At 58.9% G+C, this 96,751-nt stretch carries 88 protein-coding genes and 4 pseudogenes; 40 read left to right on the plus strand and 52 right to left on the minus strand.

Going from position 1 to position 96,751, the window contains the following annotated elements:
* On the minus strand, nucleotides 1-793 hold a 793-nt coding region (locus PMI09_RS26150; RefSeq protein WP_007801459.1), incomplete at its 3' end, for a GAF domain-containing protein.
* Between the two features lie 288 nt (nucleotides 794-1,081).
* Here PMI09_RS26150 and PMI09_RS26155 point away from each other — a divergent pair.
* Nucleotides 1,082-2,155 (plus strand): ROK family transcriptional regulator, encoded by a 1,074-nt coding sequence (locus PMI09_RS26155; protein WP_007801461.1) that lies wholly within the window; start codon nucleotides 1,082-1,084, stop codon nucleotides 2,153-2,155.
* 23 nt (nucleotides 2,156-2,178) lie between these two features.
* Here the strand turns inward: PMI09_RS26155 and PMI09_RS26160 are convergent, their stop codons facing one another.
* From PMI09_RS26160 to PMI09_RS26180, 5 genes are all read right to left on the minus strand, one after another.
* A complete protein-coding gene (locus PMI09_RS26160) occupies nucleotides 2,179-3,351 on the minus strand; it encodes an ROK family transcriptional regulator (protein WP_244423831.1) in 1,173 nt (390 codons plus the stop codon).
* Nucleotides 3,352-3,507: 156 nt separating this feature from the next.
* The gene (locus PMI09_RS26165; protein WP_007801465.1) at nucleotides 3,508-6,531 is read right to left on the minus strand and encodes an alpha-mannosidase; all 3,024 of its coding nucleotides are present in this window, start codon (nucleotides 6,529-6,531) and stop codon (nucleotides 3,508-3,510) included.
* Between the two features lie 28 nt (nucleotides 6,532-6,559).
* A complete protein-coding gene (locus PMI09_RS26170; protein ID WP_007801467.1) occupies nucleotides 6,560-7,393 on the minus strand; it encodes a carbohydrate ABC transporter permease in 834 nt (277 codons plus the stop codon).
* On the minus strand, nucleotides 7,390-8,322 hold the full coding sequence (locus PMI09_RS26175) for a carbohydrate ABC transporter permease (protein ID WP_007801469.1): 933 nt from the start codon (nucleotides 8,320-8,322) through the stop codon (nucleotides 7,390-7,392). Before PMI09_RS26175 ends, PMI09_RS26170 begins: the two co-directional genes overlap by 4 nt.
* Before the next feature lie 87 nt (nucleotides 8,323-8,409).
* Nucleotides 8,410-9,762 (minus strand): extracellular solute-binding protein, encoded by a 1,353-nt coding sequence (locus PMI09_RS26180; protein ID WP_007801471.1) that lies wholly within the window; start codon nucleotides 9,760-9,762, stop codon nucleotides 8,410-8,412.
* A 286-nt stretch (nucleotides 9,763-10,048) separates the two neighbouring features.
* Between PMI09_RS26180 and PMI09_RS26185 the strand changes: the two genes are divergently transcribed.
* Nucleotides 10,049-10,495 (plus strand): GNAT family N-acetyltransferase, encoded by a 447-nt coding sequence (locus tag PMI09_RS26185; protein WP_007801474.1) that lies wholly within the window; start codon nucleotides 10,049-10,051, stop codon nucleotides 10,493-10,495.
* A gap of 44 nt (nucleotides 10,496-10,539) precedes the next feature.
* Here the strand turns inward: PMI09_RS26185 and PMI09_RS26190 are convergent, their stop codons facing one another.
* From PMI09_RS26190 to PMI09_RS26215, 6 genes are all read right to left on the minus strand, one after another.
* Complete coding sequence (locus PMI09_RS26190; RefSeq protein WP_007801476.1) at nucleotides 10,540-10,791, minus strand: hypothetical protein; 252 nt, start codon at nucleotides 10,789-10,791, stop codon at nucleotides 10,540-10,542.
* Nucleotides 10,792-10,898: 107 nt separating this feature from the next.
* Nucleotides 10,899-11,600 (minus strand): TfuA-like protein, encoded by a 702-nt coding sequence (locus PMI09_RS26195; protein WP_007801479.1) that lies wholly within the window; start codon nucleotides 11,598-11,600, stop codon nucleotides 10,899-10,901.
* Entirely contained in the window at nucleotides 11,597-12,748 is a 1,152-nt protein-coding gene (locus tag PMI09_RS26200) for a YcaO-like family protein (protein ID WP_037084220.1), read from the minus strand. Before PMI09_RS26200 ends, PMI09_RS26195 begins: the two co-directional genes overlap by 4 nt.
* Nucleotides 12,749-12,783: 35 nt before the next feature.
* Nucleotides 12,784-13,002: a hypothetical protein gene (locus PMI09_RS26205; RefSeq protein ID WP_007801483.1), complete on the minus strand. Its 219-nt coding sequence runs from the start codon at nucleotides 13,000-13,002 to the stop codon at nucleotides 12,784-12,786.
* A 20-nt stretch (nucleotides 13,003-13,022) separates the two neighbouring features.
* Nucleotides 13,023-14,858, minus strand: coding sequence for a hypothetical protein (locus tag PMI09_RS26210; RefSeq protein WP_007801484.1), 1,836 nt, complete (start codon nucleotides 14,856-14,858; stop codon nucleotides 13,023-13,025).
* 3 nt (nucleotides 14,859-14,861) lie between these two features.
* Entirely contained in the window at nucleotides 14,862-15,302 is a 441-nt protein-coding gene (locus tag PMI09_RS26215) for a helix-turn-helix domain-containing protein (RefSeq protein WP_007801486.1), read from the minus strand.
* Nucleotides 15,303-15,784: 482 nt separating this feature from the next.
* Here PMI09_RS26215 and PMI09_RS26220 point away from each other — a divergent pair, with 482 nt between their 5' ends.
* The gene (locus tag PMI09_RS26220; protein WP_007801488.1) at nucleotides 15,785-15,982 is read left to right on the plus strand and encodes a hypothetical protein; all 198 of its coding nucleotides are present in this window, start codon (nucleotides 15,785-15,787) and stop codon (nucleotides 15,980-15,982) included.
* Between the two features lie 36 nt (nucleotides 15,983-16,018).
* Here the strand turns inward: PMI09_RS26220 and PMI09_RS26225 are convergent, their stop codons facing one another.
* Both PMI09_RS26225 and PMI09_RS26230 read right to left on the minus strand, forming a co-directional pair.
* Complete coding sequence (locus PMI09_RS26225) at nucleotides 16,019-16,780, minus strand: bestrophin-like domain (RefSeq protein ID WP_007801490.1); 762 nt, start codon at nucleotides 16,778-16,780, stop codon at nucleotides 16,019-16,021.
* 262 nt (nucleotides 16,781-17,042) lie between these two features.
* Nucleotides 17,043-17,342, minus strand: a complete 300-nt coding sequence (locus PMI09_RS26230) for a hypothetical protein (RefSeq protein WP_007801494.1) — start codon at nucleotides 17,340-17,342, stop codon at nucleotides 17,043-17,045.
* Nucleotides 17,343-17,886: 544 nt separating this feature from the next.
* On the opposite strand from PMI09_RS26230, the gene gltS reads away from it, so the two are divergent.
* Nucleotides 17,887-19,092: a sodium/glutamate symporter gene (gene gltS / locus PMI09_RS26235; protein WP_007801496.1), complete on the plus strand. Its 1,206-nt coding sequence runs from the start codon at nucleotides 17,887-17,889 to the stop codon at nucleotides 19,090-19,092.
* A gap of 58 nt (nucleotides 19,093-19,150) precedes the next feature.
* On the opposite strand, the gene PMI09_RS26240 is transcribed toward gltS, so the two are convergent.
* The 3 genes from PMI09_RS26240 to PMI09_RS26250 all read right to left on the minus strand — a co-directional run bounded on the left by PMI09_RS26240 (nucleotide 19,151) and on the right by PMI09_RS26250 (nucleotide 22,558).
* The gene (locus PMI09_RS26240; RefSeq protein ID WP_244423829.1) at nucleotides 19,151-20,167 is read right to left on the minus strand and encodes a helix-turn-helix domain-containing protein; all 1,017 of its coding nucleotides are present in this window, start codon (nucleotides 20,165-20,167) and stop codon (nucleotides 19,151-19,153) included.
* A gap of 684 nt (nucleotides 20,168-20,851) precedes the next feature.
* Entirely contained in the window at nucleotides 20,852-21,871 is a 1,020-nt protein-coding gene (locus tag PMI09_RS26245) for an AI-2E family transporter (RefSeq protein WP_193385426.1), read from the minus strand.
* A 189-nt stretch (nucleotides 21,872-22,060) separates the two neighbouring features.
* Nucleotides 22,061-22,558, minus strand: a complete 498-nt coding sequence (locus PMI09_RS26250; RefSeq protein WP_007801503.1) for a DUF1269 domain-containing protein — start codon at nucleotides 22,556-22,558, stop codon at nucleotides 22,061-22,063.
* A gap of 709 nt (nucleotides 22,559-23,267) precedes the next feature.
* Between PMI09_RS26250 and PMI09_RS26255 the strand changes: the two genes are divergently transcribed.
* On the plus strand, nucleotides 23,268-24,446 hold the full coding sequence (locus PMI09_RS26255; RefSeq protein WP_007801505.1) for an alpha/beta hydrolase: 1,179 nt from the start codon (nucleotides 23,268-23,270) through the stop codon (nucleotides 24,444-24,446).
* A gap of 191 nt (nucleotides 24,447-24,637) precedes the next feature.
* Here the strand turns inward: PMI09_RS26255 and PMI09_RS26260 are convergent, their stop codons facing one another.
* The 4 genes from PMI09_RS26260 to PMI09_RS26275 form a co-directional block, all read right to left on the minus strand.
* The gene (locus tag PMI09_RS26260; RefSeq protein WP_007801507.1) at nucleotides 24,638-24,895 is read right to left on the minus strand and encodes a glycine zipper domain-containing protein; all 258 of its coding nucleotides are present in this window, start codon (nucleotides 24,893-24,895) and stop codon (nucleotides 24,638-24,640) included.
* A gap of 311 nt (nucleotides 24,896-25,206) precedes the next feature.
* Complete coding sequence (speB, locus tag PMI09_RS26265) at nucleotides 25,207-26,256, minus strand: agmatinase (RefSeq protein ID WP_007801509.1); 1,050 nt, start codon at nucleotides 26,254-26,256, stop codon at nucleotides 25,207-25,209.
* Nucleotides 26,257-26,342: 86 nt separating this feature from the next.
* Nucleotides 26,343-26,735: a YybH family protein gene (locus PMI09_RS26270; protein WP_007801511.1), complete on the minus strand. Its 393-nt coding sequence runs from the start codon at nucleotides 26,733-26,735 to the stop codon at nucleotides 26,343-26,345.
* Between the two features lie 15 nt (nucleotides 26,736-26,750).
* Nucleotides 26,751-27,377, minus strand: coding sequence for a TetR/AcrR family transcriptional regulator (locus PMI09_RS26275; RefSeq protein ID WP_007801513.1), 627 nt, complete (start codon nucleotides 27,375-27,377; stop codon nucleotides 26,751-26,753).
* 118 nt (nucleotides 27,378-27,495) lie between these two features.
* On the opposite strand from PMI09_RS26275, the gene PMI09_RS26280 reads away from it, so the two are divergent.
* From PMI09_RS26280 to PMI09_RS26330, 11 genes and pseudogenes are all read left to right on the plus strand, one after another.
* Nucleotides 27,496-28,590: a polyamine ABC transporter substrate-binding protein gene (locus PMI09_RS26280; protein ID WP_007801515.1), complete on the plus strand. Its 1,095-nt coding sequence runs from the start codon at nucleotides 27,496-27,498 to the stop codon at nucleotides 28,588-28,590.
* 77 nt (nucleotides 28,591-28,667) lie between these two features.
* The gene (locus tag PMI09_RS26285; RefSeq protein WP_007801518.1) at nucleotides 28,668-29,531 is read left to right on the plus strand and encodes an ABC transporter permease; all 864 of its coding nucleotides are present in this window, start codon (nucleotides 28,668-28,670) and stop codon (nucleotides 29,529-29,531) included.
* Nucleotides 29,531-30,322: an ABC transporter permease gene (locus PMI09_RS26290; protein WP_007801520.1), complete on the plus strand. Its 792-nt coding sequence runs from the start codon at nucleotides 29,531-29,533 to the stop codon at nucleotides 30,320-30,322. The genes PMI09_RS26285 and PMI09_RS26290 overlap by 1 nt, the downstream gene beginning before the upstream one ends.
* Nucleotides 30,319-31,413, plus strand: coding sequence for an ABC transporter ATP-binding protein (locus PMI09_RS32895; RefSeq protein WP_007801522.1), 1,095 nt, complete (start codon nucleotides 30,319-30,321; stop codon nucleotides 31,411-31,413). Before PMI09_RS26290 ends, PMI09_RS32895 begins: the two co-directional genes overlap by 4 nt.
* A gap of 9 nt (nucleotides 31,414-31,422) precedes the next feature.
* Nucleotides 31,423-32,005: pseudogene (locus tag PMI09_RS26300) on the plus strand (MBL fold metallo-hydrolase).
* Nucleotides 32,006-32,024: 19 nt separating this feature from the next.
* Nucleotides 32,025-33,458 carry an aldehyde dehydrogenase family protein gene (locus PMI09_RS26305; protein WP_007801527.1) on the plus strand — a complete coding sequence of 478 codons (1,434 nt, stop codon included), beginning with the start codon at nucleotides 32,025-32,027 and terminating at the stop codon, nucleotides 33,456-33,458.
* 558 nt (nucleotides 33,459-34,016) lie between these two features.
* Entirely contained in the window at nucleotides 34,017-35,042 is a 1,026-nt protein-coding gene (locus PMI09_RS26310) for a helix-turn-helix domain-containing protein (RefSeq protein WP_007801529.1), read from the plus strand.
* 93 nt (nucleotides 35,043-35,135) lie between these two features.
* Nucleotides 35,136-36,248: an efflux RND transporter periplasmic adaptor subunit gene (locus PMI09_RS26315; protein ID WP_007801531.1), complete on the plus strand. Its 1,113-nt coding sequence runs from the start codon at nucleotides 35,136-35,138 to the stop codon at nucleotides 36,246-36,248.
* Nucleotides 36,245-36,952 carry an ABC transporter ATP-binding protein gene (locus PMI09_RS26320; RefSeq protein WP_007801533.1) on the plus strand — a complete coding sequence of 236 codons (708 nt, stop codon included), beginning with the start codon at nucleotides 36,245-36,247 and terminating at the stop codon, nucleotides 36,950-36,952. The genes PMI09_RS26315 and PMI09_RS26320 overlap by 4 nt, the downstream gene beginning before the upstream one ends.
* Complete coding sequence (locus tag PMI09_RS26325; protein ID WP_007801535.1) at nucleotides 36,952-38,094, plus strand: ABC transporter permease; 1,143 nt, start codon at nucleotides 36,952-36,954, stop codon at nucleotides 38,092-38,094. The genes PMI09_RS26320 and PMI09_RS26325 overlap by 1 nt, the downstream gene beginning before the upstream one ends.
* A gap of 4 nt (nucleotides 38,095-38,098) precedes the next feature.
* A complete protein-coding gene (locus PMI09_RS26330) occupies nucleotides 38,099-39,301 on the plus strand; it encodes an ABC transporter permease (RefSeq protein WP_007801537.1) in 1,203 nt (400 codons plus the stop codon).
* A gap of 329 nt (nucleotides 39,302-39,630) precedes the next feature.
* Here PMI09_RS26330 and PMI09_RS26340 read toward each other — a convergent pair whose 3' ends face one another.
* From PMI09_RS26340 to PMI09_RS32575, 3 genes are all read right to left on the minus strand, one after another.
* Nucleotides 39,631-40,053 (minus strand): type II toxin-antitoxin system VapC family toxin, encoded by a 423-nt coding sequence (locus PMI09_RS26340; protein ID WP_007801540.1) that lies wholly within the window; start codon nucleotides 40,051-40,053, stop codon nucleotides 39,631-39,633.
* On the minus strand, nucleotides 40,050-40,316 hold the full coding sequence (locus PMI09_RS26345) for a type II toxin-antitoxin system Phd/YefM family antitoxin (protein WP_007801542.1): 267 nt from the start codon (nucleotides 40,314-40,316) through the stop codon (nucleotides 40,050-40,052). Before PMI09_RS26345 ends, PMI09_RS26340 begins: the two co-directional genes overlap by 4 nt.
* Before the next feature lie 548 nt (nucleotides 40,317-40,864).
* Complete coding sequence (locus tag PMI09_RS32575) at nucleotides 40,865-41,230, minus strand: DUF982 domain-containing protein (RefSeq protein ID WP_157213408.1); 366 nt, start codon at nucleotides 41,228-41,230, stop codon at nucleotides 40,865-40,867.
* Between the two features lie 244 nt (nucleotides 41,231-41,474).
* On the opposite strand from PMI09_RS32575, the gene speB (PMI09_RS26355) reads away from it, so the two are divergent.
* On the plus strand, nucleotides 41,475-42,446 hold the full coding sequence (gene speB, locus PMI09_RS26355; protein WP_007801547.1) for an agmatinase: 972 nt from the start codon (nucleotides 41,475-41,477) through the stop codon (nucleotides 42,444-42,446).
* 18 nt (nucleotides 42,447-42,464) lie between these two features.
* On the opposite strand, the gene PMI09_RS26360 is transcribed toward speB (PMI09_RS26355), so the two are convergent.
* The 4 genes from PMI09_RS26360 to PMI09_RS26375 all read right to left on the minus strand — a co-directional run bounded on the left by PMI09_RS26360 (nucleotide 42,465) and on the right by PMI09_RS26375 (nucleotide 46,138).
* Nucleotides 42,465-42,992 (minus strand): flavin reductase family protein, encoded by a 528-nt coding sequence (locus tag PMI09_RS26360; protein ID WP_007801550.1) that lies wholly within the window; start codon nucleotides 42,990-42,992, stop codon nucleotides 42,465-42,467.
* A gap of 15 nt (nucleotides 42,993-43,007) precedes the next feature.
* Nucleotides 43,008-44,360: an LLM class flavin-dependent oxidoreductase gene (locus PMI09_RS26365; protein WP_007801553.1), complete on the minus strand. Its 1,353-nt coding sequence runs from the start codon at nucleotides 44,358-44,360 to the stop codon at nucleotides 43,008-43,010.
* A gap of 99 nt (nucleotides 44,361-44,459) precedes the next feature.
* Nucleotides 44,460-45,398: a LysR family transcriptional regulator gene (locus tag PMI09_RS26370; protein ID WP_007801555.1), complete on the minus strand. Its 939-nt coding sequence runs from the start codon at nucleotides 45,396-45,398 to the stop codon at nucleotides 44,460-44,462.
* A gap of 11 nt (nucleotides 45,399-45,409) precedes the next feature.
* Nucleotides 45,410-46,138 (minus strand): UTRA domain-containing protein, encoded by a 729-nt coding sequence (locus PMI09_RS26375; RefSeq protein ID WP_007801557.1) that lies wholly within the window; start codon nucleotides 46,136-46,138, stop codon nucleotides 45,410-45,412.
* A gap of 227 nt (nucleotides 46,139-46,365) precedes the next feature.
* On the opposite strand from PMI09_RS26375, the gene PMI09_RS26380 reads away from it, so the two are divergent.
* From PMI09_RS26380 to PMI09_RS26400, 5 genes are all read left to right on the plus strand, one after another.
* Nucleotides 46,366-47,193, plus strand: coding sequence for a transporter substrate-binding domain-containing protein (locus PMI09_RS26380; RefSeq protein ID WP_037084241.1), 828 nt, complete (start codon nucleotides 46,366-46,368; stop codon nucleotides 47,191-47,193).
* 92 nt (nucleotides 47,194-47,285) lie between these two features.
* Nucleotides 47,286-47,927, plus strand: coding sequence for an amino acid ABC transporter permease (locus tag PMI09_RS26385; protein WP_007801560.1), 642 nt, complete (start codon nucleotides 47,286-47,288; stop codon nucleotides 47,925-47,927).
* Nucleotides 47,924-48,592, plus strand: a complete 669-nt coding sequence (locus PMI09_RS26390; protein ID WP_007801562.1) for an amino acid ABC transporter permease — start codon at nucleotides 47,924-47,926, stop codon at nucleotides 48,590-48,592. Before PMI09_RS26385 ends, PMI09_RS26390 begins: the two co-directional genes overlap by 4 nt.
* On the plus strand, nucleotides 48,589-49,380 hold the full coding sequence (locus PMI09_RS26395) for an amino acid ABC transporter ATP-binding protein (protein WP_007801564.1): 792 nt from the start codon (nucleotides 48,589-48,591) through the stop codon (nucleotides 49,378-49,380). The genes PMI09_RS26390 and PMI09_RS26395 overlap by 4 nt, the downstream gene beginning before the upstream one ends.
* 313 nt (nucleotides 49,381-49,693) lie before the next feature.
* A complete protein-coding gene (locus tag PMI09_RS26400; RefSeq protein WP_007801566.1) occupies nucleotides 49,694-49,840 on the plus strand; it encodes a DUF1127 domain-containing protein in 147 nt (48 codons plus the stop codon).
* A gap of 446 nt (nucleotides 49,841-50,286) precedes the next feature.
* Here the strand turns inward: PMI09_RS26400 and PMI09_RS26405 are convergent, their stop codons facing one another.
* Complete coding sequence (locus PMI09_RS26405; protein WP_007801568.1) at nucleotides 50,287-51,441, minus strand: MFS transporter; 1,155 nt, start codon at nucleotides 51,439-51,441, stop codon at nucleotides 50,287-50,289.
* A 246-nt stretch (nucleotides 51,442-51,687) separates the two neighbouring features.
* Here PMI09_RS26405 and PMI09_RS30735 point away from each other — a divergent pair.
* Nucleotides 51,688-52,008, plus strand: a pseudogene (locus PMI09_RS30735) (RES domain-containing protein); the annotation flags it as partial.
* A gap of 51 nt (nucleotides 52,009-52,059) precedes the next feature.
* Here PMI09_RS30735 and PMI09_RS26415 read toward each other — a convergent pair.
* Together PMI09_RS26415 and PMI09_RS26420 are read right to left on the minus strand one after the other, a co-directional pair.
* Nucleotides 52,060-54,054 (minus strand): glycosyltransferase, encoded by a 1,995-nt coding sequence (locus tag PMI09_RS26415; RefSeq protein WP_007801574.1) that lies wholly within the window; start codon nucleotides 54,052-54,054, stop codon nucleotides 52,060-52,062.
* Nucleotides 54,036-55,265 carry an HlyD family secretion protein gene (locus PMI09_RS26420; RefSeq protein WP_007801576.1) on the minus strand — a complete coding sequence of 410 codons (1,230 nt, stop codon included), beginning with the start codon at nucleotides 55,263-55,265 and terminating at the stop codon, nucleotides 54,036-54,038. The genes PMI09_RS26415 and PMI09_RS26420 overlap by 19 nt, the downstream gene beginning before the upstream one ends.
* A gap of 600 nt (nucleotides 55,266-55,865) precedes the next feature.
* Between PMI09_RS26420 and PMI09_RS26425 the strand changes: the two genes are divergently transcribed.
* The 3 genes from PMI09_RS26425 (at nucleotide 55,866) to PMI09_RS26435 (ending at nucleotide 59,988) form a co-directional block, all read left to right on the plus strand.
* A complete protein-coding gene (locus PMI09_RS26425) occupies nucleotides 55,866-57,032 on the plus strand; it encodes an acyltransferase family protein (RefSeq protein ID WP_007801578.1) in 1,167 nt (388 codons plus the stop codon).
* A 3-nt stretch (nucleotides 57,033-57,035) separates the two neighbouring features.
* The gene (locus PMI09_RS26430) at nucleotides 57,036-58,139 is read left to right on the plus strand and encodes a glycosyltransferase family 2 protein (protein ID WP_007801580.1); all 1,104 of its coding nucleotides are present in this window, start codon (nucleotides 57,036-57,038) and stop codon (nucleotides 58,137-58,139) included.
* 64 nt (nucleotides 58,140-58,203) lie between these two features.
* Nucleotides 58,204-59,988 carry an ABC transporter ATP-binding protein gene (locus tag PMI09_RS26435; protein ID WP_007801582.1) on the plus strand — a complete coding sequence of 595 codons (1,785 nt, stop codon included), beginning with the start codon at nucleotides 58,204-58,206 and terminating at the stop codon, nucleotides 59,986-59,988.
* A 189-nt stretch (nucleotides 59,989-60,177) separates the two neighbouring features.
* Here PMI09_RS26435 and PMI09_RS26440 read toward each other — a convergent pair whose 3' ends face one another.
* Both PMI09_RS26440 and PMI09_RS26445 read right to left on the minus strand, forming a co-directional pair.
* Nucleotides 60,178-60,390 carry a hypothetical protein gene (locus PMI09_RS26440; RefSeq protein WP_037084232.1) on the minus strand — a complete coding sequence of 71 codons (213 nt, stop codon included), beginning with the start codon at nucleotides 60,388-60,390 and terminating at the stop codon, nucleotides 60,178-60,180.
* A 109-nt stretch (nucleotides 60,391-60,499) separates the two neighbouring features.
* Nucleotides 60,500-61,582, minus strand: coding sequence for a glycosyltransferase (locus PMI09_RS26445; RefSeq protein ID WP_007801586.1), 1,083 nt, complete (start codon nucleotides 61,580-61,582; stop codon nucleotides 60,500-60,502).
* A gap of 266 nt (nucleotides 61,583-61,848) precedes the next feature.
* Here PMI09_RS26445 and PMI09_RS26450 point away from each other — a divergent pair, with 266 nt between their 5' ends.
* Together PMI09_RS26450 and PMI09_RS26455 are read left to right on the plus strand one after the other, a co-directional pair.
* Nucleotides 61,849-62,628: a WecB/TagA/CpsF family glycosyltransferase gene (locus tag PMI09_RS26450; RefSeq protein ID WP_007801588.1), complete on the plus strand. Its 780-nt coding sequence runs from the start codon at nucleotides 61,849-61,851 to the stop codon at nucleotides 62,626-62,628.
* A 17-nt stretch (nucleotides 62,629-62,645) separates the two neighbouring features.
* Complete coding sequence (locus PMI09_RS26455; RefSeq protein ID WP_007801590.1) at nucleotides 62,646-63,506, plus strand: DUF6492 family protein; 861 nt, start codon at nucleotides 62,646-62,648, stop codon at nucleotides 63,504-63,506.
* Nucleotides 63,507-63,512: 6 nt separating this feature from the next.
* Here PMI09_RS26455 and PMI09_RS26460 read toward each other — a convergent pair whose 3' ends face one another.
* The 5 genes and pseudogenes from PMI09_RS26460 to PMI09_RS26480 all read right to left on the minus strand — a co-directional run bounded on the left by PMI09_RS26460 (nucleotide 63,513) and on the right by PMI09_RS26480 (nucleotide 68,353).
* Entirely contained in the window at nucleotides 63,513-64,445 is a 933-nt protein-coding gene (locus tag PMI09_RS26460; protein ID WP_007801593.1) for a glycosyltransferase family 2 protein, read from the minus strand.
* A gap of 432 nt (nucleotides 64,446-64,877) precedes the next feature.
* Nucleotides 64,878-65,276 (minus strand): annotated as a pseudogene (locus PMI09_RS26465) (type II toxin-antitoxin system VapC family toxin).
* Nucleotides 65,276-65,519 (minus strand): annotated as a pseudogene (locus tag PMI09_RS26470) (type II toxin-antitoxin system prevent-host-death family antitoxin). Before PMI09_RS26470 ends, PMI09_RS26465 begins: the two co-directional pseudogenes overlap by 1 nt.
* A 31-nt stretch (nucleotides 65,520-65,550) precedes the next feature.
* Nucleotides 65,551-66,876, minus strand: a complete 1,326-nt coding sequence (locus PMI09_RS26475; protein WP_007801595.1) for an O-antigen ligase family protein — start codon at nucleotides 66,874-66,876, stop codon at nucleotides 65,551-65,553.
* The gene (locus tag PMI09_RS26480) at nucleotides 66,869-68,353 is read right to left on the minus strand and encodes a GumC family protein (protein WP_007801597.1); all 1,485 of its coding nucleotides are present in this window, start codon (nucleotides 68,351-68,353) and stop codon (nucleotides 66,869-66,871) included. The genes PMI09_RS26475 and PMI09_RS26480 overlap by 8 nt, the downstream gene beginning before the upstream one ends.
* Before the next feature lie 201 nt (nucleotides 68,354-68,554).
* Between PMI09_RS26480 and PMI09_RS26485 the strand changes: the two genes are divergently transcribed.
* The 4 genes from PMI09_RS26485 to PMI09_RS26500 all read left to right on the plus strand — a co-directional run bounded on the left by PMI09_RS26485 (nucleotide 68,555) and on the right by PMI09_RS26500 (nucleotide 73,652).
* A complete protein-coding gene (locus PMI09_RS26485) occupies nucleotides 68,555-69,637 on the plus strand; it encodes an endo-1,4-beta-xylanase (protein ID WP_007801598.1) in 1,083 nt (360 codons plus the stop codon).
* Nucleotides 69,634-71,052 carry a lipopolysaccharide biosynthesis protein gene (locus PMI09_RS26490; protein ID WP_007801601.1) on the plus strand — a complete coding sequence of 473 codons (1,419 nt, stop codon included), beginning with the start codon at nucleotides 69,634-69,636 and terminating at the stop codon, nucleotides 71,050-71,052. Before PMI09_RS26485 ends, PMI09_RS26490 begins: the two co-directional genes overlap by 4 nt.
* Before the next feature lie 147 nt (nucleotides 71,053-71,199).
* Nucleotides 71,200-72,993: an alpha/beta fold hydrolase gene (locus PMI09_RS26495; RefSeq protein ID WP_007801603.1), complete on the plus strand. Its 1,794-nt coding sequence runs from the start codon at nucleotides 71,200-71,202 to the stop codon at nucleotides 72,991-72,993.
* A gap of 299 nt (nucleotides 72,994-73,292) precedes the next feature.
* Nucleotides 73,293-73,652, plus strand: a complete 360-nt coding sequence (locus tag PMI09_RS26500) for an SPW repeat protein (protein ID WP_007801605.1) — start codon at nucleotides 73,293-73,295, stop codon at nucleotides 73,650-73,652.
* Nucleotides 73,653-73,814: 162 nt separating this feature from the next.
* Here the strand turns inward: PMI09_RS26500 and PMI09_RS26505 are convergent, their stop codons facing one another.
* Nucleotides 73,815-74,945: a calcium:proton antiporter gene (locus PMI09_RS26505; protein ID WP_007801607.1), complete on the minus strand. Its 1,131-nt coding sequence runs from the start codon at nucleotides 74,943-74,945 to the stop codon at nucleotides 73,815-73,817.
* Between the two features lie 251 nt (nucleotides 74,946-75,196).
* Here PMI09_RS26505 and PMI09_RS26510 point away from each other — a divergent pair, with 251 nt between their 5' ends.
* Nucleotides 75,197-76,174 carry a substrate-binding domain-containing protein gene (locus PMI09_RS26510; RefSeq protein WP_007801609.1) on the plus strand — a complete coding sequence of 326 codons (978 nt, stop codon included), beginning with the start codon at nucleotides 75,197-75,199 and terminating at the stop codon, nucleotides 76,172-76,174.
* Between the two features lie 55 nt (nucleotides 76,175-76,229).
* Here the strand turns inward: PMI09_RS26510 and PMI09_RS26515 are convergent, their stop codons facing one another.
* The 5 genes from PMI09_RS26515 to PMI09_RS26535 are packed head-to-tail and all read right to left on the minus strand — an operon-like array spanning nucleotide 76,230 to nucleotide 81,269.
* A complete protein-coding gene (locus tag PMI09_RS26515) occupies nucleotides 76,230-77,495 on the minus strand; it encodes an ABC transporter substrate-binding protein (protein WP_007801611.1) in 1,266 nt (421 codons plus the stop codon).
* Nucleotides 77,496-77,520: 25 nt separating this feature from the next.
* Nucleotides 77,521-78,357 carry a carbohydrate ABC transporter permease gene (locus PMI09_RS26520; RefSeq protein WP_007801613.1) on the minus strand — a complete coding sequence of 279 codons (837 nt, stop codon included), beginning with the start codon at nucleotides 78,355-78,357 and terminating at the stop codon, nucleotides 77,521-77,523.
* Nucleotides 78,354-79,283: a carbohydrate ABC transporter permease gene (locus PMI09_RS26525; RefSeq protein WP_007801616.1), complete on the minus strand. Its 930-nt coding sequence runs from the start codon at nucleotides 79,281-79,283 to the stop codon at nucleotides 78,354-78,356. Before PMI09_RS26525 ends, PMI09_RS26520 begins: the two co-directional genes overlap by 4 nt.
* On the minus strand, nucleotides 79,276-80,445 hold the full coding sequence (locus tag PMI09_RS26530; protein ID WP_007801618.1) for an ABC transporter ATP-binding protein: 1,170 nt from the start codon (nucleotides 80,443-80,445) through the stop codon (nucleotides 79,276-79,278). Before PMI09_RS26530 ends, PMI09_RS26525 begins: the two co-directional genes overlap by 8 nt.
* Nucleotides 80,442-81,269 (minus strand): metallophosphoesterase family protein, encoded by an 828-nt coding sequence (locus PMI09_RS26535; protein WP_007801621.1) that lies wholly within the window; start codon nucleotides 81,267-81,269, stop codon nucleotides 80,442-80,444. The genes PMI09_RS26530 and PMI09_RS26535 overlap by 4 nt, the downstream gene beginning before the upstream one ends.
* A 297-nt stretch (nucleotides 81,270-81,566) precedes the next feature.
* Here PMI09_RS26535 and PMI09_RS26540 point away from each other — a divergent pair, with 297 nt between their 5' ends.
* Nucleotides 81,567-82,013: an SRPBCC family protein gene (locus PMI09_RS26540; RefSeq protein ID WP_007801623.1), complete on the plus strand. Its 447-nt coding sequence runs from the start codon at nucleotides 81,567-81,569 to the stop codon at nucleotides 82,011-82,013.
* A gap of 74 nt (nucleotides 82,014-82,087) precedes the next feature.
* Entirely contained in the window at nucleotides 82,088-83,146 is a 1,059-nt protein-coding gene (locus PMI09_RS26545; RefSeq protein ID WP_007801625.1) for an adenylate/guanylate cyclase domain-containing protein, read from the plus strand.
* Nucleotides 83,147-83,158: 12 nt separating this feature from the next.
* On the opposite strand, the gene PMI09_RS26550 is transcribed toward PMI09_RS26545, so the two are convergent.
* From PMI09_RS26550 to PMI09_RS26575, 6 genes are all read right to left on the minus strand, one after another.
* On the minus strand, nucleotides 83,159-83,596 hold the full coding sequence (locus PMI09_RS26550) for a GFA family protein (RefSeq protein ID WP_007801626.1): 438 nt from the start codon (nucleotides 83,594-83,596) through the stop codon (nucleotides 83,159-83,161).
* 127 nt (nucleotides 83,597-83,723) lie between these two features.
* The gene (locus PMI09_RS26555) at nucleotides 83,724-84,302 is read right to left on the minus strand and encodes a sugar transferase (RefSeq protein WP_007801628.1); all 579 of its coding nucleotides are present in this window, start codon (nucleotides 84,300-84,302) and stop codon (nucleotides 83,724-83,726) included.
* A 42-nt stretch (nucleotides 84,303-84,344) separates the two neighbouring features.
* Nucleotides 84,345-85,256: an NAD-dependent epimerase/dehydratase family protein gene (locus tag PMI09_RS26560; RefSeq protein ID WP_007801631.1), complete on the minus strand. Its 912-nt coding sequence runs from the start codon at nucleotides 85,254-85,256 to the stop codon at nucleotides 84,345-84,347.
* A gap of 52 nt (nucleotides 85,257-85,308) precedes the next feature.
* Entirely contained in the window at nucleotides 85,309-87,234 is a 1,926-nt protein-coding gene (locus PMI09_RS26565) for a polysaccharide biosynthesis protein (protein WP_007801633.1), read from the minus strand.
* Between the two features lie 6 nt (nucleotides 87,235-87,240).
* Nucleotides 87,241-88,611 (minus strand): O-antigen ligase family protein, encoded by a 1,371-nt coding sequence (locus tag PMI09_RS26570; protein ID WP_007801635.1) that lies wholly within the window; start codon nucleotides 88,609-88,611, stop codon nucleotides 87,241-87,243.
* Complete coding sequence (locus PMI09_RS26575; protein WP_165933026.1) at nucleotides 88,608-89,387, minus strand: glycosyltransferase family 25 protein; 780 nt, start codon at nucleotides 89,385-89,387, stop codon at nucleotides 88,608-88,610. The genes PMI09_RS26570 and PMI09_RS26575 overlap by 4 nt, the downstream gene beginning before the upstream one ends.
* 490 nt (nucleotides 89,388-89,877) lie before the next feature.
* Here PMI09_RS26575 and PMI09_RS26580 point away from each other — a divergent pair, with 490 nt between their 5' ends.
* From PMI09_RS26580 to PMI09_RS26590, 3 genes are all read left to right on the plus strand, one after another.
* On the plus strand, nucleotides 89,878-90,651 hold the full coding sequence (locus PMI09_RS26580) for a DeoR/GlpR family DNA-binding transcription regulator (protein ID WP_007801638.1): 774 nt from the start codon (nucleotides 89,878-89,880) through the stop codon (nucleotides 90,649-90,651).
* A gap of 52 nt (nucleotides 90,652-90,703) precedes the next feature.
* Nucleotides 90,704-91,162 (plus strand): YbaK/EbsC family protein, encoded by a 459-nt coding sequence (locus tag PMI09_RS26585; RefSeq protein ID WP_007801640.1) that lies wholly within the window; start codon nucleotides 90,704-90,706, stop codon nucleotides 91,160-91,162.
* 90 nt (nucleotides 91,163-91,252) lie between these two features.
* Entirely contained in the window at nucleotides 91,253-92,248 is a 996-nt protein-coding gene (locus PMI09_RS26590) for a Tim44 domain-containing protein (protein WP_007801642.1), read from the plus strand.
* Between the two features lie 19 nt (nucleotides 92,249-92,267).
* Here PMI09_RS26590 and PMI09_RS26595 read toward each other — a convergent pair whose 3' ends face one another.
* The gene (locus tag PMI09_RS26595) at nucleotides 92,268-92,933 is read right to left on the minus strand and encodes a J domain-containing protein (protein WP_007801644.1); all 666 of its coding nucleotides are present in this window, start codon (nucleotides 92,931-92,933) and stop codon (nucleotides 92,268-92,270) included.
* A gap of 447 nt (nucleotides 92,934-93,380) precedes the next feature.
* Here PMI09_RS26595 and panC point away from each other — a divergent pair, with 447 nt between their 5' ends.
* Both panC and panB read left to right on the plus strand, forming a co-directional pair.
* On the plus strand, nucleotides 93,381-94,256 hold the full coding sequence (gene panC, locus PMI09_RS26600; RefSeq protein WP_007801645.1) for a pantoate--beta-alanine ligase: 876 nt from the start codon (nucleotides 93,381-93,383) through the stop codon (nucleotides 94,254-94,256).
* Nucleotides 94,256-95,077, plus strand: coding sequence for a 3-methyl-2-oxobutanoate hydroxymethyltransferase (panB, locus tag PMI09_RS26605; protein WP_007801647.1), 822 nt, complete (start codon nucleotides 94,256-94,258; stop codon nucleotides 95,075-95,077). Before panC ends, panB begins: the two co-directional genes overlap by 1 nt.
* A 34-nt stretch (nucleotides 95,078-95,111) precedes the next feature.
* Here the strand turns inward: panB and PMI09_RS26610 are convergent, their stop codons facing one another.
* Nucleotides 95,112-96,323, minus strand: a complete 1,212-nt coding sequence (locus PMI09_RS26610) for a TIGR03862 family flavoprotein (RefSeq protein ID WP_007801648.1) — start codon at nucleotides 96,321-96,323, stop codon at nucleotides 95,112-95,114.
* Between the last annotated feature and the right edge of the window lie 428 nt (nucleotides 96,324-96,751).

The raw sequence follows: 96,751 nt of genomic DNA on the forward strand, positions 1-96,751 counted from the left end.
GGGCATCGGCGGCGGGCAGCCCCGCCGAAATACGCCGGTCATCAAGCTGCAGGGCCAGCCGTGCGGCGCGGGTAGCGCCGAGGACGAGGTCATGTCGGTCGACAGCGAGCAGTGCTGCCGTTGGGTTGCTGGCGGCAGGCACCATGACGAAGCGGGCTCCGGCAAAGGCGCTTCTGAAGAGATTGATTTCAATGCGCAGGGCCGCGTCACGAACCATCTGACCGAGGATTCCCAACGTGACCTCGTTCACCTCGTCGCGACACGTCGATATGTCGAGCGCGGCGGCCAGTTGGCCACAATGATCCCTGATCGGCGCCGTTGTACAACTCAGATTGATATTCGAACTAAAGAAGTGCTGATCTCGCAAGATCGTCACTGAACGCTCGTCGGCAATCGCGGTCCCGATGCCATTGGTGCCAATGCTCGCTTCGGTCCAAACGGACCCGGTCCACAGGCCCAATTCATGAAAATGCTTATCATCGCCAGCCACACCGCGGCGTTCGAGCGCCACGCCGTTGTGATCGGTCAATATGAGGCAACAACCGCTCTTGCCCACCGTCGCAAACAAACGATCGAGTTCGGCAGACGCGTCGGCAATGAGTTTCCCGGAGGCTTCCCGAGCCTTTTTCAGCTCCTGTTCGGAAAGTCGAAGCGGCGCGCGCATTTGCTCCGGGGCGAGCCTGTGCATGGCAATGCAGCGCCGCCAGGACGCGACGATGGATGAGTTGGCTGCCGCCGAATCCCTCTGGGTACACGTGTAGACGTGCTCCGCATGCGCAGCGAGTTCACCCATTGGCTCCTCCAACCAATTGTGAGACCAATTTGGCGCAAAGGCGTCGCTTTGGCAATTCCAGGCTCGGGGACGCAGGAGGTGATAGCCAAGATTGCAGGGCGCCAACTGTCGCAGTATTGCGACAGACAGCCCATCGCGCCCCTGGTGCGACCGCCTGAGTGCCGTTGGCGCCAAATTCCGGTCTACCAGGCGCCAGGTTCTTGATGCAGTTGGAAAATTGCGCGATAGGTTTATCGGTTGCGCGTGATCTATCGCCAGCGTAGCTGCAGCTTATGGGATATCGCTTGCTTGAAAACACTTCGACGCCATTCGATCTCCGGCGTAGCCAGGCAGCGGTCCCGACATGATGATCGTCCCGGCATCAGTCCAGTCGATATTGCCGAGCACAATTCACGAACGACCCTGAGGTTGCTACGGCGCCATGGTGCGCTGACACGTCAGGAGCTTTCCAGGGAGCTTGGCCTAACAGAACCGGCCATCACCGGAATTGTCCGCCGCCTTGGGCTGGCGGGACTCGTCACCGAACGCAAGCGCTCCACGACCGCACACTACACTGCCGCCGAATTCGGATTGCGTGCCGAAGCTCGCTACTCACTCGGCGTCCGTATCGGCAAGCTCAATGGTGATGTCGCCTTGGTGGATTTCGCGGGCGAGGTCGTTGGCCAGGAAGCTTTCGCGACGCGCGACGATCTTATCGCCGCGCTCGCCGATCTTCGCCGAACCGCTGGTCCTTCCAAGCTTGTCGGCTGCGGTATCGCAACTTCGCCCGACACTTTCTTGGCTCGCCAAGAGTTAGAAACCGTTCTGGCCGGAGAGAGCGAGGCGCTTTTCTTCCTCGATGACACCGAGGCAGCAATCGAAGCCGAACGCGCGCTGGGTATCGGAGACCCCGAGGGCGGGATGGTCATGATCCTTACCGATTACACGGTTCGTGCAGGTCTCCTGATAGGGGGCAGGGTGTTCCGGGGCATCCATGGACGCGCCGGACAAATTGGCGAAATGCGCTCCGGGATCGACGGAGCCAGTCTGAACGATGTTGCAACGTTGCCGTCGCTGGAAGCTGGCTCAGCCGACGAGGACAGCTGGCTCGCGACCGCCGCCCGCCATCTGCACGAGGCAGTGCTCGCCGTTTCAGGCTTTATAGCGCCGGGCGCCATCCTCCTTGGCGGCGCCTTGCCCAATAACGTCTTGGATGCGGTGGTCGAGCGCATGTCGCAGGAACGCGACGACAAGATCCGCGACCTGGTCATTGCGCCATGGATCCAACAGATCAGACGCGCGACGTTTCCCTGGGCGGGTGTTGCGCTCGGTGCGGCCTTGCGCCCCCTGGACGCAATGGCGCTACCGGACACACGAGCATAAGCCTCGACGACAGTCATGCCGTCCTACGCCGGTGCCAAGTTCGACGTCTGGGCCGGATGTCCGCCGAGCGGGTTGCGAACCCGTTGTGCCGGTTCAGCGGAGGGAAGCCCGAGCCGGTGCGCGAGCGGAATTGCGGCGGCGCCAAGTGCGGCCGCATCTTCTGATCCTGCCGCCCGGTGTAGCGACGGCGCCTGCGCACCGATGCGGGCAATTTCTTCGTGCACATAAAGGAGGAGTTCGTCGATCAGGCGAACCGGAAAACGGCCTCCTATAAGGACCCCCTCAGGGTCGACGATCATTCCTATGTTGACCACCGCTTGCGCAATCTTAACGCTCACCTTGCGCAACCATGCGCTTATGAGATTGCGGCCGGCCTCATCAAGCTCCAGGAGATCGGAGGGCGTCCTCGCCTTGATCCCATTTCGCTGTAGATGGTCAAGCAGGATGAAGAGCGAAAACATCTCGCCGAGCGGTTGGGTGCTGCCGGCATAGGGTCCCTCATCAAAGACAACAGGCAGCCAGCCGATTTCTCCCCCGATACCACTGGCCCCCTTGTGGCGAACACCGTCGATCACCAGGCTGCCGCCAAGGCAGGCATTCGCCAAAATGTAGAAGAAACTGTCGATTTCAGTGCCAAGGCCATATTCGATCTCGCCGAGCGCAGCAGCATTGGCATCATTGTCGATGAAGACGGGATGGTCGGAGAGTGCCTCCAAAGCGCCGCGTACGTCATAGCCATTCCAACGCCGATATTCCGCGGGAAATCCGATCACCGGCACCTCGCCAAGCCAGTCGGGGATGGCAAGACCAATGCCTGCGAGCCGGCTTTCCTGAATGATCTTGCGACGACGAAAGGACGAGAGCGCGTCGCCCACGAGCGCGACGAAGTCGTCTGGCAACAGAAAGCGACGCTCGTGGTGGATGCGCCCACGTACAGTGCCGACGGCGTCCACAGCAACGATCGTCAGATGGTCGCGATCGATGTTCGCGCCGATCGAGAAGACGCCGTCCGGATCGATCTCCAACTCAATGGCCGGTTGCCCCCTTAAACCGTGTCGCCGCCGCGCCTCCAGAATCAGGCCTTCATCAAGCAGCCGCTCGACAATTCGCGTCACGGCCTGTTTGGTCAACCTGGACTGCTCGGCCAGTTCCGTGCGTGAGATCGGACCACCACGATGGATCGCGGAAAGGATCATGGCCCGGTTCGCGGCTGCAGCCTGCTCCGTGTTCGAGCCCGACACCAACACCTTCAATCTCCCTTCTGCATCGCCCAAGCCAGTCTCAAGCGACACTATGTGATCGGCTCCAACAGGAAAAGGGGCCATTGCCGGCCTTTCTCATCATCCCTTGATTCAAGCCTTTGAAATTCGCCAGCTTTTGACCTCAAAGGGTTTCAACCCCGTGGCGGGCGTTTCAGACATCGGCTCTTCCAGGATGGTGACCGCTCCCTGGTTGCGCCAGTTGGACGGGAGCTTCAGCTCAAATGCGCCGCGGCGACCCGCCGGTTCGTAGACGCGCACAATCAGCCCGTCGCCTTCTTCCGCGGCCTTCACGGCCGAGAGTGCCGCATCGATCCCGGTTGCCCCGAGCGGCTGCCAGTTGCCGATCGCACGTCCTGACACAGGCGCCGCCAAGAGCGGTTGGTTCAGGTCTTCGGCTTCCTCCCGGATCCCGCCGTCATACCACGTCCCTTCGTGCGGCATCAGCGCATAGGTGAAGCTCTGCACTCCTTCGTCGGCAAGCGGATCAGGATAGATCGGTGAGCGAAGAAGCGACAGACCAAGGACATTTCCCCGAACGCTGTGCCCATATTTCGCGTCGTTCAGAATGGCGACGCCAAATCCCGGTTCCGACAGGTCGGCAAATCGGTGGGCGGGCGCCTCGAACATGGCGGCATCCCAAGACGTGTTGGAGTGTGTCGGCCGTTCGACCACGCCATAGGCGCATTCGCAGGTTGCCCGACCATTGCGAACGGCCACGCTCGTTTCGGTGCGCAAAAAGGCGCGGCGATCATGCCAATCGAGTTCGGTCTCGATATCGAGACGCCGCGCATTGGCGCCAAGCGACAACACTTGCGTGATGCGTGAATGCCGCCACGTTCTGACGATCCTGATCGCCACCCGGTGTGGCCCGTTGTCGATCACCTCGAGGCTATCGAGTGCGGTGATCTCTTCTGCGCGCTGGGCGTAGTCTTCCTCGACGTCCCAGGCATCCCAGTTGCGCGGTTTGTCTACCGGGTAGACGAAGAGGCGATTGCCACCACCCTCCAGCGCTTCGCGACCAGTCACCTTGTGAACAAGGCTGGCGATCGAACCATTTTTGGCCAAGGTGACCTTCAGAACGGCATTTTCCAAATGCTCACTGCTGACGGAAAGGCCGGGCGCGGGCTGCAGCGCCTGGGGGTCGACGACAGCAATGCCGAGCGGCGCGATCATCGCCTCGCAGGAGACCGTTTTTCCATCGGGAAGCGTCAGCCGCAGCGGGCGTGCGGACAGGGACGGATTGATAACGAGTACGTTGTCGCCGGTGCCGGCCGGCAATTGCCCGGCGATTGCTTCCATCGCCTTGGCCTGTGCCGTGTTCCCCGCGGCGATGACGGCCTCGAGTTCGTTGGCGGCATCGACGTAGACTTCCGCGATGGACGAGCCAGGCAGGATATCATGGAATTCATTCTTCAAGACGACCCGCCACTCCGGCTCCATCGATCTGGGTCGGTCGGCTCCCATCAGATGCGCAAGTCCAAACAGCGTCTCGGCCGTAATGAGGCTGCGTTCAGCTTTGCGATGCAGTCGCTTTACGACGCTCTGGCTGGTCAGGGTCGCGCGGTGCAGTTCGAGGTAGATTTCGCCGCGCCAGGTTGCCAGATCCTTCTCCGTTGCGCGCTCATGCGCGCCTTTGAAGAAGTCGTGCACCTTCGTCCAGCGCGCCTTCGGTAAGGTCGGAAATGCCCGCAGTTGTTCTTCGCGGACGATCATCTCAGGCGTGACGCCGCCGCCGCCATCCCCATACCCCACCGCGAGCAGGGTCGTGTCGTGCTTGTCCTTGTCCTTGAAGTTCCGCCAGGTTGGCACAAAGCAATCCGGTCGCACGAAGCCATTATAACCATGCATTGGGTTATCGAACGTATGGGTAAGAACCCGGCTGCCATCCAGGCCCTCCCACCAGAAGAGATCGGATGGGAATTTATTGGTCTCCGACCAATTGACCTTGATGGTGAAAAAGCTGTTCATTCCGCCCTGGCGTAACAGCTGGGGCAGGGCGCCGGAGAAGCCGAAGCAATCCGGTAGCCAGCAAACACTGTGGCGAACGCCGAATGTCTTTTCGAAATAGCGCTGTCCATAAAGAATCTGCCGGCTAAGGCTTTCACCGGTCGGCATGTTCGTATCTGGCTCGACCCACATGCCCCCCACTGTCTCCCACTGTCCCTCTCGGGCACGCTCGATAATGCGGCGCAAAAGTGTTGGATCGTCCTGCGCGATTTGCGCGTAGTAGTGAGCAGTCGACTGATTGAAGCGAAAATCGGACGACTGTTCCATCAGAGAAAGCGCGGTATGGAAGGTGCGGCGTATCTTCCGCCTCGTTTCGCCATAGGGCCAGAGCCAGGCCAGATCGATATGCGCGTGTCCCGTCAGCGCGATCTCGCCCTGTGGCGGGAACCGTTCACGCAGTCTCTTCAGCCGCGCAAGCAGCGTCTCGTAGGCAAAAACCACGCTGGCGCGCTCGGCCTGATTGAGCCCCTCCGGTGACACTTCTAGCGGCGGCAATTGCCAGATCTTTTGCTGCATCGGGGAAGGGGCGGTGCGCGCCACGTAGGCTGCGGTTGCCGACGGCCATTCCAATCCACGCATCGTATCCTCGGCGATATCGAGCAAGTGCGGAACCACCTCATGCTGTTCGAGAATATCCACTGCCTCGCAGATCTGGCGCAGAAGCAGCCAAAGCTTGTCGACTGCCGTATCCAGCCAGATCAGCGCTGCGCGCTCCAGCTTCGGACCGCGCACTGGCTCCCCGAACGGCAAGCGTGCCACCGTCTCCGATGCGATCTGGACATTCCGCGAAGGGAGGAGGAATTCCCGGTGATATGGATCGAGGCCAAGCCTCTTTTCGTTCCCTGCCTCATCGGTGATCGTGATCAGGCTTTCCCCGCCGAGATCGAGCGAAAGACGAGCATCTTCCAGCGGCCAATGGCCGGGCAGTTTAGCAGTCGCCGCAAAATGAACGGTACCGTCGCTGCGCGGCCATGGTGCGCCGATGGCAATCGGCTCTCCGCCGAATGTCCAGCCGTCGATCTGGACGGTTTCACGCGAGCGCCAGTATTCGAGTTCCGCGGAACGGGCACGGATGCGTTCAAGGCGTTGGAGCAGCGTAAGCGTCATAATGATATCCTGCGATTTGAAACAAAGATCAGCCCTTGACGGCACCTGCCGTCATCGCGCCGAGGATGAGCCGTTGAAGGGAAAGGAAGGCGACGATCGCCGGTACGACCGATACCAGGCAGGCCGCGGCCAGGAGTTGAATGGAAGAATCATTCTGCGTTCCGGCATATTGGAAAATCCCAACGCCGATCGGCATCAGAGATTCCTTGCTGATAAGCAAAAAGGGTACGAGGAACTGCGACCAGCCGGCAATCACGGTAATGATGAAGGCAGATGCAATACCGGGAGTCGATAGCGGCAATATGATCCGCCAGAAAACCGCGAAATGGCTGCACCCATCGATGAACGCCGCCTCGTCGAGGCTGCGAGGAATGCCGTCGACGAAGCCCTTCAGGATCCAGGTTACCATCGGCACCGCAAGCGCGATATAGACCATTGCCGCGCCGAAATGGCTGTCTGTCAGACCGATGGCCGCCATGTAGCGATAAAGCGGCACCATGATGACGAGCGGCGAGATCATCTGGAAGGCGAGCAGGACCATCATCCATGGGCCCTTCCCGCGGAACGGAAAGCGCGAGAAGGCGTAAGCCGCCGGCAGTGCCACCACCAGGCAGCCGATGGCGCTTGATGTCGACAGGATCAAGGCATTCCAGAGGTATCCGGCAAACTTGTCCGAGGACAGAATAGTCGCGAAGTTATCGAGGGTAGGGGCTTTCGGAATGAACCGACTGACGCCGAGAAACACTTCCTTGCGCGTCCTGAGCGCCAATGAAAGAAGCCACAGCAATGGCCAGGCAAAGAACAGGAACGTAGCAGCCAGAAAAATGTAGCTGAATAGATCGCCGAGCCTATCTTCTCTCATACCGGCTCTCCTCGTGGAAGGAAGCGCGCGTAAACAAGCGCCAGGCTGAGACTGATGACGAGCATCAGGATCGATAACACAGCGCCGGCCGCAAGGTCGTAGTTTCGAAACACGACATTGAACGTGTAGAGCGAAAGCACTTCGGTTGCTCGTCCCGGCCCGCCGCCCGTCAGCGAGATGATGGCGTCGAAGGTGTTCAGCGTCTGGATCGTGATGAGGATCATGTTGACCAGGATCGCGGTGCGCAGTTGCGGCAGGGTGATATAGAACATGCGTTGCCGTGCATTGGCGCCGTCCATCTCGGCAGCCTCGTAGAGCTCGGGATCGATCGCTTTGATGGCCGCATACATGACAACCATCGAGAAGGCCGTCCCGCGCCAGACATTGGAGATCACGACGGACCACATGACCATGGCGGGATCGGAGAGCCACTGTACCGGCGCAGCCCCCACCATCCGTAGCAGGCTGTTCAGGCCGCCGAAGGGCGCCTCGTTGAACAGCATCTTCCAGATAATGCCACCGGCAATGCCGGGCACGACCCATGCGACGAGCGCCGTGGTTCGCACGATGGTCGATCCAAACAGGCCCCGCTTCTCGCTGCGCACGACGACCTGAGCGATGAAGAACCCGAGCACCTGTTGCGCGACGACACTGGACGCCGTGAACACGAAGGTGACCCATAGTATCTGGACAAGTTCGGGTTTCGATAGCGTATGGATGATCGTCTGCAGCGTATATTGCTCATCGGTACCGACGAGCGAAATGTTCGTGAACGCAAAGCGGAACACGTCGAGCAGCGGATAGAGGTAGAAGACGCCCAGCACGAAAATGAGCGGAACAAGCCAGGGTAGGGGCGAAGGATTGCGCCGGCGCAAGGTACCTACGCCAAGCCTTTGGGGACGTTCGGCCGCAATGCTAGCATTCATCATCGATCAATCCGGTCCATTGTCCTTAAAGGATGCCGCCAGTCGGAGCCGGCGGCGCAAAGGAGGGACTCTGCGCCGCCGATCGATCCCTCAGCTCCGCTTGAAGGCGCTGAGAGAAGCACTGAAGGCCTCGTCCACGGCAGCCTCGGTCGCCTGAGTGCCGGTCAGGACTTTGCCCATCATGATCTGGATCTGGTTCGAGATCTCCGGATAGACAGGCGCTCCAGGCCTTGCTTGGCCGACCTTCAAGGCTGCCGCGAATGTCTTGTTCGCGTCGCTCGAAAACACCTCGTACTTGTCGTAGAGGTCGGCACGTGTGGGAAGCTGCTCCTGCAGTGCGTTGGCCGGCCCCATGTAGACCTCGCGCGCGAGATCGGCGCAGACCTTGACCTTGGCGGGATCCTTGCTAAACGCGGCGACGGTCCAGCCACCAGTACCGGTCGAGCGCTGATCTGCCGTTGGTCCTGGAAGCGGCGAGAAGCTCCACTTCGCAAATTCGTCCGGATCAAGTGCCGTCTTCAATTGGGCATACTGCCAGTTGCCGCCGACGAAAAGCGCGGTCGTGCCGGCTGCCGCGGCCGCATTGAAGTCGTCGTAATTGCCGATGGTTGCGACGCGCTTCGGCGCTGCCCCGGACTCGACGAGGTCGCGGTAATAATTGACGGCCTTGATGAATTTCTCGCGATTTTCGCCCTCACCGAATATCGGCTTGCCTTCGTCGTCAACCAGTTTGCCGCCCTGCGCCCAAAAATTCGCAAGCCAGTCGAAGGTCGTTCCTTCATAACGGCTGCCATTGAACAGAACACCTTCCATGCCTTGTTCGACAGACGACAATGCTGCCTTCTTCAGGTCATCCCAAGTCTGGGGAGCATCTGGAACGATTTCCTTGTTGCGATAAAGGACGCGCAGATCCGTCGACCACCACCATGCATAGATGTTGCCATCGGTGCCGGTTATGCCATCGCGGATAAATGGAAAGAGTTGCGCGATCTCATCCTTGCTGAAGTAGGGCGAGAAGGACTGCAGTACACCGGCCTTCTTGAAGAGTGGCAACACGAAGGAATCGACCGCTGCGCAATCGGGAGCCGAACCGGACTTCGCCTGCTCGAGCATGCGCGCCTGCTCCTGCCCGATGTCACCCGACATCATCTGCAGTTCGATTTGCCAATCGGGACGCTTGGCAATGAAGTCGTTGAACAGTTTGCTATAGCCCTGAGCATAAGCCGGCTCGTTGTTGCGCGGGCCGTCCGTTGTCATGCGGAAAACCATCTTGTTTGGCGCATCGGGCTTGCCGACGATATCACCGGTGATGGTGTCTTGAGCGATGCTGAGCTGCGGCAGTGTGAAAATCGTGCTGGCAGCAAGCGCAAGCGTAATTGCCTTCTTCCTCACCCTATTTCCTCCCTGAACAGGATCCAGGCCGAGCTCGTTGCCTCCACACATCGAGCATCTCGGATCCGAAGATTAGATTAAGTCACTTTCTTTTGGTGTCAAGGTGGTGGGCGTCGTCCAGCCTGCAATAGCGCAAGGGTTTAAACGCTGACGTGCATATGTCGCTATGCCAATCGAAAAGTGCTCGTAATTTCAATCTCTGCCTGCGCGCAATGCGCGTGTCACGATGAAGTCACAACACTGCCCGCCGCGCCTGTGCTTTAACGTCACGGGGTGGAAATGAACAGGAAGGCACCATGACGCGTGTTCACGCGCAGCTATGGTGACAGTGATGTGAATGCCGATCATTTATAGACGCATGACCCGGGATGAGGCGCTGCAAAGCGCTGACATCATCGTTCAAGCCTACGCCAAGCCGCCTTGGCACGAAGAATGGTCCATTCAGAACGCCATTTCCCGCATCGACGAACTGACAACGACGCCCATGTGCCTAGCCGTGGCAGCGTTTGACGCACAAAGGCCCGTCGGCTTTGCCTTTGGCTTGCCGCACACGTCTGTGATGGGTCGCGGGATTCACGTCGCGGAAATTGCAATACGGCCACAGCACCAGCGCTCAGGAATCGGTTCGTGCCTATTGAAACGATTGGAGGAGGAGGCGCGCATCATGGGCTACGTGCACGTGTGGCTCGTCTCTCGCAGTACCGGCGGCGTTGCGGACTACTATAAGAGCAATGATTATCAGCATTCTGAAAAGCTCTGTGTCTACTCCAAGAAACTGACATAGGCCGGCGCATCACGCCGGCCTATCCCGCAGTCCCCTCAATAATGTCAGTTCAGGCAGATCGCCCCTTTAGACGCCAGCACGTCCGCCAAACCCTCATGCGGACCGTCGCCAATTTCACGCAGAACTTCATTCAGCGCCATCCCAAGACAGTGCATCGCCCCCACCAGGTCGACGTCTTCGGCCGCGTATTTTGCGTAAGCGATCATGCGCGCCAGTGCGACGAGTTCTTCCAAATCGTCGGAAGATCGCTCACTGCTACCCAGGTCGATCGGTCTGTTCGCCGATGCTGCACTCATTTTTGTTCTCCCTCGAACGGGGGAGAGAATATTCAGGATACGCGCAAAAGGCCCGTGAAAAACACGTGACACACGTTATTGTTGCATTTCATGTGCTGGCCGACAAATTACAGCTTTTCCGAAAAAATAAAGGTCTCGTTGAACTGCCATGTAACTTCAGCAGGCAGAGGGTGATCATCCGCAGCCCGAACGGCCTCGATCAGGGCGAGAGCGTCTGCCCGCTTCTGATCGACCTCGCTCGATCGAAGCAGCGACAGCAATTGCTGCCTGTCTGCCGCGGGAAGATCGACATTTGCCACGATTGCACGCCATGTCCGCATCTTGAAGAACAAATTGGCCGCAGCGGCCTCAAGCGCCATGCGAAGCCCTCGCGTCAAGACCTGATGACGCTCAAGCTCATCGAGAGTCGCCCTGACGTTGACCAGCGGTACTGTCAGCGCCTTGTATCCAAGTTCTTCCGGTCCATGCAGCAACGCAACATCCGAGTCGTCTACCGTCGCAGCTGTCGCATACTCGCTGTAGATGCGACCAATGCCGACCATACCGAAAACCCCGCATTCAACCGCCCGCAAGGCGCCCATGCTTGCGGCGCCGAACACTCGAACCTGCCGCGAAAGCGCATAAAGGATTTCCTTGTGCCATACCGGCGCGATGTATTCGAAACCGCCATCGACGACGCCAATTACGCGGGCGCCCCTGCCTACAGCGGCCAAGACGTCGCCTTGAACGGCAGGCGGGCATATGGTGACCTCGTTCCCGACAAAGAGGGCGGCATCCGGCAGGCTTGGCCCGACAAAGACGACCTTCATGAGAACACCGCCTTGGCAATCGCGCGAGCGCCAAAACGACGCGCCCGCGCGCCTTCGGGATTTTCAAGATTCGGAACGAATATTTTGACAACGTGAAAGGGAAGGCGCGGATCGCTGAGTGGCAGCGCGATGACGGATGTGATCTGTCGGTCACGTAACGCATCGAGGACATCCGCGAGGTGCGATCTGACGCCGTGCCGCTGCGAGGGTACGTTCCTGGTACGAGCGACCGGCATGGCATCGAGGGCGCGCAAGGTCTCTGCGGGCACAGGCCACTCAAACGCCTCCGGCGATAAGTCGTCGCGTGCGCCGCTGATATAGGTGACCCTGGATTGAACGGCCTCGGTCATTGCCCGTATGGCCGCCCGCAAAGGTGAAAGATGCGCGCCGCTGCCACCAGTCACTTCGACAAAGCGGATGTTTTCCTTGCCTCGCTTCGCAGGCCCGAGGATGGCGGTAAAGCAGGGGACAGCGATATCATTTGTCATGTCGAACAGGCGCACAGCGAGCCCTGCCGCCTCGATCTTTCGAACAAGTTCGTCCACCACCGGATCGCTGAAGCCCAGCGGATCGATACAGCGGTCAAGCCGATCCTCTTCGCTGCCGATCTCCCAAAGACAATAGGCATCGCGTTCAATACGCTCAAGCACCCCATGCAGGATTGCCTCCTCTTGCGTGTTGCCGGAGGCAAGACCGTCAGAAGACATCCAGAAGCGGTTGCGTCGCGTCCTGTCCAAAAGCGCCGCCTCGAATGGGACATAAATCTCCCGATCCGTCAGCAGCTCCCTGCCGCGCGCCCAGTCGATCTGCTCGTCCGGCCGGATGTCCTCCTCCTGGTAGCCGATCAGGCAGGAGAGCGTATCAAAAGACAAGCCCGCCGCATGAAGATCCTGAGCCGACGTACGCAACGTTGGAACGGCCGGCCTGTTGGCAACGACGCGCTCCAACGCTTCCATGACGGCCGAAGCCTTGGCATCGTCATCGGTCAAACCCTTGCCCTGAGCGATCGCGATCGACCGCCCATTTGGCACGTAAGCACACCACACCGGTATGCCGATGTTGTCCAGGCCCGTATGCCGGGCCACCCGCGTTATACCGAAATCCGCCAGCAAGGGCCCGGTGCGGGCAAGGGTTTCAGAGGGTGGGATCGTTCGATCGCAATAGGCAGCCAGCTCAATGGCGGTCAGGGTGCGGGCTCGAAGTGACCGGAGAACACCGCCTTGGCTGTAGAGACCGCAACCGCGAAGTCCACCTTTTTGACGACGGCGGCACCCGCCTTGCGCAGGTCCACGATCTTCGCCAATTCACCGGTTGGCGCGAGTTCCTTGACGGTCCCCGCATCGAGGTCGGCAATCCAAAGTTTCGCATCCCCTGCAATGCCAAATACAACTGCCCTTGACATGATGTTTCCTTTCGTTGGTGTCAAAATCCAGCTTTCAAAAGCCCCTCTCTGTAGAGATCCTTGTGCCACTGCTCCTTCATGGGAATGAGGGAGAGCCATTTTTCCACATCGAAGACCGGGTTCAGCGTTTCCGCACGTTGCCGATAGAACTGTGCCCGCCTGCGGTCACCGATCATTGCGCAACTCGCAGCGGCAATGCGGTAAGCCGGCGCCTTGTCCTTCATGGCTTCAACATAGGCAATGGCGTCGTTGTACTGCTCGAGGAAGTAGCTTGCGCCTGCGGCACACCAAAAATAGCTGTCCGGCGAGATAGGATTGAGTGACATCGCCTTCTGGATCTTTGCCAGCGCTTCCTTGGGACGTGAGGCATGCACCAGTGTGTCGGCGTGGCTGTAGATCACGTCGGCGAAATGCGGGCTCAATTCCTCCGCGTGACTGAGCGCCGCCACGCTCTGATCGACGTCGCCGAGATAGAGTTTTGTCACGCCGAGTTCGCGGTGGCCGCCGGCGAAAACCTCGTCCCGCTCTATTGCCTTCAATGCGTTCTGCTCAGCAAGACCCAACAATTCCGCGTTGCCTTGAGCGGTCACCAGCCACTCGCTGGTATAGGTCCGTGCCAGGCCGGTAAACGCGGGCGAAAAATCGTGATTGTATTTCAACGCCTCCTTGAAGGCCGCTCTCGCCCTGCGAATGTGCGGCAGGGTCAGCTTGCCCATCAGGCTCGCACCCACAAGATAGGAATGATAAGCTTGCGGGTTGGCTTCCAGGCTGAGCCGGGCTTTCTCCCTCCTGGCAAGCTCATCCACGACAGATGATGAGAGGTTTAAAGCAATGAGTCGCCGCTGGGTCGGCAGTGTTGCCGCGGTCATGGGAAAGCGCGTCGCCCAGATGATCTCGTCGGTCGGGAAGTAGACGAGCTGCGCGTATAGGCCTTCGCCTGAAAGTCTCGTGTCGAGGAGATAGGAGATCGAGTGGCGGGCAATAGCGGCCGCTTTGTCAGAGTCCCGCCGGATTTGCTCTGCGGTGTGCGGCGCAACGATGGAAACGTTCCTGAGAGCACATAGCTCGATCGTGACATCCTCTATCAGCGCGGCGGCAAGCGACAGCCCCACAACACCGCTCTGTGAGGTCGGAGGAAGCAAGACCAGTCGCGGCAGGGTCGAATCAGGCCGCTGCTCCGGCTCGCGGCGGTTTGCGCTCCGTGCCTGCGCCGGGACCACATGGTTCGCTGTCTCGCCTTCGCTCGCAAGCAGTACGCCCGGGCCGGCAACGCCCGGCAGCCCGCGAAGCATCGCCCGAACCGGCTCATCAGTCGGATCCTGCTCGAGAAGCAGCAGGGCTGCGCCCGACACGGTTCGGTAGTCATCTGCACACTGTGCAGATTTCGCAGCCTCGATGAGTATCTGGCGCAACTTGACCCTATGGCTTCGCTGCTCGCGTGCGATCCAGTTGTCGATCGCCTTGCTTGCTGATCGGACATTGCCTGCGAAATCGCGCTGAAGCAGATCGCTGCACGCTTTCAGCCCCTTCATCGCCGGCCCCGGCTTATCCAATATCTGCATGTCGACGGTGAGGCTGTGCGCGCGCAGCGCCACCGACGTCGCGGTGATTTGCAGCGGCGCGGTGTCGCTGTCATCGATCTGGCGAATGCGGGAAATCAGCTTTCGTAGATTGAGGCCGGCCTGATCAGGCTCGGCCTCCGACCAGAGAAACGCCGCGACCTCCTGGCGAGTGAGCGCGTGGCCCTTGCATGTGGAGAGATACGCCATCGTCAACAGCGCCTTGGCGGGATATCCCACGGCATTGCCTGCCTCGTCCGTCAGACGCAGTTCGCCAAATGTTTGGAGATGCAGCACCCGTTATCCTCGTGTTTCGTCCGCATGATCCCAGCCATACTCATCCGCGACCGACTGCGTGGAGCCGAGGCTCCGTGCAAGTGCAAGCAGCCTTCGACGAATATTCGGATTTTCGATCGCAATGAAGGCCCGTGTCAGCGCCAATCCCTCTTTTGAAGCGATGAAATGCGCGACTTCATCGGTATCCGCGCTCAAACGCAGGCCGGCGGCCTGCGACTTCTCCTCGTCGAAAAAGAACCCAATGGGTACGCCAAGGACCTCGGCAATCCGCTGCAGGCGGCTGGCTCCTACGCGGTTGACACCTTTTTCGTACTTTTGGAGTTGTTGAAACGTAATGCCCAGCGATTCCGACAGGCTAACCTGGCTCATGCCAAGTAGCTTTCGCCTCAACCTGACACGCTCACCCACATAGGCATCAATAGCGTTTGGAGTCTTGGCCTTCATGGCACCCCCCGTTTCCTCGTGTCAGACTAGCAATATGATGACTTTCGTACAAAATACAACCGAGAGTAATTTTTTTCAAGAAACTAATCACAGACGCGACTACATTTTGCTATCTTGTTGCGAATTTACCCGTGTTGTCGAAATGCAGCCAAAACTGATGCGTTGAGACGGCAATATCGCCCGATCAGATTACCGACCTTGGGCGGTATATATTTTGACTGTTCCATTCATGGTGGTGTCACGTCGATTTCACAAGCCTTTCCCAATTTCTGTGACTATGTTCGAGGCACGGTTAAGTTGAAGCCTTAGCGACCCTAGCTCCCGCGGAGACCAGGGGCCGCAATGCCTTTTCGCTGAACTGATCGATGGGTGGGGTGTCATTCGACAGCGTCTCGGTTGTCACGAATTGGTGCGCTGCTTAACCAACATCAGCATTCAACGCACATCAAGAACGTGTGCCGTATCGACCGGAGACAAGGGCCATGGAATTACGTCCTATCATCATCAGCCACGCCGACAGTCTTTCCGCCTGCCGGGAAAAAATTGAGGAAGCCGTATACCTGATCATCCAAGGCGAAAAACTCGTCGGCTTTTCGTCGACCGAAATCGCTATGGCAATCGCGGATATTGCGGACGACTACATTCTTGCTGCCTCCAGGAAGCGCACGGCAACGCACTGATCCACGCCCGCGCTGCGTCCGGATCCTCAGGGACGATCAACCGCGCCCCATACGGGATAAAGCGATACGCAGAGGTTCATCCGACACGAAAATCAGGCCGCCGTAAGGGTGGGCCATATCGTTGACGATGAAGACCGCACCTCCGACGGACACCGCGCAGACAACAATGATCGATATAACGGTGCCGTTATAAGGCGACAAAAGGCCGAACGTGAGAAAGATCACAATCAGCCAGAATGTCAGTACGACCAGGAAGGCCGTCGGCAGCCCCTCGTTGCCCGTCTCGAGAACCAGCCAATGCGCCTCTGCGATAGCACCGCTGATTTCCAGCGCACGTGTCTTGAGCAGACGGTGTACATCGTCCTCGGGCGTCAGCGCCCGCAATATCGTCTGGACAGGTTCGACGCCGAGATCATCCCCCGCTCTCGTCCCGAAGGCCTCGCCAGCAGCGCCTCCCCAGCTCTGGTTGATGCGCGCCTCGACGAGTTCGGCAAGCCTCTTGCGTGCTTGAGCCGTCTCAGGGCCGTACTGCGCCAGTACTCGGTCAAGAAGGACGAGGCGAGCGGCCGATGTCTTCAGCTCAGTTTCCGCATCATCGAAGGCCGTCTTGGCGGACGCGACCAGAAAGCCGAGCGCAAGTGCTGAAAGAGTGCCGACGACCGCAGTGGCGAGCTTGATGGCTTCCTTGGAGTCTGCGGACAGGTGATGACCAGGCAGGCGTCGGCTGATCCGCGTGCCAAGCAACGCCGCCCATGCCAGCAGCAGTGCGATAATGCATCCAGTTTCAAGAGCTGTCATGATGGAGTTCGCCTGTTTCGGCGCCATCGAACTGAAATGATTGGATTTCGTCAAGCTCGCTCGTCGCCATTGGGCCTTGGCTGCAGGCAATGCTGCACAAACTCGCTTTATATTCGCGTCCCGCCGCCCACCGCTGACTGAGACCGTCAGCGGCATATCCTTCAGAATCCGCTGCAAGTCCGAAGGTTTCGCAGGGAGCGAGCCAAAGCGCGACAAACATACGGGAGCGTCCCCCGAGGGAGGCTCCCGCTTTAAAATATGCTTACTGCTGTGTCGTGCCGCCCGTCGAAGGGGTGGCCGGGGCTGGCGTTGCCGGCTCGCTTGACGGTGCGGCCGGCGCCACCGGCGGCTTCATCGGCTGAGATTCAGTCGTCGAAGCGGTCGGATTCGGGTCTGTGTCAGACCGGCCGAACCATTCCGTGATCGCAAACGCCGCAACGAGTATCACTGCGATCGCAGCAACCCATCCGATCCAGGTGCTCGAGCGGCCGCGTGGGGGCGCTGTGCGCAGGTCGGGATCTGTACTGGGGTTGCGGACGGGATCATTGGGGTCGTACGTCATGTCGTTTCTCCTCTCTCTGCAGCAAGCAAAATGAACTGCGTCCAAATTTGTTCCCGACGTGTGGGCAGGTGCCCCTGAGAGGTCGACCGCTCAGCACCGCCCACCACACAAAATCACTGGGCTCTTGATCGGGATAGTCTCGGTGCTCATGTCACTTTCTTTCAGACATTCTTCAGGATCTGCTGGCAGAGTGCACCAGCGCGTTGAGTTGTGCGTACGCGCTACCTCATCCGACTGGAGCGATCGAAAGCCCGCCAGCAACCCGTCATCCGCGGAAAACCCTTCTGGACCAGGGCCGACGTTGGCTGCGTCATCGGCACCTGCCAATTGCATACTCCCTGTGATCGATGCGTCAAAAGACCGGCCGGGCGGCCGCCGGCCAAAATCCGCCTAGGGATTTAAACCACAGCCGCATGACGGGCTGGTGGAAGGTCACGTGTGACAAGCGCAAGCCGTTTGCGCTGGCTCAACCGCATGTCGCGTGTCAAAGTGGCGACTACAACCGCAAACGTGGCAAGGGTTGCGGCGTCAGTAGGGGTGACACATGTCGGTGATACAGGTCCCGGGACTACTATCCTTTACCATCGCAATTCTCGTATTTTTCGCTGGCGCCAACCTCAACCGTTTAATCCCAATCCTTATCCACTGGAGCATTCCCGAAGCAGTCACTGGGGGCCTTCTGGCGGCGCTTGCGACGCTCATCGCCTATGAGTTCTTTGGCGTCGAGATCAGTTTCACCCTGGCCGCGCGGGACATGCTGCTTCTCTACTTCTTCACCGGTGTCGGGCTGAATGCCAGACTGTCCGATCTGGCGGCAGGCGGAAAGCCCTTCCTCATCCTTCTCGGCATAACGCTGGTCTTCCTCGTCATCCAGAATCTTGTGGCCATCGGCACCAGCAACATCCTTGGTCTTGCGCCAGGCACTGCAACATTGCTCGGATCGACGTCGCTGATCGGCGGACATGGTACGACCATTGCCTGGGCTCCGATCATAACCAACCGTTTCGGTCTTACGAACGCGCTGGAGGTTGGCATTGCCAGCGCAACACTTGGCCTCGTCATCGCCAGCCTGATCGGGGGGCCGATCGCACAGTATCTGATTAAACGCCATCGCTTGAGCGCTCGCGCTAACGAGGAGCTGACGATAGGTGTGTCACGCGCAGCAACAAGCAGCCATCACGATGACGTCAGTTACGTCAGTCTGTTGCGAACCCTGCTTGTAACCAATCTTGCTATCCTCATCGGCTATGCCTTGCATGAGATCATCGTCGACGCCGGCATCAATCTTCCGCTGTTCGTCGTCTGCCTGCTCGTCGCAATCGTGATGACGAATACGGTCCCGTTCGTGGCGCCGAACCTGCCTTGGCCGACGCGCACACGCGCGCTCTCGCTCATATCCGATCTCTCGTTGAACGTGTTTCTAGCCATGTCGTTGATGAGCATGCAGTTGTGGGGCCTTAGTGGGCTTGGTCTCGCGCTCGTCATAGTGCTCGCGATCCAGACGATCGTCGCCGTAGCCTACATCCTGTTCGTCGTGTTCCCGGCAATGGGGCGCAACTATGAAGCCGCCGTGATTTCTGCGGGTTTTTGCGGCGTCTCGCTCGGCGCTACGCCCACAGCGATCGCCAATATGACCGCCGTAACCAAAATCCATGGTGCGGCAACGATCGCATTCATCATCCTGCCGCTCGTTTCGGCATTCTTTATCGATCTGGCGAACGCAGCGGTTCTTGGCTTTCTTGTTCGGTGAGATTGCGCTCTTGTTGGTCGCAAATTGGCCCGATGGATCGCTTCCTGGGCCTTTTAGCTTACCCTTGCAGTCTTCTGAGAAGCACGCCGAGTCGCTCTTCCGACGGGCAATCCTCAAGGTCCGAGCGAGCTGGGATGCCACCGCCTCCTCGGTTCCTCACCTCGCTCGGGCTGTAGCCGAATGCTCGCTTGAACGCACGGCCAAACTCTGCGCCGTCGCTGAACCCCCGCTCTTCGGCGATCTGGAATATGAGGCGCCGATCATTGGGGTCTGTCAACGCGGCGTAGGCACTGAGCAGTCGACGGTGCTGAATGTAGTGCATTACCCCACCGAAGGGCTCGAACAGGTTGTAGAGCCGCGTGCGCGAGATGCCGAGTTCCCGCCGCACCAACTCACTCCCGAGTTTGGGGTCGAGCAGCCGGCTGTGCACCAGTTGGCGTGCTCTTTCGAGGAGCACGTTGGCAATCGGTCCTTCGGCCGCCTCGATATGGTCCGCAGATGGCTGCACGCAGGCAAGGATCATAGCGCGTGTGGCTGCCGCTAGCCCGGGCAGATCGGCTTGAACGAGCATCGGCAGGCGATTGGCGACGTCAACCAGATAATCCGAAAACAGCCGCCCCATGCCTGTCCCGAGCGTCGAAAACTCCGCCGAGCCGAGTGTGGCCGAAGTCTCGAGGGAAAGATCACGCGGCACAAACAGCATGAGCATCTCGCTCCTATCAACGACGCCGTCGAAGGCGCGGCCGAGTGAGTGGATCTGAACCTCACCCGGGCCCGCGGTAAACGCGGTTTTTACCGCATCAGTGCGGGTCTGTCCGGACAACAGGACGGTCATCGTCCAGTGATCGACGGGATCACGCCGAACATGTCCCGGCAGGCTCGAAAATGCGAGGCGGTCCGTACTGATTTCGGCAAGGACAAGACTGCCAAGATCCCAAAGCTTTTGCCGACCGCTGAAATCTGCAGTCATGGGGTCGATATCAGAAAGTTCGAGCATGGGCGCGAAACTGTCGTGCCATGTTGCAAACTGATCCGCTCGCGACAGGCCCGCGGTCGAAAATTCAAAGGAAGGCAAGGACGATGCCCTCCCGTCTACTGAGATTGCCTCAACGGCCCCGCAATCCAGGCCCACAAAGCTCTCGCGGTCCGGCACGCGCTCGGGTAACCTGGCATGGTTCGTGACGCCTTCCATCATCTTCACGTCATCTGTTTTTTGGCCGCAGACAAGGCGGTGCAGTTACGTGTGGCTCGCCCAGCAGACATAGTGCGGCCGTGATTGCCGCCGATCATGCCCAACATAGTGCGAAAGCCTCCCCGGCAGGCAGTGCCGTCGGATGTCGCGGAACTGTGGGCAATGCCACCGCTCGAAATGGAAAGGATCCTTTGGAGCGTGATGCTGTGCGCCGGGTATGCCGCGATGGAAAGGCTGCTTGAGTCGACAGAAAAAAATGTGCAGTTCATTCGTACTTTCCTCTTGGGCCCAGGAGCGAGGCAGCGTGACGTCTGAATGATGCAAGCGAACTGATTTCTGCGGTTCAGGGGGACAACCGTTCGCACGGCGGATGCGGGATCTCCAGCGCTTGTTCGGGTATATTTCGGCAAGCTGCCTGGGGCACTCGTTGTTCCTCCCAGTCGCAATTTAGCCCTTTCGACCTCTTTCCTCAACCGTCAGATGCACGATCCGTGAACGAGGTCGCTATACGGTGGTCTTATGTTGTCGTTCTGTACCTGGACACCGTCCTTGGCTGCTGAGACTGCTTCACGACCCGCGATCGGCGTCAACCTTGGAACGGCCCGAGAGCAGCGTTGCAATCCACATTCCAGACGGCGTACCGGCGCAATACACAATGAACGCGATCAGGATGGGCACACCGATGAAGGCACCCGAAATGCCCCACATGAAGCTCCAGAAAAACACCGAAAAAATTACGGAAAATGGGGATATTGCCAGCGACGCCCCGGTCAATCGTGGCTCCAGATAGCTGCCGATGATGAACTGGATAAAGTTGAGGCTGGCGAAAATGACGACCGCCGTCTGCCATGCTTCGAATTGGGCGATGGCAAACAGCGTCGGAAGCGCGGTCGCGACAAAGGGCCCGAGAAAAGGGATGTAGTTGAGCGCGAATGCGATCGCTCCCCAGGCTGGCGCAAGTTCTAGCCCCGCACCCAGCGCAAACAGCCAGACCACCAACCCGGTGAGGATACTCGCGAAGGTGCGAACGATCATGAAGCGGCGCAATTTTGCGCCAAGCACTCGATTGGCCGCCAAGATGCGCATTCCGTAAGGTTGTGCTGCGGGGGCGACGAGACGCGCATTGAAGTCTTCCACTTCGAGCAGGCCCAGCATGATGAAGATGAAGACCAGAGCCGCGAAACCGGCAAAGCTGTTTAACCGCCCAGCCATCCCCTGGACAAAACCAACCAGCCAGGCAACATCGAAGCGGTCGGCCAAGGGACCCGCGACAGCCAGGCCGTGCTCTTCCAGCCAGTTTGTCCAGTCAACATAGACGGCCTGGAAACGGTCGGCATTGACGAAGAGCCATTGCGCGAGCTTACCAAACCCCCAGGCAACCGATGATCCGATGACGACAATGGCGACCATGGTGACGCTCAGCGTGATCAGGAGCGCAAGAAGCTTTGGAAGAAAGCGCTGCAACGCGGCCTGACACGGCCAGACGAGCGCGATGACAAACAAGGAAAAGATGAGCGGTGCGAAGATCGATTGCGCGACATAAAGCAAAGCAAGCACAAGGATACCGGTTGCAACTGAACCGATCATGCGATTGCCGCCTGCTTCCTGCATACTTGCCCCTGGAACGTTGTTCTATCTTCCAGCCTCCGTCAGAACTGACGGGGAGTGGCATCGCGTGAGAATTCCCCAGGCCGGGGCCCATCGTTTTGGCGCGCACCAGCCTGCCTTCTGGCCAAATGCGCGCACTGCCCGACATGCTTGATCATTGTAAACAAACTAGCTGGCAGCGGCCGCCTTTTGCAATGCGTCGCGCAAGACCTGCTCTTTTGTTTCATCGAGAGAGGTCTTGAGCACGACGCCGCCAAAGGCTGATATCTCCTTCAAGACCTTGTCCGCTGTCATCTCCTGGATCAGCACGAACAAGGCGGCCTTGCCCGGATCAAGATTGGCGGCGAGCTCCTTCATGAAAGCATCGTTGATACCAACGTCGGTCAGAGCGCCGCCGATAGCGCCGGATGCCGTGCCCACCGCCACACCCAGAAGCGGATTGAGAAATAGAACACCGATCAGCAAACCCCAAAAGCTGCCCGATGCTGCGCCGGCAACCGTGGTGTTGACCAGCTGATTGAGTTTGATCTTGCCGCTGTCGTTCTTCGTCGCGATGACGGCATCTCCGACCTTGATCAGGTATTCCTTCTGCATCTCGAACAAGCGCTGACGCACTTCCTCGGCTTTGGCTTCACTCGGATAAACAATTGCAATCAAAGTAGACATGATCAATTCTCCTTTACTGGATGTGCTTGCACCAAATCGGAAACGCCGGTCATTCCCCCAATGCTTCACCGACACGACCACTTCCCGCCATGCGCGGGAAGTTGAAAAACGTGACATGGAGTCAATGGGATAAACGCATCTTTTGCGATCGCACGCGGCACTTCGCGTGCTTGATGCAGCCAAGCTTATCGATGACAAAAAATGCAACCCGGCTGAAACGGCATCGCCAAGATGTCGTGGCCGCGAAAAAATGCCCCTTTCATTCGTCGATCCATCTGTCTCGGTGGTCAACGCGAAAGGTAGAAGTCCTGAGTAAGAACTCAAGTGATGATGCTCCCTTAAATGCCCTGCTCAGCTTGCGCAGTCCTGCAGAACCCGAGGCGCAGTACTCGGCTGCGAACTATAGAGCGGTTCAAGAAGCGAAGTGATCAGCATAAAATCCCGCAACCATGCCCGCAGTCCAGATTTGGCAGTCTCTCGTGGAAGGGAACCCGATTTGTGCGAGATTGAAACGCCGTCGGTTTGTCACCTGAACGACACGCAACTCTGTTTTGAGCAAGGACACCCGGAATTCATCTACCGCGCCCGCTGCTCGTCGCTTAGAACCTTGACGTGGATCGCCTCATGCGTGCAGCCGGAGGAGTGATCTGAACCGATTGTCTTTGTTGTTCGCCAGATTGAACAGCTTGCCAGAGAATTAAACCGGGCCATGTCGTCAATGCGGTTGTCCGTCATCGTGATCATGTTGTTGGCGCTTGTCGGCTGTGGTGGGCCACGCGCGGTTCTTGGCCTTCCCATTGCATCGTCATCGGGATCGGAACCACGGGCAACCATTCCGATCTATGTCGCGACCACGCGCGCGCGATCCGGCAATCTTTCCCTGCCTTATTCCGCTGAGCGGTCGCAGACGCTGAATTTTGCGAAACTCGATATTGGAATTCCAAGGAACCACGTTCCTGGCCGCGTTGAGACAAGCGGGCGGGTTCCCGATCAAAGCCGGCATTTTTCGGCACGAACCTACCAAGCGGTCGCCGGGCGACAAGAGTTCATCCGGCAGCTGAACACCGCGCTGGCGCAGCGGGCGCCCGAAGATCGCGAGATCTTCATCTTCGTCCACGGTTACAACAACAATTTCGCCGACAGCGTCTTCCGCAATGCTCAGATCACCTACGACTACAACATCAAGTCGGTCTCGCTGCATTACGCCTGGCCATCCGGAGCCTCGATCCCTCTTTACGTCTTCGACCGCGACAGTGCCCTGATCGGTCGGCGAGGACTTGCCGAGACAATCGAGATCGCGGCGCAGACCAACGCAAAGAGAATAATCGTGGTCGGCCATTCGATGGGCGCCTACGTCGTCACCGAAGCCTTACGCGATCTGGCCCTGAGCGGACACACCAGCACCCTGAAGCGTTTGGGTGGCGTTGTTCTTGCCGCACCTGATATCGACGTCGACGTCTTCCTGAGCCAGCTTGACGATATTGGCGATATCCCGCGACCGTTCACAATCATTGTTTCGCAGCGCGACCGCGCGCTCGGGTTTTCCCGGCGACTGGCGGGCGGCCACCCACGTGTCGGCAGCGGCTCCGAGGTCGCTATCCTTCAGAAGAGAGAGATCGCGGTCATCGATGTCTCCAATATCGATGGCGGTCGCCACAACGTCTTTGCGAGCTCACCGACACTGATGGAGATCGTCAACAACGATGCCCTGATGCGCAGCGTTGTTAGAGAGGACCAGGGGCCGGTCGGCCAGACAATGCTCGCTAACGGCGCATCGGTGGTAGAGGGTGCCGCATCCCTGGTGATCTTTCTCCCAAGCCGTGTACTGAGTGGGCTCGCGCAGGCCTCCGCAGAACAATCGCGGAGATACGGGAGGGCAAGCGACTAAGGCTGGATTTCGCCTTATTGACGGCGCGCATTTGCTGGCGATCAGGCTGACAGAAGCCGTATCGGGACTAGAGCGCAAGAAGTTTGCCCGTTGCTGCTTTAGAAACAACACACCAAGCCCGCCTCGCAATGTGCTGGTGCATCACCCGCTGACGCGAATTGGCCCGGCGGCGGTTGCATGTTCGTCACCCGTCAGCGCGGGCAGGCGGCGATGTAGCGCCGACCGTTGCGATCCTGGAACTCGCATTGTCCCGGACGACCGGCCACGTTACCGATCACAGCACCGGAGGCTCCCCCGATCGCAGCGCCAACGGCCGCGCCACGCACGTTATTCGTCACGGCGCCACCAACCACCGCACCCGTTGCGGCACCTATACCGGCACCCTGCTGTGTCGGCGTGCAACTTGCAAGCGCCAGACCCGCCAGCGAACACATCAGCAATCTCTTCATCACTCGCCCCTTTGTGAGGTTCATCTAGCACCGAAGATCGCGGCATCAGCCTAAATGCGTCATTCGGACTATAGTGTCGCGCAAGAGTGTCTGTGATCGGCACAGAATCCCAAAACCAAGCTTTGGGTTCAAATCTCTTGGACAATCACAGCGCTAAACCAGTCTGCCGCCAGCATGAACCTGCTTTTACGAGCGAAGCTCAGGCTTTCCCGGATGAGCGTCACCGCAAGAGGCGGCGTGATGCGCGCCGGCTCAGAGGCGTGAAAATAGTCAACGCTCGGACAAAGCTGCCAGTGGCTCAACGATAGCGCCTACTTATGGCCCGTCACTGCCGGGCTGTAGACCAGAAGGCTCAGGATCTCGAACAGCACCTGAGCGCCCGCCTGCGCGGTGTTGGTGGTGCTGTCATACTGCGGGGCGACCTCGACGACATCGCCGCCGACGAAGTTGAGACCCTTCAGACCGCGCAAGAGTTCAAGTGCCTCACGGGTGGTCAGGCCGCCGATCTCGGGTGTACCGGTGCCGGGCGCAAAGGCCGGATCGAGACTGTCAATATCGAAGGACAGGTAGGTGGGGCCATCGCCGACGATCTGCCGCGCTTTCTCGATGATCGCGGGGATGCCCATCCCGTTGATTTCCTCTGCATGGATGACCGTCATCCCGGATTCGTAGGAGAACTCCCAGAGATATTCGGCAGGACCTCTAATTCCGATCTGGATCGTACGGGTCGGATCGAGAACGCCGTCGAGCACAGCGTTGCGCATCGGGCCGCCGTGATGGAATTTGGTCTGGTCGAATGGACCACCGGTATCACAATGGGCGTCGATATGGATCAGGCCGACGGGTTCCTTGGCGCCGACCGCCTTGAGGATTGGATGGGTTATGGAGTGGTCGCCGCCGACGGAGAGCGGAATGACACCCGCCTCTACGATCTTTCGGATCGCCGCCTCGATATTGTCGTGGCATTGCTCCAGGCGGTAGCGACTGCCAAACGGAATATCACCGATATCGGCTGCCCTGAGATCGTAGGCAGGAGCACAGTCGAGGGCGTGATTGTAGGGGCCGATCCGCTCGATGCTGCGCACGGCCCTCGGTCCAAATCGCGAGCCCGGCCGATTGCTGACGCCGAGATCCATCGGGATGCCGACTGCCGCAACTTGCAGGTCACCAAAATCGGGTGTGGCGAAATTGACCTCCTTGTAGGGCAAGCCTGCGAAGGTCGAAATGCCGGAATAGGGCGCGGCACGGGTGCCGCCCTTGAAGATCTTTTCGGCCACGCGCCGGAAGCGCGGGTCGAAGAACTCCGCGCTGTCTCCAAACTTCTTCCGCAGATCCTCTAGATGCTTCTTCAACTCGGCCATCGTCCTGTCCTTCATCCCAAATTGCTCGACAATATCACTGACAGGTGCAGCCCCTCTCGTGAAGGGCGGCACCCGATCGGCTGCTCTCAAGACCGTGGCGAGAGGTGCTCGTGAATGGCCAGCCACTCACCGGTTGGCTGCTTCTCGAAAACGATGGTCTCGCGCTCGATGCTCGTCGAGGGCTCGCCGTTGAAGCTTAGGTCGGTCTCGACGGAGTGGGTGAATATGGCGATGGGGCCGGCGATCTGAATATCTCTGTCGCTCGAACGGCAAGCGCTGACGCGAAAGCCGTCGCGCGTCTCCCAGAGGGCCCATTCGGCCTCGTACTCGGCGCGCGTGGCGAGCCGGCGGTCAAGATTGTGAAATATGAAGGTGGCATTGGGCGCGAATGCCGAGAAATAGCTGTCGCGATCGTGCCTGCCAAAGGCCTCGACGAGGCGGTCTGCCGCCGCAAGCACGGCATATTGCTGATGTTCCATCCCTTATGTTTCCTGCTATTGAATTTTTGGGCTGCTGATCAAAACGGCAAGCGGCCTGTTCTGCCGCGCCACACGCTCCTTGAGTGTCTCAAGTGTCATCGCTTCATCTTTGACGAACTCAAGGAACATCATGTTGAGATTGTTAAAGACCATCTGGCCCACTGCCACCGCGTCGATCCCCGGCATGACGGCACCGCGAAGCTGCAGTTTCTGGACCAGCATCGAAACCTGATCGCAGAGACGCCCGTCGAGTTCGGTGTATCGGCGACTGAACGGGCTTTCTGGCTGTTGGATGGACGTCGCCATGGCGGTGCGCCACATCTCCTTGCTGAGATAGACCAGCGAGTGATCGAAATATTGATCGATAAGCACCTGTAGTGCTTCCAATGTCGTTGGCGGTGGATTTTCGACGATTGCCTTGCCCGATTCCAGGACCTCTTCAACTTCCATGGACACCGTGGCGACGAGAATGTCTCCCTTGTTTTCATAGTAGTTGTAGAACGTGCCGACCGATACCTCCGCGCGCTCCGCTATGTCCTCGATCCGAGCACTGTCATAGCCAACCTCGCGAAACAGGCTCGCCGCCGCCTCCAATATGCGACGATTGCGATCGGCTTTCTGCTTGGCGCGCAGTCCCGTCATGTCTCACTCTCTCAAATAATGAATGCCCTCAAAAATCATATTGACTTAAAAAATGAACTCATTCAATCTTTTTTCATGAAGACGCCGGAACGAGCGTCACCGACCAGAGGGCAACATCATGACTGACTTTATTGAAGGCATATCTGTGCGCAGATTTTGGACCTCCGCCGCGACATTGGCGCTTGCTGCGGCGGCTGCTGCACTTACCTCTGCGCCAGTCCTGGCGCAGGAAGAGTTGAACGCGCTTGTCTGGTGCGACCACACCGATCCGGCATTGATTGAACCTTTCGAGAAGGCGAACAACGTCAAGGTCAACCTGAAGGAATACGAGGGCACCGGTGCCGGGCTCTCCATCATCGATCAGTCGCGTCCGGGAGATTGGGACGTGCTTGTTATCGATGGCGTCGACGTGCAGCGCGCTGTCGACAAGGACATCCTTGCGGAGATGCCAGCCGATGCGCTCCCGAACGCGGATATCTTCCCGGAAGTGCGCATGGAGGCCAACAATACACGCGACGGCAAGACCTACGCCGTCACCGAGAAGTTCGGGTACAATACCGTTTCCTACGACAAGACGAAGGTCGATCCGGCCGACATGAAGGACATGTCGAAGCTCTGGTCGGAGAAATACAAGGGCCGGATCGCCGTCTATGACTACTATCTGCCGATGATCGGTTTGACCGGGATTGATCTCGGCAAAGCGACGGCAAGCCTGACGGATGCCGATCTGCCGGCGATCAAGGACAAACTGTTCGCTCTTAAGGCCAACGCGAAGCAGGTCAGCGACGTTGTCTCGTCGCAGACGGCGCTTGCGACAGGTGAGGTCGATATTGTCTTCGGCGGCGGGGAATGGCTGACGGCTGGACTGGTGAAGGACAAGCCGAACCTCGACTGGACCATTCCGGAACAGGGCGCACTGCGCTGGGCGCAATCGATCGGCGTCATGAAGGATTCCACGAAAAAGGATCTTGCTTTGAAGTTCGTGCAATACATCGTCAGCCCCGAAGGGCAGGCGCGGCTTGCGACGTCTTCCTGCTACTGGGCGATGCCGGCGAACGCCAAGGCCGGCGAGCATCTGACCGGCGAACAGAAGACCGCTTTGCGCTGGAACGAGCAGGCTGACTATCTCAAGCGCACGCAACTTTATCCGATCCCAAGCGCGGAACTGGATGCGAAGATGCAGGACGCCTGGACCGAGATGCTGCAGAACTGACGGCTTCGTCTCTTGCGTCATGCCATCATCACGTACCTCTCCCTTATTGCCGGGAGAGGGCATTCGGAGGCTTGTCCGTGGCTGCTTTTCCTCTTGAAGATGCCGAACGCCGCAAAGGCTGGGGTTTTGTGGCTCCAGCCCTTGTCTGGACGATCGTCTTCTTCGTCGCCCCTTTTCTCTTCATGGCGGCCATGAGCCTGTGGGCGCAGCAGGGCGGATCGATCGTCCGCGTCTGGAACCTTGGCAACTACATCGCCTTCTTCGAGAAGGACGCGCTGTTCCGCGGGCTGACGAATTCGTTGGAAATTACCGCCATCGTGACGGTTCTCTCGATCCTGCTTGCCTATCCTCTGGCCTGGATCATCGCCGAGCAGGTGCCGCAAAAATATCAACGAACGGTGTTGATTCTTGCGATCCTGCCGTTCTGGACCTCCTACGTCGTTCGATCCTATTCCTGGCTGCTCGTGCTGTCGCGCAATGGCGTAATCAATCAGACCCTGATGAATATGGGCGTCATCAGCGAGCCGCTTGAGCTCGCCAGCAACCGCACGGCAACGGTGATCGGCTTCGTCCATTTCTTCGTCATGCTTCTCACCCTGACGATTTATGCCAATCTTGTGCAGCTCTCGCCGAACTATCGCCGCGCGGCAGCCGACCTCGGAGCGAATGCTTTTCAGACCTTCTGGCATGTCATTCTGCCGCTGACCATGCCGGGGATCATGACAGGTGCGTTCCTCACCTTCGTGCTCTGCATCGGTGACTATGTCACGCCGCAGATTCTCGGAGGCAACAATGAGCTTGTCCTGCCGCAGATCATCATGCTGCAGCTCGGCCGACGCGCGGATTTCCCGATGGCCGCAGCGCTTTCGATCATCCTCATGCTCGCGGTTACCGCCGCCTACGTCGCCTGCGCGCGCTGGCTGAAAATCGAGAGGACGTAATGACGCGCGATAGGCTCACAAACATCGCCACCAGCGTCTACGCCGTCGTGATCTTCGGCTTCATCTTCCTGCCGGTTATTGTGCTGGTGCTGTTTTCCTTCCAGGATGGACGCCTGCCAGTGCCGCCGTTCAATGGATTTTCCCTGCAATGGTATGAAGCCGTCTTCGCCGATCGCAAGCTGATGTCCGCGCTGCTGCACTCCTTCCTGGTGGCAACGTTATCGTCTCTCGTTGCCTGCCTTCTCGGATTTCTGGCGGCCTATGCGCTCGCGCGCTTCAAGCTGCCGGGCTCGGCTTGGCAACGCGGACTGCTCATCGCGCCGATGACGGTCAGCTACCTTATCATCGCGCTTGGGCTACTGACCGTCCTCAACGTGCTGGGCATCGGTCTTTCGCTCTGGACCGTGGGCATCGGTCACGTGGTGATCAATCTGCCGCTCTGCTTTGCGATCATCTATTCGTCGATGGGCGACCACCATATCAACATCGAGCGCGCAGCGCGCGATCTCGGCGCCAGCGACATCAAGGTCATGGTTCTCGTGACCGCGCCAATGCTGCTGCCGTCGCTGCTCGCCTCTTTCTTCCTGTCGATGACGTTCAGCTGGGATGAGTTCATCATCGCTTTCTTGCTGTCGCGCTTCGACGTGACGCTGCCTGTCGAGATCTGGAGCCTGCTTCGCTCCGGTCTCAATCCCAAGACCAATGCCATCGGATCACTGGTGTTTCTCGTTTCAGTCACTTTGCTGATCGTGTTGGAACTGTTCCTGTTTGGAAGGACAAAGAAATCATGACCGCGCCGGTTTCAATCGAGAACGCGACGAAGACCTTCGGCAGCTTTACCGCGCTGGACGACGTTTCCCTCGACATCAATGCGGGCGAATTCATCGTCCTGCTCGGGCCCTCCGGCTGCGGCAAGACCACGCTCCTGTCCATCCTCGGAGGCTTCCTGTCGCCGACCAAAGGGCGGATTGCGATCGGCGGCAAGGAGATGACCAACGTGCCGCCGGCAAAGCGTCCGACGACGACGATGTTTCAAGACTACGCGCTTTTCCCGCATATGAAGCTCAAAGACAATGTCGGATTCGGCCTCAGAATGCGCGGTGTCGGCAAGGCGGAGCGCGAGGAGCGCGCGAAGGGATTCCTTGACCTTGTGGGCCTCAAGTCCTCCGCCGACAAGAAGCCGCACGAGCTATCGGGTGGTCAGCGCCAGCGCGTGGCGCTCGCCCGGGCTCTGGCTGTCGATCCCGACGTGCTGCTGCTCGACGAACCGCTCGGCGCGCTGGATCTCAAGCTTCGCCGACAGATGCAGGACGAGTTGAAAGCAATCCAGAAACGCGTCGGCACAACCTTCGTTCACGTCACCCACGATCAGGAAGAGGCAATGGCAATCGCCGACCGGATCGTGGTGATGAATCAAGGGAAAATCGAAGACTTTGGCCCACCGTCCGAAATCTACATGCATCCCCGCTCACTCTTTGCAGCCGGCTTCATGGGTGAGGTGAACTTCGTTCCCGGCACGCTCACAGATGTTGACAGCACCCAAGCAATCGTCGAGACGACGCTGGGGAAGGTCGCATTGCCGAAAGCCTGCTTCACGGCAGGCTTGCCGTCCGTCGGGCAGGCGACGACACTTTGCATCAGGCCAGAACATTTCCGCCGGGCCGGCGAGGGGGGTGGCCCGGTCACTGCGCTGGGCCAGGCCACGGTTGCCGGCAGCGCCTTCTTCGGAACGCATTATCGCTGCCATCTGACGCCCGCCGGCGCTCCCGAAACGAGCATCGTCGCGCACATGCCGCAATCGGCGGCGGTGATAGCAGGTCAAGCGGTCACGCTCGCTGTCAATGTCAGCGATATCGTAGCCTTGCCGTCGAAACAGGCATAGGCTGAGACCATGGAACGTGTCGCCCCGGACAAATGGTACGAAGTGAAACGGCTGGCGGACGACGTCACCCTTATTTCTGAGCCCTTCATCCAGGAATTCTACCGATGCAACATCTGGCACGTGCGCGGGCGCGATCGCGATATGCTTGTTGACAGCGGTATGGGCGTCGTGTCGCTGCGCGAATGGGTGCCTCTCGTCACCGAGCGCGATCTGATCGCGGTCGCTAGCCACACCCATTTCGACCATATCGGCTGCCATCACGAGTTCGAGTGCCGGGCGGTCCACTCAGCCGAGGCCGACCATAATCGATCTCGGCGACCGGTCCTTCGAGGTCATCCATACGCCCGGCCACTCGCCGGGCGGTATCGCTCTTTGGGAAGCGCAGACGGAAACGCTTCTTTCCGGCGATATACTCTATGACGGGCCGCTGATCGAGGACAGCTACCATTCCAACGCTGCCGATTATCTCGCCTCGATGGAGCGGCTTTTGACCATGCCGGCCCGCGTCGTGCATGGCGGACATTTTCCAAGCTTCAGCGGCGAGCGATACCGCCAGTTGATCACGGATTGGCTGAACGAAAAACGGAAGTAGATCTGACGGGAGTGACGATATGCTCGACAAGCGCAAATTCTACATCAATGGTGAGTGGGTAGCGCCGCTGGCGGCGAATGATCTCGAAGTCATCAATCCGGCTACCGAAAAGCCGGTTGCGGCGATTTCGATGGGTACAGCCGCCGATATCGACCGTGCGGTAGCGGCTGCGAAGAAGGCGTTTGCGACCTACAGCCGCACAAGCGTCGAGGAACGCCTGGCGCTGCTCGAAAGGCTGCTTGAGATCTACAAGCGCCGCTACGAGGAGATGGCGCAGACGATCACACTCGAGCTCGGCGCGCCGATCACCATGAGCCGCGAACAGCAAGCCGACGTCGGCGTCGGTCACCTGCAGGGTTTCATCGATGCCCTGAAGCGCCTGAAGATTCGCGACACGCTGCCGAACGGCGACGTGCTGCTGCGCGAGCCGATCGGCGTCTGTGGGCTGATCACCCCCTGGAACTGGCCAATCAACCAGATTGCACTGAAGGTGGTTCCGGCACTTGCGACAGGCTCGACCTGTGTGCTGAAGCCTTCGGAGTTTACACCGCTCAATGCCATGCTCTACGCAGAAATGATCCATGAGGCCGGTTTCCCGGCTGGCACCTTCAACCTCGTCAACGGCGACGGCGTCAATGTCGGCGCCGCGCTTTCGAGGCACAGGGACGTCGATATGATGTCCTTCACCGGCTCGACACGCGCCGGCATTGCCGTCAGCAAGGACGCGGCAGACACAGTCAAACGCGTAACCTTGGAGCTTGGCGGCAAGTCTCCCAACATTGTCTTCGAGGACGCCGATCTCGAGGACCGCATCACGGGAAGCGTCCTTGAATGCTTCAACAATTCCGGCCAATCCTGCGATGCGCCGACCCGCCTCCTCGTTCAGAGATCGGTCTACGACAAGGTCGTCGAGATTGCCGAGCGTGTCGGCCGCGAAGTCAAGGTCGGCAATCCCGAAGAAGAAGGTGTCCACATCGGCCCGCTTGTCAGCGATGTCCAATTTGGTCGCGTGCAGGCACTGATCAAGGCGGGCATTTCCGAGGGTGCACGCGTTCTCGTCGGCGGAGCCGGCAAGCCCGAAGGCTTTGAGACAGGCTACTTCGTCAAGCCAACCATCTTCGCCGATGTCAACAATGACATGCGGGTCGCTCGTGAGGAGGTATTCGGGCCAGTGCTGGCCATCATGCAATTCGACACGGAAGACGAGGCAATCACGATCGCCAACGATACCAGCTATGGACTGGCTGCCTATGTTCAGAGCGGTGACCCTGCTCGCGCCGAGCGCGTAGCGACAAGACTGCGCGCCGGAATGGTCCACATCAACGGCGCCCCGCATCGCTATGGAAGCCCGTTCGGCGGCTACAAGCAATCGGGCAACGGGCGAGAAGGCGGAATGTTCGGACTGGAGGATTTTATGGAAGTGAAGACACTCCACCGTCCCGATGCTGCCTGATCGAAGTGTATGTCGTGTCCAACAAGCATTGCCCAGCGCCATATCTGGGCATTGAATTCAATAACCTTTTCATTTTCGGCCAACCACCGGGAGCGATCTGCACGACGCAAATTCGGCCGACCAGATTATCACGGTCGCGTCACGGCGGGTGGTTCTCTGCCAGACGCCTCGGGTCCGACCGGAGTTCTTAAAGGCTCTTGGCGTGGGCGAAGTCGGCTGCCATTTCGACCGTCGAGCTGAAAGTCACAGCGTTGTCGTTTTTCCCGGATCGCCGCAGCGCTTTTCCCACACGAGTAGCCCTGCCTGATTCACGAAATTCGACCTCATTGAGTGGAATCTTGGGCTAAAGGCGAGCTGTTGATTGAAGCCCAGGAGGCAGCGCACCGGCGTCGCATCAGCCCCCATTTTGCGACGTTGCGAAGATCCGATAATAAATTGTCACTTTAATCGGGAGATTTGCGACAACACGAGGCCTAAAACGCGTTTCAGGTCGAAGAGCGATGCCCATAAGATCAGGATCATCTCGTCGATTCACTCTGTCTTTCATGCCCGGTTCTCATGCCTTTCATTCCACTTTCTTTTGTCGTCGCCCTGCTGTTGCTTATCCTGTTTGTCGCCATGGTGAGGACCGGCGACGATGGAAACTCGCGTAACCTCCCCTTCCTTGCGCTGATCCTGTTGAGTGCTTTCCAGGCATTCCTCTCGGGGCTGCGCTGGGGGTACGGCATTGTTGAAGTGATGTATGTCGCGCCCGTGGGCGCAGCGCTCGTGCCGCCGCTCGTCTATTGCGGTGTAGCCAAGCTGGTGCGCAAAAGCGGATTCTCTCATCATTTACGTCTCGGCCTGCACGCAATTCCCGCCGTTGCTGTCATCTTGCTGCTGACAACAACGGCATGGCGAGGCGCAATTGATGTGGTTCTACCGACGATCTTCGTAGGCTATGCCGGAGCGATCCTGCATCTCATGCGGTTGGGGCCAGACGCGCTGCAAAGGACTCCATTCGAAAGTGCAGCTCCGGTTTATCGGGCGCTTGTCTTTGCCGCATTGGCATTGCTTCTGTCGGCAGGGCTAGACCTGTTTGTGTTCCTTGATTTTTCATGGACGCAGGGCAGACACGCTCCAGCTATGGTAGCGATCGGCAACCTCATTGCATTGATCGTCCTCTCGATCGCGGCCGCTGTGGTGGTTCAGGGTAGAGAGCCTTCCGAGATGGACACTGCGGCCCCGCATATCGACGACATGGGTGACAAGGAGACACTCGCCGCTATACGGTTGCTGATGGAGACGAAGCGTTCGTACCGCGACCCGGACCTCAATCTTGATCGGCTGGCGCGCAAAGCGATTATTCCGGCGCGGCAAATTTCGACAGCGATCAACCGGGCAGCCGGCAAAAACGTCTCGCAATACGTCAACGAGTTTCGTGTTGCGGAAGCATGCCGGCTGCTGGAGGAAACAGAAAAATCTGTGACCGAAATCATGCTCGCAGTGGGTTTCCAGACCAAATCCAATTTCAATCGCGAGTTTCGCCGCATCACCGACATAACGCCTGTTCAGTGGCGACAGAGCCGGGCAAATCTAAGCTGAGCCGGCTTTTTTAACGTACGAAATCGCGATTCAGCACGATCAAGAACGTGTTCGAGGTCGAGTTCAGGACATGAAGCCGGCTTTGGTGGCGACATGAACACGCTCACCGAACACGATCGCAAACTCGCCGAAACGCTCAAGTCTCTTTCTCTGGAGTCACTGGCAGGCGCGCCGAAACCACGCCGGAAGGTTATCCGCTGGATTGTCGGCGCTTTGCTTGCGGCCGCCACTCCCGTCATCCTTGCGCTGGTCTCGCCGGGTTCGGTGAATGACATGAAGATAGCACTTCTAGGTCGGTCTGAGCCGCCCAAACTGGACCAGGCGGACCCAGCAACTGAACTACGCGCGACCTCAGAGCGTGACAATCTACCGCCAACTTCGAGAACATCTGAAGCAGCCGCGCGTGAGATGACCGGCTCGGGGTATGTCGTCGCACCACGTTGGACTACCGTCTTTTCCAAGTATGAGGGCAAGATCAAAGGAATTGCTGTTGAAGTCGGCGATCAGGTTCAAGTTGGTCAGATACTCGCCATTCTAGAAAACGCCAGCGCCCGATTGGCACTTGAGCAAGCAAAGGCGGCGAAGGTTTCAACCGATCTGGTGCTTGCCGCAAGGGAAATCGCATTAGCGCAGACTACGGCCTCGTTTCGACGTACCGAAGCTTTGGCGAAACGTGATGCAGTATCCACAAAAGACCTGGAGGACGCACAAACGACCTGGAAGACTGCCCTGAACAATGTCGAGCAGGGCCGCCAGGACGTTATCCGAGCTGATCTCACGATCCGTGTTGCCCAGGAGCAGGTGGACGAACTGGTTATTCGTGCGCCCTTTGCCGGAACTGTGACTAGGCTCAATGTTCACATTGGCGACACTGTTCTGGCGCGCGCTGACAGCGTTCGGGAAAGCCAAAGCATTTTGGCGCTCACGGATGCCACCAACATGGTGATCGACGCCGACATAGCCGAAACAAATGTCTCCCTGCTCCGACCCGGCTTACATGGTGAGGCGGTACTCGACGGCTTTCCCGGTCGGCCTTTTGGCGTCGAACTACAACGGATAGCGCCAACTGCGTCGGCTGAGAAAGGCACGATCGGGCTTCGGCTTTCTCTCATTAACCCGCCTATCGGCATACGGCCCAACATGGCAGCGCGCATCCGTATCATCTCCCCCGAGATTCAAAGTCAAATTGGAGAAGCCTCGCTATGACCGACCGCCACGCAGAAGAGCGATATATCATTTTGAAAGACGTGCAGAAGGGATACAGGATCGGAAGCGAAGCCATCCCGATCTTCGTCAACCTCAATCTGGAAATTCCCCGTGGTGATTTCGTCGCCATCATGGGGCCATCCGGATCAGGAAAATCGACGCTGCTCAACATGCTGGCCGGCGTTGAGAGCCCTGATGCGGGCGAGATCAACATTGGCAACGCCAGGCTCGATCGGATGGGGGAGACGGCACGATCAGCGTGGCGAGCACATCACATGGGCATCGTCTTTCAGTTCTACAATTTGTTGCCGATGCTCAATGCAGCAGAGAATGTCGAACTACCGCTTTTGCTGAAGCCGATTTCGGCGAGAGAGCGGCGCATTCGCGCCGGCAAGGTTCTCGACCTGGTCGGTCTCGCCGGACGTGAGAAGCAATATCCAGCGCTGATGTCCGGTGGCCAGCAGCAACGTGTCGGCATAGCGCGCGCAATCGCGGCCGATCCCGATCTTTTGCTCTGTGATGAGCCGACCGGCGATCTCGACCGGAAATCCGCAGACGATGTTCTCGATATGCTCCGTCTTCTCAACCAGGAACTCGGAAAGACGATTGTGATGGTGACCCATGATCCGCAGGCCGCACTTAATGCGCGCCGAACCCTGCATCTCGACAAGGGGCGTTTCATTGAAGAGAAGAGGGACGCTTGATGAACTTGCTCCATCTTGCTCGAAGGAACGCCTGGCGAAAGCCGCTGCGTACTCTCCTCCTGATTTTCTGCGTGACGGTTGCCTTTCTGATCTACGGACTGACCGCGAGCTTCCTGAACGGAGCACAAGGCTCGGCAGGCGCCAGCGACGATCTTCTCGGGGTGATGAACGCGGCAGGACGCACGCAGCCCCTACCAATGGCCTATATGACGCGCATTGCATCAGAGCCGGGTGTGGCCTCGGTCGCCTACATGACGCGGCTGCGAGGCTACGTAAATGTCGAGAAAAACGTGGTGGCCATAAGCGCCGTTGAGCCCGGCCTGATAGCCAAGGTCAATGGGAAGGAGCTTGGTCTCACCCAGGAATTGGTTAGCGCTCTCGGCCAGGCGCGAGACCGGGTGCTGGTCGGTCGAGCCTTGGCGGAAGCGCAAGGCTGGTCGGTCGGACAGCGCATCACCGTCACGGCGTTTCAGACAGCGCGGAAAGATGGCAGTCGCGACTGGCGGTTCGAGGTCGCCGGTATCTTCGAGGGCGAAAGCGCCAACACCGACACCTATTTCATGCTTGCCAGTTACGATTTTATAAACGCGGCCCGGGCGCGGGGCGAAGATACGGTGGATGCCTTTGTCGTGCAGCCGGCAGACCGCGTGTCTCCCGGCGTCCTCGCCGCGCGCATAGATGCCCTGTTCGCCAATTCACCAACCCCGACGCGCACACAATCGGAAAAGCAATTCCTGGAAGCCTTCCTGCGTCAATACGCCGATGTCGGCTTGATCATCAATCTGGTTGTCAGCGCGGCCTTCGTTACGCTGCTGATGATCGTCATCAACACTATGGTCTTTGCAGTGCGCGAACGCACCTTCGAGATCGGTGTGCTGAAGACACTGGGCTTCTCACGAGGACGAATCCTGACGCTCGTTCTTGGCGAGACGCTGTTCATTTTCGCAGTCGGCGGCACTCTCGGTCTCATCCTGGCAAAGATGGCCGCTGTTCTGGCCGGACCAGCACTCGGCCTCGTCTTCTCAATGGCGGTGCTCGCCAAGGCTGTTTTATTCATAGTCGTGCTGGGTCTCATCACCGGCCTGATGCCGGCAATAAATGCCATGCGCACACCGATCACCACAGCCTTCAAAGCGAGATAAACAAATGTCTTCCAAACTCAAGCAAACGCAGGTGATGATCAGAGCAAACCTCCTGAGCCTACCGCGACGCTTTGCGATCGCGGTTTCAATGGCTCTTTCCGTTGCGCTCGTCGTCTGTGTGCTCGCCGGCTTCCTCTCGATGGCCGCCGGGTTTGAGAAGGCGTTGAAGAGCGCCGGTTCTCCGAGCGTGGCGGTGATCCTCGGTGGTGGGACAAACCAGGAGAATGGCTCCGATGTTCCGGCCGGTGCCATCCGGACCATTGAGGCAATGCGAGGCGATATCGGAGCGGTGCGGGATACAGCGGGCAATCTCGTCTCATCACGGGAGATCGTCGTTGCCGTTGAGGTACCGGACGATCAAACCGGCGTTGCAAAGATGCTGGCTTTACGAGGCATGGACCCGACCGGTCATTATCTGCGCGACGGAGTCACCCTGACAGCCGGACGCTTTGCCAAGCCAGGCGCGCGTGAAATCGTGGTTGGCGAACGGATCGCAGCAGAATTTCCTGCGCTCGCGATCGGAAGGCAAGTGCGGCTAGGCTCCGTCAACTGGACTGTGGTCGGGTATTTTTCTTCGGGCGGTAGCGCGTTCGAGTCAGAAATATGGGCTGATCTCGATGCTGTTCGTTCTGCCTTTGATCGGTTGGGCGAAGTCCAGAGCGTTCGACTACGGCTTGGAGGGCCCGGCGCAATCGACAAGCTGAAGACAACTCTGGGAAGCATTTCCGCCACCCCCATGGTCGCTGTAACCGAAGCCGACTTATACGCCGCCCAATCATCCGGCACGGCAAATCTCATTCGTATGTTTGGATGGCCGGTGGCGTTGCTGATGGCACTCGGCGCGACTGCAGGCGCGCTCAACACGATGATGAGTTCGGTTTCTGACCGGGCGGTCGAGATCGCTACGGTGCGCGCCCTGGGTTTCAGCCGCCTGTCAGCCTTCATTGCCACGTGGGCAGAGGCGGTGGCGCTGGCGGCGGTTGGAGTGATCTTCGGCCTCGTGGTGTCGTGGTTCGTATTCAACGGATGGCAGGCCAGCACCATCGGTGTAAACAACGCCAGCATATCCTTCCAACTCACTATAAACGAGGGCGTACTCCTAACAGCGGGGCTTCTCGGTTTGTCAGTCGGTATCGTTGGGGGCGCTCTGCCCGCCTTTTACGCCACTCGCTTGCCTTTGACAGCCGCTTTACGCGCGCGAGGATGATGTCGTATTGTCGGCGGCGCTGAAAAACAACGAGGAGTTTCTGTCGCAAAAGTCTCTGGCGAAAGTCAGAGATTTGCGACCGACTTTTGCGAGTGAGACCGGCAAGGAGCATATGGTGCAAGTCCATTTCGGTGAAGGATTAGCGACCCACACCGGCCCCGAGCCGTGCGTTGGCGTCAGTGAGGGCGTCGGCGAAGCGTCGGCAGGGGAGTGCATAGGCCAGCCGTTGAGCCGCGAAATAGTCTTGGTTCCGGGTGCCGACGTTGTTCGCAAGACGGAAGGCAATACGCACGAGCACGCTATTGCAAGTGCTCGGACGACCCGGCACCTCACTCGACCCATGGATCGATGAGTTCGATACCGAAGCCCTCGAAATCCTTGGTGTTGCGTGTCGCGAGAGCGAGGTCGTGGGCAATCGCGGTGGCTGCGATCAAGCCATCCATCGATGACATACCTCGGCCGCTCCGCTTTGCGTCGCCCATCAAATCACCCCAGGCCAGAGCAACACGTTCGTCCACTGGAATAACACGGCGTTCGAAACGTTGTGGCAGATCCCGGGCGAGCCACTCGACCAGTGCATCGCGCTTTCGTCCGTTGTCCATGAGGGCAACACCGCGACGAATTTCCGCAATCGACACGACACTGATAAAGGTGCGGTCCTCGTCAAGGCCATCCAACCATTCGAGAACGCGGCCCTCGGGACGCGGCTTTGTCACTTCTGACAGAACATTGGTGTCGAGCAGCAGTCTCACAGCGGCAGATCACGTGGTTGGTCGCGTTGACGGTCGAGGTCGAGATCGGCACCGCGTAGTGGCGACTCCATCAGAAACTCAGCGAGCGTGCCCTTGCGTGCGGTCTTCCGCTGCCATTCTTCGGCAGAGACGACAACGACGATAGGCTTGCCGTTTCGGGTGATCGTCTGCGGCGTGGATTGCGCGCGGTCAATGACTTCTGAGAGTTTCGCCTTCGCGTTGGCAACGGTCCAGCTTCTCTCGTCGTGCGGTGATAGTTGCATTGTACATCTCCTGACCATCGTGACTATCGTGACTATAGTCCGCTAGCGGATAAGTGACAAGTGGCTTAAGGGGAGGGGACTTCAAAGCCCAGACGCCTTGGTGAGATTCACGCGGACCGATGCCATTTTCGACTTATTCGCCGAGGATAACCTTCCATAATCCGAACATAGGCTCCCAATAGGCTAGCAAGCTCCGCTGTCGGCATGCGGCGGTTCATCGTTGTGCGCCGTTGTGTCTTTTGCTCCAGGGCATCGGCAAGCTGCGTCATCAAGGGGCCGTGGCCACTCGCCAACAGGATGGAACATCGCCAATAGGCGACCACCACGTCATCATCGGCCATCAGCCAATCCGTTGGTCGGGTCTGCCAGCCGTTCGATACATCGAATGCGCATCGATGTGGACGGGCTGTTCAAGGACGCTGTCGGAAAGCTATCGGTAACGGTGGCCGCAGCAGATGTTGGACGAGCATGCCGCTGCGTAGGGACGCGGTGATCGCCTCCCGCCGGCATATAACGTTGACCGGTCCAGCCGCGGGCCGCCGAAGTACTTAGGCAAACCTGAATTCGACTTTTGCATCAAGGGCCGCTGCAAGGAAAGATAGTTGGGCTTCGTCCTGGGTCACTGTGCCGGTGGCTGTCCCAGCACAGGTCTCCATCGCAAGGACGAAGGCGGCGCCACTCGCGGTCGGCCAATTGGCAAAAAGCATGTCAAGGGCTTCCTCTGCAGATCCAATGACGTGGAAGGCTTGGTGGCGCTCGACGACTAAGACGAGCCAGTCCGGGGTCGACACAAGATCTCCGATTCCGCTTACGAGCGATGGGCAAATGGTGGATCGCACTTTGGCCAGCGCTCGACATTTGAGGAGAAAATTCTCACCTGGCGATCCGTTCTGTAAACCCCGGCCGTGACACATTGTTCCACGCTATTAGCCTGCGGTATCGAAAGGCGAAGTAGTTCCGTAATTCCCCGAGGTTTCTCTGGCCCGCAAGCGGCGGGCGATGGGTATAAAATTGGTGGGCATTCCCGCGATTTGTCTGATGCCATAGGCAATGTTTCAAAGAACGCGAACATCCCCCCTTCTCTTCAGGCATGGGCTTGCGCGCGCGACACGAGCATCGCAGATTGCGCGACAGCCATTGCGGACACAGGACAGAACGATGAGTGGAACTTTCTTTCAACCGGTTGATGCTGCTGAAGTTCCACGCTTCGCCGGGCATTCTACCTTCATGCGCCTACCCGCCGTGCAGACGGCTGCCGGGCTTGATATTGCCCTTGTCGGTATTCCCTGGGACGGCGGCACAACGAACAGGGCGGGCGCCCGGCACGGGCCACGGGAGGTTCGCAATCAGTCGAGCCTCATGCGGCGCGTACACCATGTCTCAGGGACCGAACCTTTCAGTATCGCGAATGTCGCCGATGTCGGCGATCTCTCCGTCAACCCCATCGACCTTATGGACGGCCTCAAACGCATCGAAGAGGGGATGAATGAGATTGTCGCCGTCGGCGCCATTCCCGTGTCGGTGGGCGGTGACCATCTGACCACGCTCCCCGTGCTGCGCGCGGTGGCGAAAAACCGGCCGGTTGGACTGATCCATTTCGACGCGCACTCCGATACCAATGATCGCTATTTCGGAAACAACCCGTACACGCACGGGACGCCGTTTCGTCGAGCGATCGAGGAGGGACTGCTGGACCCGAAGCGGATGGTTCAGATCGGAATTCGCGGTTCGATCTACGATCCGGGCGAACATGACTGGGCGAAGCAGCAGGGCATCCGGATCATCTACATGGAAGAATTCGTCAGCCGTGGGGCTGACGACGTGATGCGCGAGGCGCGAGAAATCGCTGGTGAACTGCCAACCTACGTTACCTTTGATATCGATAGTATCGATCCATCCATGGCGCCGGGAACGGGAACGCCAGAGGCGGGCGGCTTCACGACCCGCGAGGCCCAGCAGATGATCAGGCTGCTTGCCGGAATACAGATCGTGGGTGCCGACGTCGTTGAAGTCTCCCCACCATTTGATCTGGCCGGCATGACGGCGCTTGCTGGCGCCACCATGATGTTCGAACTTCTATGCGTCATCGCCAAACAGGTCGCGGATAGGCGCACTGCCGGGGGCGCCTGATGGTCGGCAATTGGCTTGTCAGGGGTGGATGACCGCCTCTTCGGACAGCCGTCGGTAGCCACCGCGCCAGTAGAGCAGGGGTTCGACATCCTCGCGCGTTTCGATCGCGCAAACGCGGCCGATAAGGATCGCGTGCGAATGGTGATTGAGCACCGTTTCGAGCTCGCAGTCGAGAACCGTCAGCGCATCTTTCAAAGCAGGTGTTCCAGTCGAAAGGCTATACCATTGCGCGTCTTGATAGCGTTCGACGCCGCGCCGGCCGTCGAACCCTGCAAAGGATTGCGCGATATGCTGTTGGTCGGCGGTAAGTACATTGACGCAGAAGCGGCGATACCGTTCAACCACGGGCCAGGAGGACGATCCGCGATTGAGGCTGACGATCACCGACGGCTGATCTGCGGAAAGGGAAGTAACAGAGGTCGCGGTAAAGCCTGTCCGTTCTTCGCGTTCACCAACGGTGATCACGCTCACGGCACCGGCCAGGTGGCGCATCGACAGCTTGAACGCAGATTGATCGACGATAGGCCTGGTTGCCACCTTTTCCATCTGCTCTCTCCCTTGTTAGCCCGTGACCTGTGCCTTCGCAAAACGGTTGGCCGGCATTGAAAGGCCGAGGTTTTCCCGCAGCGTCTTGCCTTCATATTCTTGGCGGAAGAGCCCACGACGGCGCAATTCAGGCAGGACGAGCTTCACAAAATCATCAAGGCTCGAGGGCAGTGTCGGGAACATCAGAATGAAACCATCCGCCGCACGGGTCTCGAACCACTCTTCCATGAAGTCGGCAATCTGTGCCGGCGTGCCGGTGATGCCGTTGCCCGTATGCTTCTCCGCATAGTGCCGCACCAGCTCGCCGACGGGGCGCCCGCTCTTGACGAAATCGGTAAGCTCTTCGAACAGCGCGCGCGACCCCTTGGGCTGCGTCGGCAGCCGATCCATCGGAAACGGTTTGTCCAATGGGACGCCGCGCAAATCGGCTTCCAGAAACTCGGAAAGCATCAGGCGACCGACGTCCGGATGCATCTTGTCGATGAGGTAATTGACCTTGGCCTGCGCCTCGGCTTCCGTTTCGCCGACGTTCAGCACAACACCCGGCATGATCTTGAGGTCGTCGGGATTGCGACCGTAGGCGGGCATGCGTCCTTTGACGTTCTCGTAGAACGCGCGGTTTCGATCGATGTTCGAGGCGAGGCTGAAAACGATCTCGGCCGTGCGCGCTGCCATATCCATACCGGGTTCGGAGCCGCCGGCCTGCGCGATGACGGGCCGGCCTTGCGGTGATCGCGCGATGTTGAGCGGCCCGCGCACCTGGAAGTGTTTACCCTTATGGTTGAGCGTGTGGTGCTTGGTTTTGTCGTAGTAGACACCGCTTTCGCGGTCGAGGAGCAACGCACCCTCTTCGAAGCTGTCCCACAGACCAAAAACGACGTCCACGAACTCGTTGCCGCGCTCGTAGCGCAGCGCGTGCGGGTCCAGCCCCTCGCGATTGAAATTGTAGCCCGTCTCGTCGTGGTCCGAGGTCACGACATTCCAGCAGGCGCGGCCGCCGCTCAAATGGTCGATAGAAGCAAAGAGGCGCGCGACATTGTAGGGCTCGTAGTAGCTGGTTGAAACAGTGGCCACGAGCCCGAGATCTTTCGTTGTCACTGACAGGGCTGATAGCAACGACAGCGGTTCGAAGCGGTTCATCTTGGTCGGAATGCGGGCGAGAGCGTCGGGGTCGCCGACGGCGGCAGCCGGAGAGTCGGCCATGAACATGAAATCGAACTTTGCCGCCTCCGACCGTTTGGCAACGTCGAGGAGATGACTGAAATCGTTGGCGCCGTGGACATTGCTTGCCGGATGCAACCAGGAGGCCGGGTGAAAGCCGAATGTATAGACGAAGGTGCCGAGCTTCATCTTATCGGTGCGCGTCATTGATATTCTCCAGCAGGCAATGCGATTGGCGATTGCCCAAGGTAACGCCACGCGACTTTTTTCATCAATATCGCAGCGCTGACTTCTGATTTAGTTTTTCTAAAGAGTGAGAGGCGCCGAGATCTGCGCCTGTCGTCGAGAGATGGCAATGACCCAGTCGCGAAACTCCGGGCCGTAGGGCTTTTGCAGCGCGGAGCGGTCCCAGGCAAGGAAATAGCTCTCGCGCAGCGGCATTCTGATATCGACTGGAATGACCAATGTCTGCGCTTCCAGTTCGTCTGCGATCATCGACATCTGCGCAAGCACGATGCCTCGCTTGTTGACGGCCGCGTCGATAGCGCTACTCGATAGGGTAAACGACAAGCCCGAGGGTGGGCCTTTGACGTCTGCCCCGATTTTCGCGGCAAATTCTGCCCAACTCGGGTAGGGTGTGAAATGTCGCTCCCATTCGACATGCAGCAGCGGATAGGACAGCAGATCGGCGGCGGCCGGTCTCCTGCCTTCAATTAGGGCCGGCGAGCAGGCCGGAACGACCCAATCGCGAAACAGTTCGGCGTAGTGGTCATGCTGCAAGACGTCGGATCCGTAACTGACGCGGAAATCGACTTCATCAAACCCCATTCGAGGCTCCTTGTCGCGACCGGTCACCCGCACATGCGCATCGGGATGGAGCGCTTGCCAGTCGAAAATGCGCCTGCCGATCCATTTGTTGACAACGGACGACAGTGCGCTGAGAACGAGCGCATTTTCGTTGCGTGCACGCTCCAGCACCTGCTGGGCGAGCGCAAATTGCTCAAAGCCCTTCGATATCTCGCGGTGGTAAAGCCGACCCCATTGCGTCAGCTCGACAGTCCGGCCGCTCCGTTCCACAAGGGTGATGCCCAGAAAACTCTCGACCTTGCGTAACTGCTGGCTGATGGCACCGGGAGATACGTCCAGCTCCGCTGCAGCGGCCATCACGCTGCCGCAACGGCCGACAGCTTCGAATGCTTGCAGCCCTTTGAGGGGTATTCCCCGGAATATCTGTTCTTCGCTCAAAGCGTTCCTCACTATGGCTGTCGACGTGACGCACGCTTTTCGGCCGGATGAAAAATGCCTGCAAATTGGAAGCGATCGCCAGGATGCGTGATCTCGACATAGGTTACCATGCGATCATTCTGCCAGGTCTGACGAGTGAGGGTGAGGCAGGGCTCGCCACGGTCAATCTCAAGAATGCGCGCCGTCGCGGCATCGGCCGAGACTGCCCGTATCACATGCTTGGCCTTCGACCACGGCACTTGCGACAGGAGCCATTTCGCAGGAGGCGCGGCCGCAAAGCTCTCGTTTCTGGCAAGCGGCACCGTATCCAGCAAAATGATGCGCCGCTCTATTGCCGTGGGCCTACCATCGACGATATGCAGACACTGGATCCGAAGGATTTCGGCTCCCGAGGTGCTGTCCAACCGGGCAGCCTCGACGGGGTCTAGGGTCTCGATCCTTCGCGTCAAAATCTGATGGCGATGCTCATAGCCCGCCAAGGTCGCCTCGGTGCCGATATCCTGGATGTCCATGACGGTGCGGTCGATCTGCGGCGAGGCGACGAAGGACCCGGTTTTCCGCTTCCGTACGACAAGACCACGGTCGACAAGCGCCGTCAGGGCCTTGCTCACGGTCATACGCGAACAGCCGTAGTCATTGACGAGGTCATGCTCTCTTGGAACGCGATCACCCGGGCGCCAGTCTCCGCTGAGGATCTTTGCCTCGATATCCGTGAATATCCTGAGATAAATTGGCTCCAAGACGCGACCTCATCACTCTCGCAGCAAAACGATGCAAACGCGAAACTCGCGCCTCCAAGCGGCCGTTCGGCACAAAAATTGCGTTCGTCGACTTTGACGTTGACACCTTAGGCTAGCGTATATCTATTTGTATAGTCAAAAGCGGATCGCAGAAGTCCGCACACGGGACTGAACTCGGGAACTCGAACGCACCCCTGGCGGGTGCGGAAACTGGAGAGATGACAATCATGATCGCACGTTCACTGCTTAAGGGCCTCGTCGGCGCCGCATTTCTTGTGGGAGCGACCCTGTCGGCGCATGCTGCCGATACGCTTGCGGCCGTCAAGGCAGCCGGCACGCTCAAGGTCGGCACGGAAACCGCCTTTGCTCCCTTTGATTTTATCGATGCCGGCGAGCATGCTGGTTTGAACGTTGATCTTTTTGCGGAAATCGGCAAGGAACTCGGCGTGAAGATCGAATGGGTGGCGCTTCCTTGGGACGGCGTGTTCCCGGCACTTGAAGCTGGCAAGTTCGACGTGGTTGCCGGACCCGCGACCATCACCAAGAAGCGTTTGGAGCGCTATCGCTTCACGCCGCCGATTGCCGAAGCCACCATCGCGATCCTGAAGAAGGCGGGCGACGCGACCATTAGCAAGCCCGACGACATGGCCGGCAAGACGATCGGTGTCGGCAAGGCCACTTCGCAACTCGATCAGCTGAAGGAATTCTCGGCAACGCTGCCTTCCAAGGTAGATATCCGCGAATACCCGGCCTTCACCGAATCCTATGCGGATCTCGCGGCCGGCCGTATTGCCGGTGTTGCCAACTCACTGCCAAATATCGCCTTCGTCGCCAAGCAGCGCGAGGGAACGTTTGAAGTCGTCCTGCCGCCGTTCGGCAAGAAGTCCTACTTCGGTTTCATCGGCCTGAAGGATGCCGATCATGCGCCGCTGATGGACGCCATCGATGCAGCCCTGCTGAAGATCAAGGCTGACGGCCGCATGGCCGAGCTGCAGAAGAAGTGGTTCGGCGCGACCTTCGACACGCCCGACGCCGTCAAGGACCCTGCGTTCTAGTAGCGGGCCGATCGTTGATTGCGCCCCGGCCTAGGGGCGCAATCAAAGACGCCATTGTGCCTCCATGACAGCCAGGCGGGCAAAAGCCGGACATGTCCATCAAGCTCTTTGAATTGCTTCTCTACGCGTCGATCTATACGGTGCTGTTAAGCGTCGTTTCCATTCTGATCGGCTTTGCGATCGCAATCCTTCTGTCCGGCATGCTGTTGTCGAAGAAGGCGCCATTCGTCATTCCCGCACAAGTTTTTATCAGTTTCTTCCGCGGCGTGCCTCTGCTCGTGCAGTTGCTCCTGATCTACAACATGTTGCCCGCGATCGGCCTGAACGTGCCGAGCATCGTTGCTGCGATCATCGGCCTTTCGCTTTGCACGGCGGCTTATCAGGCGGAGAACATGCGCGGCGGATTTGCAAGCGTCCCGATCGGTCTCGTGGAGTCCGCCGAAATGGTGGGATTGACGCCGGGTCAGATCTTCCGGCGTATCAAGGCGCCAATCGCACTGAGGCTGACCTTCCCGGCGCTGGTCAACGAGGCGATCCTCATCCTCAAGGCATCGTCGCTGGTTTCCGTCGTCGGGGTCATCGAATTGACGCGGATGGCACAGGACCTCGCAGGCAGCACCTTCCTGCCGCTACAGATATTTGCGGCTGCGGGTCTCATCTATCTCGTCATCAACTGGATCGTGGCGCTTGCCGGCGACCTGATCGAGCGCTCTCTTCCGGGAGTGCCGCGATGACCTTTGACATCAACGTCATCCTTGACCAACTGCCGGCGATCATAAGTGGTGCCGGCGTCACGGTCTTGATCTGGGTCGTCGGGACGATCGCCGCCGCCATTCTGGGGTTTTTCGTCGCTGTCGGCCGCCGCTTCGGTGGCGTGCTGCTCGACAAGGCGCTTGGCCTTATCGTCGCAGTGCTGCGCGGTACGCCATTCCTCATCCAGATCTTTCTCGTCTACTACGGTGGTCCATTCGTCGGCCTTTCGCTCGATCCGTTGCCAGCCGGCTTGATCGGCATCTCGATCTATGGTGCGGCCTATTACAGTGAAATTTTCCGATCCGGCTTCATGGCCGTGCCTAAGGGCCACATCGAGGCGGGCGAGTGCGTGGGCCTGACGCAGGGGCAAATCATCCGACGCATCCTGCTGCCTGAAATGACGATGCTCGTGCTGCCTCCGTCGCTCAATATGGCGGTTCTCCTGATGAAGGAGACGGCTGTCCTTTCGATTATCACCGTTCCCGAGCTGACCGCGACGCTGAGCGCCATCGGCGCCCAGCAATATGCCTTCGTCGAAGCCCTCTCAGTGCTCGCACTCTTCTACTGGGTACTTGTAGAGATCACCGGTCGGCTTGGCCGGCTCGTAGAAACGAAACTCAACAGATTCAGGTTTTTCAACGCATGAGCCTCCCTGCAATCGCAGTTAAAAACCTCGTCAAGAAGTTTGGAGATACCACCGTTCTCCAGAACATCGATCTCGAGATCCCGCAGGGACAGGTCTCCTGCCTGATCGGACCATCAGGCTCGGGCAAGAGCACGCTTCTTCGTTGCATGGCCTTTCTCGAGGAAGCGACCTCCGGAACGATCACGATCAACGGCGAGGTCCTCGGCTTCACCGAAAATGCACAGGGCATGCGGGAGCGTATTGCGCCAGCCGCAAACCGTGCGATCCGTGCGCAGATCGGCATGGTGTTTCAGCAGTTCAACCTCTGGCCGCATATGACAGCGCTTGGAAATGTCAGCGAGGCGCTGAAGACCGTTCACAAGATGAATCGCAAGGATGCCGAAGAGCGGGCCATGGCTCAACTTGTGAAAGTTGGCCTCGAAAGCCGCGCAGGGCACTACCCATCGCAGCTTTCTGGTGGGCAACAACAGCGCGTCGCCATTGCCCGTGCTCTTGCCCTCAAGCCGAAGATCATGCTCTTCGACGAGCCGACGTCCTCCCTCGACCCGGAACTGACCGGCGAAGTGCTCAATGTCATGCGCGATCTCGCCGCCGAAGGGATGACGATGGTCGTCGTCTCGCACGAAATCGGCTTTGCGGCCACCGTCGGGCAGCAGATCGCATTTCTCGACCATGGCAAGATCGTCTTCACCGGCCCTCCGCAAGAGGTATTCAGGAGGCCGAGAAACGCACGCCTCGAGCAATTCCTCGACACATACCTTGATCGCGGAGCATCGATGTTGCTCTAAAGAGCAACGACGAAGTGCGGGTCACCGAGTTCCACAAACAGGGTCCACACTATCGCAAAATCGAGTACTCGGCTGGGTGCTATCTGGGACAAGGCTGGTCCGACCAGACCTAGCGATCGCATCGTGGAGGTCACAAAGCCGCCGCACGAGCGGGACGCAAGGCTACCAGACTGCTATGCGCCTGTTGCATGGGTGGCGTGAGCTCTTGATGCTGTTCTCGGGTCAGCGATGAGCCTATATGGATGCCATCGAAGCAAACGAAGCGCCAAGGACTGGCAGCTGTGCTTCGAAAGCCCAGGAAAGGGGATTTATCATGAATGTAGCACGCTCTTTCAACAATTGGCGCAAGTACCGTCAGACGGTCTCCGAACTCGGCCGCATGAGCTCCAGAGAGCTTTTCGATCTCGGCATCGATCGCGCGGATATCCGCAGCGTTGCCCGGGCAGCGATTGGCCGTTAAGGCGGACATAGCGCCAAATTTTTCGATTGTTCGAGCGTCCGCCGGTCTTCTGGCGGGCGCTTTTTCTTTGGCATGAGGCCTGTTCGGAATGCCTGTCGAGCCGACCGCTAGACGCATAGCGCATGGCAGTCATGCAGAAACATGCCTGTCATTTGGGCGGAAAAGGTGTAAAAGTCTATTCATCGAAGCGATGCACCTCCTCCCGCAGCGCTTTGTATGGCAAGCGTCCTTATCCTCCTCCCAAGGTCGCTTGCGGAACAGCAGCACTCCTCCTCCCAGCTGCTGTTCGGTTATTTCAGAAAAAGCCTGCCGCACCTCCTCCCGCGGCAGGCTTTTTCGTTTGTGCTCCGATCGCCATGCCCCGGGATCGCTCACGCTGTGATTGGTCGCTGCTCCGGTTGAAATTTCGAGCACCGGCTGTCGGCGTTCGGATGAGCGCCACCATTCTATGCGGCAACCATCCTTCGGGAAAAAGGCAGGGATCGGATGCATCCCACGGCAGAAAAGATCACCGGCAGGCACACAAGATAGGAGGTGCGGATGCCGGCGTGCTCTGCCACAAAGCCAAGGAGTGGAGGAGCAAGGAAAAACACGACGAACGACATTTGGCCGAGTGCTGCGACGTTGAGATAAGCGGCTCGATCCGCGCGTTGTGCCGCCGCCGAGACAGCGAGCGGATAGACCGCACTACACCCCCCACCCATGAGTGCGAACCCCGCAAGGGCAGCATATTGGTGCGGAGCGAGCCAAACGGCGCAAAGCCCGGCCGCGGATATGAGAAGCAGAGTAAGGGCTACCGTCCGCGAGCCGAAGCGATCGACAAACGGGTCGGCGAACAACCGTGTTAGAGCCATGAAAAACGTGAAGAGCGTGAGACCCAGCCCTCCGACAAACGGTTCCGCGCTAAAGACGTCGCGCATATAGATCGCCGACCAATCAATCCCTGCACCTTCGACAAGAAACGCTGCGATGCCGATGATGCACAGCGGAAGCAGCCCAAGCGTCGGAAGCGCAATGTGCCCTGCATCAGCGTGTTCGAGCGTTGGACGGGCTGGGGCATTACGCATGCCCGCGATGACCATCGTTCCAATCAGGAGAACGAACGTGAATGTCAGAGCGAGATGAAGCTGCACCGAAAGCCCCGCCTGGCGCACGATAGCGGAAGCCAGGGCGGTCACGAAAAAACCAAGACTCCAAAATCCATGAGCCCTATTCATGACGCCACGGCCAAGCTGCGCCTCGATGCGATCGATCTCGACGTTAAGATTGATTTCCAGCGCTCCCGCCAGAAGCCCTTCCAAGAGGAGAAGCCCAAAGACGAAAGGTGCTGCACTCATCCAAGGCACGAGAGCAAGCAGCCCCGAGGTTCCAAGAACGGTGAGGAATGCCGTCGTGCGCGCGCCAAGGCGTGCCACAACAGCAGATGAAAAGGTCAGTGATATGAGAGCGCCAATCGCAGCTCCAATCAGCGTTAATCCAAGCTCGGATTTGTCGATCTGCAAAGCGTCTTGAAGATCGGGTAGACGCGAGAGCATTGCTCCCATCGATACCGCAAAAAGGAAAAAGCAGACATAGATGCGCTGCTGCGGCTCAATCTTCATACGTGGCTCCTGAGAATAGTAAAGGGTGGGCGAGCCATGTTTATCTGAGCGCGACAAATATCGGCAATGCGCTTCTCGCGAGAGGTCCGCCGCTTGCAAGGCTAAAGGAAGCCCCACCGAAGCGGGGCTAGGGATTGTTATAGGAAGAGTACGTCAACTTAACGCTCACCTATGTCGGATGGTTCCCGAACGCGTCAGCAATCTCAGCCACCTCTTCACGGGCCTTAGACCGCAGAGGGAGATTTTCATAAGGGCTTTCGTGCGCTCGACACGGTTTCCCACATACTCACGGCAGCCGTCATCATCGATAGGTCTGAAGTGCATGTCGTCGATCCCGCGACCGTACCCAATCCCAATTGGCTGCGCCCGGGCATTCCAAGCGCCGGCCAGCAGGCTTTCGGTGATGACCTCCTTCAACGGCATCGTTTCGTGGCAATCCCGAGTGCCGTTTCCAACCGTAGCTGGAACCTTGTGTTCATAGGGAGCAAAGCGGCAGGCTTCTATTCGCTCGCGTTCCAGGAAACCTTCGCTCTCGACACCAGGCTCCATCCGCCGTCGGCAGCGTGATGCCGGCGCACCCAATTGCCGAAGGGTGGAGCTCAGCATAGTGAAATTCAGCTATAAACCGCGTGTTCGCCCGAACGTACGCAAAAAAAGATTGACCGACACAGCGACCTTATCGATGTCGGGCACATCCTGTGAATAACGACCGGTGTAGAGTTTTACGATCAGTTCGTCACGCGCTTGCCCGTCCAGCTCGAAATGGAGATGCAGGTAATAGGACTGCTTGTCGCCGGTACGGCTTATGCTTCTGCGCCGCTGAGTGACCTGTCTCAATTCGGCGTTGAACGGCTCAAAGCCATCAAGAGACAGTGTCACTGTTTTTGACTGCAAACTGGCTCCTGCCGGTACGTTGACCACAGCCTTGTCCAACGCAAGACTGACGACGCGACCGGAAATGCCGTCCACATTTGCAGGCTCGTCAAGTTTAAAGGCGTGGAATAGTCGTCTTGGCTTCTCGAAGCAGATCAGGGATGCAATGGCGAGCACGAGAATGTTGATCCCCGACCAGCAAGCAGCGACCGGCGAGAACTGCCCCGTGACGTGCGAGGTCTCCGGCACGACGTTGATGAGCAAGCCAAGAGCCGTGATCGCGATCAAACTGGCGATCCAGGCCAAACTGTATCCGTCGAATCCACCAACTTCGTTGCCGCTACCCTTCGGGGTGACCCTGAACGGCTTGCCGAACGGACGCACCACGCTCGAAATAACAGTTGGCAGCATACGAAACGTGGCGAAGGCACCGACCGCGCTTGAGATCAGCGGCAAATATCGCGTCGGTGTTATCCAGAGCATCAAGAGAAAATAAGCGGCCAGCAGCGGCACCTGGTGGGACACATAGTCAGCCGCACTGGTGAAGTAGAGCGGCAGCACGCCGAACCATAGATAGATTATCGGAACGACCAATATGGTGAATCGGACCAAATATTGTACCAGCCACGAAATGGGCAGGAACATGACCCGCTGAAAGAGCGACAAACCTGGCCCGCGCAAGGGCCCGTTGTGCAGATAGAGCGTCTGAATGCCGCCCCGGCACCACCGCTCACGCTGCACGAAATAGCCGGTCAGATTCTCCGCCGCCAACCCCATCGACAACCGCTCGTTCAAGTAGCGTGTCTTGTAACCCCTGTTAAGCATGGCAAGCGTGGTCAATAGGTCTTCAGTGATGGACTCGGTGGGAAAGCCGCCGATCACGTCGATTGCCTTGCGTCGCGCGATCGAACACGATCCGCAACAGAAGCTTACGTCCCAGACATCTCTGCTTGGCGCGATTTCGTCGAAGAACAGTCGCTGCTCATCCGGCCAGATGTTTTCCAGGCCGAGGTTTGACTGGACTGGATCGGTATTGAAGAAATGCTGCGGTGTTTGGACGATCCCAATGCTTTCATCGGAAAAGAAAGGTAGCGTCCGGCGCAGGAAATGCCGGTAGGGCACGAAGTCCGCATCAAAGATTGCAACAAAGTCGCCCGAGCTCACCTTCAGACCGTTGTTCATATTGCCCGCTTTGGCATGGCTGTTGTCGGGTCTCGTGACGTGGATTGCTCCCCTTGCTTCGCAATAGGCCTTGAGCCAGTCCCGACGCTGATCATCGAGGACAAAAACCTTTACCTTGTGGGCCGGATAGTCGAGCGATAGTGCTCCGATAATGGTCCTTTCCAGGACATCGAGGGGTTCGTTGTAGGTGGGGATAAATATATCGACCGTTGGGAGCTCATCTTCGTCTCGGTCGAAGAAAGCCTGCGCGAGCCTGTCTACTTCGGCGCTGCGATCGACGCTTCGGCTCATCAATATCAGAAACAGCACGACCTCAAAAACGGCCAGAATTTCGACGACGAACAGGAACCAGACCCAGTAAAAACCTGGACCATCATTCGGAAAGGGAAGGACGGTTTCGACCAATCGCCACACCATGTAGCGCAGTGCGACCGCGGCCACGAAAGCACACGTAATTGTCCGAGCCCAGGTGTGGGAACGCGACCAATTGAAAGGTCCAAGAAAAAAGAAGGCAAGGACGAGAAAGGTCGGCGCCAGCGCTACGAGATGCTGAACCACAGGCTTTCGATCCATTTTTTGAAACCGACATTGTGCTTAGACAGGCGCACCTGCACCGAGCGTCCAACCTGACAGAAATTCGCAAAATCGGTATTGAGGGTGGAGGCAGCAAGACTAAGCCGGATACGAGCGCTACGCGCCGTCGTCACAGGCTGATTGGCCGCAAAGGCGTCTTTCTCGATAATGGCAGAACTGCCTCTGACTGACAGGACCACGGCCTTGAAGGCGTCGCCGCGCCCGAAAAGTCGCACCTCGGCAGCCCGACCAACATAAATTTCGTCATAGTCGACCTCGGGTACGAGAATATCCACGAATAACTCGCGGCAATCGAGGACGCGCATTAGCTCATTATTCAAAAGGACGTTCGAGCCATTCACGATGTTGCTACTCCATACGACCCCATCGAATGGAGCGGAGATGGTTGCCGACGCCAGGCTGTCAACCCGGTTGCTTTCTTCGGCGATCTGCTTTTCGACTTCGATTGCGCGTGTTTCGTTTTCCGCTATGCGCGTATTGAGATCATTAATCCGAACGAGCACTTCGTCCTCACGCTGCCGGGAATAAGGGACATCGTTTTGTCCGTCGCCGATAAAGATGCCCTGCCGGACGGCATCGAGCTTCTGTTCCAGCTGCTCAACAGTCAGGTTGCTGATTTCGACTTCCCCGCCTGTGGCTGCTCCGGCCGCCCGGGCCGATTCGACGAGCTTTTTCGTCAAAATACCCTTCGACTCGAGCGTCAGTCGTCGGTCGAGATCGACTTGCGCAACAAGATCCTGCGCTTGGGAAACCTCGACCCGCTTGCGTAAGATTTCAACTTCGCGTTCAAGATTGGCGACCGCCGTCCTCTTATAGACTTCTAATCGTGTAGACAGTTGCTGGCGAAGTGCAATCAGCTCGTCGCGCTCCCGTCTGAGCGCCGCAGCGCGGTCAAGAGCCGCATTGTGCTCGGCCCGGAGCGAGGCGAGAGTTGCTCGATTCACTCGGGCGTTAACAATCCTGAGAAGGGGCTGTCCTTCGACCACTGGGACGCCCACTCTCGCTGGCGCTTCCGCAATCGCACCGTCGATTGGTGCATTTACAGTGGCAAAACGCGCGTTGACCGTCCCATCAAGACTGGTGACCCCCGTTAGGCCAGGTAAAAAAACAATCGCGGCAAGCACCAACAGAACGAGACCGACTGTGATTCGGACTATACGATGGTTCCATAACATTTTGATATCCGACCTCGGCAGCGACGAAGGGACCAACCAATTTTGCCTCAACAGTACCGCTCCTAAGTTAGGACGAGTGAAATTTCCGACAAGGGATGGTAGTAAATTTGGTCTATGCTACCGGCTTCACGAGGGTATAAACAGTTCAGGAAGCTCATGTTTTTGGTCTGGCGGTATTCCACAACTGCGGTTGTCCTGAAACGGAGCCTGATGTTTTGCATGGGAAGTGATAGTCAGTCGCGAGCCTGCTTTCTGGTGCGATATCGGGAACTCGCCTGCCATTGTCAGGCAAACTCTCAGTGCATTTTAGATCACGTCTTGCACCGCCTGCATGAGAGGGAGCCCATGACCAGAAGAATGTCATCCTGCCCGCCATAGAGCGCTCAAATATGTTTGACCCGCTCTTGGCGCGGCATCGGACTAAAGTCTGATCGCGCGCCAAGGTCACAGTTTGGCCCGATTCCACCAGAATTTTTCGTGCCTGCGTCGATACTTCAGTCCGTCCCGTCCGGGACGGAACAATCAGCAGCAGAACCGGCTGCAAGAATGCCATCGGGAAGTGCTCTGCAAGGAGTGTGTCCCAATAGGCTGAGGGGATCCATGTCTCTTGCACGCGACCGGCAACTGGACGGACTAAGGACTGTCGCCGTCTCGATGGTCCTCTACCACCATTTTTTCGCGGTAGATGGATCGGTTCTGGGTCATCTCGGCGTACGGTTGTTCTTTGTCCTTAGCGGCTTCCTGATCACGCGGCTCCTGTTAGATGCGCGTTTTTCCGTCGGCTATCAGTCGGGCGCTGCGCTGAAAGCATTCTACATCCGCCGCGCGCTACGCATATTTCCGCCTTACTTCGCGATGTTGGGGTTCATTTGGTTTGTCAACCTTGAAGGGGCTCGGGGCAGCATCAAGTGGCATGCGCTGTATCTATCGAACGTCTGGTATGCCCTTCGCAACGAGTGGACGCCCTGGGTCTTGTGTCACACTTGGAGCTTGAGCATCGAGGAACAGTTCTATATCGCCTGGCCGTTGGTCATCCTGCTGGCTCCGCGCCGGTTGATGGCACCGATTTGCGTCGCTGTCATAGCTTTCTCGCTGACTTACCGCTTCTATTGGCCATTTACAGGTACACCGTCTCTCGCGCGCGACCTTCTTCCTCCGGCGTCGGTGGATGCGCTCGTGGCCGGCGCCCTTCTCGCAGTCCATCGAAGAAGAACTGAGTGTTGGCCGGCATGGATTGGGCTGAGCGTTGTCCCTTTGACGGCCGCCGCCGCTATCGTCCTGTGGTTGAAGTCAGTCCCCATGGCACCCGTCGGGGAATGGTTGACGTGGATCGGTGCGGAGGTTTTGCCCGTCATACCACTCGTCGTGCTGGTCGGATGCTGTTCCTCTGGGGTGCGCGGAGCATTTGGCCGCTTCTTGGAGCGCCCGTCGATGACCGCCGTCGGACGTATGAGTTACGGCGTTTACCTTTTTCATCCAGTTGTGCTGTCGCTGATCGTCAAGGCTCAGCCCTGGATCCCGGTCAACGTCTCAGAGCAGGGCCCCGGCCGCTTTGTGATTGCAACCACAGCTACATTGATGCTGGCTTCAATTTCCTGGCTGGCATTCGAGAAACCGCTCAACCAGCTCAAACGCTACTTCCCCTATGTCAGCTCCGCAAGGACCCACGTGTCACCGTCGATGCGGCGAAGCCAGGCCGACGAGCGGGAGCGTGATGCTTCAGCCTACCGCCCAAGCTATGCCAACCGCGATGAACGTGGGAGCTGAAGGATGTCTATTCCGCTGATCTCCGTCGTGCTGCCGGTCTATAATGGCGAACCCCACGTTGCCGCCGCACTCGAAAGCATTCTACGCCAGGATTACAGGCGCTTTGAAATCATCGCGCTTGACGACGGGTCGACCGATGGCTCGCTGGAGATCCTCCAACGGTATCGAAATGCCGATGATCGCATCCGTATCGTCTCGCGGGAAAATCGTGGACTGATTGCGACTTTGAACGAGGGCATCGCCTTGGCGAAAGGCGATCTTATCGCCAGAATGGACGCGGACGATATTTCCTACCCATCCCGTTTCTCCCGCCAGGTCGGCCTCTTTGCCCAGCAGCCTCAGCTCGCAATCAGTGGCACCGGCATCGACCAGCTTCTTGGCAATCGGGTGGTCCGCGGTCGGCCAAATCCGATCTATCAGACTGGCGATTGGCACGTATTGTCGATGTTCTTCACCATCTTCCTGCACTCGACGGTGATGTATAACCGCAACGTCATTCCCGAAGACATGCTGGTGTATGACGCAGGCTATGTGCATGCCGAGGATTTCGATCTCTTCGGACGCATTGCGCGACAATTTCCAGCCGCAATGATCGATGAGAGCCTGGTCGCCTATCGTATCCACAGCGACAGCGTTTCAAGCAGGCACAAGCGGCAAATGCGCCAAACCCACCTGAAGATCGTCGCCGAGAACCTCCAACGGCAGTCTCTTTGCGACGATTCCGGCGCCCTTCATGACATTGGGGTGGCAGTCACCCCTGAGACGGTGCGCCGTGCTGCCAATTGCATTCTCACGATCGAAAGAAAAATCGCCGAGCAAGCAGGCCGGGCATCCTTGAGCTATGCGCACGGAACCTTGTGTTTTTTCTATTTCCTGTATCAACTCATCATTGACGAGCAACGACCCGAGCTCACACATGCATTTCTCACGCTAACGGGAAAGTGGCAGCTCATCCGGCGTCGGGAGCGATACGGCCTTCGTTCCGCCACTTATGCACCGTGGCTGTGCCGTTTTTCAGACGGCGCGACCCGGCGCATGGATCTCATGGCGCGGTACTATCAGTCGGTGCCAGCCAGAACTGTAGAGCCGCTTCAGGGGCTCGCATGATGGCTGGAGAATATCGCGAATTCGCGCGCGTACGCGCCCATCACTCGGTGAGGTCACAGCCACCATGCTAGAATTCGTGACGTTGAGTTTTCGGTTATTGCGTCAGGCGCTCGGCCGGCAGATCGGCCTGCTCGTGGTTGTCGTCGTTTTGGGACTAAGCACGGCTGTCCTCGAAGGCACCGGCATTGGTCTCATTATCCCGATGCTCGGCATCATCGCGGGCGAGAGGGAGCCGTCGGGAATGGCCGGGCTCTCAGCGGTCTTCCAGCAAGTAGGCGCCGGGTTGGACGACAGGGCAAGGTTGATTGCGATTGCCGCCGCGATCCTCGGATTGATCACCTTAAAGAATGTGCTGGCGTTCGCAAACGCCGTGCTCACCAATATGATCTACGGCAGAGCCGGCCATGCCATGCGAAGTTCTCTTGCCAGCCAGCTTCTAACGATCGGATTCCCATTCTTCCTTCAGGAAAGCCCTGGGCGGCTGCTCAATATCATCTCCAACGAATCCTGGCGGGCTTCAGATGCAATACAGACCACCCTTGCGACGATCGTAAACGCATCGGCCGTCGTCATTCTGCTCGCTTTTCTTTTGCTTCTTTCATGGCAGATGACACTTGGCGTTGCTCTCGGGCTCGTGCTGATCCAGGCTCTTCACGCGCTGCTCTCCGCCAGCCTCAAAGGCCCGAGCCGCAACGTCACGTCGTTCAACAGCGAACTCGCTGCCAAGATGCTCCATCTGGTGCACGCCGGGCGCCTCATCCGCGCCTTCGGGCAAGAACAGCGCGAGCAGGCAATCTTCGATTCCTCTTCAGATGCAGTAAGAAAGGCGGGCTTCGTTCTGCAGTCCCGCCAGGCAGTATTGCCACCACTGACAGAGGTGTTGCATTCAGCTCTCTTTTTGACTGTTGTCATCAGCGCCTGGCTTTGGGGCGTAAGTTTTCCGATTGTCGTGGCTTTCGTAGTCTTGCTTTATCGGCTGCAACCCCATGTCCGTGCACTTCAAATGGCCTGGAGCGCGGTGCAAGGCTGGAGCGGTTCTTTGGAAGAGGTCAGATGGCTCCTGGATTCCTCTGACAAGCCAAAGGCGCCGCAGGGCGATGGTCCGGTACAGGGACTTCGCCAGCACATCAAATTCGAGGGCGTGACTTTCAAGTATCCGGGCTCTGGCTTGCGACCCGTCGTGCTGCGCGCCGCGACCTTCGACATTCACAAAGGCCGTTCGACGGCAATCATTGGGCGATCGGGAGCCGGAAAAACGACAATCGTCAATCTTCTGTGTCGATTTGTTGAGCCCGATGAGGGGAACATTCTGGTCGACGACATCCCACTTAATCATATCGATCCTGTTCAGTGGCGAAGACAAATTGCGCTCGCCAGCCAGGACCTTGAGCTGATTGATGGTACTATTTTGGAAAACATTACCTATGGCCACAGCGCTTCGCTTGCCGAGGCCATGAACGCAGCCAAACTTGCCGAGGCGCACGAGTTCATCGACAAGCTACCTGACGGATACGAGACCGTCGTTGGTTACAGGGGAGCCACCGTTTCGGCAGGTCAACGACAGCGCATCGCGCTTGCAAGGGCCCTGGTGCGCGATCCGGAAATCCTCATTTTGGACGAGGCCACGAATGCCATGGACGGACTGTCCGAGGCAGCGATTGTCGAAACCTTGAAATCGAGAGCCGGTCGCCGCACGACAATCGTTATCAGCCATCACCGCAGCACCATCTCGTTTTGCGACGAAGTCGTCATACTTCATGGTGGCCGCGTCAAGAACCAGACACCTTTTGCAGAGATCGCGACATTGAGCATGGACCAGCTCTATGAGCTTGATAGGCTTTCTTCTTAAGCCCTCACAAGCCTAGCCGATTGCGGGCTGGCAATCCGTCTCGGAACTGACCTGTAAGCTGCGCGCGACAGGTAAGAATGTCAGCTTCGCCGCCGCGGCGACTTTACGAGCTGCGCTAATGCCTCACTGTGCCGGCCGGGCTCGATTGTCCAGGCCACCATGAAGTCGCCTTCTGCCTCCCCACTTGGGTTACGGGGAGTTGATCGACGGTAGGAAGAACTCGACCTCTCTGCGGCGGCGTGCTTCCAAACCCTCTACACGATCATGCCAGAACTGCTCTGCGGCAGGCGGATCCGCCTCCCATACCCGAACAGTCTGCTGGTTGTCGTCGATCTTGACGCGTCTCTTCCCGCCGAGCCGGAGATACTCCTCCGCAATCCGGCGGCCCTCCGTCATTTCCATCTCGAACCACGTCCTTTCATCTGGCCTCGCGACACATCTGCCGCTTTCTCAAAGAACGATCATCGCGACCCATTGTTCCCGGTCCCGGCGGCAATAGCGTCGCAGAGCGTTAGGAACGCGTGGCCGCCAGCTCGTCATCAAGTGCCGCGATGACGGTGCTCCACAAGGTGTCGACCTCCGCGTTTGCGTCGATCGATGCGACATGACTTTGGCTCGCTTCCAACACGGCCTCGGCCATGGTGTGTGCGTCGGCATGGGTGTCGACCAGGCGTATCGTGCCGCCGTCGACCAGCTTGCGGAAGAGGCTATGGTGGGAGAGGGCGTCGCGCCGCTGCGGCCCGTTGACGACGACAGGCTTTCCAGAAAAGCTTGCCGCCAGCACGCTTGCTCGACGCGCTGTCAGTCCCTCCGAGAAGAGATAGCAGAAGACGTCGACCTGCTTGAAAATACCGAAGAGTTCCTCGGCTCCGGCAACGTAGCCGGTCACGACGACCCGACCCGAGATGCCAAGCTTGTCTGAGAGCGCATAAAAGTCGCGCTCCACATTGTCGGTGCCGCGGATGAATGATCCGACGAACACGACGCCGACATCGTGACCAAGTGCCAATAGGCGCGCGGCAATCTCCAGAACGGCCGTCGATTGCTTCTTGGGATAGATTGAGCCGAATTGTCCAAGGATGATGCGCCCGGCCTTGCGCTGTTTTGCTAGTGTCCGGGCGACAGAGCCGTCATGCAGCGCAGTCGGCAAAACAAGATTCGGCGGGATGGGAATGACCCCCCGCTGGCCGGTTGACAGAGCTGACAGTGGACTTCTGGAAAATTCGGCAGCGACTTCAGGCGCTGAAAACAAGATCCGGGTTGCGAGCATCACCACCGGGGCCAATACCAGGCGGCGCTTCCAATCGAGTGCGCCCCATTCGTGAAGGACCACGACAAGCTGCTTGCGATGCAGCCGGGTGGTGAGCGCTGCGACAACTGGTTCGGCCAGCTTCCTCTTCCAGGCCACAACGGGAAAGTTGAGGATGGCGGCCTCCACATCAGCAAGTGCTGACGTCAGTCGGCGAATATCGCCGTCCAACACATGCTGATGAGCCCGCTCACCGAGGCGCACTGCGCTCTGCCGCGCAAATTCCTCGACACCGCAGGTTTGGGCGGCGTCGGAGACGAGTGCGAGATAGCGACGTTTCGGCATATCGAACCTTCTGAACGGGCGGGCGGCCACACCGCGTTGATACCGCCTTTTCGTAAAGGTCGGCTTACAATTTCAGGTTCAATGTTTGGCGTGTCTTCAGCAGGAGCGCCTGCGACCATCACGTGTGCAGCGGGGATTAACTATAGCGTGAGGTTTTACAGCGACCGTCCGTCGAAACAGCTATTGATCGGGCTTGAACCGATGCCTGTTTCGAAGGTGCGTGAATGGCAAGGCCTAGTAGTGCGTCAGCGCGTCTGAGTTATTCGATGAATGAATGGCCGACGAGCCGGCTTGGAAGCCTGCCGATCGTGCGGGCCGGCATGGAGGACTCTGCGGACGCCTTCATTCGGTTGGCGCTCGAGCGTAGGGGCGCCGGTGGGCGTCCTTTCTACTCCACCTCGGCGAACGGTCAGGTGATCGCGCTCTGCGAGCACGATGCCAACTTTCGCTCGATGACGCGTCAGGCCGACCAGATCCATGCCGACGGCATGTCGGTCGTGCTCTTTTCCAGGCTTTCTTCCAGCAAACCCTTGCCGGAGCGCGTTGCCACAACCGATCTCGTGCATGCCGTCGCCGAGCGCGCGGCGCAGGTCGGCGTCAGCTTCTATTTCCTTGGCGCCAGCGAAGAGGTGAATGCCCGAGCGGTCGAGAATATGGCCAAGGCCTACCCTGGGCTTCGTTTTGCCGGGCGGCGTAACGGCTACTTCGACCGTGCCGAGGAAGATGCGGTCGTCGAGGCAATCAACGCGGCCGCTCCGGATATCCTCTGGATCGGATTCGGCGTGCCGCTGGAGCAGCAATTCGTCGTTCGTAACATCAACAGGCTGCACAATGTCGGTTTGATCAAGACCTCTGGCGGCCTGTTCGACTTCCTGGCCGGAAACAAGAGCCGCGCACCCCAATGGATGCAGCGAATGGGCCTTGAGTGGCTGTATCGCATGATCCTCGAACCGCGTCGACTGGCAAAGCGCTATCTGACAACCAATCCGGTTGCGATCTATGCGATGCTCCGGCATTCGCTGCGGGCTCTTTCTGCAGGTCGTTGATCGGGAACGACGGTCCCATGGGCTCTTCAATTTCGCTCATCACACCGAGCTATCGTGGCGACCTGGAGAGCTGCCGTCTTCTCTGCGACTCGATCGATCGATACGTTAGTGGCTACGATATGCACTACATCGTGATCGGCGATGAGGACGCCGAAGCCTTCGCCTCCTTCGAAGGAGAAAGGCGCCACGTCATCGTTTCGTCCACTCTACTTCCGTCACTCTGGTCACTGCCAAAGTGGCGTGGACGGCGCTACTGGTGGGGACCACACCTTCGCCTGCCCATCTATGGTTGGCACCTGCAGCAGATGCGCAAGATCGCCATGACGCTGGCGCAACCGAGCGAGCGCGTGATGTGCATCGATTCCGACAATTGCTTCTGCCGTCCGCTCGACCTGAGTGTGATCGCATCAACACCGAAGCTCGCGCACTATGTTGCGCCGGGAGATATCAATCCATCCCGGCCAAGCCACGTTCGCTGGTGGCAAAATGCCCATCGGCTCCTTGGCCTGAACGCGCCGGCGCTGCCGGGTGATGATTTCATCAGCCAGATGGTGCTGTGGGAGCGGCGGACGGTAGCGACCGTCGTGAAGCGCATCGAAGGCGCAAGCGGCCTTGCCTGGTGGCACGCGCTTGCCCGCATGAGGCATTTTTCAGAGTACCTGATTTATGGCGTCGCGGTGACCAATGACTCTGAACTTGCCGAGCGGCACGAACGTGTCGCGCAAAGCCCGTGCCTGACCTACTGGGAGGGGCCGGCTCTCGACGCGGCCGGGTTGGAGGCATTCATGAATGGGTTGAAGCCCGGTCAGACGACGATTGCCATTCAGTCGCATACGCGCACGCCAATCGAGGTGATCCGCGAGGTTGCTCTTGGCTAACGCAATCTAGTTGTTGGCCCGATAAGGGGTCGGCAGGAACCCGAGGCTCGCCAATGTACGGCCGAGCGACACCAGCAGCGGATGGCTTGCCGGCAGCAGCCGCCGGGTTTGCAGGAACAACGCTATCGATCGCAGGCAACCGGCGCCCAGACTGAGAGCGTTCTTTGCGAGAACACGTGTCGCCGATGTGCTGTGGATCCGATCGATGACATAGTTGATGCTCCCGGTACGTAGCGAGCGCGTCATCAGGAAGCGGGCTGATACGCGCTCCTCCGGTACGAATTCGCGGATTACTGCCTCTGCGCACCACCAGGTCTTGAAGCCGGCTTTGCGGCATCTGGTGAAGAATTCCATATCGCCGCCGCCGAGAAAATTGAAGCGGACATCGAAGAGCGGCGATGCAAGACCGGCAAATACCCGCCGGCGGATCAGGCAGTTGCCGGAGCCGTGGATCTGATCGATTGCCCGTGTCGAGCCCTCTATCGAGCCGAAGAGTAGATGCTGGGTGACAGCGTCGGACACCGGTACTTCGAACTCTCGGACCACAGGTCCTCCGACGATGTCGGCGCTCTCGCGTTTGGCCGTACCGACGATCGCGGCAAGCCAGCCGGGCAGGGCCATTTCGTCGTCATCAATCATGAGGAGAAATTCGGCCTCCGGAAACGCCGCCATTGCCTCGGCGAATGCACGGTTGATGGCGTAGCAATTGCCCTGTCGCTCTTCCGTCAGAACCAGGAATGGCCGATCTGCCTTGGCGAGAAATTCGCGGGCATAGCATGCGCCGGTCGGGTTGGCTGCGTCGTTATCGACAACGACGATAGCAAAGGGGAAATCGGTGACCTGATCGGCCAAGGATGTCAGCGTGCGTGCAAGCCATGCCGGCCGACGGAACGTCGGGATGCAGACGACGACCTCAATAGATCCTTTGCTTTCTTGCATCGTCCAAACCTCAATCGGCACAGAAGATTGTTGCCGTTACCGTGCAGGGCAACTTCGCCGACGATCGGCAGTGAAGCTGTAAATGGCTGGCGAGCATTCTACAATTGACGGCTGAGGATGAGGTTAACGTGCCTTTCCAAGGGCCATTGCGTCGATCATGCGCGTGGGACCGATGCTCGCCTTCAGTGCCAGGGAGGGCTCGGTTTCGGGACTCTGTTGCAGGTCAACGGTTGTCGCTTATTGCGGCAGATATGCCTCGCCGCCTTGGGCGATAATTTGTTCTTCGCAGAGAGACTTGTGCCAATGCGAATAGAGCACAAAGCGTTCTCTTGAAAGCTGCACATCCTTTAGCAGATTGCGATAGATGGCGCTGAATGCCTTATGCCACCCCAGAAGAATGCGTCATCCAATCGGAGCCCGAGACTGAACTGCTCACGCCGGTGTCTCCCACGGATTGATCACAGATGCGTCCGTGTCTTCGAAGTCCTTGACGTTGCGTGTGATCAGGATCAGGTCGTGGACGATCGCGGTCGCGGCGATCAACCCGTCGACGTCACCACGCGGTCGGATCGTGGCGATGCGGCCCCATTCGACGGCGATCTGGTCGGTCACCGGCAGGATGCGGTCGCCATGGTCGTGGCGCAGCTTGCGCAGCCATTCGGTGAGATAAAGCGGCGGCGTTGGGATCCGACTTCTGTTTCAGCGCAATGCCGCGCATGATTTCGCCGAGGGTCAGCGCATTCAGATGGATGCTGAGCGGGTCGACCGAGCGCAGCCAGGACATCGCTTGCGGGGTGCCTGCGAGACAATGTTGGTGTCAACCAAATACATCAGAAGGCGACGCCGCGGATCTTGGCGCGGGCTTCGACCCCATCGGCGAGCTCATCGTCCCAAGCCGGACCACCGAGTAGATCGTCGATCAACGTCGGCCGGCCGGCGCGCAAAGCGTCATGGTCCTGGGCGGATAGCACCACGGCCGTGCGCTCGCCGGGCAGCGTGACAATCTGTGGCCCTTCGTGGCGTGCCTTCTGCCTTCGAGAATTGGTTCTTGGCGTCCTGCAGCTGCCATTCCATCCGAATGCTCCAATCTAGCTAGCCTGGCTAGCTATATACTCTGACTTGCCGGCGACCCCAGGGAGGCCGGCGCGTTAACTACGAGGCCGGCATTGGCTTGCAATCTCAGGCCAAAGACGGCGATCAGCATCGTGAACCAGATCGGTCCACTGTTGCCGAAGAACGGGCTTTCGAGGCAGGCGAGAAACAGCGAAAAGAGCCAGATCCGCAGAAACAGGCGCGTCAATGCGATGTCGTTGTGGCCGGCGAGTGCTCGGCGGGCATAGCCGATGGGCAGGATCACCAGCCAGATGACGACCATTGCCAGCGCCGGGATGCCACCATTGATCAACTGCTCGACATAGCCGTTATGGGAATTGGCGGCGGTCACTGCCCATGTGGTCATGGCCTGGCCGCTGTTGAACAAGGCATCGGTCTGCCAGAACGACTGGAAGCCATAGCCGATGATCGGTCGCTCGGCGATCGCCGAGAGTGCAAGGCGCCAGATGGAGCCGCGGTCGGTGAAGGTCGGATCGATCCCGGCTGAGGCAAGCAGGCTGCTGAAACTCGGGGAGATTGCCGCGGTCAGCAATATCGCGTTCAAACCCGCGAGGCCGCCGACCAGCATCAGTATTCCGAGCCTGATCCAGCGCTCAAAAATCCAGGCAAGCAGCAGGATTGCCGGAAGCATCGCAGCCGAGGTCTTCCCACCTGCATGAAGAACAAAGAAGCCGGCGGACAACGCAATCATGAGACCGAGCCGGGCGTGTCCCGCTCTTGCGATGTAAAAACCGAAGAAGACGGCATAGACCATTGCGGCGGCGGCAACGTTCTTGTGACCAAAATGACCGCGCCAGTCGCCCGCAAGTGACTGCTCCAGCGCATCTGTCGCTTGATGGATGGCAAGGTGCGGCATCGCGATGACGCCAAAATAGGAGAGGCCGACCGTGAAAGTCAGGCCGATGCACATGAGCTTTGCAAACTGCTCACCATCTCTGGGAATGAGCAGCACCGCATTCGCGCACAGGCAGACGAGAATCGCAAAAACGATGCGCCGAAAGGCGGCGCTCGGATCACCGGCAAAGAGGCCGGTCAAGAGCAGCCAAACGAGCAGGCAGATCAGCAGGCCATAGGGGCGGAGCAGCAAGTGACGCGCCGGGTTCTGCAGCACCGTCACAAGCACCACGGCCGACATGGCGATGACGATCAACTGATTGAGGACGTTTGATGTACCGCCGTAGGGTGTGGAAAGGCTGGCGGCGTTCGGATCTGGAAACGCATTCAATCCGACCCAGAAGTAACTGAAGATAGCCAGGAAGAGAAAGGCTGCCAAGGTAGCGCTTTTCTCTACTTTGGCAGTCTTGGCTATGTCAGCCATCCGCTTTGCCCTGTGCTGCGCTCAGCCGACGATATTCGCGCCAAAGCCCGGACAGGACTGCGATCGCAAGGCCGAGCCCGAGGCCGACAACGGCGCCGGCACCGGCGAGCATATAGCCACGTGGGGGGAAGCTGCGGGCCGTCGGGACGACTGCCTGCGAAACGATCCGCACATTGGTCGTGTCGATCTGCTGGCGTTCGGCGGCTTCTCCCGCCCTTGCCATGAAGGCTTCGTACACTGTCGCCTTGGCGCGTGCCTCGCGTTCCAGTTCGCGAAGATGGATCTGCGCGGCGGTATCCTGGAAGACCGAGGATTTCATCTGGTTGGCTTCAGAGTTCAAGGCATCAAGCGCCGACCTTGCTTGATCGAACTCGGCTTTGGCCGCTTGCACAATGCGTGCCGTCTCGGCGTCGATCTGGCCTTCCAGCGCTTTGAGTTGGGGCTGCAGCGACAGGATCATTGGATGCCGTGGTCCGAGGACGGCGGATTGAGACGTTACGCGTTGTCGCAGCGTCGAATATTGCGTGCGCAGCATGGTCATCGTTTCCGATTGCAGCGCGGAAGCATTCAGGCGGTTCTTCGGATTGGTCGAAACGAGCTCGTTATAACGTGACTGCGCCTGTATGACGCGCGCCTTGGCGTCGATCAGCTGCGTGTTCGTCTGGTTTGACATGAGCGTGCTGACGAGCTCCCCCGAACTCGACTGCAGCCCCTGTTCGCGCTTGAATGCCTCAACGGCGGCCTCGGCCTTGGCAACCTCTGCCTTCAGATCCCCGAGGCGCGCAAACAGCGAGCTCGCCGCCCGCCCGGCTCCTTCCGATTCCGCCTTGGCGAGTTCTTCCTGGAAGCCGGTCGCGATGGCATTGGCGATGGTGACGGATTTGGTCGGGCTCTGCGTCCACACGGCGACGTTGACGATGAACGAGCGCTCGTCTCGGCGGGCGGTGACGCGCTTTGCTAGTGTGCGAAGCGCGTCACCGGCGGGATCCTTCGAGGTCGGCGAAACGAACTCGGCATCGGCGGTGAGCTTCAGGTCGTCGATCACGCGGCTTAGCACGTTACCCGACGTCAGGACCCGCAATTTGCTCTCGACATCGAGCAGCTGCGTATCTCTCTGCATGCTTTCGGAGAAGATGTCGTCAGCGACCACCCGCAGGTTTGACGGATCGACGAGGAGGTCGATTCCGGCGGCAAAGCGCGGCTTGACCACAAACACCACCGCATAGCCGGCGACCATGCCGAGGATGGTAAGGGCAACGATCCAGACAAGACCCGAGCGTAACCAATCGAAGATGCGCGTCAGGTCGAACTGAAAGAGCTCCTCGAAGACGGAAGAGCTGGCTTTCCGAAGAGGGGGCTCGGCAATGTTGAGTACCGGCCGCGGCTGCGTGGCAACATCATCCTGCTGCTCCCGGTTCCTCGTCCAGCCACGCGTACTGATGACCGGAGTCTGATGTCGGGAGGCAGCTTCATACATGGCGGCGGTTCTGATTGACACGGCGCGAAGGCGCAGACTTATGGTTAAGAGACCTGATTTTCCTTAAGTATCCATTAATAGCGATTTCAATTGTCGCGTGCGCGCGAAGCAAGTCTCGACTAAACAGGAGAGAATGAAGGTCTTGTCCGCGTGCGCGGTCGAATTCTGGTTCATTTATACGCAATCTAGGGATATCCATTCATGCGCAGGCGGGACTTCGTTCTCGGCGCATTGGGTGCCGGACTGGCATCCTCCGGCGCACTCGACCCCTTTGTCGGAAGCAACCCAACTGCCAAGGCAGCCTATGAAAAAAGGGGCATTCCTTACGGCGCGGCGGTGCGCACCGATCTCCTTGACACAGAATTCGACTACAAGGCGGCAATCGTCGACCATTGCCAGCTTGTCGTTGGCGAGGGTGGATTGAAATGGTTCGACTTGCGTCCGAGTCAGGACCAGTTCGTCTTCGATCAGCCTGACCGTCTGATCGACTTCGCCGATCAGAACGGTATGCAGATGCGTGGTCACACACTTGCCTGGTACGGCGCCATGCCGGAATGGACACAGACCATCGCGAGCGCGGCGGAAGCTGAGCGCGAACTCGTCCGTCATATCACCACGGTCGTCGGACGCTACCGGGGGCGGATTCCAAGCTGGGATGTCGTCAACGAGGCAATCGCCGAACGTCCAAAGAGCGGTGCGACGATCCGTGACTCGATCTGGCAGGAGCTGCTCGGCAAGCGCTACATCGAGCTTGCCCTGCGCACTGCCGCTGACGTCGACCCCTCCGCGCAGCTCGTCATCAATGACTACAATATTGAGAATCCGACACGCCAATGCCGCGACCGGCGCCAGGCTTTGCTCGACCTCCTGCGCGATCTGAAGGATCGCGACGTGCCGCTCCATGCTGTTGGCATTCAGGGACATCTTCCGGGCGACATCGAAATCGACCAGGAGGGGCTGTCGAAATTCGTCGAGGAAGTGAAGGGAATGCAGCTCGAGGTGCTGGTGACCGAACTCGACGTGATCGACAACAAGCTGCCCGCCCGGGAATATGACCGGGACCAGATCGTCGCGGCGCGAGCGCGTGATTTCCTCAAAGCGATCTCTGACGTGGCGCGGCCGGGTGCAATTCTGACCTGGGGCATCACTGATCGTTATACCTGGGTGCCAATGTGGTTCAAGCGCGACGACGGCAAGCCCAACCGTCCGCTGCCGCTCGATGCCGGGTGCCGACCAAAGGCGCTGATGAAGGTGATCGACGAATTCACGGGTGCTGCCGAATGATGTTTCGCCAGATCTCGACATACATGATTGCCAACGCCGTATCGGCCCTGTTCGGGTTCGTCTCGGTCGTGCTCTTCACCCGCATATTGAGCCCGCACGAATACGGCATCTATGTCGTCGGCACCGGTGTCGCCGGCGTCATATCGACCCTACTGTTCGGATGGATAAAATTCTCGGTGCTGCGTTTCGATTCCGAAGGTGGATCGAAGGATGTCCGCACCACCGCGCTGTGCGCCTATGCGGGACTGATGCTGCTCAGCCCGCTCGTTATTCTCGCGACGTGGCTGATCGCCGCAGACTCCTCGACCTATGTCGTGCCTGCCGTGTTCGTTGCCTTCATGGTCGGGCTGTTCGAGTTCGTGCAGGAGGTATTCCGCTCACGCCAGCAGACCGGCACCTACATGTGGTCGGTCATCCTGCGTGCCGTGCTGACGCTCATCTTCTCGGCCGGCCTCGTGATGGGGTTCGGCATGGGCGGGCAGGGCCTGCTCGTGAGCGTCGCCTGCTCCTATCTCGTGACCCTGTTGATCTATGCGCCTGATGTGTGGCGCCGGCCGCGCCATCCGTTCGATACCGGATTGCTGAAGGAAATGCTGCGCTTTGGTCTGCCGATGACGGCCTCGTCCTTCATCTTCGTGCTGCACACGGTTCTCGACCGCATGATTATCGTAACCTATATCGGGGAGACCGCTGCGGGCGTCTATGGTGCGGCTGCAGATCTCGTCCGGCAGATTATCCTGTTTCCGGGTGTTGCGATCGGATCCGCAACAATTCCAGTGGCGATCCGTCTGCTGGCGCAGGATGGCCAGAAGGCCACCAACCGGCATCTGATGGAAACGGCTGAGGTGCTCTTGAGCGTGCTCATGCCGATGGTCGTCGGCCTGGCATTGGTAGCGCCAGGCTTTGCAAGCCTGATCCTTGGCGCCGAGTTTCGCGACGCCGCTGCAACCCTGATCCCGATCCTGGTCTTTGCCTGGCTGTTTCGCTCCATCTCCTATCAGTTCGTGCATGTGAGCTTTCAGCTGGCGAAGAAGCCGAGCCTGATGGGCGCGCAGGGTATGATCATTCTGGCGATCAACATCATCGGCATGTTTGTCCTCGTACCACGGTTCCAGCTGGCCGGAGCGGCCTGGGCGGTGCTGATTGCCGAAATTGGTGGCGTGATCGCGGGCTACTTCCTGTCTTGCCGCGCCCATCGCTTGCCGCTCGAACTTCGCCCGATCGTCAAGGTCAGCCTTGCAACTGCCATAATGGCGGTGCCGACCTTCATCGTGGGTCGGCATCCGACCGGTAATGCTGTCTTCGACCTGACTATGCCGATCGTTACGGGTATCATCACCTACGCAGCGGCTGCTTTTGCGCTCAATCTGGCCGGCGTTCGCCTGGCGCTAACCCGACGGCTGCGGCCAGCCTGATCGGGAGACACGTTCTTGTGATCAGGCACCGACCAAGAGCCAAGACAACACCACTATGGCTTCTGCCAATTCTTAACGCCTCAAGTATATCGGTAAGGAATACGTTCGACGGGCACTTGATCAGAACGTTTGCAAGGGAAGTTGACGGTGAAACAGACTGCTATGAACTCGGAAGACGGGAAGGAGCATTCCGCCTCGCAACCAACAGCCTTCGGGTTGCATATTGGTTTGTTCACGGCAGCCGATAGTGACGTACCGAAGAGCGATGTTGCGGTGCTTCTCCTCAACCCCTGGGGGATCGAGGAAATGTGCACGCGCCGTTTCTATCGCATCCTGGCCGAACGGTTCGCCAAAATCGGCGTTGCAAGCCTACGCTTCGATTATCCAGGAACAGTGAACTCACTCGACGACACCTCGGCCGAACGTGGCTTGTCGGCATGGTCCGAGGTGATCGGCAAGGCCGCTGACGAGCTTAAGATGCTTTCGGGCGCCCGGAACGTGATTTTTGTCGGCCAGGGTATTGGGGCAAGTCTTGCCCTCATGCGTGCTCATTGCGAGCCCTCGCTTGCCGCGATCGCTCTTCTTGCGCCGGTGCTGAAAGGGCGTGTCTATCTGCGCGAGCTTTCGTTGTTTTCGAGGCTCATCGACGATGGTCTCGGCATAAAGCCGGAGCTGCGTGATAGCGCACCTGGATCAATCGCTGGATTGCGCATGCCACGCGCTGTTGCAGAGGATGTCAAGGCAATCGACCTCAACGGTCTCCAAATCGCCAACCAGCCACCTGTTTTCATCGCCGAGCGCCCGGGCTTAGAAGGCGACACGACGTTTCGCGACAGGCTGGAGGCCGCTGGCTGCCAGCTGCGCGCGATACCATTTGCGGGATATGATGCGCTCGTGTCCAACCCTCTGAACCAGGACATTCCCGACGCACTCATCGATGAGCTGATCGACTGGCTGCAGGCGCTACCGCAATATCGGGGCCGCAGCGCGTTGCCGGCGAAGAAACCCGGGGCGACTGCATCGGTCCGGGTGGATGCGATCCGAGAAACCTCCGTTCGTTTCGGTCCGGCCGATCGCCTGTATGGTATCTTGTGCGAGCCGACTGATAAATCCTCCGGCGTGACCGCGGTTATCGTGACGACTGCCTACGATCATACCGCCGGTTGGGCTCGCTCCTCTGTCGAGCTTGCACGCGCGCTCGCCAAGGTTGGCGTGGCGTCCTTGCGCTTCGATAGCGCTGGCGTCGGGGATAGCCCTCCGGTAGTGGCGCGTCGCAAGCAGGTCCTCTATGACGAGGCCCAAATTGCTGATGTCGGAATCGCTCGAGACTATATTGATGGTCTCGGCAGGAGCCAGCGCACTATTCTTATCGGACGCTGCAGTGGCGCGTACGTTGCCTTCAGAAGCACAGTTGACGATCCGCGCTGGGACGCCTGCTTGATCGTCAACCCGGTAGCTTTCCGCTGGCGTTTCAAAGGCTTGCCAAAGACCCTGAAAGCCTATCTCAGGAATGCCCTGGATCTTGAAACTGTTCGCCGCCTGTGGGCCGGCGACGTGGACCTTGGGGCGGTGACAAAGAATATCTCCATGCGTCTCGTCGACCGGATGGCTGGCAGCCTGTCTCCCGTCTTTGCGCCTGCCAAGCCGCTCACACAGCTCACAAGGCAGGTGCATCGCGATTTTCATGCGCTGGCCAGCCGTGGCACGCCGCTTTCGATCATCTATACGGAAGGTGACGAAGGGCAAGAGATGTTCCGGGTCAACTTTGGCGACGCGGGCGAGAAATTGTCCGCCTATCCGAACGTGCAACTGCATCTGTTTTCTGCCGCAGACCACAATTTGACGCCGCTGCCGGCACGCGAAAAGATGATTGAGCTGGCAAAGCGGCAGGCTCTTTCGCTTGGCGACGCTCGCGACGCTAAGCGCGCAGCAAACGGCTGATCGGTTTGCATTCCAGCTCGGCCGTGTTCTGATATCTCAGGCTGCTCAACATGCACCGTTACGCTGGTTTTTTTGCCAGCGGACAAACGCCCTGTGGTTGTGATTTGGTGACAAATTGCAACCAATGCGGAATGGAGGTGCTGCCAACTTGATACAATACTTTGCGTGGCAGTGATTGCAGGCGTGGGGCCTTAAGTATTATTGGATCGTGTCTTGATTTAAGTCTTACAGCTCACCAATTCATATACTTAAGCGTGAAGTTCACGCGACGCCTAGTAGCTTCATATTGGGAGGTCATCATGGCACTCACTCTGATGGAAGGAAGGAAAAGGCAGGATTGGGCTAACGTGGTTCTGGCGGTTTGCTTGTTCGTCTCGCCTTGGATCATGGGGTTCGCGGCTGAAGCAATGCCGAGCTGGAACGCCTGGATCGTTGCCGTTATGCTTGGTGCGCTGGCCACAGCAGCACTGTCGGTATTCTCCGAATGGGAGGAATGGGCAAATCTCGTGCTCGGCCTCTGGCTGATCGCGTCGCCTTGGCTGCTCGGTTTTGCGGCCACTGCTAGTGCGACGTGGACGGTTGTCGTACTCGGTGTGCTTGTTGCTGCCGTGTCGCTGTGGGCGGTCTGGGACGTTCATCATCCGCACGCCCACGCTTAGACCAGACGTAATCCGGTCACCGCGGCGGTGGGTTTTTTGACCTGACCGTACTCACCGCCCAAATGATGGTTCAGCCTTGATGCGCGATCAGCATTGATCGCGAAGGCGGGGCAATGTCGATGTGCCGCGGGCCTCGCCAATTCGTGATCAGCGATCGGCTCCCTAAACTTCGAATATCAGCAGGAAATAAGCCACGAAGAGAACGAGGTGGACGGCGCCTTGCATCAGGTGCGTGCGACCGCTTGCAAAGGTAATGATGCTGAGAGCCAGTGTCAGAACGAGCATCACGGTGTCAGTGCGCTCCAGGCCGAGCACGACGGGATGCCCCGTGAGGTGGCTGATGACCAGCATCGCGGGTACTGTCAATCCGATCGTGGATAGAACCGATCCTAGGAAGATGTTGACCGACCGCTGCAGATGATTGGCGACCGAAGCCCGCACGGCGCTGATCGCCTCCGGTGTCGCGACAAGGACAGCCATGATGACGCCGCCGAGCGCCGCCGGAGCACGAAGTGTCTCGATGAAGTAGTCGACTGGCGCTGCCAACTGCTCGACCAGGAAAACGACGAGAGCCATGTAGGCAACCAGCAGAATAACGGGAAGCCACAGAGGTTCTTCTGTGGTTCTGATGTGCCCTTGCGCCACCTCACTGGTGTCATCGATGAAGAATCCTCTGTGGCGACCAGTCTGCAGGGTCAGGAACACGCCGTAGAGCCCAACGGATATCAAGGCGAGAACCGTTTGCTGGACGGCGGAATAGGGCGGTCCGTTTGTCGGATGCGTAAAATTCGGCATGATCATGCTGAGGGTTGCCAGAGGCACGATGACGCCCAGATAGGCGTTGGCGCCCTGCAGATTGTGGTGCTGCTCATGCCGTCGCCAGCCACCGATCAGCAGGGACAGGCCGACCATGCCATTGAGGATGATCATCACGACCGCAAAAAGAGTGTCGCGCACCAGCGTTGGATTGTTCTCGCCATGTAGCATGACCGCCGTAATGGCCATCACCTCGATCGACGTGATTGCAAGCGTCAGAATAAGCGTCCCATAAGGTTCTCCCAGTCGCTCCGCGAGGCGATCGGCATGCCGCACGACTGACAACACAGAACCAAGCACAACTGAAAAAAGCCAAGTGAAGATGACCGCCAGCCATAGAGGATTCGGAAGCAATCCAAAGATGACGTCGCTGAAAAGGAAGAACACAACGCTCGTCGTGATGCTGGCTGCAAGCAGCCATTCCCGGCGGGCGCGTTCCAACCTAGGGCGTTGCGACAAGGCCACTTCTGAGTTCATCCTCGAGCTCCTCACAATCCCTTCGAAGAGTACGCCACAAGCCGACCCATCCGTCCACTCCCATCGCCCAACCGAAGACCTCGTCGAGTGCGCGGTCTTCGACTGCGTGCGTGCAAGCGTTTTTTACCGCGGTCATTGGCTGAATTTCTCTCGTTCGACTATGTGATCGTTTCGACCGACATAAAACCTTCATCGCAAAAGCCGAAATAGCCTCGAGCATTCAGGCCGGCTTAGTGATGGGGAAAACGAGCATGACGACGTTGCAGCAAGTGGCGGCCAGAGCGGGTTGCTCGCTTGCTACGGCAAGCCGAGCCCTTAGCCTCAAGGGTTCCGTGAGCGACACGATGAGCCGGCGCGTTCGGCGTGCCGCGGCCGAGCTTGGCTATCGATCAACACCTGCCATTGGCAAGGGCGGCAGACGCCCTGTTATTGGGGTTCTCATCCCGAGCATCACCAACCCGGTCTTCTCTTCCTCCCTATCCGGTATCGAGGACAGGATGCTGGTGGCCGGTCACGGAGTGCTGATTGCACAATCACATTATGAACCGGCACGGGAGGCTGCCGCGATACAGGCATTGTTGAATGATCGACCCACCGGCCTGATCCTGACCTTATGTGATCCTTCGAACACCCAGAACCTGCCCTCGTCGATGCCGCCGACCGTGCTGCTTGGCAACCGTCCAACCGAGATATTTCCCGCAGCCGTCACCGTCGACAACTTCAGGGCGGGATACGAAGCAGCAAAAATGCTGACAGCACTCGGCCATAAAGCAATCCTGTTTGTTTCTGGGACCTTCTCCGCATCCGATCGCGCGCGCCTGCGGCATGAGGGCTACCAGCAGGCCATGCTGGAGGACGGTATCGAAGCGTTGGATCCGGTGCAGATTCCCTTTGTTGGTGGTTACGACCAGCTTGATTTGAGCGGCGCGGTGACCCGGTTTTCGCCCACGGCGATCATTGCCTCCAACGATCTCCTGGCTTTTGCGGTCATCGGAGCTTTGCGCCGCGAGGGACTTTGCGTGCCGCGCGACATGTCGGTGGTCGGCTTCGACGGCATTGCGATCGGTCAGATGATGGATCCACCGCTGACGACGATGGAAATGCCGGATGCCAGTATGGGGAGAACTGCGGCATCGTTGCTCCTGGATATGGCCGAGAACGCTGCACCCGCGCGGCATTTTTATATCGCCTATTGCCTGCGGCGGGGTGGTACGGTTCGCGCGATCTGAAAGAAGCAAACCACCGCCTCCTTTGAAGCGGTGGCCATCTTCACCAGCTTGGCGATCAACTGCGTGGCAGCAGACGCCTTACTTCATCAGCAGCGTCGTCCAGCGCTTCGTGCGGGGTTGCGGACTGGTCGACGACACGCGAGGTGTTGTCGACGATCGTCTGCGTGACGCGAACGCCATTTGCACCTGGGAAGGCGTACCAAGGGATCATGCGCGGCATCTGCTTCAGGCCGGCCTGGAAGAGCGGGTTCTGCTGATAGAAGTCGCCGAGATATTCCGGAGACTTCGCGGCCAGCTCGTTGTTCGGCACGTAGCCGGTGCCGGGTACGACGACCGAGGCGCCATACGGCCCGGCGGCAAACTTGGCAAACTTCCAGGCTGCATCCTGTTTGGTGGCCTCACGCGTCAGGATGACAACCGCGTTGCCGCCGGTCGGCAGCTTACCGTTGACCGGATCGAGCAGCGGGATTTCGGCGGTGCGCAGGTCGAACTTGCCGCCGACATTCTTGATCGTGTTGCGCAACGCGCCGGTTGTCTGGAAGGCAAAACCGACCTTGCCGGCAACGAAAGCCTGTTCGCCAGCGGCCTTGGTGAAGACCGGCATGCCAGCTTCCTTGACCATGCGCTCGACGATGGTCATCGCCTTCTGGCCTTCCGGGCCGTTGAAGGCCACGCTGCTTTCGTCTTCGCCTAGCATCTTGCCGCCGGCACCGAACAGCAGCGCGGAGAACATCCAGTCGTCGCCCTGCCAGCGGAAGTCGATGGAATCGACGCCGTTGCCCAGCGCCTTGATCTTGGCGCCGAGTTCGATGACTTCGTCCCAGGTCTTCGGCGGATTGTCGGGGTTGCCGCCGGCAGCCTTCACCAGGTCGGCATTGTAATACATGATCGGGTTCGACGTCGCGAAGGCGAGGCCGACTTGCTTGCCGTTCACCTGTGCGAGCTTCAGGATGTTGTCCGAGAAGCCCTGTTCCGCCATGCTCTTGTCCTTGGCGATCAGCGGGCCCAGGTCGACCGGGAGGTCGCGCTCGTTGGCCATGCGCAGGCGGTTCAGACCGATGAAGGTCAGGTCCGGCATCTCGGGCGTGCCGGCCTGACGCATGATCGTCTGGATGCCTTCCTCGTAGGTCGCGGACGGGTTTGCGAACTGGATCTTGATGTCAGGATTTTCCTCCATGAACTTCTTCGAGATCGTGTCCATCACGTCCTTGAAGAAACCCGGCATCGGATAATGCACGGTCAATGTCGTCTCGGCACGGGCCGGAAGCGACACCGTCATGGCGACCGCCGCGGCGGCTAGAATCTGTGTGAAATGCTTCATCGCATGGCTCCTGGTTTAAGACCGGTCAGCCCTTGAGACCGGTCATGGTGATGCCCTCGACGAAGCGTTTCTGTGCCAGCAGGAAGGCGGCGACGAGGGGGAAGGTGATGATGAGAGTGGCGGCCATCAGCGCGCCGTAGTCGTCTCCGGCCTCCGCTGCACGGAAGTAGAGAAGGCCGAGGGGTGGCGTCGCATAGGCCTGGTTCGAGATGACGATCAACGGCCAGTAGAGGTCGTTCCAATGCGCGACGACAGAGAAGATCGCGAAGGCAGTGATCGCCGGCCAGGCGTTCGGCACGACAACGCGCACGATGATGCCTGCCTCCGTCATGCCGTCGAGACGTGCTGCGTGGATCAGGTCGTCCGGCATGGAACGGAAGAATTGCAGGAACAGGAAAATGCCGAAGACCGAGATCGTGAAGGGTGCGACCAGCGCGAAGTAGCTGTTCAGACCTCCGACCTTGTCGAAGGCGACATAGAGCGGCAGCGCGGTCGCGTGGATCGGGACCAGCAGGCCGAGCATGACGAGCATCATCATGGCACGGGCCGCCCGGAATTTGAGCTTCGCCATCGCATAGGCACAGGGGATTGCGATCGCCACCTGGATGACAAGGATCAGTACGCAGACCACGACGCCGTTGAAAAGCAGGTTGCCCATCGAGACGCGCAACAAGGCCTTGGTGAAGTTCTGGACGTAGAACCATTGCTGCGGGACGAGGGACAGCGATGATGTGAAGATGTCGCTCTGTGCTTTGCCGGCCGTCGAAATCATGAAGATGTACGGGGCGAGGAAAACGAGAGCGCCGAGGCTCAGGATCGACAAACGGATGATGCGAGCGACGGGGAAGGTGGTTGCGTTCATGAGTAGTGCACCTGTCGGTCCTGGATGCGGTATTGCAGGAACATCAGGACGACCAGAATGGCGAGGAAGACGACGGTCATGGCCGAGGCATAGCCGACCCGCAGATAGACGAAGCCTTCCTGGTAGATCGTGAAAAGGAGCACTTCAGAGGCTTTGTTCGGTCCGCCCTCGGTCAGCGTCTTGACCGTTTCGAAGACTTTCACGGAGTTGATGATGCTGATCGTCGTCACGAAGAGTGTCGTCGGTCCGAGCATTGGCCATGTGACGAGGCGGAAGCGATCCCACCCGGAACGGGCCCCGTCGACTTCGGCCGCAGCATAGAGTTCGCGGGGGATGGCAGTAAGGCCAGCCAGGAAGAGCACCAGGTTAAAGCCCACCGATTGCCAGATGCCGATGATCGACAGCCCGTAGAGCACGGTGCTCGAGGCGCCGAGCCAATTCGGCCCCTGGATGCCGATTTGCGATAGCATCGCGTTGATCGGCCCGATGGTCGGGTGAAAGAGGTATTGCCAGACGGTCGCCATGGCGACGAGGAGCGAGGCGACGGGCAGGAAATAGGCAGTCCTGAAGAAGGAGCGGCCGATACCCTCGGCCTCGATCAGCATGGCAAGGCCAAGCGCCATGAAGATCGAGATCGGTGTGACGATCGCCGTATAGACCGACGTGTTCCAGAGCGAGCGCTTGAAAGTGCGATCGGTCAAGAGCTCGGCATAATTCTTAAAACCGACGAACTTGAAGCCGGCATAGCCGAGTTCGAAATCGGTGAAGCCAAGCCAGATCACTGCCGCAACCGGCAGAAGGATGAACAGGAAGACGAGCACGATCGCCGGCAGGGACAGCAGCCAAGCCGTCCTGGCTTCGTTACGCTCGGTGGTTCTGGACGGCGCACGTCCGATGACGCCTGAGGCGGCGGCAATGTCAGCCATGCGCAGCCTCCCGCGCAACGCTGGTCGTCAAAGGTGCTGCCGGCAGGCGTGCGCCATCGGCGCCGAACACAAGGATATGCTCGCCGGCAATGTGCAGGCGGATCGGCATGCCGGCGGCAAGACCGGCACCTTCGACGGGTGGGATCTTGGCGATCACCGTTTCGCCGATCGCGTCCAGACGGCTATAGATGATGATCTCGGAACCGAGGAATTCCACACGCTCGATCCGGGCCGGCAGGCCGCTTTCACCGCCGCGCGTGATGCGGACGAATTCCGGGCGTACGCCAAGCGTTACAGCCCTGCCAGCCGGAAGCGTGCGGTTGGAAAGCACACTGCGAACGTCACCGAGAGCCACTGTCGAACCCTCCTCGATGTGCGAGGGAAGAAGATTGATCCGAGGCTGTCCGATAAACTTTGCGACCTCGATATGCTGCGGATCGTCATAGATGAGCTGGGGTGGCGACAGCTGGAGGAGTGCGCCACCGATCATCACGGCGACCCGATCCGCCATCGAAAGCGCCTCGGCCTGATCGTGGGTGACGTAAAGGGTCGGCACGCCAGCGCGCCGGTGCAGTTCGACGATCTCGCCACGGGCATGCACGCGCAGGTTCGCGTCAAGGTTCGAAAGCGGCTCGTCCATCAGGAAGATCGCCGGTTGGCGCACCATGGCACGACCAAGCGCGACGCGCTGGCGCTGCCCGCCGGACATCTGGCCTGGCTTGCGCTCGAGCAGGTGCTCTATCTTCAGAGAAGCCGCCATGCTGCGCACGTCGCGCTTGATGTTGGCGATCGCCTTGCGCTGGCCGGGCATCAACGGCCCAATGAGAGGCAAGCGCTGAGTGCGCGTCAGCCTGCGCATGACGAGCGGCACGGCGATATTCTGGGCGGCCGTCAGATGCGGATAAAGCGCGTAGGATTGGAAGACCATCGCAATGTTGCGCTCGGCCGCCTTGAGGCGGGTGATATCCCGGTTTGCGACCACGATCTCGCCGCCATCGGCGGTCTCGAGGCCGGCCAGGATGCGCAGCAGCGTGCTCTTGCCGCAGCCGGACGGGCCGACAAGCGCGATGAACTCGCCCGGCTTCGCGTCCAGACTGATGCCCTTCAGGATCGGGTTTTCGCCAAAAGATTTATGAATGCCGCGAAGGGATAGGGCGCTCACTCCGCCGCCTCCTTCTTGACGGCCTTTGGATAGACCTCGTGCACCACTTCATCGAGCACGTGCGCGGTCATGCCCGGCACGGCGACGATCTCACTCATGACGTTGTCGCCGAGCGTATGGATGACAGCGCCGACGAGACGCTGGCCCGGCATCGCACGCTCCATTTTGTCGATGACGAAGGCAGCCGACGGACCCCAGACAAGCGAGGTGCCTTCGAAGCGTCCCTGCCAGGCCCAGTGGAGGTGACCGCTGGCAAAGAGCGGCACGTCGTGGGCGGCGATGAGATCGTAGAGCCGTCTGCGCTGACTCGGGCGGACGGACCAGTAGCCGGTGTCGCCTTCATGGGGTTCGTCAACGAAGAGCGGCTTATGGGCAAACAGCGCCAACCGGCGACCATTGCGCTTTTCGAAAGCGTTCTGCAGCCATTCGAACTGAGCTTCCTCTTCATCGTCCTCGTGGCCGAGAAGCAGCGAGTTGAGGCCGACGAGGCGCCAGTCATTCGTGTCCTCAATCCAGCGGTCGTCGCCGGCAAGTGTGCGCCAGCGCTGCAGGCGCTCGGCATTCACTGGCTGATCCGAGCCCGGCATGTGGCCGACATCATGATTGCCCGGCACGATAAGCATCGGGATCGACGTCTGACGCATCAGATCCATGCAGAAGGTGATGTCGCTTTCCTTGTCCGCGCCGTCGACCGTGAGATCGCCGGTATGGACGATGAGGTCAGCGCCGGTTGCCTCGATCCAATTTAGAAGCGGCGCCCAGTTGCCATTGAAATGCGGCTTCTCGGGGCTGAAATGGGTGTCGGTGATCTGGATGATTTTCAAGGGGGGGCCGCTCTCCGGTTCGGAAGCGTGCCGGATTGTTGGGGCACGCTTGGTGCAGCCTCTTTAATGGTGGCCCGTGTCAGTGCGGTAACAGCGCTTTCCACTGCCGTTCCATTTTCGTCGCACAACTGTCATGCGAAACTGTGTTCGGTCCCGGGTTAACCTGACCGGAGCGTTCCCACTGGCCCGATGCACTTGCTGGCTGAGCCCCTGCGCCTATGTCCCTTCTGTGAGAGTTCGCGAAAGCTGCCGATTGGCCGTCGACGGACCAGGTCGCAGCAACCACAGGAGAAGTTGATGCCGGAGCCCCTTGTCGTCCACCGCGAGACCCACATTTCGGCGCCGCCTTCCGCGGTCTTTGCCTTGCTCACCGATCCCGAAAAGATCCTGCGCTGGATGGGAACTGAGGCACAAGTCGAGCCGCAGCCAGGTGGTCTTTATCTCGTCAACGTTACCGGCGCTCGCTTCGCGCGCGGCTCCTTTCGGGAGGTCGTGCCTGTCCACCGGCTCGCCTACAGCTTTGGCTGGGACGGGAGCGAGATTGTACCGCCCGGGTCGAGCCTGGTGGAGATAGACCTGATCGAGAAACCGGACGGAACCCTGTTGCGGTTGACCCACACCGGACTGCCGAATGCCGAGCAGTGTGCCGGACATGCGGAAGGCTGGGAGCATTATATCGGCAGACTGGCGGAATGCGCGGCCGGGCGCGATCCGGGTCCGGATCGCTGGGCCGGTCGGACCTAGTGGCCTCTCCGGCTCCGCGTTGACGCGATAGAAGCGCCGGTGACAGTTTTCAATCGGAATGGCATGATCCAGGCATGGATCTGCCCACCTCCCTAGCATGGCTGGTCGATGAAGCCGGCACGTCGCCTGATCCCGAGAGGTTTCTGGCCGAAATGGGACGCAGGCTGCTGGTGGATGGGTTGCCGCTGGCGGGCGGCGCCCTGACACTTGTGGCGCCGCACCCAATCATCGCCCGCCGTACATGGCTATGGCGGGCCGAAACCGGTGCCGTCATTGAGGCGCTGAGCTTCGTCGATACCTTGCCCAATCAGGCAGGACATGAATGGCTGGCCGGGCTTGGACCAGTTCATGAGAATATCGTGGGCCCGGCGCCGGATGGTCCGGTGCTCGGATGGGCGGGGACACGAGCGTTTACCCCGGACGAGATAGAGGAGTTGCACCTGGCGGCACGCTTTGCCGCCCCTTCCTTGGCGGCGCTCGCGGCAAGGGCAGGGTTGGCCGCACTTCTCGAAGCCTATCTCGGCCGACGGAGCGCTTTGCGGGTGCAGGCCGGCGCTTTATCTCGCGGCTCGGGCGAAACGATAAGTGCCGCTCTGCTGTGTGCAGATTTGCGAGACTTTACGGCGCTCTCGGAAGCGACGGAACCGGCGGTGATGATCATGACGCTTGATGCCTGGTTTGATCGAATTGCAGGTGCAGTCCACGCCTTCGGCGGTGAGGTGCTGAAGTTCATGGGGGATGGAGTGCTGGCAATTTTCCCCGTTACGGGAACTGCCGGGAGCGCATGCGAGGCGTCATTGCGTGCGGTTGGTTCTGCTCGCGCGGGTATGACCCATCTCGATACCATCCGCAGAGGCCAAGGATTGCCGTCACTGCCCTTTGGTGTAGCACTTCACTTCGGGGAGATTCTTTGGGGCAATATTGGCGCTGCAGACCGGCTGGACTTCACCGCGATCGGGCCGGCAGTCAATCTCGTCAGCCGCCTCGAGGGGTTGTGCAAGCCTCTCGGACATACCGTATTGCTGTCTGGCGCGCTCGCGGCGGAGGTCGATGCGACCTTGGTTCCTCTGGGGAAGCATGCCTTGAGGGGTATTGCGGAGCCCTGCGCGGTCTTTACTTTGCCTGGCGACTGACAGATCCCTGGCCTAGAACCAAACATCGGCCACCTTACGCGCGTCTGGCGACAGATCCTCGAAACTATGAAGACCGTCAAAGCGTTGCAGGCGAATATCGGACACGTCTGCAGGTTCCGCGAGGCGCAGGTTGACTGCAACTCTTGTCTGACCGTTGTTGCTTGGCTTCAAGGCGCGCCAGCTAACGAGATTGCCGCAGCGACGACAGAAGTTGAAGGAAAGGGTCCGCGAACCACGAATATACGCGGTCAGTGCATTGGTCTTGTCTTCGACGTGAATTCCTTGGCCGTCATACTCATAGGCCCACAAAACGCCGTAACGCCGGCAAACAGTGCAGTTACAGATCGTGGCATCCGGGATGGCGCCTCGAAACTCCCAGTGTACTGCTCCGCAATGACAGGAACCGCGGGTTATCTTGGGGGTGGGTCGCTGCATTTTGCCCGTAGTCATGGCAATTCTCCCCTCCACTACTCCCTATTCTTCTACCGCAGATGGCTCAGCTTCGAAAGCTGCGATCATCGAAGTCCGGTGCGTGGACGTTTTCAGGTTGGCCGCCAAGCACGAATTTGGCTGGCAGCTATTTTGCGGCAGCGTCTCCTGTCCCTCGCCCGGCCAGAGTGCTGAGCACGAGTACGATGTCCTGCCAAAAGCCGGCCTTTTGAATGTAGCGGGCATCAGCTTCGGCGAGCGCCTCAGGCGTCGACATGTCGATTCCCTGAAGCTGGGCCAGTCCCGTTATGCCGGGTCGCACGGAGAATACCTGGCGTTTGCGTCGCGCGGCGATGACGTCATGTTGCGATGGGAGACACGGGCGAGGACCCACGAAGCTCATGTCACCGCGTAAGACGTTGATAAGTTGCGGTAATTCATCGAGCTTGTAGGCCCGCAGTTTCCGGCCAAGCGGCGTGATCCAGGAGGACGCAGCGTCATGAGAGCCGACGTTGGGGGAGCCCGCCGCCATCGTCCGGAATTTAATGCAGACAAATGGTACCTCGCTCCTGCCCACACGCTCCTGAAGAAAAAGCGCGCCGCCAGGCGACGATTTGCGCACAAGGAGCACGAGGACAATGAGGGCCGGAGAAAGAACGATAAGTCCGAGGCCCGCGGCGCAGATATCAAATAGTCGCTTCAGAGATCTGTTAAAGCCGTTGAGCATCGGGTGATTCAAGTTCCTATGTCAAAAATAACGCCAAAGCTCTCAAAATGAGCGCTTCAAGGCGGTTCGCATATCAAGGGGCGGCGTCCAGTCCAATAGCGCGCGCGTATGCGATATGTCCACCTCCAACCAATCGGTAAGGCGACCTACGAGATCTCCTTTGCCGGTTGCCCGGCCGAGGAGATGCAGGATGACCGGAGGAAACGGAACCAGTCGTGCCGAACAATCCATCGCCGCCGCGAGCCGCCTCAACAACTCGGGGGTCGAGATTGCCTCGTCGTCGCTTGCCAGCAATATTTGACCGGCTGCGGCCCGATGAAATGCTGCGGTTATGATGAGATCGGTAAGATTTTCCACGTGTACCATGGATCTTCGATTGTCGATCGACGCCACGGGCAGTGGAATTCCGCTTCGAAGGAGCTTCGTGAGAGCTCGGAAGCTTCCGACTGCTCCTCGCCCATAGACCAGCGGCGGGCGAATGATGACGATCTCCATGCCAGACGTCTTGGAAAGTGCAATCAGTGCTTGTTCGGCTTCAAGCTTCGAGGCCGCGTATTCGGTCGTCGGATCCGGTGAATCGTGAGGCGTGAACGGACGCCCCTTGGTCGATCGTTCTCCGTTCACCTTGATGGTGCTGATAAAGACGAGCCTTTTGACCCCCGATGCGGCCGCCTGCTGTGCAAGGTTGATAGTCCCATCGGTGTTCACCCTTCGGAAAACGTCAGTTCCTGAGCTTGATCCATCGATGACGTTCTGGTTTGTCGCTGCGAGATGGATGATGCCATCGACGCCAGGCAAGGCGGCCTTCCAATCCGTTGCGCCATCAATGTCCCCGACAGGGACACTTCCTGCCTGCGCAGAGCGGCCAGCGGCCCTATAGGCGACATCGCGAGTTCGTAATGCCTGCTGGAGATTTTGACCGACAAAGCCGGTTGCGCCGGTAACCAGTAGCATTCTCAGCTCCGAGCCGACGGCAGTATGCAAGGCAAACCTTTGACGCTGGCTGTCATTGGGCGACGCCTTGGCGAAGGGAGACGAGATCAACCACCCCGTCAAATGGCCGATAGTCCTGTACAAGCTCGCTCAGGATGCGGCGCAATTCCTCGACATCGCCCCCGTCGGCCGCGGAGCCCAGTTGCTGAAGTTTCGGTGACAGGGCCTCCCAGGTGATAAAGCGTTCCCGCGCGCGCATGATCTTGGGATGTTCGGTCGGCTCGGGATTGTCACCGATCAGCAATTCTTCGTAAAGCTTCTCTCCTGGCCGCAGGCCAGTCGTGACAATGCTGATGTCGCCTGACGGATTTCGCTCATCTTTGAGGGTCAGGCCGGATAGCTCGACCATACGCCGGGCAAGGTCGATGATCTTGACGGGTTCACCCATGTCGAGGACGAAGACGTCGCCTCCCTTGGCCATGGAGCCTGCCTGTATAACGAGCTCCGTTGCCTCCGGCACCGTCATGAAGAAGCGGATGATGTCGGGATGCGTCAGGGTAATGGGGCCGCCTTGGCGAATTTGCTGGCGGAACAAGGGGACAACCGAGCCGGATGATCCCAATACGTTGCCAAACCGCACCATGGTGAGGACGGTTGTGGCGCCCTCTGCCGCCAATCCCTGAAGTGCCATTTCCGCCAGTCGCTTGGTAGCGCCCATGACGTTGGTCGGCCTGACCGCCTTGTCTGTGCTGATCAGTATGAATCTTTCGGCGCCGGTATTGATCGCCGCTCGCGCAACCGCAGCAGTGCCAAAGACATTCGTTTTGACCCCTTCCACGGGGTTCTTTTCAACCAGCGGCACATGTTTGTACGCTGCAGCGTGATAGACGGTGTTTGGCCGCCAGGTCTCCATGATTTTCTGGATACGAAGCTCGTCGCAAACGCTTGCAAGCAGGGGCACGATCTGCAGCCCGGTATCCGTGTTGCTACCCAGCAGTTCGTTCTCTAAGGCATAAAGCCCATATTCGTTCTGGTCGAGGATCAGCAATGCCGCCGGCTTCAGCCGCGCCAGTCCGCGGCACAGTTCGCTGCCGATTGATCCGGCAGCGCCTGTCACGAGCACGACCCGACCGCGAATGTTGCGTTCCAGCAGTGCTTGATCTGGCCGAACCGGCGTGCGGCCCAGCAGATCCTCAATATCCAGTTCCTGCAGGTCGGTGAACTCTGCCTGGCCGCCGGCGAGGGCGTTCAGGTCGGGGACAGTACGAACGGCAACGCGTGCTCCACGAAGCTGCTCCAGGATTTCATTGCGGCGGGACCGATCGATCTTCGGAAGCGCCAGGAGGATCGTGCGCACGTTCAGCCGCGCGCTCAATTCCACGATCTTCTCTGGATCGTAAACCACAACGCCGCCGATAAGGCTTCCATGCAAGCTCTTGTCATCGTCGAGATAGCCGACAACCTTGAAATCAGCACTGCCGCTGAGCGCGCCAGCGACCTGCCTGCCTCCGGATCCAGCACCATAGATGAGCATGTTCGTCTGCGTGTTCTGTCGCAGGATCCGCTTGTAGGCCTCACTCAGGAAATATCTCGCCATGAAGCGGGACAGGCCGATCGCCAGCAGCAGCAACAACGGCTGCATGATGCCGATCGTGCGTGGTATTCCCGGGAAGCTGATGGCGGTAAAAATGGCCATGAATGCAAGGCCATAAATTGTTATGGCCTTGATTACCGTGATGAACGCCGACCAACCGAGGAAACGGAAGATTGCCCGGTAAAGACCCATTGTGATGAAGATCGGCAGGGCAATCACGAGTGACACAGGGATTGTTGCAAGCTGCATCCCGGTGAGCGTCACCCAATCATTCAAGCGAAAGCAAAAGGCGAGCCAGATGGTCAAGATGCAAAGGCATGAATCGACAAGCAGGGCCAAAACACGCTTCGCAGGCCGTGGCAAATCGAGAATGCTTCGAACGTACCTGTCGGAAACCGCCCGCATCTGCCCCTATCCCTGCACGCGGACGGGAACTGCGTTAGGCAAATCGGCAGTGTGCAAAGGAACGTCACTGCTCTGGGCAACGGAGCCTGAACGCAGTCTTATCGAACAGGCAAAACATGTGGCCGCAAACAGCAGGGCATAGGATTCGCCCAGGGCAAGCCGGTTGTTCGAATTGCTGAGGATAGTGAAGGCGAAGTAGACCGCAAACGTCAGGTAGCAAGCAAAGGCGCTCTTGCTGATGATGCCTGCCGAGGAAGCCCGATAAACACGATAGATGGCCGACACAACGATCAGCGCCAATATTGCGAGACCGGAGAAGCCATACCGGACGAGGATCTCGAGGTAGCCGTTGTGCATCAGCGTGTAGGTTACACCGCGATAAGGGGTCGTTTGCCAGATGGTGAGCCACGTGTTGCCGTTGCCGAAGGCCGGTGCGACGGAGATGACGTCGATTGCATTGGCCCACAGCTGCAGCCGCTCGTCCAGAGACCCTGGTGTCTCTGGGGAGGCGATCGCGTCCTGCAGGACGCGTTGCACGGAAACACCACTATCCAATCGATCAACGATCCCCACAACGGAACTAAACGTTGCAGCTCCGAAGTGCGCCAAGTTGTCGCGAACCTCGTAAATTCCCCACGACAGGAGCAAAAGGCCACTCATGGCGGCGGCGAGCACTGTCTTTCGCCGGAGGTAGAAAAGTGTCGCTGCCACCATCAGGCCAAGAGCTGGCAGTAGCGCCAACCATACGCCTTTGGACTTGGCGCCGTAAATGTTGAGAATCGCCAGGCCAATCACCATCACGGCAATCGCTGAGACAGCTGCCTTGGTGCGCGTTGAGCTGCCAATCTCCCATTGATGCAGGGCCCAGTAAAACGCCCCGATGAAGATAAAGCCACATCCGACCGCGCCGTGAATCGAATTATGATGGAAAGCAGGAGAGATCCGCTCTCCCGCCAAGATCGTCGATAGCGGCGTCGAGATCATCAGGAGGACAAGCGCGCCGCAGAAGAAAGCCAGCAAAATTGGCTTGATGAGGTTCCAGCTCGTATGCAGCGCCACGCCCATCGCAGGAAAAAAGATCGCAAAAGCGTAGAGCCACTCCGACGCGCCTCTTTCACCGTCTACGATCAACCCGAAGAGAAACCTGAACAAAGCTAGGAAACCCCAAGCCACGCAGACGATCGCCAACCAGTCGGTCAGCGATGCGCGCAGAGGGACCTTACGAAGCATAAGGGTCAAGGCCATGAGCAGGATGGCAGCATATCGATAGACGTCGCTCTCTATCAACGTGACTGACATCATCCCTAGCCATAATATGGCGATGACGAAGTCGAGGGTTGCCGGCTTCGTCTGGCTGCGAGGTATAGATACTGTCATGAGAGTGCATACCTTATCCGGCGCGCATATTCGATCAAGCGAAGAAAATGCGTTCCGATCTTGCGGGCGCCTCGCAATTTCACGGCACGGTACTGAGCCCTGTTGGCAATCTGGCTCACAGCTGAGCGTTCGGATAGTTCGACGATATTCTGCCGAACGGTATAGATATTAACGCCAGTCTTCCATCCGCGCTCAAGGGTCATATCGAAGGGGAATTCGATATCGCCCGCGCTTTCAAGCAGCTTTCGGGCGCCTTCGCGCGTGACCAAATAGCAAGCAGCTGAACCCTGCGGACCGTGCAAACAGCGCCCAACAGCATCTCCGTACTCCGAGATGGCGACTGTCCGACACCATTTTGACCTGTGATTGAGCAACTTTACGACCTCGGCGGACGGGACTGCTCTTAAGATCGCAGCTGCCCTCGGCGTGAAATCCTGACGCAATTCCACGTCATCTTCCATAATGATGGCGTTTTCGTAGCTGCTTGAGAGAAAGGCCTCCAATGCCCTCATATGAGCACGATAGCAACCGTATTCCCCGGGCAACATCTGTCGGCCGTTCCGACGCAGAAATTCTTTCTCGTTAAACCCGGATCTTTGTGCCGCAGGGATTGAACGTCCATCCACACCTGGAACTCTGTCGATCTGCATTCCGGCCAGGGTTGCTTGCGACGAAACCTCCGCCCATCGCTTTGAAGAGCTGTCCATGTTGATCACGTACGCACCGATCAAACGTTGCAAACGCTTCATCCCTGTTGCCGTGTTCAATTCGAGCATTTGATCCGCGTCACTTGTAGTACTCTTTCGACCCTTACCTTGCCTTTTGCTTTCGAGGCCTAAAGGAGACCGCAACGGCACAGACCGCTTTCGATGGCTTGAATGGATCATATTTCCGCCCATGCTTATCTACAACAGCTTCTGCGTGTGTATCCACAATTGTGGGCAAAGACCATGCTTCGGCCACAGCAAACTCGAAAGGTCGGGACGCATCCCATGGCAGTTGCAAATTCAACGCGGGTGTCTCCTACCTTCGTATTGGCGCTTCTTGCAAGCCCGATGTGGATCGGGTGCTCAAATTCCCGATAGTTTTGAAGGTTCGTTATCGGCTTTACCGTCGGGTACTCGGTGGTGAAGCTGACAGTGGGAGCACTTAAACCGAAGGTGCTATCTTTCTCTTGAGCCCGATGATCACTCTTTGCGCCCGCCTGAGCCTCTGTTAAGCATTCTAACTCTGCGAAACGAAACGCAAGCGAAAGAGACCGAACTCATGTTCCTGAGCGATCGCCAAACGGAAATAGTCGGGATGGCCAAGTCGAACGGCCGCGTTTTCGTCGAGGAGCTGGCGGCGCATTTCTCTGTTACGCCGCAAACGATCCGCAAGGATCTGAACGACCTCTGCGACGCCCAGATTTTGACGCGCGTTCATGGTGGCGCCACATTTCCAAGCGGCACCGAGAATGTGAAATATGAGGCGAGACGCCAGATCGCAGCGACCGAAAAGCAAGCGATCGGTGTGGCCGCCGCTGGGCTTATCCCAAATAACGCTTCGCTTTTCATCAATATCGGCACCACGACGGAGGCCGTCGGCGAGGCGCTGATGAACCATCATGAGCTGATGGTCATTACCAACAACATCAACGTTGCCAATCGACTGAGGCTGCTTCCTACAATCGAGGTTGTCATAGCCGGCGGGGTCGTGCGCGGCTCTGACGGCGGTATCGTGGGGGAGGCGGCTGTCGATTTCATTCGGCAATTCAAGGTGGACTATGCCGTTATCGGCGCATCGGCGATCGACGAGGACGGAGCACTGCTTGACTATGACTTTCGCGAGGTGAAGGTCGCGCAAGCAATCATCGCGAATGCGCGGCACGTCATTCTGGTGGCCGATTCGACGAAGTTCGAACGCACTGCGCCCGTTCGCATCGCCCAGCTTCCACAAGTGCATACCTTCATCACCGATCGGTGCATTACGCCTTCGATCCGCCGCCTGTGTCAGGAAAACAGCGTGAAGTTGATCGAGACTGGATCAGCGCATGGGTAGACACTGGCAATTTAGGGTTCATTCGATCCTTGTCCTGCGCTAGCTTTCGCGCATGAGTCTAGAAACCGTCCGCGCATTCCTCAGCGCACATGCTCCCGATCTCGAGATCATCGAAACCGCCGAAAGCTCTTCGACCGTGGCGCTGGCTGCCGACGCGCATGGGGTCGATCCCGCTCAGATCGCCAAGACGATCTGCCTGCGGGTCGGTGAGGAAACGATGCTGGTCGTTGCCGGCGGCCTGGCGAGGCTCGACAACAGGAAGTTCAAGGACACCTTCGGAGGCAAGGGCCGGATGCTTGGGCCGGAGGAGGTTGTGGAGGTCACCAGCCATCCCGTTGGTGGTGTCTGCCCCTTCGGCTTGCCAAGAATTTTGCCGATCTACTGCGATGTTTCGCTGCGGCGATTTGATGAAGTTGTGCCGGCTGCCGGGTCCACCAATTCGGCCGTGCGCATATCGACCGAGCGCTTGGCGCAACTGACAGGGGCGACCTGGGTCGACGTCTGCCAATAAAGATCGGCGCGCCTAAAGCTTCAAACCCGCGAAGCAATCCCTATATAAGCCCCTGACATGCGTTGTTTGTCATGACAGGAGAGAGATTGGATGCCTCGTGCCGTTTCGCGTTTTGCCAAGATTGCGGCGATTGCCGTTGTGACAGGCGCTACCGTATTTGCCTCGATCGGCGAGGCCGATGCGCGCCGCGCCGGCAGCTCCGGATTCGGCAGCCGCGGCACGCGAACGTTCCAGGCGCCGCCTGCCACGAGCACGGCGCCTTCGCCGGCTGCCCCAATTGAGCGCTCGATGACGCCCCGCCAGCAAACCAACGCGCCATACGCCGGTCAGCAGCCACTCGGCACGCAGAGGCCTGGCATTTTCAATGGTTTTGGACGATCGATGATCGGTGGCCTTATCGCTGGTGGCCTTCTTGGCATGTTGCTCGGCCACGGTTTCGGCGGCGGCTTCGGCTTCCTCGGCATGCTGTTGCAGGTCGCCCTGATCGCCATTGCGATTTCCTTTGCCATGCGTTTCTTCGCCAATCGCCGCCAGCCGGCCTACGGCGGTCCCACCCGCCCAACCGCCAGCAACATGGCTTCCGGCGGCAACGCGTCATTTCCGATCCCGTCGATTGGATCGGGGGCAGGTTATCAACAGCGGCAGTCAAACGCGAAACCGAATGACGAGCTCGGCCTAGGTCAGCGCGATCTTGACCGCTTCGAGCAACTGCTGACAGAGGTGCAGACCGCCTATGGCGCCGAAGACTACGGCACGTTGCGCCGCCTAACGACGCCGGAAGCCATGTCCTACCTTGCCGAGGAACTCGGGGAGAATGCGACGAACGGCGTGCGCAACGAAGTGTCGAATGTCAAGCTGCTGCAGGGCGACGTTGCCGAAGCCTGGCGGGAGGATGGCGCGGAATACGCGACGCTTGCGATGCGCTATTCCTCTATCGACGCGCTCGTCGAGCGGGCGAACGGCAAGCTCGTCAGCGGGGACAACATTCGACCGACAGAAACGACGGAAGTCTGGACTTTCGTGCGCAGGGGAGGGGACGAGTGGAAGCTCGCCGCAATCCAGGGCACAGAGCAGCGCGCCGCGTAACCCACGCGGCGAACGCCCTTCAACCCTCTTGAGCAGCGGGGACGACCCAAAGTGGCCGGTCGTCACGCTTGTTGCGCAAGGCCGGCGCTGACTGATCCTCGACGGCGAGGCCCTCCTCGCCTTCCTGAACATCCACTTCATAGGTGTAGTCGTAGAGCATTTCGCATGCCCGCTCGCTGGCCTTGATCTTGGCTTCGGTTTCGCCGATCGCTGTCGAAATTGCCTTGATACGGGCACGCAGCATGGAGCCAAGAATGTCGGTCGCCGGTCGCTTTTCCAGCCTTTCCAGATGATGCTCGATGCGTGAGGCATGGCGCTCGAGTTCGCGTTTGCTAAAACGCGCCTTGCGCATTTCCTCCGACAGGTCAGATCGCATGCGGGTGAGCGGATCAAACGTGCCGGGCTCGCGCTCGTCCAAGGTCAGCTGATTGACCAACTTTTCGATGACCATAAGGGCTTGCAAGTCGATGGGGTCTGCGAGCTCAACGTCGTAGCCCGTATCATCGAACACCTTCCTGCGGACTGGATCCAACAAGAGCTCGTAAGCCTTCTGCACTCGGCTGAATGCCTCCGGATCGCCCCCGGAGTCCGGATGCGTCGCCTTCGCGCGGCGCCGATACGCCGCCTTTACCTGGTCATCGGTCGCATCTCGCCGGACGCCGAGAATCTCATAAGGATTGGTCACCATCCCTCCGTCGCTGTTCGGACATTGCCGTGCCACCCATGAAGGGTATTCGTCCATCGAGGCTTTCTTCTACTATCACTGGGGCAGAGTTTGGACAAAAAGAATAAACAAAGTCGCACGAGGAGATCGCCAGATTGCGCAACGCGGCCGCGTGACGATCGTCGCGCGGATTGGTGCTGCGAAAATTTGTGACCCATGTCCACATGATGTGCGATTCGGTCACTCGCGGGGCCCATTGCAGTGGCCTTCGATTCGACACTGATGCACATGGAGCCTGGCAAATATTCCCAATCGCTTCATCGCGGCTGCGCAAATAACGCGTGCCCAGCATACTGCTTAATCGTTATAATCGCGCAGCCCGCGTTGACGGTATTCGTCAAATCGCGTTCTATCCGCCACCATTTGTCCGGCCGGCTCGGCGGGTCCGACGAATTCGGAGGAGGTTTTATGCGCGTTGTCCGCACGATAGCTGAATTGCGCGATCGGCTTAGCGCCTCTCGGCGCGACGGCAAAGCGATCGGTTTTGTACCCACCATGGGATTCCTGCATATCGGTCACATGGAGTTGGTCGCCCGCGCACGCTCGGAGAACGAGGTGAGCGTGGTCTCGATCTTCGTCAATCCGCTGCAGTTTGGCGCCAATGAGGATCTCGGCAAGTATCCGCGGGATCTGGCGCGCGACAGCGCGATGCTCGAGGCTGCCGGCGTCGACATCCTGTTTGCACCTGAAGTGAGCGAAATGTACCCGCGGCCGATGCTGACGCTCGTTGATGTCCCGGCACTCGGAAATCTACTGGAAGGGGAGGTGCGACCCGGGCATTTCGCAGGTGTGGCGACCGTCGTCACGAAGCTTTTCAATCTCGTGCAGCCCGATCGCGCTTATTTTGGCGAGAAGGACTACCAGCAGGTGGCGCTTATCAAACGGATGGTCGAGGATCTCGCCCAGCCGGTTCGGGTTGTTGCCGTCCCGACGGTGCGCGAGGCCGATGGGCTTGCTTGCTCATCGCGCAATGTCTACCTCAATGAGCGGGAACGGGCCGCGGCCGTGGTCGTGCCGAATGCGCTGGCAGAAGCCGAGCGGCTCTATGCCAAGGGTTGTGATAGCCCCGAGGAAATGGAGGCGGCGCTCACACGGTTCATCGCGGTGGAACCGCTTGCTACGCCAGAAGTGGTCGCCGTACGCCATCCTGAAACGCTGGAGCGCTTGTCCTCGCTGCAATCGGCGCCAGCCCTTGTTGCGCTCTTCGTGCGGATCGGCACGACGCGGCTCCTCGACAACAGGGTGATCGGGATCAAATCAATCAACAATTCGAGGGCGGCATAGTGAGCATCCATGGCAAGCAGAAGCGGCTGACGACAACAGCGATCCGGGCGATGAAGGGCAACGACCGCATCGTCTGCCTGACAGCCTACACGACGCCAATCGCCCGCCTGCTCGATCAGCACTGCGATCTTCTCCTGGTTGGCGATTCCCTCGGCATGGTGCTGTACGGCATGGAGACGACGGTTGGTGTGACACTCGACATGATGGCTGCTCATGGCGCCGCCGTCATGCGCGGTGTGTCGCATGCCTGCGTCATCGTCGACCTTCCCTTCGGCAGCTACCAGGAGTCGAAAGAACAGGCGTTTCGCAACGCTGTCAGACTGATGCAGGAGACCGGCTGCGACGGCGTCAAACTGGAGGGCGGCGAGGAAATGGCGGAGACGATCGCCTTCCTGACCGCGCGAGGTGTGCCGGTTTTTGCTCACGTTGGGCTGATGCCGCAGTTGGTCAATGCGGTCGGCGGCTTCCGGTCGCTCGGACATTCAGACGAGGAGGCGGCAAAGATTCGCCGCGATGCCCTGGCGGTCGCAGAAGCCGGCGCTTTCGCTGTCGTTGTCGAGGGAACCGTCGAACCTGTTGCCCGCGACATCACTGCTTCGCTTAGCGTGCCGACCATCGGTATCGGCGCGTCGCCTGCCTGTGACGGGCAGGTACTCGTGTCGGACGACATGTTGGGGCTTTTCAACGACTTTAAGCCGCGCTTCGTCAAGCGCTTTGCCGAATTGAGCCCGCTGGTGTCGCAGGCCGCCCAGGCTTACGCCGAAGAAGTCCGCTCCGGCCAGTTCCCGGCCAAGGAACATACGTTCCAGCCGAAACGGTAGCGTTGGCAGCTATGTCGGTGCGGGAACTAACGACCTAGCGCCGGCCGAGCCAGGATTCGATTCCGCGGGCCGCTGCCCGGCCGGTGGCAAAGCATGCCGTCAGGAGATAGCCGCCGGTCGGCGCCTCCCAGTCGATCATTTCACCGGCGACGAAGAGGCCGGGCAACGCCTTCAGCATGTAGTTCCGATCAAGCTCGTCCCACTCGATGCCGCCTGCCGAGGAAATCGCCTCGGCGATCGGGCGGGTTCTTCGAAGGGGGATGGGCAAGGCCTTGATCAGACCGGCCAGTTGATGGGGATCGCCGAGGTTTGTGGCGCCCGCAAGCTCGCGAAGTAGCGCCGCCTTTACGCCGTCAATGCCGGCAGCCTTCCTGAGTCGGTTCGATAGACTTGCCTTCGGATCCTGTTTTCCAAGTTCACGGGCGATGCGCTCTCGCGTGCGTCCCGGAATTAGATCGACGTAAAGTGTTGCGGCTTCGCCGGCGGTCAAGCTCTCCCTCAATACGGCTGTATGGGCGTAGACGAGGCTGCCCTCGATACCATGCCGGGTGATGACGAATTCTCCGGGGATCGTTCCCGCCGACGAGGATGCCGTGACTGATTTGACGGGCTCGCCCGAAAATCGATCTCGCAGATACTCGCTCCAATCGACATCGAAACCGCAATTGGCGGGCTGAAAGTCATCAACTGCGATGCCTTTCTCCCTGAGCCAAGGCAGCCAGCTTCCGTCGGAGCCGAGGCGGGGCCAGCTCTTCCCACCGAGCGAGAGGAGTGCCGCGTCCGGCTGGATCACGTTTACGCCCTTCGGCGTTTCGATGAGGTAGCCCGCGCCAGAGAATCCTATCCACCGGTGCCGGGTCAGGATCTTGACGCCTTGGGTCTCAAGTCTAAGCAGCCAGGCACGAAGAAGCGGTGAAGCTTTCATGGCTATCGGAAACACGCGCCCTGAGGATCCCACGAATGTTTCCGTACCAAGTCTCGCCGCCCAGGCTCTGACGTCGGATGGCTTGAAGCTGTCCAGTGCGTCGCGCAAGCGGGCATTTGATGCGCCGAAGCGTGACGCGAAGCGCTCGTAATCCTCGGAATGGGTGATGTTGAGCCCGGACTTGCCGGCAAGGAGAAATTTTCGCGCGACTGTCGGCATGGCCTCGTAGACCGTGACGGCGTGCCCTTCCAACGACAAACTTTCCGCGGCCGTCAGGCCCGCCGGGCCGCCGCCGAAGATCGCGATTTGCTTCCTCACCATCAAAAATCGCCCGGGATCGATATCGAGGACCCCTCATGGCCTGCCCGAGCGCGATGCGCAAGAGTATCTGCTGGAAACGGACCGCGCCTACGGCGCGCGTTTTCGAGGTCGATTGGTAAAGATAATGAACGCGCGAGAAAACGACCAGTTGCAAGCGTGCTTTGGGCCTTGAATACAGCCCCGTCAGACTCAAAATACCAGTGCGGACGACCCTCGCGGACCATGACCGTAGGCAAACACGCGCCAGCGGGTCTTTGTGGCGGAAATCCCGGAAAACCAATGCTCCCAGTGGGGCGTTGCGGCAACGAGATGATGTAAGTTGCGCGGCCGGCGATGCTCCCCGACCGGGATGACCCGGTCGGGGAGGCGCGCTCGTCCCCTCAGGAGACGCCGTTGAAGTCGCTGTCGGTCAAGTTGTAGTTGCCCTT

The sequence above is a fragment of the Rhizobium sp. CF122 genome, from assembly GCF_000282035.1.
In the GTDB taxonomy this organism is placed as follows: Bacteria; Pseudomonadota; Alphaproteobacteria; order Rhizobiales; family Rhizobiaceae; genus Rhizobium.

Coding starts and splice junctions, on each gene's coding strand:
- PMI09_RS26475 (WP_007801595.1), bottom strand. CDS start 66,876: ATGGCTGACATAGCCAAGACTGCCAAAGTAGAGAAAAGCGCTACCTTG.
- PMI09_RS26580 (WP_007801638.1), top strand. CDS start 89,878: ATGTTCCTGAGCGATCGCCAAACGGAAATAGTCGGGATGGCCAAGTCG.
- PMI09_RS26440 (WP_037084232.1), bottom strand. CDS start 60,390: ATGGAAATGACGGAGGGCCGCCGGATTGCGGAGGAGTATCTCCGGCTC.
- PMI09_RS26540 (WP_007801623.1), top strand. CDS start 81,567: ATGCCGGAGCCCCTTGTCGTCCACCGCGAGACCCACATTTCGGCGCCG.
- PMI09_RS26590 (WP_007801642.1), top strand. CDS start 91,253: ATGCCTCGTGCCGTTTCGCGTTTTGCCAAGATTGCGGCGATTGCCGTT.
- speB (WP_007801547.1), top strand. CDS start 41,475: ATGAGTGGAACTTTCTTTCAACCGGTTGATGCTGCTGAAGTTCCACGC.
- PMI09_RS26430 (WP_007801580.1), top strand. CDS start 57,036: ATGTCTATTCCGCTGATCTCCGTCGTGCTGCCGGTCTATAATGGCGAA.
- PMI09_RS26170 (WP_007801467.1), bottom strand. CDS start 7,393: ATGAGAGAAGATAGGCTCGGCGATCTATTCAGCTACATTTTTCTGGCT.
- PMI09_RS26500 (WP_007801605.1), top strand. CDS start 73,293: ATGGCACTCACTCTGATGGAAGGAAGGAAAAGGCAGGATTGGGCTAAC.
- PMI09_RS26545 (WP_007801625.1), top strand. CDS start 82,088: ATGGATCTGCCCACCTCCCTAGCATGGCTGGTCGATGAAGCCGGCACG.
- PMI09_RS26610 (WP_007801648.1), bottom strand. CDS start 96,323: ATGGTGAGGAAGCAAATCGCGATCTTCGGCGGCGGCCCGGCGGGCCTG.
- panC (WP_007801645.1), top strand. CDS start 93,381: ATGCGCGTTGTCCGCACGATAGCTGAATTGCGCGATCGGCTTAGCGCC.
- PMI09_RS26445 (WP_007801586.1), bottom strand. CDS start 61,582: ATGCCGAAACGTCGCTATCTCGCACTCGTCTCCGACGCCGCCCAAACC.
- PMI09_RS26455 (WP_007801590.1), top strand. CDS start 62,646: ATGGGCTCTTCAATTTCGCTCATCACACCGAGCTATCGTGGCGACCTG.
- PMI09_RS26305 (WP_007801527.1), top strand. CDS start 32,025: ATGCTCGACAAGCGCAAATTCTACATCAATGGTGAGTGGGTAGCGCCG.
- PMI09_RS26380 (WP_037084241.1), top strand. CDS start 46,366: ATGATCGCACGTTCACTGCTTAAGGGCCTCGTCGGCGCCGCATTTCTT.
- PMI09_RS26345 (WP_007801542.1), bottom strand. CDS start 40,316: ATGCAACTATCACCGCACGACGAGAGAAGCTGGACCGTTGCCAACGCG.
- speB (WP_007801509.1), bottom strand. CDS start 26,256: ATGGCCGAGTTGAAGAAGCATCTAGAGGATCTGCGGAAGAAGTTTGGA.
- PMI09_RS26520 (WP_007801613.1), bottom strand. CDS start 78,357: ATGAACGCAACCACCTTCCCCGTCGCTCGCATCATCCGTTTGTCGATC.
- PMI09_RS26570 (WP_007801635.1), bottom strand. CDS start 88,611: ATGACAGTATCTATACCTCGCAGCCAGACGAAGCCGGCAACCCTCGAC.
- PMI09_RS26315 (WP_007801531.1), top strand. CDS start 35,136: ATGAACACGCTCACCGAACACGATCGCAAACTCGCCGAAACGCTCAAG.
- PMI09_RS26260 (WP_007801507.1), bottom strand. CDS start 24,895: ATGAAGAGATTGCTGATGTGTTCGCTGGCGGGTCTGGCGCTTGCAAGT.
- PMI09_RS26320 (WP_007801533.1), top strand. CDS start 36,245: ATGACCGACCGCCACGCAGAAGAGCGATATATCATTTTGAAAGACGTG.
- PMI09_RS26525 (WP_007801616.1), bottom strand. CDS start 79,283: ATGGCTGACATTGCCGCCGCCTCAGGCGTCATCGGACGTGCGCCGTCC.
- PMI09_RS26275 (WP_007801513.1), bottom strand. CDS start 27,377: ATGACGGGACTGCGCGCCAAGCAGAAAGCCGATCGCAATCGTCGCATA.
- PMI09_RS26390 (WP_007801562.1), top strand. CDS start 47,924: ATGACCTTTGACATCAACGTCATCCTTGACCAACTGCCGGCGATCATA.
- PMI09_RS26485 (WP_007801598.1), top strand. CDS start 68,555: ATGCGCAGGCGGGACTTCGTTCTCGGCGCATTGGGTGCCGGACTGGCA.
- PMI09_RS32575 (WP_157213408.1), bottom strand. CDS start 41,230: ATGTGTCACGGCCGGGGTTTACAGAACGGATCGCCAGGTGAGAATTTT.
- PMI09_RS26405 (WP_007801568.1), bottom strand. CDS start 51,441: ATGAAGATTGAGCCGCAGCAGCGCATCTATGTCTGCTTTTTCCTTTTT.
- PMI09_RS26220 (WP_007801488.1), top strand. CDS start 15,785: ATGGAATTACGTCCTATCATCATCAGCCACGCCGACAGTCTTTCCGCC.
- PMI09_RS26385 (WP_007801560.1), top strand. CDS start 47,286: ATGTCCATCAAGCTCTTTGAATTGCTTCTCTACGCGTCGATCTATACG.
- PMI09_RS26425 (WP_007801578.1), top strand. CDS start 55,866: ATGTCTCTTGCACGCGACCGGCAACTGGACGGACTAAGGACTGTCGCC.
- PMI09_RS26230 (WP_007801494.1), bottom strand. CDS start 17,342: ATGACGTACGACCCCAATGATCCCGTCCGCAACCCCAGTACAGATCCC.
- PMI09_RS26585 (WP_007801640.1), top strand. CDS start 90,704: ATGAGTCTAGAAACCGTCCGCGCATTCCTCAGCGCACATGCTCCCGAT.
- PMI09_RS26515 (WP_007801611.1), bottom strand. CDS start 77,495: ATGAAGCATTTCACACAGATTCTAGCCGCCGCGGCGGTCGCCATGACG.
- PMI09_RS26160 (WP_244423831.1), bottom strand. CDS start 3,351: ATGATCCTTTCCGCGATCCATCGTGGTGGTCCGATCTCACGCACGGAA.
- PMI09_RS26395 (WP_007801564.1), top strand. CDS start 48,589: ATGAGCCTCCCTGCAATCGCAGTTAAAAACCTCGTCAAGAAGTTTGGA.
- PMI09_RS26185 (WP_007801474.1), top strand. CDS start 10,049: ATGCCGATCATTTATAGACGCATGACCCGGGATGAGGCGCTGCAAAGC.
- PMI09_RS26245 (WP_193385426.1), bottom strand. CDS start 21,871: ATGATCGGTTCAGTTGCAACCGGTATCCTTGTGCTTGCTTTGCTTTAT.
- PMI09_RS26565 (WP_007801633.1), bottom strand. CDS start 87,234: ATGCGGGCGGTTTCCGACAGGTACGTTCGAAGCATTCTCGATTTGCCA.
- PMI09_RS26225 (WP_007801490.1), bottom strand. CDS start 16,780: ATGACAGCTCTTGAAACTGGATGCATTATCGCACTGCTGCTGGCATGG.
- PMI09_RS32895 (WP_007801522.1), top strand. CDS start 30,319: ATGACCGCGCCGGTTTCAATCGAGAACGCGACGAAGACCTTCGGCAGC.
- PMI09_RS26280 (WP_007801515.1), top strand. CDS start 27,496: ATGACTGACTTTATTGAAGGCATATCTGTGCGCAGATTTTGGACCTCC.
- PMI09_RS26325 (WP_007801535.1), top strand. CDS start 36,952: ATGAACTTGCTCCATCTTGCTCGAAGGAACGCCTGGCGAAAGCCGCTG.
- PMI09_RS26460 (WP_007801593.1), bottom strand. CDS start 64,445: ATGCAAGAAAGCAAAGGATCTATTGAGGTCGTCGTCTGCATCCCGACG.
- PMI09_RS26505 (WP_007801607.1), bottom strand. CDS start 74,945: ATGAACTCAGAAGTGGCCTTGTCGCAACGCCCTAGGTTGGAACGCGCC.
- PMI09_RS26360 (WP_007801550.1), bottom strand. CDS start 42,992: ATGGAAAAGGTGGCAACCAGGCCTATCGTCGATCAATCTGCGTTCAAG.
- PMI09_RS26420 (WP_007801576.1), bottom strand. CDS start 55,265: ATGTTATGGAACCATCGTATAGTCCGAATCACAGTCGGTCTCGTTCTG.
- PMI09_RS26310 (WP_007801529.1), top strand. CDS start 34,017: ATGCCTTTCATTCCACTTTCTTTTGTCGTCGCCCTGCTGTTGCTTATC.
- PMI09_RS26195 (WP_007801479.1), bottom strand. CDS start 11,600: ATGAAGGTCGTCTTTGTCGGGCCAAGCCTGCCGGATGCCGCCCTCTTT.
- PMI09_RS26255 (WP_007801505.1), top strand. CDS start 23,268: ATGTCGTCAATGCGGTTGTCCGTCATCGTGATCATGTTGTTGGCGCTT.
- PMI09_RS26165 (WP_007801465.1), bottom strand. CDS start 6,531: ATGACGCTTACGCTGCTCCAACGCCTTGAACGCATCCGTGCCCGTTCC.
- PMI09_RS26575 (WP_165933026.1), bottom strand. CDS start 89,387: ATGCTCGAATTGAACACGGCAACAGGGATGAAGCGTTTGCAACGTTTG.
- PMI09_RS26490 (WP_007801601.1), top strand. CDS start 69,634: ATGATGTTTCGCCAGATCTCGACATACATGATTGCCAACGCCGTATCG.
- PMI09_RS26175 (WP_007801469.1), bottom strand. CDS start 8,322: ATGATGAATGCTAGCATTGCGGCCGAACGTCCCCAAAGGCTTGGCGTA.
- PMI09_RS26205 (WP_007801483.1), bottom strand. CDS start 13,002: ATGTCAAGGGCAGTTGTATTTGGCATTGCAGGGGATGCGAAACTTTGG.
- PMI09_RS26450 (WP_007801588.1), top strand. CDS start 61,849: ATGAATGAATGGCCGACGAGCCGGCTTGGAAGCCTGCCGATCGTGCGG.
- PMI09_RS26365 (WP_007801553.1), bottom strand. CDS start 44,360: ATGACGCGCACCGATAAGATGAAGCTCGGCACCTTCGTCTATACATTC.
- PMI09_RS26480 (WP_007801597.1), bottom strand. CDS start 68,353: ATGTATGAAGCTGCCTCCCGACATCAGACTCCGGTCATCAGTACGCGT.
- PMI09_RS26550 (WP_007801626.1), bottom strand. CDS start 83,596: ATGACTACGGGCAAAATGCAGCGACCCACCCCCAAGATAACCCGCGGT.
- PMI09_RS26330 (WP_007801537.1), top strand. CDS start 38,099: ATGTCTTCCAAACTCAAGCAAACGCAGGTGATGATCAGAGCAAACCTC.
- PMI09_RS26435 (WP_007801582.1), top strand. CDS start 58,204: ATGCTAGAATTCGTGACGTTGAGTTTTCGGTTATTGCGTCAGGCGCTC.
- PMI09_RS26510 (WP_007801609.1), top strand. CDS start 75,197: ATGACGACGTTGCAGCAAGTGGCGGCCAGAGCGGGTTGCTCGCTTGCT.
- PMI09_RS26270 (WP_007801511.1), bottom strand. CDS start 26,735: ATGGAACATCAGCAATATGCCGTGCTTGCGGCGGCAGACCGCCTCGTC.
- PMI09_RS26180 (WP_007801471.1), bottom strand. CDS start 9,762: ATGTGTGGAGGCAACGAGCTCGGCCTGGATCCTGTTCAGGGAGGAAAT.
- PMI09_RS26215 (WP_007801486.1), bottom strand. CDS start 15,302: ATGAAGGCCAAGACTCCAAACGCTATTGATGCCTATGTGGGTGAGCGT.
- PMI09_RS26560 (WP_007801631.1), bottom strand. CDS start 85,256: ATGCTACTGGTTACCGGCGCAACCGGCTTTGTCGGTCAAAATCTCCAG.
- gltS (WP_007801496.1), top strand. CDS start 17,887: ATGTCGGTGATACAGGTCCCGGGACTACTATCCTTTACCATCGCAATT.
- PMI09_RS26290 (WP_007801520.1), top strand. CDS start 29,531: ATGACGCGCGATAGGCTCACAAACATCGCCACCAGCGTCTACGCCGTC.
- PMI09_RS26400 (WP_007801566.1), top strand. CDS start 49,694: ATGAATGTAGCACGCTCTTTCAACAATTGGCGCAAGTACCGTCAGACG.
- PMI09_RS26250 (WP_007801503.1), bottom strand. CDS start 22,558: ATGTCTACTTTGATTGCAATTGTTTATCCGAGTGAAGCCAAAGCCGAG.
- PMI09_RS26555 (WP_007801628.1), bottom strand. CDS start 84,302: ATGCTCAACGGCTTTAACAGATCTCTGAAGCGACTATTTGATATCTGC.
- PMI09_RS26190 (WP_007801476.1), bottom strand. CDS start 10,791: ATGAGTGCAGCATCGGCGAACAGACCGATCGACCTGGGTAGCAGTGAG.